The sequence below is a fragment of the Mesorhizobium sp. B1-1-7 genome, assembly GCF_006442705.1.
GTDB lineage: Bacteria > Pseudomonadota > Alphaproteobacteria > Rhizobiales > Rhizobiaceae > Mesorhizobium > Mesorhizobium opportunistum.
This window is the reverse complement of record NZ_VFWQ01000001.1, coordinates 112,730-225,321: the sequence shown is the minus strand read 5'-3', so window position 1 is coordinate 225,321 and position 112,592 is coordinate 112,730. Positions and strand designations below refer to the sequence as shown.

The 112,592-nt window shown below is 63.8% G+C and carries 116 protein-coding genes (1 of these 116 cut by a window edge); 35 read left to right on the top strand and 81 right to left on the bottom strand.

Annotated elements, in window-relative coordinates:
- The 5 genes in view from FJ978_RS01100 to glp are tightly spaced (at most 3 nt apart) and all read left to right on the top strand, a layout consistent with a single transcriptional unit that may run on beyond the window.
- Positions 1-525, top strand: partial view of a peptidyl-prolyl cis-trans isomerase gene (locus tag FJ978_RS01100; protein WP_140569513.1) — the final stretch only. 1,368 nt of this gene lie to the left of the window's left edge; only the last 525 of its 1,893 coding nucleotides appear in the window; the start codon falls outside the window, past its left edge; the stop codon is at positions 523-525.
- Entirely contained in the window at positions 522-1,532 is a 1,011-nt protein-coding gene (gene trpD, locus FJ978_RS01095) for an anthranilate phosphoribosyltransferase (protein ID WP_140569511.1), read from the top strand. Before FJ978_RS01100 ends, trpD begins: the two co-directional genes overlap by 4 nt.
- Before the next feature lie 3 nt (positions 1,533-1,535).
- Positions 1,536-2,348 (top strand): indole-3-glycerol phosphate synthase TrpC, encoded by an 813-nt coding sequence (gene trpC, locus FJ978_RS01090; RefSeq protein WP_140569509.1) that lies wholly within the window; start codon positions 1,536-1,538, stop codon positions 2,346-2,348.
- 2 nt (positions 2,349-2,350) lie between these two features.
- Positions 2,351-2,833, top strand: a complete 483-nt coding sequence (gene moaC, locus FJ978_RS01085) for a cyclic pyranopterin monophosphate synthase MoaC (protein WP_013895390.1) — start codon at positions 2,351-2,353, stop codon at positions 2,831-2,833.
- Positions 2,833-4,038 (top strand): gephyrin-like molybdotransferase Glp, encoded by a 1,206-nt coding sequence (gene glp, locus FJ978_RS01080; RefSeq protein WP_140569507.1) that lies wholly within the window; start codon positions 2,833-2,835, stop codon positions 4,036-4,038. Before moaC ends, glp begins: the two co-directional genes overlap by 1 nt.
- A 45-nt stretch (positions 4,039-4,083) precedes the next feature.
- Here glp and FJ978_RS01075 read toward each other — a convergent pair whose 3' ends face one another.
- Entirely contained in the window at positions 4,084-4,914 is an 831-nt protein-coding gene (locus FJ978_RS01075; protein WP_140569505.1) for an alpha/beta hydrolase, read from the bottom strand.
- 308 nt (positions 4,915-5,222) lie between these two features.
- Here FJ978_RS01075 and FJ978_RS01070 point away from each other — a divergent pair, with 308 nt between their 5' ends.
- Together FJ978_RS01070 and kynA are read left to right on the top strand one after the other, a co-directional pair.
- Positions 5,223-6,848 carry an AMP-binding protein gene (locus FJ978_RS01070; protein ID WP_140569503.1) on the top strand — a complete coding sequence of 542 codons (1,626 nt, stop codon included), beginning with the start codon at positions 5,223-5,225 and terminating at the stop codon, positions 6,846-6,848.
- Positions 6,845-7,681 (top strand): tryptophan 2,3-dioxygenase, encoded by an 837-nt coding sequence (gene kynA / locus FJ978_RS01065; RefSeq protein WP_140569501.1) that lies wholly within the window; start codon positions 6,845-6,847, stop codon positions 7,679-7,681. The genes FJ978_RS01070 and kynA overlap by 4 nt, the downstream gene beginning before the upstream one ends.
- A 4-nt stretch (positions 7,682-7,685) precedes the next feature.
- On the opposite strand, the gene kynU is transcribed toward kynA, so the two are convergent.
- From kynU to FJ978_RS01045, 4 genes are read right to left on the bottom strand one after another with little or no spacing between them, the layout of a single operon-like run.
- Positions 7,686-8,933: a kynureninase gene (gene kynU, locus FJ978_RS01060; RefSeq protein WP_140569500.1), complete on the bottom strand. Its 1,248-nt coding sequence runs from the start codon at positions 8,931-8,933 to the stop codon at positions 7,686-7,688.
- A gap of 18 nt (positions 8,934-8,951) precedes the next feature.
- Positions 8,952-9,875 (bottom strand): ABC transporter permease, encoded by a 924-nt coding sequence (locus tag FJ978_RS01055; protein ID WP_140569498.1) that lies wholly within the window; start codon positions 9,873-9,875, stop codon positions 8,952-8,954.
- Between the two features lie 5 nt (positions 9,876-9,880).
- Positions 9,881-10,660: an ABC transporter ATP-binding protein gene (locus FJ978_RS01050; RefSeq protein WP_140569497.1), complete on the bottom strand. Its 780-nt coding sequence runs from the start codon at positions 10,658-10,660 to the stop codon at positions 9,881-9,883.
- A 57-nt stretch (positions 10,661-10,717) separates the two neighbouring features.
- Positions 10,718-11,704 (bottom strand): ABC transporter substrate-binding protein, encoded by a 987-nt coding sequence (locus tag FJ978_RS01045; RefSeq protein WP_013895382.1) that lies wholly within the window; start codon positions 11,702-11,704, stop codon positions 10,718-10,720.
- A 150-nt stretch (positions 11,705-11,854) separates the two neighbouring features.
- Between FJ978_RS01045 and FJ978_RS01040 the strand changes: the two genes are divergently transcribed.
- The 3 genes from FJ978_RS01040 (at position 11,855) to lexA (ending at position 14,728) form a co-directional block, all read left to right on the top strand.
- On the top strand, positions 11,855-12,628 hold the full coding sequence (locus FJ978_RS01040; protein WP_041164887.1) for a GntR family transcriptional regulator: 774 nt from the start codon (positions 11,855-11,857) through the stop codon (positions 12,626-12,628).
- On the top strand, positions 12,625-13,440 hold the full coding sequence (locus FJ978_RS01035) for a pyridoxal-phosphate dependent enzyme (protein WP_246678013.1): 816 nt from the start codon (positions 12,625-12,627) through the stop codon (positions 13,438-13,440). The genes FJ978_RS01040 and FJ978_RS01035 overlap by 4 nt, the downstream gene beginning before the upstream one ends.
- Positions 13,441-13,975: 535 nt before the next feature.
- A complete protein-coding gene (gene lexA, locus FJ978_RS01030; protein ID WP_013895379.1) occupies positions 13,976-14,728 on the top strand; it encodes a transcriptional repressor LexA in 753 nt (250 codons plus the stop codon).
- On the opposite strand, the gene FJ978_RS01025 is transcribed toward lexA, so the two are convergent.
- Positions 14,722-17,175, bottom strand: a complete 2,454-nt coding sequence (locus tag FJ978_RS01025; protein WP_140569495.1) for a ComEC/Rec2 family competence protein — start codon at positions 17,173-17,175, stop codon at positions 14,722-14,724. The two genes, lexA and FJ978_RS01025, sit on opposite strands and share 7 nt — an antisense overlap.
- 103 nt (positions 17,176-17,278) lie before the next feature.
- On the opposite strand from FJ978_RS01025, the gene gltX reads away from it, so the two are divergent.
- Positions 17,279-18,703 (top strand): glutamate--tRNA ligase, encoded by a 1,425-nt coding sequence (gene gltX / locus FJ978_RS01020; protein ID WP_023777428.1) that lies wholly within the window; start codon positions 17,279-17,281, stop codon positions 18,701-18,703.
- A gap of 185 nt (positions 18,704-18,888) precedes the next feature.
- Positions 18,889-20,217 (top strand): citrate synthase, encoded by a 1,329-nt coding sequence (gene gltA, locus FJ978_RS01015; RefSeq protein ID WP_013895376.1) that lies wholly within the window; start codon positions 18,889-18,891, stop codon positions 20,215-20,217.
- Between the two features lie 128 nt (positions 20,218-20,345).
- On the opposite strand, the gene lpxB is transcribed toward gltA, so the two are convergent.
- The 13 genes from lpxB to FJ978_RS00950 all read right to left on the bottom strand — a co-directional run bounded on the left by lpxB (position 20,346) and on the right by FJ978_RS00950 (position 33,465).
- The gene (gene lpxB, locus FJ978_RS01010) at positions 20,346-21,530 is read right to left on the bottom strand and encodes a lipid-A-disaccharide synthase (RefSeq protein ID WP_140569493.1); all 1,185 of its coding nucleotides are present in this window, start codon (positions 21,528-21,530) and stop codon (positions 20,346-20,348) included.
- Positions 21,520-22,422, bottom strand: a complete 903-nt coding sequence (gene lpxI, locus FJ978_RS01005; protein WP_246678011.1) for a UDP-2,3-diacylglucosamine diphosphatase LpxI — start codon at positions 22,420-22,422, stop codon at positions 21,520-21,522. Before lpxI ends, lpxB begins: the two co-directional genes overlap by 11 nt.
- Positions 22,409-23,242 (bottom strand): acyl-ACP--UDP-N-acetylglucosamine O-acyltransferase, encoded by an 834-nt coding sequence (lpxA, locus tag FJ978_RS01000; protein ID WP_013895373.1) that lies wholly within the window; start codon positions 23,240-23,242, stop codon positions 22,409-22,411. Before lpxA ends, lpxI begins: the two co-directional genes overlap by 14 nt.
- A 13-nt stretch (positions 23,243-23,255) precedes the next feature.
- A complete protein-coding gene (fabZ, locus tag FJ978_RS00995) occupies positions 23,256-23,723 on the bottom strand; it encodes a 3-hydroxyacyl-ACP dehydratase FabZ (RefSeq protein ID WP_013895372.1) in 468 nt (155 codons plus the stop codon).
- Positions 23,716-24,771, bottom strand: coding sequence for a UDP-3-O-(3-hydroxymyristoyl)glucosamine N-acyltransferase (gene lpxD, locus FJ978_RS00990; RefSeq protein ID WP_013895371.1), 1,056 nt, complete (start codon positions 24,769-24,771; stop codon positions 23,716-23,718). Before lpxD ends, fabZ begins: the two co-directional genes overlap by 8 nt.
- 75 nt (positions 24,772-24,846) lie before the next feature.
- A complete protein-coding gene (gene bamA, locus FJ978_RS00985; RefSeq protein ID WP_013895370.1) occupies positions 24,847-27,219 on the bottom strand; it encodes an outer membrane protein assembly factor BamA in 2,373 nt (790 codons plus the stop codon).
- 217 nt (positions 27,220-27,436) lie between these two features.
- Positions 27,437-28,579 carry an RIP metalloprotease RseP gene (gene rseP / locus FJ978_RS00980; protein ID WP_140569490.1) on the bottom strand — a complete coding sequence of 381 codons (1,143 nt, stop codon included), beginning with the start codon at positions 28,577-28,579 and terminating at the stop codon, positions 27,437-27,439.
- Positions 28,580-28,675: 96 nt separating this feature from the next.
- Entirely contained in the window at positions 28,676-29,491 is an 816-nt protein-coding gene (locus tag FJ978_RS00975) for a phosphatidate cytidylyltransferase (protein ID WP_140569489.1), read from the bottom strand.
- Complete coding sequence (locus FJ978_RS00970) at positions 29,488-30,222, bottom strand: isoprenyl transferase (protein WP_023764919.1); 735 nt, start codon at positions 30,220-30,222, stop codon at positions 29,488-29,490. The genes FJ978_RS00975 and FJ978_RS00970 overlap by 4 nt, the downstream gene beginning before the upstream one ends.
- A gap of 31 nt (positions 30,223-30,253) precedes the next feature.
- Entirely contained in the window at positions 30,254-30,808 is a 555-nt protein-coding gene (gene frr / locus FJ978_RS00965) for a ribosome recycling factor (protein ID WP_013895366.1), read from the bottom strand.
- Between the two features lie 96 nt (positions 30,809-30,904).
- Entirely contained in the window at positions 30,905-31,627 is a 723-nt protein-coding gene (gene pyrH, locus FJ978_RS00960) for a UMP kinase (RefSeq protein WP_013895365.1), read from the bottom strand.
- Between the two features lie 153 nt (positions 31,628-31,780).
- Positions 31,781-32,890, bottom strand: a complete 1,110-nt coding sequence (locus FJ978_RS00955; RefSeq protein ID WP_140569487.1) for an aldo/keto reductase — start codon at positions 32,888-32,890, stop codon at positions 31,781-31,783.
- A 47-nt stretch (positions 32,891-32,937) separates the two neighbouring features.
- Positions 32,938-33,465: a nuclear transport factor 2 family protein gene (locus FJ978_RS00950; protein ID WP_140569486.1), complete on the bottom strand. Its 528-nt coding sequence runs from the start codon at positions 33,463-33,465 to the stop codon at positions 32,938-32,940.
- 116 nt (positions 33,466-33,581) lie between these two features.
- Between FJ978_RS00950 and FJ978_RS00945 the strand changes: the two genes are divergently transcribed.
- Positions 33,582-34,508 (top strand): LysR family transcriptional regulator, encoded by a 927-nt coding sequence (locus FJ978_RS00945; RefSeq protein ID WP_013895362.1) that lies wholly within the window; start codon positions 33,582-33,584, stop codon positions 34,506-34,508.
- A 108-nt stretch (positions 34,509-34,616) separates the two neighbouring features.
- On the opposite strand, the gene tsf is transcribed toward FJ978_RS00945, so the two are convergent.
- The 5 genes from tsf to FJ978_RS00920 form a co-directional block, all read right to left on the bottom strand.
- Positions 34,617-35,537 carry a translation elongation factor Ts gene (gene tsf / locus FJ978_RS00940; RefSeq protein WP_013895361.1) on the bottom strand — a complete coding sequence of 307 codons (921 nt, stop codon included), beginning with the start codon at positions 35,535-35,537 and terminating at the stop codon, positions 34,617-34,619.
- A 109-nt stretch (positions 35,538-35,646) separates the two neighbouring features.
- Positions 35,647-36,429, bottom strand: coding sequence for a 30S ribosomal protein S2 (gene rpsB / locus FJ978_RS00935; protein WP_140569484.1), 783 nt, complete (start codon positions 36,427-36,429; stop codon positions 35,647-35,649).
- 176 nt (positions 36,430-36,605) lie between these two features.
- Positions 36,606-37,217 carry a LysE family translocator gene (locus tag FJ978_RS00930; protein WP_140569483.1) on the bottom strand — a complete coding sequence of 204 codons (612 nt, stop codon included), beginning with the start codon at positions 37,215-37,217 and terminating at the stop codon, positions 36,606-36,608.
- Positions 37,214-37,492: a DUF4031 domain-containing protein gene (locus FJ978_RS00925; protein WP_013895358.1), complete on the bottom strand. Its 279-nt coding sequence runs from the start codon at positions 37,490-37,492 to the stop codon at positions 37,214-37,216. The genes FJ978_RS00930 and FJ978_RS00925 overlap by 4 nt, the downstream gene beginning before the upstream one ends.
- Positions 37,493-37,568: 76 nt before the next feature.
- Positions 37,569-38,399, bottom strand: a complete 831-nt coding sequence (locus FJ978_RS00920) for a cell envelope integrity EipB family protein (RefSeq protein ID WP_140569481.1) — start codon at positions 38,397-38,399, stop codon at positions 37,569-37,571.
- 139 nt (positions 38,400-38,538) lie between these two features.
- On the opposite strand from FJ978_RS00920, the gene FJ978_RS00915 reads away from it, so the two are divergent.
- The 6 genes from FJ978_RS00915 to FJ978_RS00890 all read left to right on the top strand — a co-directional run bounded on the left by FJ978_RS00915 (position 38,539) and on the right by FJ978_RS00890 (position 44,493).
- Positions 38,539-39,003, top strand: a complete 465-nt coding sequence (locus FJ978_RS00915) for a RidA family protein (protein WP_140569479.1) — start codon at positions 38,539-38,541, stop codon at positions 39,001-39,003.
- 13 nt (positions 39,004-39,016) lie between these two features.
- On the top strand, positions 39,017-39,745 hold the full coding sequence (locus tag FJ978_RS00910) for a glycerophosphodiester phosphodiesterase (protein WP_140569478.1): 729 nt from the start codon (positions 39,017-39,019) through the stop codon (positions 39,743-39,745).
- Positions 39,746-39,800: 55 nt separating this feature from the next.
- Positions 39,801-41,015: a GNAT family N-acetyltransferase gene (locus tag FJ978_RS00905; protein WP_140569476.1), complete on the top strand. Its 1,215-nt coding sequence runs from the start codon at positions 39,801-39,803 to the stop codon at positions 41,013-41,015.
- A 152-nt stretch (positions 41,016-41,167) separates the two neighbouring features.
- Positions 41,168-42,787 (top strand): sulfatase-like hydrolase/transferase, encoded by a 1,620-nt coding sequence (locus tag FJ978_RS00900; protein WP_181176677.1) that lies wholly within the window; start codon positions 41,168-41,170, stop codon positions 42,785-42,787.
- 77 nt (positions 42,788-42,864) lie between these two features.
- A complete protein-coding gene (locus FJ978_RS00895) occupies positions 42,865-43,302 on the top strand; it encodes an HIT family protein (RefSeq protein ID WP_013895353.1) in 438 nt (145 codons plus the stop codon).
- A gap of 108 nt (positions 43,303-43,410) precedes the next feature.
- Positions 43,411-44,493: a phosphatase PAP2 family protein gene (locus FJ978_RS00890; protein ID WP_140569472.1), complete on the top strand. Its 1,083-nt coding sequence runs from the start codon at positions 43,411-43,413 to the stop codon at positions 44,491-44,493.
- Here the strand turns inward: FJ978_RS00890 and FJ978_RS00885 are convergent.
- The 5 genes from FJ978_RS00885 to FJ978_RS33030 form a co-directional block, all read right to left on the bottom strand.
- Positions 44,490-45,080 (bottom strand): chloramphenicol phosphotransferase, encoded by a 591-nt coding sequence (locus FJ978_RS00885; protein ID WP_140569471.1) that lies wholly within the window; start codon positions 45,078-45,080, stop codon positions 44,490-44,492. The two genes, FJ978_RS00890 and FJ978_RS00885, sit on opposite strands and share 4 nt — an antisense overlap.
- Positions 45,081-45,153: 73 nt before the next feature.
- A complete protein-coding gene (gene clpA, locus FJ978_RS00880) occupies positions 45,154-47,622 on the bottom strand; it encodes an ATP-dependent Clp protease ATP-binding subunit ClpA (protein WP_140569469.1) in 2,469 nt (822 codons plus the stop codon).
- Between the two features lie 6 nt (positions 47,623-47,628).
- Positions 47,629-47,958, bottom strand: coding sequence for an ATP-dependent Clp protease adapter ClpS (gene clpS, locus FJ978_RS00875; RefSeq protein WP_010909565.1), 330 nt, complete (start codon positions 47,956-47,958; stop codon positions 47,629-47,631).
- A gap of 299 nt (positions 47,959-48,257) precedes the next feature.
- The gene (locus FJ978_RS00870; RefSeq protein WP_013895348.1) at positions 48,258-48,587 is read right to left on the bottom strand and encodes a phasin family protein; all 330 of its coding nucleotides are present in this window, start codon (positions 48,585-48,587) and stop codon (positions 48,258-48,260) included.
- A gap of 152 nt (positions 48,588-48,739) precedes the next feature.
- Entirely contained in the window at positions 48,740-49,003 is a 264-nt protein-coding gene (locus tag FJ978_RS33030) for a hypothetical protein (protein ID WP_224729937.1), read from the bottom strand.
- Between FJ978_RS33030 and FJ978_RS00865 the strand changes: the two genes are divergently transcribed.
- A complete protein-coding gene (locus FJ978_RS00865) occupies positions 48,930-50,321 on the top strand; it encodes a D-alanyl-D-alanine carboxypeptidase family protein (RefSeq protein WP_246678008.1) in 1,392 nt (463 codons plus the stop codon). The two genes, FJ978_RS33030 and FJ978_RS00865, sit on opposite strands and share 74 nt — an antisense overlap.
- A gap of 46 nt (positions 50,322-50,367) precedes the next feature.
- On the opposite strand, the gene FJ978_RS00860 is transcribed toward FJ978_RS00865, so the two are convergent.
- From FJ978_RS00860 to FJ978_RS00850, 3 genes are all read right to left on the bottom strand, one after another.
- Positions 50,368-51,069: a DnaJ domain-containing protein gene (locus FJ978_RS00860; protein ID WP_140569466.1), complete on the bottom strand. Its 702-nt coding sequence runs from the start codon at positions 51,067-51,069 to the stop codon at positions 50,368-50,370.
- Between the two features lie 304 nt (positions 51,070-51,373).
- Positions 51,374-51,811 carry a DUF1489 family protein gene (locus tag FJ978_RS00855; protein WP_013895345.1) on the bottom strand — a complete coding sequence of 146 codons (438 nt, stop codon included), beginning with the start codon at positions 51,809-51,811 and terminating at the stop codon, positions 51,374-51,376.
- Positions 51,812-51,888: 77 nt separating this feature from the next.
- Positions 51,889-53,292 (bottom strand): L-serine ammonia-lyase, encoded by a 1,404-nt coding sequence (locus FJ978_RS00850; protein WP_013895344.1) that lies wholly within the window; start codon positions 53,290-53,292, stop codon positions 51,889-51,891.
- A 175-nt stretch (positions 53,293-53,467) separates the two neighbouring features.
- On the opposite strand from FJ978_RS00850, the gene FJ978_RS00845 reads away from it, so the two are divergent.
- Positions 53,468-54,211, top strand: coding sequence for a DUF599 domain-containing protein (locus FJ978_RS00845; RefSeq protein ID WP_013895343.1), 744 nt, complete (start codon positions 53,468-53,470; stop codon positions 54,209-54,211).
- Here FJ978_RS00845 and FJ978_RS00840 read toward each other — a convergent pair.
- The 8 genes from FJ978_RS00840 to FJ978_RS00805 all read right to left on the bottom strand — a co-directional run bounded on the left by FJ978_RS00840 (position 54,160) and on the right by FJ978_RS00805 (position 59,916).
- Positions 54,160-54,957 (bottom strand): YdcF family protein, encoded by a 798-nt coding sequence (locus tag FJ978_RS00840; RefSeq protein WP_140569464.1) that lies wholly within the window; start codon positions 54,955-54,957, stop codon positions 54,160-54,162. The genes FJ978_RS00845 and FJ978_RS00840 overlap by 52 nt on opposite strands.
- 22 nt (positions 54,958-54,979) lie before the next feature.
- Positions 54,980-55,513, bottom strand: a complete 534-nt coding sequence (locus FJ978_RS00835; protein WP_140569463.1) for a hypothetical protein — start codon at positions 55,511-55,513, stop codon at positions 54,980-54,982.
- A 1-nt stretch (position 55,514) separates the two neighbouring features.
- On the bottom strand, positions 55,515-57,080 hold the full coding sequence (locus tag FJ978_RS00830) for an amidase family protein (protein WP_140569461.1): 1,566 nt from the start codon (positions 57,078-57,080) through the stop codon (positions 55,515-55,517).
- A complete protein-coding gene (locus FJ978_RS00825) occupies positions 57,080-57,535 on the bottom strand; it encodes a GNAT family N-acetyltransferase (RefSeq protein ID WP_013895339.1) in 456 nt (151 codons plus the stop codon). Before FJ978_RS00825 ends, FJ978_RS00830 begins: the two co-directional genes overlap by 1 nt.
- Positions 57,536-57,541: 6 nt before the next feature.
- A complete protein-coding gene (gatC, locus tag FJ978_RS00820; RefSeq protein WP_013895338.1) occupies positions 57,542-57,829 on the bottom strand; it encodes an Asp-tRNA(Asn)/Glu-tRNA(Gln) amidotransferase subunit GatC in 288 nt (95 codons plus the stop codon).
- Positions 57,830-57,910: 81 nt separating this feature from the next.
- Positions 57,911-58,723: a radical SAM protein gene (locus FJ978_RS00815; RefSeq protein WP_246678007.1), complete on the bottom strand. Its 813-nt coding sequence runs from the start codon at positions 58,721-58,723 to the stop codon at positions 57,911-57,913.
- A gap of 44 nt (positions 58,724-58,767) precedes the next feature.
- Positions 58,768-59,184 carry a hypothetical protein gene (locus FJ978_RS00810; RefSeq protein WP_140569458.1) on the bottom strand — a complete coding sequence of 139 codons (417 nt, stop codon included), beginning with the start codon at positions 59,182-59,184 and terminating at the stop codon, positions 58,768-58,770.
- Between the two features lie 24 nt (positions 59,185-59,208).
- Positions 59,209-59,916 carry a metal-dependent hydrolase gene (locus tag FJ978_RS00805; protein ID WP_140569456.1) on the bottom strand — a complete coding sequence of 236 codons (708 nt, stop codon included), beginning with the start codon at positions 59,914-59,916 and terminating at the stop codon, positions 59,209-59,211.
- 135 nt (positions 59,917-60,051) lie between these two features.
- On the opposite strand from FJ978_RS00805, the gene ruvX reads away from it, so the two are divergent.
- Complete coding sequence (ruvX, locus tag FJ978_RS00800; RefSeq protein WP_013895335.1) at positions 60,052-60,558, top strand: Holliday junction resolvase RuvX; 507 nt, start codon at positions 60,052-60,054, stop codon at positions 60,556-60,558.
- Here ruvX and FJ978_RS00795 read toward each other — a convergent pair.
- The 3 genes from FJ978_RS00795 to FJ978_RS00785 form a co-directional block, all read right to left on the bottom strand.
- Positions 60,476-60,817: a DUF6105 family protein gene (locus FJ978_RS00795; protein ID WP_140569455.1), complete on the bottom strand. Its 342-nt coding sequence runs from the start codon at positions 60,815-60,817 to the stop codon at positions 60,476-60,478. The two genes, ruvX and FJ978_RS00795, sit on opposite strands and share 83 nt — an antisense overlap.
- On the bottom strand, positions 60,817-61,371 hold the full coding sequence (locus FJ978_RS00790) for a hypothetical protein (RefSeq protein WP_013895333.1): 555 nt from the start codon (positions 61,369-61,371) through the stop codon (positions 60,817-60,819). The genes FJ978_RS00795 and FJ978_RS00790 overlap by 1 nt, the downstream gene beginning before the upstream one ends.
- 136 nt (positions 61,372-61,507) lie before the next feature.
- Positions 61,508-63,136, bottom strand: coding sequence for a DNA alkylation response protein (locus FJ978_RS00785; RefSeq protein WP_140569453.1), 1,629 nt, complete (start codon positions 63,134-63,136; stop codon positions 61,508-61,510).
- A 196-nt stretch (positions 63,137-63,332) separates the two neighbouring features.
- Here FJ978_RS00785 and FJ978_RS00780 point away from each other — a divergent pair, with 196 nt between their 5' ends.
- Genes FJ978_RS00780 through dprA form a run of 4 tightly spaced genes read left to right on the top strand, consistent with a single transcriptional unit; the run spans position 63,333 to position 67,389 of the window.
- Positions 63,333-64,313: an aspartate carbamoyltransferase catalytic subunit gene (locus tag FJ978_RS00780; protein WP_140569452.1), complete on the top strand. Its 981-nt coding sequence runs from the start codon at positions 63,333-63,335 to the stop codon at positions 64,311-64,313.
- Positions 64,310-65,596, top strand: coding sequence for a dihydroorotase (locus tag FJ978_RS00775; protein WP_140569450.1), 1,287 nt, complete (start codon positions 64,310-64,312; stop codon positions 65,594-65,596). The genes FJ978_RS00780 and FJ978_RS00775 overlap by 4 nt, the downstream gene beginning before the upstream one ends.
- A 57-nt stretch (positions 65,597-65,653) precedes the next feature.
- Positions 65,654-66,241 (top strand): glycerol-3-phosphate 1-O-acyltransferase PlsY, encoded by a 588-nt coding sequence (plsY, locus tag FJ978_RS00770; RefSeq protein WP_140569448.1) that lies wholly within the window; start codon positions 65,654-65,656, stop codon positions 66,239-66,241.
- A gap of 17 nt (positions 66,242-66,258) precedes the next feature.
- Positions 66,259-67,389: a DNA-processing protein DprA gene (gene dprA / locus FJ978_RS00765; RefSeq protein ID WP_140569878.1), complete on the top strand. Its 1,131-nt coding sequence runs from the start codon at positions 66,259-66,261 to the stop codon at positions 67,387-67,389.
- A 7-nt stretch (positions 67,390-67,396) separates the two neighbouring features.
- Here dprA and FJ978_RS00760 read toward each other — a convergent pair whose 3' ends face one another.
- The 5 genes from FJ978_RS00760 to FJ978_RS00740 all read right to left on the bottom strand — a co-directional run bounded on the left by FJ978_RS00760 (position 67,397) and on the right by FJ978_RS00740 (position 73,561).
- Positions 67,397-67,609: a hypothetical protein gene (locus tag FJ978_RS00760; RefSeq protein ID WP_140569447.1), complete on the bottom strand. Its 213-nt coding sequence runs from the start codon at positions 67,607-67,609 to the stop codon at positions 67,397-67,399.
- An 18-nt stretch (positions 67,610-67,627) separates the two neighbouring features.
- Complete coding sequence (otsB, locus tag FJ978_RS00755) at positions 67,628-68,410, bottom strand: trehalose-phosphatase (protein ID WP_140569445.1); 783 nt, start codon at positions 68,408-68,410, stop codon at positions 67,628-67,630.
- Positions 68,410-70,176: a trehalose-6-phosphate synthase gene (locus FJ978_RS00750; protein WP_140569443.1), complete on the bottom strand. Its 1,767-nt coding sequence runs from the start codon at positions 70,174-70,176 to the stop codon at positions 68,410-68,412. The genes otsB and FJ978_RS00750 overlap by 1 nt, the downstream gene beginning before the upstream one ends.
- A 101-nt stretch (positions 70,177-70,277) precedes the next feature.
- A complete protein-coding gene (locus FJ978_RS00745; protein WP_140569875.1) occupies positions 70,278-72,440 on the bottom strand; it encodes an amylo-alpha-1,6-glucosidase in 2,163 nt (720 codons plus the stop codon).
- 47 nt (positions 72,441-72,487) lie between these two features.
- A complete protein-coding gene (locus FJ978_RS00740; protein WP_140569442.1) occupies positions 72,488-73,561 on the bottom strand; it encodes a glycosyltransferase family 4 protein in 1,074 nt (357 codons plus the stop codon).
- A 190-nt stretch (positions 73,562-73,751) separates the two neighbouring features.
- Here FJ978_RS00740 and FJ978_RS00735 point away from each other — a divergent pair, with 190 nt between their 5' ends.
- The 3 genes from FJ978_RS00735 to FJ978_RS00725 all read left to right on the top strand — a co-directional run bounded on the left by FJ978_RS00735 (position 73,752) and on the right by FJ978_RS00725 (position 75,390).
- Complete coding sequence (locus FJ978_RS00735; protein WP_140569440.1) at positions 73,752-74,228, top strand: hypothetical protein; 477 nt, start codon at positions 73,752-73,754, stop codon at positions 74,226-74,228.
- Between the two features lie 450 nt (positions 74,229-74,678).
- On the top strand, positions 74,679-74,891 hold the full coding sequence (locus tag FJ978_RS00730) for a hypothetical protein (RefSeq protein ID WP_140569438.1): 213 nt from the start codon (positions 74,679-74,681) through the stop codon (positions 74,889-74,891).
- A gap of 4 nt (positions 74,892-74,895) precedes the next feature.
- Positions 74,896-75,390, top strand: a complete 495-nt coding sequence (locus FJ978_RS00725; RefSeq protein WP_140569437.1) for a GIY-YIG nuclease family protein — start codon at positions 74,896-74,898, stop codon at positions 75,388-75,390.
- 12 nt (positions 75,391-75,402) lie between these two features.
- Here the strand turns inward: FJ978_RS00725 and FJ978_RS00720 are convergent, their stop codons facing one another.
- From FJ978_RS00720 to FJ978_RS00565, 33 genes are all read right to left on the bottom strand, one after another.
- Positions 75,403-75,702: a hypothetical protein gene (locus FJ978_RS00720; protein WP_140569435.1), complete on the bottom strand. Its 300-nt coding sequence runs from the start codon at positions 75,700-75,702 to the stop codon at positions 75,403-75,405.
- Between the two features lie 90 nt (positions 75,703-75,792).
- Positions 75,793-76,083 (bottom strand): hypothetical protein, encoded by a 291-nt coding sequence (locus FJ978_RS00715; protein ID WP_140569433.1) that lies wholly within the window; start codon positions 76,081-76,083, stop codon positions 75,793-75,795.
- Complete coding sequence (locus FJ978_RS33025) at positions 76,080-76,916, bottom strand: phage tail tip lysozyme (RefSeq protein WP_140569432.1); 837 nt, start codon at positions 76,914-76,916, stop codon at positions 76,080-76,082. Before FJ978_RS33025 ends, FJ978_RS00715 begins: the two co-directional genes overlap by 4 nt.
- A gap of 48 nt (positions 76,917-76,964) precedes the next feature.
- On the bottom strand, positions 76,965-78,254 hold the full coding sequence (locus tag FJ978_RS00705) for an O-antigen ligase family protein (protein WP_140569430.1): 1,290 nt from the start codon (positions 78,252-78,254) through the stop codon (positions 76,965-76,967).
- A gap of 92 nt (positions 78,255-78,346) precedes the next feature.
- Entirely contained in the window at positions 78,347-80,896 is a 2,550-nt protein-coding gene (locus tag FJ978_RS00700) for a hypothetical protein (RefSeq protein ID WP_140569429.1), read from the bottom strand.
- A gap of 62 nt (positions 80,897-80,958) precedes the next feature.
- Positions 80,959-83,532 (bottom strand): hypothetical protein, encoded by a 2,574-nt coding sequence (locus tag FJ978_RS00695; protein ID WP_140569427.1) that lies wholly within the window; start codon positions 83,530-83,532, stop codon positions 80,959-80,961.
- A gap of 3 nt (positions 83,533-83,535) precedes the next feature.
- Positions 83,536-85,803, bottom strand: a complete 2,268-nt coding sequence (locus FJ978_RS00690; RefSeq protein WP_140569426.1) for a hypothetical protein — start codon at positions 85,801-85,803, stop codon at positions 83,536-83,538.
- A complete protein-coding gene (locus tag FJ978_RS00685) occupies positions 85,803-88,919 on the bottom strand; it encodes a phage tail tip lysozyme (RefSeq protein WP_140569424.1) in 3,117 nt (1,038 codons plus the stop codon). The genes FJ978_RS00690 and FJ978_RS00685 overlap by 1 nt, the downstream gene beginning before the upstream one ends.
- Before the next feature lie 3 nt (positions 88,920-88,922).
- Entirely contained in the window at positions 88,923-89,480 is a 558-nt protein-coding gene (locus FJ978_RS00680) for a hypothetical protein (RefSeq protein WP_140569423.1), read from the bottom strand.
- Positions 89,480-91,966 (bottom strand): hypothetical protein, encoded by a 2,487-nt coding sequence (locus FJ978_RS00675; RefSeq protein ID WP_140569421.1) that lies wholly within the window; start codon positions 91,964-91,966, stop codon positions 89,480-89,482. The genes FJ978_RS00680 and FJ978_RS00675 overlap by 1 nt, the downstream gene beginning before the upstream one ends.
- A gap of 1 nt (position 91,967) precedes the next feature.
- On the bottom strand, positions 91,968-92,612 hold the full coding sequence (locus FJ978_RS00670) for a hypothetical protein (RefSeq protein WP_140569419.1): 645 nt from the start codon (positions 92,610-92,612) through the stop codon (positions 91,968-91,970).
- 28 nt (positions 92,613-92,640) lie between these two features.
- On the bottom strand, positions 92,641-92,925 hold the full coding sequence (locus FJ978_RS00665; protein ID WP_140569418.1) for a hypothetical protein: 285 nt from the start codon (positions 92,923-92,925) through the stop codon (positions 92,641-92,643).
- Positions 92,926-93,004: 79 nt separating this feature from the next.
- Positions 93,005-93,889, bottom strand: a complete 885-nt coding sequence (locus tag FJ978_RS00660; RefSeq protein WP_140569416.1) for a phage capsid protein — start codon at positions 93,887-93,889, stop codon at positions 93,005-93,007.
- A 159-nt stretch (positions 93,890-94,048) separates the two neighbouring features.
- Entirely contained in the window at positions 94,049-94,936 is an 888-nt protein-coding gene (locus FJ978_RS32655; RefSeq protein ID WP_181180371.1) for a hypothetical protein, read from the bottom strand.
- On the bottom strand, positions 94,933-95,298 hold the full coding sequence (locus FJ978_RS00650; protein ID WP_140569414.1) for a hypothetical protein: 366 nt from the start codon (positions 95,296-95,298) through the stop codon (positions 94,933-94,935). The genes FJ978_RS32655 and FJ978_RS00650 overlap by 4 nt, the downstream gene beginning before the upstream one ends.
- Entirely contained in the window at positions 95,295-96,905 is a 1,611-nt protein-coding gene (locus tag FJ978_RS00645; RefSeq protein ID WP_140569413.1) for a portal protein, read from the bottom strand. The genes FJ978_RS00650 and FJ978_RS00645 overlap by 4 nt, the downstream gene beginning before the upstream one ends.
- Before the next feature lie 2 nt (positions 96,906-96,907).
- On the bottom strand, positions 96,908-97,618 hold the full coding sequence (locus FJ978_RS00640) for a hypothetical protein (RefSeq protein WP_140569411.1): 711 nt from the start codon (positions 97,616-97,618) through the stop codon (positions 96,908-96,910).
- A complete protein-coding gene (locus FJ978_RS00635; protein ID WP_140569410.1) occupies positions 97,602-99,209 on the bottom strand; it encodes a hypothetical protein in 1,608 nt (535 codons plus the stop codon). Before FJ978_RS00635 ends, FJ978_RS00640 begins: the two co-directional genes overlap by 17 nt.
- A 336-nt stretch (positions 99,210-99,545) precedes the next feature.
- Positions 99,546-100,151, bottom strand: coding sequence for a hypothetical protein (locus FJ978_RS00630; protein ID WP_140569408.1), 606 nt, complete (start codon positions 100,149-100,151; stop codon positions 99,546-99,548).
- Between the two features lie 682 nt (positions 100,152-100,833).
- On the bottom strand, positions 100,834-101,010 hold the full coding sequence (locus FJ978_RS32650) for a hypothetical protein (RefSeq protein WP_181180370.1): 177 nt from the start codon (positions 101,008-101,010) through the stop codon (positions 100,834-100,836).
- Positions 101,011-101,099: 89 nt separating this feature from the next.
- Entirely contained in the window at positions 101,100-102,959 is a 1,860-nt protein-coding gene (locus FJ978_RS00625; protein ID WP_140569406.1) for a hypothetical protein, read from the bottom strand.
- An 81-nt stretch (positions 102,960-103,040) separates the two neighbouring features.
- Entirely contained in the window at positions 103,041-103,937 is an 897-nt protein-coding gene (locus FJ978_RS00620) for a hypothetical protein (protein ID WP_140569405.1), read from the bottom strand.
- Between the two features lie 3 nt (positions 103,938-103,940).
- Positions 103,941-104,294 carry a Gp49 family protein gene (locus FJ978_RS00615; RefSeq protein WP_140569403.1) on the bottom strand — a complete coding sequence of 118 codons (354 nt, stop codon included), beginning with the start codon at positions 104,292-104,294 and terminating at the stop codon, positions 103,941-103,943.
- On the bottom strand, positions 104,294-105,451 hold the full coding sequence (locus FJ978_RS00610; protein ID WP_140569402.1) for a toprim domain-containing protein: 1,158 nt from the start codon (positions 105,449-105,451) through the stop codon (positions 104,294-104,296). The genes FJ978_RS00615 and FJ978_RS00610 overlap by 1 nt, the downstream gene beginning before the upstream one ends.
- A gap of 250 nt (positions 105,452-105,701) precedes the next feature.
- Complete coding sequence (locus FJ978_RS00605; protein WP_181180369.1) at positions 105,702-106,523, bottom strand: SAM-dependent methyltransferase; 822 nt, start codon at positions 106,521-106,523, stop codon at positions 105,702-105,704.
- Positions 106,520-106,705 (bottom strand): hypothetical protein, encoded by a 186-nt coding sequence (locus FJ978_RS00600; protein ID WP_140569400.1) that lies wholly within the window; start codon positions 106,703-106,705, stop codon positions 106,520-106,522. Before FJ978_RS00600 ends, FJ978_RS00605 begins: the two co-directional genes overlap by 4 nt.
- Positions 106,705-106,968, bottom strand: coding sequence for a hypothetical protein (locus tag FJ978_RS00595; protein WP_140569399.1), 264 nt, complete (start codon positions 106,966-106,968; stop codon positions 106,705-106,707). The genes FJ978_RS00600 and FJ978_RS00595 overlap by 1 nt, the downstream gene beginning before the upstream one ends.
- Entirely contained in the window at positions 106,968-107,231 is a 264-nt protein-coding gene (locus tag FJ978_RS00590; RefSeq protein ID WP_140569397.1) for a DUF2312 domain-containing protein, read from the bottom strand. Before FJ978_RS00590 ends, FJ978_RS00595 begins: the two co-directional genes overlap by 1 nt.
- Positions 107,228-107,608 (bottom strand): hypothetical protein, encoded by a 381-nt coding sequence (locus tag FJ978_RS00585; protein ID WP_140569396.1) that lies wholly within the window; start codon positions 107,606-107,608, stop codon positions 107,228-107,230. The genes FJ978_RS00590 and FJ978_RS00585 overlap by 4 nt, the downstream gene beginning before the upstream one ends.
- A complete protein-coding gene (locus FJ978_RS00580) occupies positions 107,605-108,132 on the bottom strand; it encodes a hypothetical protein (protein ID WP_140569394.1) in 528 nt (175 codons plus the stop codon). Before FJ978_RS00580 ends, FJ978_RS00585 begins: the two co-directional genes overlap by 4 nt.
- Positions 108,065-108,442, bottom strand: coding sequence for a hypothetical protein (locus FJ978_RS00575; RefSeq protein ID WP_140569392.1), 378 nt, complete (start codon positions 108,440-108,442; stop codon positions 108,065-108,067). The genes FJ978_RS00580 and FJ978_RS00575 overlap by 68 nt, the downstream gene beginning before the upstream one ends.
- Positions 108,443-108,631, bottom strand: coding sequence for a hypothetical protein (locus tag FJ978_RS00570; protein ID WP_140569390.1), 189 nt, complete (start codon positions 108,629-108,631; stop codon positions 108,443-108,445). It abuts the gene before it with no gap.
- Positions 108,624-108,857: a helix-turn-helix transcriptional regulator gene (locus tag FJ978_RS00565; RefSeq protein ID WP_140569388.1), complete on the bottom strand. Its 234-nt coding sequence runs from the start codon at positions 108,855-108,857 to the stop codon at positions 108,624-108,626. The genes FJ978_RS00570 and FJ978_RS00565 overlap by 8 nt, the downstream gene beginning before the upstream one ends.
- Before the next feature lie 108 nt (positions 108,858-108,965).
- On the opposite strand from FJ978_RS00565, the gene FJ978_RS00560 reads away from it, so the two are divergent.
- The 6 genes from FJ978_RS00560 to FJ978_RS00540 all read left to right on the top strand — a co-directional run bounded on the left by FJ978_RS00560 (position 108,966) and on the right by FJ978_RS00540 (position 112,481).
- The gene (locus tag FJ978_RS00560; protein WP_140569387.1) at positions 108,966-109,580 is read left to right on the top strand and encodes a S24 family peptidase; all 615 of its coding nucleotides are present in this window, start codon (positions 108,966-108,968) and stop codon (positions 109,578-109,580) included.
- Positions 109,581-109,827: 247 nt separating this feature from the next.
- Positions 109,828-110,109, top strand: coding sequence for a hypothetical protein (locus FJ978_RS00555; RefSeq protein ID WP_140569385.1), 282 nt, complete (start codon positions 109,828-109,830; stop codon positions 110,107-110,109).
- Positions 110,106-110,366: a hypothetical protein gene (locus FJ978_RS00550; protein WP_140569383.1), complete on the top strand. Its 261-nt coding sequence runs from the start codon at positions 110,106-110,108 to the stop codon at positions 110,364-110,366. Before FJ978_RS00555 ends, FJ978_RS00550 begins: the two co-directional genes overlap by 4 nt.
- Positions 110,363-110,515, top strand: coding sequence for a hypothetical protein (locus FJ978_RS32645; protein ID WP_181180368.1), 153 nt, complete (start codon positions 110,363-110,365; stop codon positions 110,513-110,515). Before FJ978_RS00550 ends, FJ978_RS32645 begins: the two co-directional genes overlap by 4 nt.
- 297 nt (positions 110,516-110,812) lie before the next feature.
- A complete protein-coding gene (locus FJ978_RS00545) occupies positions 110,813-111,037 on the top strand; it encodes a hypothetical protein (RefSeq protein ID WP_210241428.1) in 225 nt (74 codons plus the stop codon).
- Between the two features lie 52 nt (positions 111,038-111,089).
- Positions 111,090-112,481 carry a hypothetical protein gene (locus tag FJ978_RS00540; RefSeq protein WP_140569381.1) on the top strand — a complete coding sequence of 464 codons (1,392 nt, stop codon included), beginning with the start codon at positions 111,090-111,092 and terminating at the stop codon, positions 112,479-112,481.
- Positions 112,482-112,592 lie beyond the last annotated feature (111 nt).

The window sequence follows — 112,592 nt, the reverse complement described above, 5'->3', positions numbered from 1 at the left end:
ACGGCGGACAATGGCTTCATCTTCTATGAGGTCGGTTCGGTCACGCCGGCTCGCGACCGGACGCTGGATGAGGTCCGCAAGAAAGTCGTCGCCGACTGGACGGCCGCTGAGACGACCAAGCGCCTCGCCGCCAAGGCGGACGAACTCGAAAAGCGGCTCAAGGCCGGCGCCACGCTGGACGTCATCGCCGGTGAGCTCAAGCTGGAGAAGCAGACCAAGCGCGGTCTGAGGCGTGAAGCCGACGATGCGGACTTCGGCAAGGAAGGCGCTGCTGTGATGTTCGGCGTCGGCGAAGGCGGCACCGGGTTGATCCCCTCGCCCACCGGCGACGGACAGATCCTGTTCAAGGTCGCCGAAGTGTTCGAACCAGCGGGGGCCGATGCCAGCTCGGTACCGGAGGACGCGCAGAAATCCTTCACCTCCGGCATGTCCGACGATCTGCTCGACCAATTGGTGGCGCAGTTGCAGACGCAGTACGACGTCCGCGTCGACCAGGCCGCCGTCGCCCAAGCCTCGACAAGATGAGCGCGCTGAAAACCCATATCGCCAAGGTCGCGACCGGCAGCGCGCTTTCCTTCGAGGAAGCGCGCGAGGCCTTCGACATCATCATGTCGGGCGACGCGACTCCCGGGCAAATAGGCGGCTTCCTGATGGCGCTGCGCGTGCGCGGCGAGACGGTGAGTGAGATCTCCGGTGCCGTCGCCACCATGCGCGCCAAGATGCTTCGCGTCGAGGCGCCGCCAGGCGCGATCGATATCGTCGGCACCGGCGGCGACAATTCCCATAGCGTCAACATTTCGACAGCCTCGGCCTTCGTCATTGCCGCCAGCGGCGTCCCGGTCGCCAAGCACGGCAATCGCGGCCTGTCCTCGCTGACCGGCGCCGCCGATGTCCTGGTCGCGCTTGGCGTCAAGATCGACCTCTCGCCCGAGTTCATCGGCCGTTGCATCCACGAGGCGGGCGTCGGCTTCATGTTCGCACCCGCGCACCATCCGGCAATGAAGCATGTCGGCCCGACCCGCGTCGAGCTCGGCACCCGCACCATCTTCAACCTGCTCGGACCCCTCTCCAATCCGGCCAGCGTCAAGCGGCAGATGGTCGGCGTGTTCCTGCCGGAATGGGTCATGCCGGTGGCCGAGACGCTGAAGGCGCTGGGCACCGAACATGCCTGGGTTGCCCATGGCGATGGCTATGACGAGATCACCACCACCGGCGAGACGCAGGTCGCCGAACTGGTTGGCGGCGAAATCCGCAGCTTCACGCTGACCCCGGAAGAGGTCGGGCTGAAGCGCCATACCAAGGACGATCTCCGGGGCGGCGACGCCGCCTACAACGCCAGTGCGTTGCGCGATATGCTGGGCGGAGCTGCCGGCGCCTATCGCGACACCGTGCTGATGAATGCCGGCGCCGGGCTGGTGATTGCGGGCAAGGCGACGACGCTTGGCGACGGCATCGCGCTCGCCGCGCAGGCCATCGACAGCGGCCGCGCCTTGCAGGTGCTTGACCGGCTGGTCGAAATCTCGAACGGGTGAACCGTGTCTGACATTCTGCGCAAGATCGAAGCCTACAAGCGCGACGAGATCGCCGCCGCCAAGGCACGCGCGCCGCTGGCGGAGATCAAGGCACGAGCCAAGGATGCCGACGCACCGCGTGGTTTTCTCGCCGCACTCGAGGCGAAGCGCAGATCCGGCAACTTCGCCCTGATCGCCGAGATCAAGAAGGCGAGCCCGTCCAAAGGGCTAATCCGGGCCGATTTCGATCCGCCGGCATTGGCGCAGGCCTATGAAAAAGGCGGCGCCGCCTGCCTTTCCGTGCTGACCGATGCACCGTCGTTCCAGGGCGCGCCGGAATTTCTCACCAAGGCACGGGCAGCCACCGCCCTGCCCGCGCTGCGCAAGGATTTCCTGTTCGATCCCTACCAGGTCTATGAGGCCCGCGCCTGGGGCGCGGACGCCATCCTGATCATCATGGCCAGCGTCGACGATGCCTTGGCGAGCGAATTGGAAGCGACCGCATCCGAACTCGGCATGGATGCTTTGATCGAAGTGCATGATGAGGCCGAGACGCAGCGTGCGGTAAAGTTGTCATCGCGGCTGATCGGCATCAACAACCGCAATCTGAGAACGTTCGAAACCAGTCTTAAGACCTCGGAGCGGCTGGCGCCGATGGTGCCGGGCGACCGGCTGCTGGTCAGCGAGAGCGGTATCTTCACACATGACGATTGCCTCAGGATGCAAAAGACCGGCATCGGCACCTTCCTCGTCGGCGAAAGCCTGATGCGGCAAGAGGATGTCACCGCGGCGACGCGCCTGCTTTTGACGGGCAAGGCGTTGACTGAGGTCATCTGACGATGGCAGCCGCGCTCACCCATCTCGGCGCGCAAGGCGAGGCCAACATGGTCGATGTCGGCGACAAGCAAGAGACGACCCGCACCGCGATCGCCGAGGGTTTCGTCTCGATGCAGCCCGAAACGCTGAAGACCATCCTCGCCGGCAACGCCAAGAAGGGTGACGTGCTCGGCACCGCGCGCATCGCCGGCATCATGGCGGCGAAGAGGACGCACGAGCTTGTTCCGCTCTGCCATCCGCTGCTCTTGACCAAGGTTTCCGTCGACATCGAGCCGGACCACGCCCTGCCTGGGCTGAAAGTCACCGCTCTGGCGCGCGTCACCGGCAAGACAGGCGTCGAGATGGAAGCGCTGACCGCCGCTTCCGTGGCCTGCCTGACCATTTACGACATGGCGAAAGCTGTCGACCGCGCCATGGTCATTTCCGGCATCAGGCTGGTCGAAAAGACCGGCGGCAAGTCCGGCGACTACAAGGTGGGCGCCTGATGGCATTGCTTCCGGTCGCCGAGGCGCTCGAGCGCCTGCTTGACGGCGCAGCACCCTTGGCCGGCGAAAGCGTTTCTCTTTTCGAGGCGATCGATCGCGTGCTGGCGGAGCCGGTCGTGGCGCTTCGCACCCAGCCGCCTTTCAACGCCTCGGCCATGGACGGTTATGCGGTGCGCGCCGCCGACATGGCCTCGGTGCCATCGAAACTCTCGGTAATCGGCATGGCGCCGGCGGGGCGCGGTTTTGACGGTACGGTCGGCAAGCGCCAGGCGGTACGCATCTTCACCGGCGCGCCGCTGCCCGATGGCGCCGACACCATCGTCATCCAGGAAAATGTCCGCGATCTCGGCGGCGGCGATATCGAAGTGATCGAACCCACCGCCGAGGGACGCAACATCCGCCGCACCGGCCTCGACTTCGCGACAGGCGATGTGCTGCTGCAAAGAGGCCGGGTGCTGGATCCGGCGGCGCTTTCACTGACCGCATCGGCCAATCATCCCCGGGTAAGCGTGGTGAAGAGGCCGCTGGTCGCCATCATTGCCACCGGGGACGAGCTGCTGGCGCCCGGCAGCGAGCTCGGGCCGGACCAGATCATCTCATCCAACGCCTATGGCGTCGCCGCGGCCGCGCAATCGGTCGGCGCCCGCGCGCTCGATCTCGGCATTGCCGCCGACCGCAAGGACGCGATCGCGGCGCTGGTGAGGAAAGCTGTCGCCGCTGGCGCCGATGTCATCGTCACGCTGGGTGGCGCCTCGGTCGGCGACCACGATTTGATCCATGACGTGCTGACCGGCGAAGGCATGACGCTCGGTTTCTGGAAGATCGCCATGCGCCCAGGAAAGCCGCTGATGTTCGGCCGCCTCGGCGACATCAGATGCATCGGCCTGCCCGGCAACCCGGTGGCAAGCCTGGTCTGTTCGCAATTGTTCCTGAAGCCGCTTCTGGCAAGGCTTGGCGGCCGCGATCATCGCCAGGACGTCCGCCAGGCCAGACTGGGCGCCGCAATGGCGGCCAATGACCTGCGCCAGGATTATGTACGGGCGGTGGTCAGGGAAGACGATGGCGGACTGGTGGCGACGCCATTCAGCATCCAGGATTCCTCGATGCTGCGGATGCTGGCCGACGCCAACGGGCTGGTCGTGCGCGCGCCCTTTGCCCCCGGATCCACTGCCGGTGACACCTGCAACGTGCTGATGCTACGCTGAAGAATAGCCCTATAAGCTACTGATATAGGTCAAAAGAGATCTCGGCTATTCCGAGATCAAGAGCCGTGTCAGCGGATGCGCCGGATCGGCAAGACCATCGACGATATCGAAATGATGCCGATCTGGTTCGACCACGGCGCGAGTCGTGGCGCCAAGGCCGGTCCAGATATTGGCCAGCAGCGCATTCTGGCGCAGGAATTCGGAACGCTCACCACCGCCGGCCCAGCAGGTGATGCGGGCGCCATCCATGGGCCGCAGCAGCGCCGGGCTTTCAGTCAGCGCCTCATGCTCGTCGATTGCCAGTGCCTCGTTCATGCCCGTACGCATCAGCGGACGCAGGTCATGCAGGCCCGAAATCGAAACGACATGGCGTATGCGCCTTGCCACATCGTCGGCCAGCGGCGTGGTCGTGGTCACCATTCGGGTGGCGAGATGGCCGCCGGCCGAATGGCCGGTCAGCATCAGCGGTCCTTCGACCATTGCCGCTGCTTTGCCGATCGCCGCGCCGATCTCGCTGACGATGCCGGCGATGCGTATGTCCGGACACAGCGTGTAGGACGGCATCGCAACGGCGAAGCCGCTGCTGACCGCGCCCTTGGCGAGGTGCGACCAGCCGCTCTTGTCGGACTCCAGCCAGTAACCGCCATGGATGAACACCACGAGCCCCCTGGGAGCGGCCTCGGGCAGGAAAAGATCGAACCGGTTGCGCGATCTATCGCCATAGGCGATATCGAACCTCGCCCGGCCTTGCGCCGACAGCGCATCGCGAAACGCTTGCGCCGGCTCCGCCCAGGCGGCCGGCCAACGATCGCTACGGGCGATATTCGCGCCGTTGGCGTAGGCATTGTTCCAATCGGCAATGCGATGTTCGATCATCGGCACCCTTCCCCGAAGCGGCATCGTTTCAGCGCTAGCAATGGCGGCCACCATGCCATGCGTCAATGCTCCAGTGTAAAAACATTTTAGGCTTGAAACAAATTTCGACTGGTGCGATCCTGCCTGCGGAACAGCCGGCAAAATGGGAGGTCTGCTGCGCTGCCCATCTGCGGATGTTCATCCTTTCTGGATGGCATGATCGAGCAATCGGCAGCACGAAACCTCCACGAAAGACAGGAACGACAGATTAACCGCCTTCGGCCAGATGCCTCGCGCATTGGCCAGGCAGCACATAGGATAGCGGCGAGATGCTTGGGCCTTCAGCGCATATCGACACGTTCACGCGCGACCACCTGCCGCCGCCGGAACAATGGCCCGATATCCTGCTCGACGGTTTTGATTATCCTGAACACCTCAACGCCGGTGTCGAACTGACCGACAGGCTGGTGCAGAAGGGGCTTGGTGACCACACCGCCCTGATCGGCAATGGCCGCCGCCGCACCTACAAGGAACTGTCCGACTGGACGAACAGGCTGGCGCACGCGCTGGTCGAAAATTATGGCGTCAAGCCGGGCAACCGGGTGCTGATCCGCTCCGCCAACAACCCTGCCATGGTCGCCTGCTGGCTGGCCGCCACCAAGGTCGGCGCCGTGGTCGTCAACACCATGCCGATGCTGCGCGCCGGCGAGCTTTCCAAGATCGTCGACAAGGCCGAGGTCACCATCGCGCTCTGCGACACCAGGCTGATGGACGAGATGACCGCCTGCGCCAAGGACAGCGCGTTCCTGAAACAGGTCATCGGCTTCGACGGCACCGCCAACCATGATGCCGAGCTCGATCGTGCCGCGCTCGACAAGCCGGTGACCTTCACCGCCGTCAACACCGGCCGCGACGATGTCGCCCTGCTCGGCTTCACCTCGGGCACGACAGGCGTGCCGAAGGCGACGATGCATTTCCACCGCGACCTCCTGATCATCGCCGACGCCTATGCCCGTGAAATCCTGCAGGTGACGCCCGACGATATTTTTGTCGGCTCGCCGCCGCTCGCCTTCACCTTCGGCCTGGGCGGGCTTGCCATCTTTCCCCTGCGCTTCGGCGCCGCGGCGACGCTGCTGGAACAGGCGACGCCGCCCAACATGATCCACATCATCGAAACCTACAAAGCGACCATCTCCTTCACCGCGCCGACCGCCTACCGCGCGATGCTGAAGGCCATGGACGAAGGGGCGGACCTGTCGTCGCTGCGTGTCGCCGTGTCGGCGGGCGAGACATTGCCGGCTCCGGTCTTCGAGGAGTGGACGAAGAAGACCGGCAAGCCGATCCTCGACGGCATCGGCGCCACCGAAATGCTGCACATCTTCATCTCCAACCGCTTCGACGACATGAAGCCTGCATCGACCGGCAAACCGGTAGGCGGCTACGAGGCGCGCATCGTCGACGAGGAGATGCGTGAAGTGCCGCGCGGCGCAACCGGACGGCTTGCGGTGCGTGGACCGACCGGCTGCCGCTACATGGCCGATGACAGGCAGAAGGACTATGTCCGCGACGGCTGGAACCTCACCGGGGATACCTTCACGCAGGACGAAGACGGTTTCTTCCATTTCGCCGCCCGCTCCGACGACATGATCGTCAGCGCCGGCTACAACATCGCCGGACCGGAGGTCGAGGCGGCGCTGCTGTCGCATCCTGATGTCGCCGAATGCGCTGTCATCGGCGCCGGTGATGCCGAGCGCGGCCAGATCGTCGAGGCGCATGTCGTGCTGGTGCAAGGCGTGGCGCCGGACGCATTGACCGTCAAGCGCCTGCAGGACCACGTCAAGGCCACCATCGCACCTTATAAATACCCGCGATCGGTGAAATTCATCGCCGCGCTGCCCAAGACCCAGACCGGGAAGATCCAGCGCTTCCGGCTGCGCACGGAGACCGTCAATTGAGCGAGCCCTACGATCCAGCGTCGGAAGGCGCCCAAATGTCGTTCAAGGAACGCATGTCCTACAGCGACTATCTGCATCTGGAGAAAGTGCTGGAGGCGCAGACGCCGCTGTCGTCGGCGCATGACGAAATGCTGTTCATCATCCAGCACCAGACATCCGAACTCTGGATGAAGCTCGCTTTGCACGAAATCGGTGCCGCGATCCGTTCCATCCGTGCCGACCGGCTCGAGCCCAGCTTCAAGATGCTGTCGCGCGTCGCCCGGATCTTCGAGCAGTTGAACAATGCCTGGGACGTGCTGCGCACGATGACACCCAGCGAATACACCGAGTTCCGCGATGCGCTCGGCCAGTCCTCGGGCTTCCAGTCCTGGCAATACCGCGCCATCGAGTTCATGGCCGGCAACCGCAACCTCGCAATGCTCGGCCCCCACAAGCACCGGCCGGACCTCAGCAGCAAGCTGGAGGCGATCCTGGCGGAGCCGTCGCTCTACGACGAAGCGCTGCTGCTTCTGGCCCGCAACGGTTTCGACATCGGCGCCGACGCCGGACGAACCGACTGGCGCGAAACCCGGACCGAGAATGAGGCGGTCCTGGTCGCATGGCAGACCGTCTATCGCGACCCGCAGCGCTACTGGATGTTTTACGAACTGGCCGAAAAGCTGGTCGATTTCGAGGACTATTTCCGCCGCTGGCGCTTCAACCATGTCACCACGGTCGAGCGCATCATCGGCCTGAAACGCGGCACCGGAGGCACATCGGGCGCCTCCTATCTCAAGAAGATGCTGGAGGTCGTGCTGTTCCCGGAACTCTGGACGGTCCGCACCCGGCTCTAGTTTCTCAAGTCACCGCCGTCTTGACTGCAAATCGCGCCTCTTTCCAAGCTTCGGTGCGCAAAATGTCCTCCAGCACCTCGACCGCCTGCCAGACGTCCCTGTAGCCGACATAGAGCGGCGTGAAGCCGAAGCGGATGGTCGACGGCGCGCGGAAATCGCCGATCACGCCGCGCTCGATCAAGGCCCGCATCACCTGGTAGCCATGCGGATGCATGAAGGAAATCTGGCTGCCGCGCCGATTGCCGTCCCGCGGGCTCTCCAGTTCGAGGCCATAGGCGCCGCATCTGGTCTCGACAAGCCGGATGAACAGGTCGGTCAGCGCGATGCTTTTCGTGCGCACCGCGGCCATGTCGACATCGTCCCAGATATCCAGCGCACCTTTCAGCGCCCGCATCGAAAGCATGGGCTGCGTGCCGCACAGGAAGCGGCGGATGCCGCTGCCGGCTGCAAAACCCTGTTCGAAGGCAAATGGCCGCGCATGGCCCCACCAGCCGCTGAGCGGTTGATGGACATCGTCGTGGTGGCGTTTGGCGGCGTAGATGAAGGCCGGAGCGCCCGGACCGCCATTGAGATATTTGTAGGTGCAGCCGATGGCGAAATCGGCATTGGCGCTGTCGAGCTCGACCGGCAAGGCGCCGGCGGTGTGGCAGAGATCCCAGACGATCAGCGCGCCGGCCTGATGGGCCCTGCGCGTCAGCGCGGCCATGTCGCGCAGCTGCCCGGATTTGTAATTGACGTGGTTGACCAGGATAACCGCGACGCGCTCGTCGATCAGCTCTTCAATGGTTGCCGCATCGACGCCTTCGAGCCGCAGCACGGTGCCCGGCCGCGTCGAGGCGACGCCTTCGGCCATATAGAGATCGGTCGGAAAGCTGTCGCCCTCGGCCACGATGACCGACCGGCCCGGCCGCATCCCGAGTGCGGCATGCAGCACCTTGTAGATGTTGATCGAGGTCGTGTCGCAGACCACCGTCTGGCCCGGGGCGGCGCCGATCAGCCGGCCGAGCTGGTCGCCAAGCGCGACCGGCATATCGAACCAGCCGGCGGTGTTCCAGGCACGGATCAGATCCTGCGCCCACTCTTGCGTCGCGGCCTTCTGCAACTCGTTGAAAACCGCAGGCGCTGCGGCGCCGAGCGAATTGCCGTCGAGGTAGATCACGCCTTCCGGCAAGGTGAACCGGTCGCGCATGGCGCGCAGCGGATCCGCCGCATCCATGGCTTCGACTGCCGTGAGGTCGAGCGTTGCGTTCATGATTGGTGATGTCCTCGATTATTCACGAATGGCTTCGCGAGCCGGCGCGGGCCCCCGGCTGCGCTTGAGGCTGGGCAGAGCAAGCATGGCGAGCACGAACAGGCCCGTGGCAAGCTTCAAATCGGGAGGCGGCATGCCGGCGGCAAGGCAGAACGACACCAGCTGGTAATAGATGATCGCGCCGGCAAAGGGCGCCAGCAACTGGCGCCAGACGGTCTGCTTGCCGACAACCGCCTCGCCGATCATCAGCGCGGCCAGTCCGTTGATGAGGATGCCGAGCCCCATATTGACGTCGGCGAAGCCCTGCGACTGCACCATCAGCGCGCCGCTTGACGCCGAAAACGCGCTCGCCAGCCCGACGCCGCCTATGGTCGCCGCCCAGACATTGATGCCTTGCGCCTCGGCCATATCAGGATTGGCGCCCACGGCGCGCACCGCGGTCCCTTTCTCGGTCCTGAAGAACATGTATAGCGCCACGAAGACGACGAGCGCGAGAAGGCCGGCGACGACGATCTTGCTGGCCGGAAAACCCGGCCGCGCGAACGGCACCCAGTCGAACACCGTGGGCGAACCGAAGACGGAGAGGTTGGACTTGCCCATGATGCGAAGATTGATGCTGTAGAGCATCGTCATCATCAGAATACCGGCAAGCAGCGTGTGGATACGGAAGCGCAGATGGATGAAGGCGGTGCAGCAGCCCGCCGCGAAGCCCACGATGAATGCGACCAGGATGCCGGTCACCGGCTCTGCTCCGGCAGCCAAAAGCACGCCGCAGACGCAGCCGCCCAGTGGAAACGCGCCTTCGCTGGTGAGATCGGGAAAATTCAGCATGCGAAACGGGATCATGATGCCGAGCACGACGAAGGCCAGGATCAGGCTTTGCGCCAGGGTGACCGGCATGATCGAGATGAAGCTGGAGAGAACTTCCTGAATAAAGCCCATGGGGATCAGCTCGCCAACAACATGCGGTCGGTCTTGACGGAAAAATGGCCGATCAGATCGATAACCGTGACCCTAGCCTTTTCCTCGCCGGTGACTTCCAGCAGGACCCGGCCCGCGTCGAGCATGATCACCCGGCTGCCATAGTCGACGGCGTGCTGCATGTTGTGGGTGACCATCAGTGTGGTCAGCTTCAGCGCGCTGACGGCACGCACCGTGGCCTGCATGACGATCTCGGCCGTGCGCGGGTCGAGCGCCGCTGTGTGCTCGTCGAGCAAAAGCAAGTCTGGCGATCCGCCGACGGCCATAATCAGCGACAGGGACTGCCGCTGCCCGCCCGAGAGCAGGTCGACGCGCGTATCGAGACGATTTTCAAGGCCGAGGCCCAGTATGGACAGGCGCTCCTTGTAGGAGGCGAGCCGTGTGGCGTTCAGCCCTTGCCGCAGGGTGCGCTTTTGGCTGCGCAGATCGGCCAGCAGCATGTTCTCCGCCACCGTCATGCTGGCGGCGGTGCCGCGCATCGGATCCTGGAACACCCGCGCCAATCTTGCGGCACGCTTGTGCACCGGCATATTTGTCACATCGGCGCCGTTGATCAGGATCTTGCCGGAATCGAGGATGAGCGCTCCGGAAATGGCATTGAGCATGCTGCTCTTGCCGGCTCCGTTGGAGCCGATGACGATGCCGAACTCGCCAGTCGCCAATGACAGGCTGAGGCCGTCCAGCGCGATCTTCTCGTCGGCCTGGCCCCTGTAGAATACTTTGCGCGCGGATCGGATCTCGAGCATCGTTCCTCCCTGACCTGAGGGTGACGGCGCCCCTGCCGTCACCCCTCAGTCCCGATATCAGTCGACGATGCAGCCGCAATCGGCCATCGAAGCCGGTATCTCGATGCCGAACGCGGCCATCGCCTTGCGGGAAATCGTTGCCATGTGGTCCTTGTAGGCCGGGCGCGACGGCGCGATCGTCTTCGGATCCTTGCCCTTGAGGATCTCGGCGGCGATGTTGCCGGCGTTGACGCCGACCTGCGTGTAATTGACCGCGAAGCTCGCCGGTACGGTGCCGTTGCGGACCGCGCTGTCGTCGGCGTTGACGACAGGGATGCCGGCCTGGCGGGCGGCCGCGGAGACGGCGGCGATCGCCGGCTGGATCAGGTTCGAGGTCGGGCCGTAGATCACGTCGGCTTTGCCGGCGAGCGAGGCGATGCGCTGCTGGATGTCATTGACGTTGTCGATACCGACTTCCACGACTTCGAAGCCGGCAGCGGGCGCCGCCGCCTTGATCTTCTCGATCAGGGCAACGTCGTTGGCCTCGCCCGGATTGTAAGGCACGCCGAAACGCTTGGCGTTCGGCAGAAGCTTCTTGGTGAAGGCCATTACCGCGGCGACGTCCTGCAGATCGGTGGCGCCGGTCATGCCTTCGTCGCCTGCGTCCCACGACGGCACCAGCTTGGCCGCCACCGGGTCGGTGACCGCGGCAAAGACGATCGGAATGCCGGAGCCCGCGAGCGCCTTCTTGGCGATCTGCGAGACCGGCGTGGTGATGGTGTAGATCAGCTTGGGCTGCTCGGCCTGCAGCTTGGCGATCATCTGCGGCACCAGCGATGCATCGAAATTAGTATGGCTCTCCGTGTAGACGACGTCCTTGCCCTCGACGAAGCCATTGTCCGTCAGCGCCTTCTTGAAGCCGGCTATGGCGGCGTTCAATTGCGGATGCTCGCCGAAATTGGCGATGCCGATACGTATCTGATCGGCCGCGGCGCTGCCGGCGCTGACCATCAATGCGCCTGCCAGAGCCAATCCCGACAGCCAAGCGGATTTAGACTTCAACATCATTTCCTCCCAGATTTGATCAGCGCCGCCTCGGGGCACCTCCAGCGATCATGGTCAGTCCATCGGCGCATGTCAAACATTATATATAATTCTTGCCATCACCGACCATCATATATAATTTCTCCAATGGCAGAGAACGAATGGATCGCGATGCAGGACCAGAAGAACTCCACCAAGACGGAAGCCGCCTACCAGCTTCTGCGGCGCGATATCCTCACCACCCGTCTCATGCCGGGTGCCCCGCTCAAGCTCAGCGCCCTGCGCGGCATCTATGGAGTTGGCTGGACGCCGCTGCGCGAAGCATTGTCGCGGCTCGAAGCCGAACGCCTGGTCACCGCCATCAGCAATCGCGGCTTCGCGGTCGCCCCCGTATCCCGGGCCGAACTTGAGGATCTGGCGCGCGCGAGGATGGTCGTCGAGATACCGCTCTTCCAGGAATCGATGGAGAAAGGCGGCCGGGAGTGGGAAGACGCGGTTGTCACCGCGCACTACCGGCTCGCCCGCTGCAAGACCGCGGTGGACGACCCATCGGATGCCGCCGTCGACCAGTGGGACGAGAACCACGAGGCTTTTCATGCCGCGCTGCTGAGCGCTGCGACATCCAGCTGGCTGTTGCGGTTTCGCTCGACGATCTCGGACCAGCTGCGCCGGCACCATCGCTTTCTTGGGCTGGCGCCGACATTGCGGGCGGCGGCCGGCCTCAAGGACGGCTACGAAGAGGCCATGAACGCGCTGCGCGAGGCGATGGCGATCGAGCACCACACGGCGATCATGGAAGCCGCCCTGGACCGCGACGTCGAGCGGGCAAAAGCGCTGATGACGGCCCACATCGGTTATACGCTGCACGTCTATGTCCACAGCGAGGACGGCGACGCGAACAAGGACGTCGCGCGCGCCGGCAGCTTGAAAGCGGTTGCCGGATGATCTCGGCACCTCCGCATCGTCCGACGCTTGACGAGATTGCCGAAGCCCGCGATCGGCTGGCCGCCTGGCTGCCGCGCACCCCGCTGCTGCGCCTCGATCTTGGCCGTGCCGACCAGCGGATATTCCTCAAGCTCGAGACCCTGTCGCCGATCGGCGCCTTCAAGCTCAGGCCGGCGCTCAATGCCTTGCTTTCTCGTGACGCCGATGAGCTCAGGCTCGGTGTTGCGATCGTCAGTTCGGGCAACATGGCCTATGGGATGGCCTGGGCGGCTAGGGCTCTTGGCGTTCCGATGGCCGCCTACATGTATGCCGGCGCGCCGCAGACCAAGATCGACGGTGTCCGCCGTCTTGGCGGCGAGGTGCGCTTTGTCTCCCACGGGACCTGGTGGCGCTACATCACCGCGATCGAGCGGCCCGACATTGGCGAACTTCTCATCAATCCCGTTACCGATCAGGCGGTGCTGGCTGGCAATGGCACCATCGGCCTCGAGATTGTCGAGGATCTGCCGGATGTCGATTTCGTGCTGACGCCATATGGAGGCGGCGGCATGACGACCGGCGTTGCAAGTGCGCTCAAGGCCCTTCGTCCGCAGGCGAGGGTCTTTGCCGTCGAGGACGAGAACGCAGCGCCGGTGACCGCCGCACTGGCGGCCGGACGTATTGTCGAGATCGAGACACGGCCCTCCTTCATCAAGAGCATTGGCGGTCCCTCCCTGATCCCCGAACTGTGGCCGTTGGCGAACCAGCTCATCGACGGTGCCATCGCCGTCAGCCTGCAAGAGGTGACGGAGGCCATGCGGCTCCTGTTCTAGAAGGCCAAGGTCGTCGCCGAGGGCGCGGGCGCCGCCTCGCTGGCCGCGGCTCTCCGCAGCGAGCAGGCGACCGGCAACGTCGTCTGCGTCATCTCCGGCGGCAATATCGATGCGGAATCCTATGCGCAGGTGCTGGCCGGTGCGATCCCGCCAGCCTGATCCCGTACCTGCTTCCGAACCGGCGATTGTTGGCGTTTTGATTTCGTTTCGTTCACGGCAGGCAAGCCGATCGCAAGCGCGGAAATCGGCCTCGCCGGGCTCTGCCGTCGGCTGATGCCGAGCCATGTCGCAAGACAGGCCACAGGCTATTAACCAAACATTTCAATGCGGGCGACGGGCGGCAACGGGCGAAAAACCCCGATTTCCGGCCTGTCCGGGGCCGCAAATGATTTCGGCTCTCTTACCAAATTCACTAAACTTTAAACGGTTGCAGAACACAACTGGAACAGATAGTGTTTGTTCTGGGTTTGTTTTTCGATTCTGGATCAGAACCATTCTGGATCAAAACCCTTGTCCAGATGCCTTGGGGGCCGCCATGCTGACACGCAAGCAACATGAACTCTTGATGTTCATTCATGAACGGCTCAAGGAAAGCGGTATTCCGCCCTCCTTCGACGAGATGAAAGAGGCGCTCGACCTCGCCTCCAAATCAGGGATCCATCGCCTGATCACGGCGCTGGAGGAACGCGGCTTCATTCGCCGGCTGCCCAACCGGGCGCGTGCGCTGGAAGTGCTGCGGCTGCCGGATTCGATCGCGCCGGGCCTCAACGCGGCAAAGAAATTCTCGCCAAGCGTCATCCAGGGAAGTCTCGGCCAAGGCGGTCTCGGTCAGGGCAGCCTCGGCCGCCAGATCAAGCCGGCACCGTCGCGCTTTGCCGCTGCCGGCAATGACGACGATGCGGTTCCAGCGGTGTCCATCCCGGTCATGGGTCGCATCGCCGCCGGTGTGCCGATCGATGCCATCCAGCATCAGACGCATACCATCTCGGTGCCGCCGGACATGATCATGGGCGGCGAGCACTATGCGCTCGAGGTCAAGGGCGACTCGATGATCGAGGCCGGCATCTTCGATGGCGACACGGTCATTATCCGCAACGCCGATACGGCGAGCCCGGGCGAGATCGTCGTGGCGCTGGTCGACGAGGAGGAAGCGACCCTGAAGCGGTTTCGCCGCAAGGGTGCTTCGATTGCGCTTGAAGCCGCCAATCCGGCCTATGAGACGCGCATCTTCGGGCCGGACAGGGTCAAGGTGCAGGGCAAGCTCGTCGGGCTGATCAGGCGCTACTGAGCCGGCACGGCACTTGGCTTGTCAGGTTTGCGATAGGGCTCCAGGCCCCTCGCCTCGCGCGAAAATTTTCGCTGCGCGTGCCAGGGCCGATACGGGCTATCTACTGCGAAGCTGATGGTTGGCGGACCGGTGGCCGATTGGCGGTCGAAGAAGATGGCCGCACTGCCCTTGCGGGCGAGCTGCCGTTTGGTGACGACGAGAACCAGCGGATTGTGGCAAGAATCATAGGCCGTCGCGTCATTGACAATGATCAGGTCGGCGAAGCCACAGGCCTTCCAGGTATCCTTGCGGTCTTCGACATGCGCTATGATCGCACCGGACGGGTGCCTGGCGAGACAGACGCCGTCAGTGCAATAGAACGGCGCTCCCGGCGGGAGATTGACGGCATCGGCAATATCGAATTGTCCATCCGCCTTGTCGAACATCTCCGGCAGGATGATGGTTTCGGATCTCAGCGCGCGCTTCCAGTTGTCGACCGTGAATTCATTTGGCCGGGGCCGGCTGACCGCGAGTTCGCCGCCGCCGATCGGCAGCGCGACCAGCCGCGCATCTTCCGAGACCAGCACATCCGGCGGGCGCGTGTCGGACACCGCCAGCAAGCCGGCGAGCGCGAATGGAAGCGCTGCAAGCCGCAGCCACGTCGTCGCCATCGTCGCGATGACCAGGGCAATCGTCACCAGCAGCACGGATTGCTGTGAGATGAGCCCGACAGCATCGACCGGAGAGCGTTCCGATATCCACGCCGAAATGGCGATCATCGCGGTCAGGCCCTTGCCCATCAGGTAAAGGGATGGCGCATCCAGTCCGAACGGCATCAGCAGCGCGCTGGCAACGGCCAGGAACATCACCACCGACACGATCGGCATGACGGCCAGATTGGCGAACAGGCTGAGCGGCGACACCCGCTGGAAATGCCAGATGGCAAACAGCGCCGTGGCGCTGCCGGCGATGATGGAGGTCATGGCCAATCCGCCTGTCGCCAGCAGGAATTTTCGGGTCAGGAAACCGGGCAAGGAGCGCTTCGGCGGCGGCGGTCTGGTCTTTCCCGCACGGTGATCCGCCCAGCCCGCATAGGCGCCAACCAGGGCCGCGGTCGCAGCGAACGACATCTGGAAGCTCGGACCGACCACCTCATGCGGCGAAACCAGGATGACGGCGATCGCCGAGATCGCAAGATTGCGCATGGTCAGCGCCGCGCGATCGAACAGGACGGCAATCAGCATCACCGCCAGCATGATGAAGCTGCGCTCGGCGGCGACGACGACGCCGGAGATGACGAGATAGGCGGCGATCGACAAAAGTGCGGCCGCGGCCGCGTATTTCTTCACCGGCCGGCGCGCGGAAAAGTCGGGGAACAACGCGAAGGCGCCGCGCAGCAGACCCATGATGGTGCCGGCGACCAGCGCCATGTGCAGTCCCGAAATGGAGATGATGTGATAGATGCCGGTGCGCCGCATCGCTTCGTTGATTTCGTCGGGGATGCCGGCGCGCACGCCGACGATCAACGCCGCCGCGATCTCGCCTTCGGCGCCGCCGACGCTGCCCCTGATATGGTCGGCAATGGCTTCGCGGGCGTTTTCTATCGCTGAGGAAAGGCGGGCCGACAGCGGCATGCCACCGTCATCGGCCGCAACGACTTTTGGATTGCCGAGAAAGAACCCGCTGCCGCCGATGCCGGCGAAATAGCTGTCGAAGGAGAAATCGTAGCTCTCCGGCCGCACCGGACCGGTTGGCGGCAACAGCTTGGCGTAGCCCGTGACAAGGGAGCCGGCGGTCATTTCCGGCGGTATCTTGCGTGCCGAAAGCCGAACCCTTTCCGGCGCGTAGCGCAGTTTCGGCCGGGCGGTCGATGTCACGTCGATGGTCAGCCGGATGCGGCCGGTCTCCATCTCTTCGATCGAGACCACGCGGCCGCTCAGTTGCGTCGAGATTTCCGAGCCCAGCATCTGGGTTCCGGTGCGCCACGTCTCGACCTTGGCGGCGAGCAAGCCAAGCGCGCACAGCAATGCCGCCGTCATGCACAGATGGGTTTTCGGCCACGAGCGCGAGACAATCGCCAGCAGGCCCATGAGGGCCACCACCGCGACAGGCCTGGCGAAGTCCGGTTCGGCTGCCAGGGAAAAATAGCCGATCGCGCCGATTGCAAGGCAAACCGGCACCAGCAGGAAGCCAATGCCGCGGTCAAGCTCCAGCTCCGCCGCCGCAGTGATGCCGTTGCGCAGGCGCGGCAATGACAGCCGGCCGAGTTGCCGACGCACACGCACGATCCTGCCGGCCGGCGACGAAACTGGGGCGGGGATATCCGGTAGCGACTGCTTGCCTGAACCCGGCACGAGAGGCGATTGCGTCGGCAACTCGGCCGGCAGCGGCATCGCAAACAAGGACCGCTCGCTGACGCCAACAACTGCGTCCTCGCCCTGATCCGAGCCCCGGCTTCGTCCAGCCATCGGGTCTGCCCCTTGCACCCCTGACGCCCTATGGTACATGAACGCGCGACGCGCGAAAGTCCGCGCACCCCACACCCCGCTTCAGACGCTTCCCGAGAGTTCAATGTCCGACAAGGTCGTCACCCGTTTTGCCCCCTCGCCCACCGGCTACCTGCACATCGGCGGCGCGCGCACGGCGCTGTTCAACTGGCTGTATGCAAAGCATACCGCCGGCACGATGCTGCTGCGCATCGAGGACACCGATCGCGAGCGTTCGACCGAGGCGGCGACGGCCGCGATCCTGGACGGCCTCACCTGGCTCGGTCTGGGCTGGGATGGCGACGCGGTTTCGCAGTTCGAGCGCGCGCCGCGACACCGCGAGGTGGCCGAGGAGCTGGTGCGCCTGGGCAAGGCTTATTACAGCTACGAGACCCCCGCCGAACTCGAGGCGATGCGCGAGGCAGCGCGCGCCAAGGGCCTGCCGCCGCGCTACAACGGCCAGTGGCGCGATCGTGATCCGTCCGAAGCCCCGCCCGGCGTCAAGGGCGCAATCCGTGTCAAGGCGCCGACGGAGGGCGAGACCGTGGTGCACGACCGCGTGCAGGGCGAGGTGCGCTTCCCCAACAAGGATCTCGACGACTTCATCATCCTGCGCTCCGACGGCAACCCGACCTACATGCATGCCGTCGTCGTCGACGATCACGACATGGGCATCACCCACATCATCCGTGGCGACGATCACCTGACCAATGCCGCCCGCCAGACCGTGATCTACAACGCCATGGGTTGGGATGTGCCGTCGATGTCGCACATCCCGCTGATCCATGGCGCCGACGGTGCCAAGCTGTCGAAGCGGCACGGCGCGCTTGGCGTCGAGGCCTACCGCGCCATGGGCTACCTGCCGGAAGCACTGCTCAACTACCTGGCGCGCCTGGGCTGGAGCCACGGCGACGACGAGATCATGTCGATCAAGGACATGGTGTCCTGGTTCGACATAGGCGACGTCAACAAGGGCGCGGCCCGTTTCGATTTCGCCAAGCTGGAGGCGATCAACGGCGCCCATATGCGCCGCATGGCCGATGCCGAACTCTTGGACATCTTCATCGCCACCCTGCCCTATCTCGAGGGTGGCCCGGCGATGGCCGCGCGCCTCGACGACCGCAACAAGGCGCAGCTGCTGGCAGCGCTGCCCGGCCTGAAGGAGCGCGCCAAGACGCTGGTCGAGCTCGTCGACGGCGCCGCTTTCCTGTTTGCCACGCGGCCGCTGCCGATCGACGACAAGGCGGCACTCCTGCTCAACGACGATGCCCGCAAGATCCTGCGCGGCGCTCACGAAGCTTTGAACGCGCTGTCGGGCGACTGGACGGCCGCGGCCGCGGAGGCCGCGATCCGGGACTACGCACTGGCCGGTGGCCACAAGCTTGGCGCCGTGGCGCAGCCTCTGAGGGCCGCCCTGACGGGCAAAAGCACCTCGCCAGGCGTGTTCGACGTGCTTGCCGTGCTGGGGCGCGAGGAGAGCCTGGCGCGCATAGCCGATCAAATCGATTAGGAGCAAACTGGCCCAAGAAGATTGGCATTGAAAGGCGGGTTTCGCAGTGCAACATTAGGCCCTGGCCCAATCTGGCACGCACCCTCCTGAAATGCGGTGGCGAATACGCGCATTGCGGTGATTTCGACGTGTCGCTCTGCAGAAATTTGCCTTTGCCGGCATGAGGAAACGAGAAGGAGTTTGCAATGACCGAAGCTGCGACAAAACTGGAATTTGGCGGCAAGACCCAAGAGGCCACGGCAAAGCTGGAATTCGGCGGCAAGACTCATGAGTTCAAGGTGCGAAGCGGTTCCGTCGGGCCCGACGTCATCGACATCGCTTCGCTCTACAGCACCACCGGTGCCTTCACCTACGATCCCGGCTTCACCTCGACGGCGAGCTGCGAGTCGGAGATCACCTTCATCGATGGCGATGCCGGCATTCTCCTGCACCGCGGCTATCCGATCGACCAGTTGGCCGAACACGGCGATTTCCTCGAAGTCTGCTATCTCCTGCTCTACGGCGAACTGCCGACCAAGGCGCAGAAGGACGATTTCGATTACCGCGTGACGCGCCACACCATGGTGCACGAGCAGATGTCGCGCTTCTTCACCGGCTTCCGCCGCGACGCGCACCCGATGGCGGTGATGTGCGGCGTGGTCGGTGCGCTGTCGGCCTTCTATCACGACTCCACCGACATCTCCGATCCATACCAGCGCATGGTTGCCTCCATGCGGCTGATCGCCAAGATGCCGACGATCGCGGCCATGGCCTACAAGTACCACATCGGCCAGCCCTTCATTTACCCGAAGAACGATCTCGGTTTCGCCGCCAACTTCCTGCACATGTGCTTCGCCGTGCCGTGCGAGGAATACAAGATCAACCCGGTGCTGGCACGCGCCATGGAGCGCATCTTCATCCTGCATGCCGACCACGAGCAGAACGCCTCGACCTCGACCGTTCGCCTCGCCGGCTCTTCGGGCGCCAACCCGTTCGCCTGCATCGCCGCCGGCATCGCTTGCCTGTGGGGCCCGGCCCATGGCGGCGCCAACGAAGCGGCGCTCAACATGCTGGGCGAGATCGGCCATGTCGATCACATCCCGGAATTCATCGCCCGCGCCAAGGACAAGGACGACCCGTTCCGGTTGATGGGCTTTGGCCACCGCGTCTACAAGAACTACGATCCGCGCGCCAAGATCATGCAGAAGACGGCGCATGAGGTTCTGGGTGAACTCGGCATCAAGGACGATCCGCTGCTCGACATCGCCATGGAGCTGGAAAAGATCGCGCTGACCGATTCCTACTTCATCGAGAAGAAGCTCTACCCGAACGTCGACTTCTACTCCGGCATCACGCTGAAGGCGCTGGGCTTCCCCACCACCATGTTCACCGTGCTGTTCGCGGTTGCCCGCACCGTCGGCTGGATCGCGCAGTGGAAGGAAATGATCGAAGATCCGCGCCAGAAGATCGGCCGCCCGCGCCAGCTCTATACCGGTGCGCCGGAGCGTGACTACGTGCCGATCGCGAAAAGGTAGGGAATAGAGGGAATAGGGAATAGAGGGAATAGGGAATAGGGAATAGGGAATAGGGAATAGGGAATAGGGAATAGGGAATAGGGAATAGGCAGTAGGGAATAAGAGGCCTACTGCCTACTGCCTACTGCCTACTGCCTACTGCCTACTGCCTTCTTTATGCACCCCATCACCACCTCAGCGGCGATCTCGCCTGAAGGCCTGTCCGTGGCCATGCGCCTGACAACTTCAGCAAAGCCGTCCTTTTGCCAGCTACGGTAGGCGGTGTCCGAAAACAGGGCCTCCAGCTGCCGCGCCAGATAGCGTGGCCGCACATACTGGTTGTAGTGCTCCGGCACGATCGCCTGGTCGGCGATGAGATTGGGCAAGGCGGCACTCCACACCCTGACCAGGCCCTGGACCATGCGCATCACCGGATCGAGCCGGTAACACGAGATCGTCGGCACGCCCGACAACGCCAGTTCCAGCGACACCGTTCCAGACGCGATCAGCGCGGCATCGGCCTTGCCGAAGGCCTGCCATTTGCGCTCGGGATCGAGAATGATTTCCGGCTCCTGGTCCCAGCGCGCCACCGAGGCCCTGACCAGGTCGGCGACATGCGGCACTGTCGGCAACAGAAGACGCAGTTGATGTCCGCGCTGCCGCAGGATCGAGACCGTCTCGCCGAACGGTTCGATCAGCCGGCTCACCTCACCGCGCCGCGAACCGGGCAAGACGAGCAGCGTCTTGATGCGATCTCCCGAGAGGTCGCGCGGCTGGGTCTGCGCCCTTGCAGCGCTGAGTACGCCCGGATCATGCGTAAGGCGATGTCCGACATAGGTGCCCTGCGGGCCGCCGAGGCGGCTGAGCTCCTTCACCTCGAACGGCAGGATGCACAATATGTGGTCGACATAGGGCTTCATCGCCGGCGCCCTGCCCGGCCGCCACGCCCAGACACTTGGGCAGACATAATGGACGATCGGGATCGACGGATCGGCGGCGCGGACCTTTTTGGCGACGCGCAGCGAGAAATCAGGGCTGTCGATGGTGATCAGGCAATCGGGGGTTTCAGCAGCGACCGCGCCCGCCGTCTGGCTGATCCGCCGCATCAGGCGCGGCAGGTCACGCAGAATGGCGCTGAGCCCCATCAGCGCGATCTCGGCGCCGTCGAACAACGGCACCAGCCCAAGCGCCTGCAGATGCCGTCCGCCAATGCCGACCAGCCGCACCTCGCGTCCGGTCATGCGTTTCAACGCCTGCACGATGTCGGCGCCCAACAAGTCGCCGGACTCTTCGCCGGCGACGATGGCGATCTTCAGCGGCTTCTCAGTTGCCATGGCCAGGCTCCGCGGCCGGCAGGCCGAACACGAACAGGCCAAGCGCATTGGCGCGCGCGAGAACGTGGGGACCTTCGAGGATCAGCGAATGGCCCGCTTCCACGGCAATGCCGGCAAGCCCGGCGGCGTGTGCCGCCTCGACCGTACGGGGGCCAATGGATGGCAGGTCGGCACGCAACTCCTGGCCGGGCTTGGCGCATTTGACCAGGACACCGCGGGTCTTGCCCGCAAGCCTGCCATGGCCGCGCAGCTGCTGCGTCCGCTCGAGCAGTCCGTGGGTGCCCTCGACGCCTTCCAAGGCAATAGCGCGTCCACCGATGGCAATAGCCGCCTGACCAATGTCGAGCGCGCCGATGGCCTTTGCCGCCGCGCGTGCCGCCTCGATATCGCGCCAGTCGGACTTTCTCGGCACTGCCTTGGTCAGCGGCCCTTCGGTCGCGACAAGCCGGGGCACGACCTCATGCGCGCCGACGACTTTAACGCCGCGCGCCTCCAGGCCGCGGGTCAATATCTTCAACAGCCCGTCATCGCCGCGCGCAAGCGCCATGGCGACCGAGGGTATCAGCGCCAGCAAGCCAAGGCTCGGGCGCATGTCGACCAGCCGCGGCCTGCGCCTGATCTCGCCGGCAAGGACCAGATGGGTGATCCGCCGGCGCCTCAGCAACGCAGCCAGCGAGCCGATGTCTTCCAGCGCGAGGCTTTCATGCTCGTAGATTGTGAGGTCGGACTGACGGTCGGCCTGACCATCGACCAGGATGATGATGGGCGGATGTCCGGCCTCTGCCAGGCCGGCCGCCACTTCGACCGGAAGGCTGCCGCCGCCGGCGATGATGCCGACCCTGGCATCAGGCGGGAGATCGAGAGCAGTTCCCGCCGTCTCAGTCTTCATCATCGGTGTCGTCGCCATCGCCGCCCTTGAGCGACGGCACAGCATAGTGCCGCTTGCCGCGACTGGTGATGAAATCGATGATCTTCATGGCGGTCGGCGAAGCGGCGAACTCGGCCTTGGCCAATTCGATGTTCTCGCCGACGGTGCGGGACCGATCGAAGATCGTCCTGTAAGCTCTACGCAGCAGATAGATTTCGGAACGCGGCAGGCCGGCACGCTTGAGGCCGATGATGTTCAAGCCGCGCAAGCTGGCGCGGTTGCCGACGGCAATGGCATAGGGAATGACGTCGCCGACAAAAGCCGAGCACCCGCCAAGAAAGGCGTTGTCGCCGACACGCACGAATTGATGCACGGCGCTGAGGCCGCCAATATAGACGTTGTCGCCGATCTCGCAGTGTCCGCCAAGCGTGGCACCATTGGCGAAGGTGGCGTTCTTGCCGACGACGCAATCATGGGCGATGTGGGCGTAAGCGAGGAAATTGCCGTTGTCGCCGACCGTCGTTTCGCCCCGGCTGGTGTCGGTTCCGACATGCATGGTCACGCCTTCGCGGATGGTGCAGTTGGCGCCGATGACCAGGGTGGTGCGGCCGCCCTTGTGCTTTGTGTTCTGCGGCGGCGCGCCCAATGTCGCCATCGGATAGACCTTGGTAGACGCTCCGATAGTGGTCGCGCCCATCACCGAGACATGGCTGACCAGTTCGACACCGTCGCCGATCACGGCATCGGCGCTGACATGGCAGAACGGCCCTATGCGCACACCTTGGCCGATTTGAGCGCCTTCTTCCACGACGGAAGAAGGATGGATTGAAGTCTTGATTTTCATAGGCACTCGATCGTCAGTCGCCGGTGACCATCATGGCTGAAATCTCGGCCTCGGCTGCCTTGGTACCGTCGACCAGGGCTTCGCAGGCGAATTTGAGCAGGTTGCCGCGCTTCTTGATTTTCTTGACGTGGATCTTCAACTGGTCGCCGGGGACCACCGGTTTGCGGAATTTGGCATTGTCGATGGTGAGGAAATAGACCAGCGACGGCTTCGATGCTCCAAGGCTGCGGATACAGATGGCGCCGGCCGTCTGCGCCATGGCCTCGACGATCAGCACGCCCGGCATCACCGGCTGGTCGGGGAAATGCCCCTGAAAATGTGGCTCGTTTATGGTCACGTTCTTGATGCCGATGGCGGAGTTGTCGCCATCGATCTCGACGATGCGATCGATCATCAGGAAGGGATAGCGGTGCGGCAGGAGCTTCATCAGCCCCATTATGTCGACCGCTTCCAGCGTCGTCGCCGCCACCATGTCAGCCATTGTCCTTGCCCTGCTTGCGTGCCCTGGCCATCGTGCGCAACATGGCTATCTCTCGCATGGCTTCCGCCATCGGCTGTGCCGGATAACCGCCCCAGATCTCGCCGGCAGGAACATTGCTCATAAATCCACTTCTGGCGGCAAGCTTGGCTCCCGTGCCGATGGTCAGGTGATCCGCCAGCCCGACGCCGCCGCCCATCGTGACATTGTCACCCACGACCACGGAACCGGAAATACCGGAAAGCCCGGCCACTATGCAATTGCGGCCGATGCGGACGTTATGAGCGATCTGTACGAGATTGTCGATCTTGGTACCCTGGCCGATGATCGTATCGGACATGGCGCCGCGATCGACGGTGGAATTGGAGCCGATCTCGACATCGTCCTGGATAACGACCCGCCCGATCTGGGGAACGCGTTCCGGCCCCTTGGCGCCGCCAACGAATCCAAAGCCGTCCTGGCCGATCCTGGCGCCGCCATGGATGATGACCCGATTGCCGATCAGCGCATACTGAATACTGGCGCCCGGCCCGACATAACCGTCACGGCCGATCCGGCAGGACTGTCCAATGACGGCGTTGGGCGCGATGACGGTGCCGCTGCCGATCGAGACGCCCGGCCCGATGACCACGCCGGCCTCGATGATCGCGCCAGCTTCGACATGGGCGGTCGGGTCGATATGAGCGTGCGGGGAGATACCGGTTTCACTGGTCATTGGCCCCGGCGTCGCGGCTGTCGGGAACAGCAATCGTCCAACCAGCGCGAATGCCTGTTGCGGCCGCGGATGGATCAGGACAGCGACGCCGTCCGGCGCCTTGTTGGCGAATTCGGCCGGGCACAGGACCGCCGCGGCCCGCAGCGACGGCATCAGCGCTGAATTACGCTTGCCGTCGACGAAGACAAGCGCATTGGCGCCGCCCTCGCTGGCCGGAGCCAGCGCAGAGATAGAAACGTCGGATTGGCCGGAATCGACAAGCACCGAGCCGGTCAGATTCGCGACTTCGGCCGCCGTATACCGGCGTGATGGCGCGAAGAACACCGGATCGGTCATTCCAGAAGCTATATCCAGCTAGGTCGGAACATTTCTCCCGGATCCAGAAAATCCGGGAGCATCGTTGGCCGCCGATCAGAAGCGGGTCGATATGCCGAAGTTGAATTCCTGCACGTCGTCGGTCGCTTCCTTCCTGACCGGGATCGCATAGTCGATACGGATCGGACCGAAGGGCGAGGCCCACATCAGGCCGATACCGACCGAAGCACGCAATTTCATGTCAAGCGAACTCTGGTTCACGCTAGTATCGATCTTGCTGCCGTACAACGTTGCAGCATCCGCAAATACAGCGCCGCGCAGACCGAAGCTCTCCGGAACAACAGGCAACGGGAACTGCGCTTCGGCCGAGGCGTTGAAATAGGTCACACCACCGAGATGGTCACCCGTGGTCGGATCGACCGGGCCGATACCGCCATAGGCAAAGCCACGGATCATGCGGTCAGTGCTTTGGAATTGATCGAATATCCGCAGAGATCCATCGCCGCCGTAAGCCTCCACGTGACCCGCACCGCCTGAAATCAATCCGACCAGGTCAAGCTGCTCGGAGAGAGTCTGGTAGACGCTGCCGCGTCCAGTGACCTTCACGAACTTGGCATCGCCACCGAGACCGGCCACTTCGACCGTCGTGTTGGCGTAGATACCCTCATGCGGGTTCTTCATGTCGTCGATGGTGTTGTAGACCAGCCCCAAGCTGACCGACGACTTGATCCAAGGACTCTGAGCGATGCCATCCAGGATGGCCGGAGAAATCGTGCAGGTGCCGTCCAAATTACCAGGACCGGTGGGACCGCAACTATCGTCGACCTTATATTTCTCTTGCGAGATGTTGTAGGCCAGCTGGGTCGTGATGCTGTTAGTGATCGGCAGTCCGAAGCGGATCGTCGCGCCCGTCGTGTCGCTGTCGTAATTGTTGTTGTATTCCCGCGTCGACTTGTAGATGTCGAAGCCGGCGGCGATGCGACGGCCGAGGAAATAAGGCTCGGTGAAGGACAGGCTGTAGTCGCGTGAATTCTTGCCGCCGCCCGCCGACACCTTGATGAACTGGCCGCGGCCGAGGAAGTTACGCTCGGTGATCGATCCTTCAACCGACGGACCCGCCGTGTCGCCACCGGTCGAATAGCCGGCGCCGACCGAGAATTCACCCGTCGACTTCTCGACCACGTCGACCACCAGGACGACCTGGTCGGGCTGCGAGCCGGGCACCGTCGAGATATCGACTTTGTCAAAATAATTCAGGTCTTCCAGCCGCTTCTTCGCGCGCTGGACAAGCACCTGGTTGAACGCGTCGCCTTCGCTGACGTCGAATTCGCGGCGAATGACGTAGTCGCGTGTGCGATCGTTGCCACGGATCTCGATGCGCTCGATATAGGCCTTGGTGCCCTGATCGATGGTATAGACCACCGAGATCGTATGGTTCTCGAAATTGCGGTCGCCACGTGGCGTCACCTGCGCGAAGGCGTAGCCGGAACCGGCCACCTTCTCGGTCAGGGCAATGATCGAATCCTCGACGTTCTTTGCGTTGTAGACGTCGCCCTTTTGGGTCTCGACCACCGATTGCAGCGACTTGGCGTCGACTTCCGGGATCGTGCTTTCGACGCTGATATCGCCGAAATTGTACCGCTCGCCTTCCTGGACGGTGATGGTGACGGTGTATTTGTTCGTCGCATTGTCGAGTTCGCCGACAGCCGACACGACCTGGAAATCGGCGTAGCCGTGATTGTAATAGAAGCGGCGCAGCAGCTCCTGGTCGGCGCGCAGCTTGTCTTCGTCATAGACGTCATCGCGCAGGATGAACGAAACCCAGGACGAGCGCTTGGTGTTGATCACGTCCGACAGGCGGCGGCTGGAATAGGCGCTGTTGCCGACAAAATTGATCGCGGCGATCTGCGTGCGGTCGCCTTCGGTGATCTTGAAGACCACATTCACGCGGTTGTCGCCGAGATCCATGATCTGGGTGGTCACGCCGGCGTCGTCGCGGCCGATACGGCGGTACGCGGCCTTGACTGCCTCGACGTCCGAATCGAGCGTGGCCTGCGAGAACGTGCTGCGCGGCTTCAGCTGAACCGCGGCCTGAAGCGCGTTGTCCTTGAGCTTCTTGTTGCCCTGGAACAGCACCTGGTTGACGACCTTGTATTCGGAAACCTTGACCACCAGGGTCGAGCCGACCTGGTTGATCTGGACATCCGAGAACAGGCCGGTGCCGAACAGCGCCTTGACCGCGCTGTCGATGTCCGAACTGGAGAAGGCCTTGCCCGGCTTGATGGTGATGTAGTTGCGGATGGTTTCGGCGTCGACACGCTGGTTGCCGCTCACTTCCACCCGGCTGACGACAGCGGCTTCAGCCGCCGATGTGGCAACGAATTGCACTGCGAGCGCACCTGGTACGACCAGAGCGGCGGACAGTGCCGCCGCGGACGCGGCGTTCAGAAACTTGGATGCTGCCTTCATCGGGCTTAATAACCTTTTCTCGTAGTCCCCACGGCGAGAAAACCGGACGTGCGGTAATTTCCCCTACCGTATTAACCGGATTTTCCCTACACGCAAGGCTTCTGGTTAATTTGTATTTACTTAACCGAGTTGCGTGGCTTTCGCGTCACTCATATCCCCGTGCATGGTAAACGGCGTCTCAACATCGACCATGCCCAGGCCAAATTCCTTCATGATTTCAGCACCCAAACAGATCGTTCCAGAAAACGAAGCCCATGAAGCACAGCACCAGAAGCAGACCGGCCCGATAGGCCATTTCCATCATCCATTCCGACACCGGACGGCGGATGACGGCCTCCACCCCGTAGAACAAGAGATGGCCTCCGTCGAGGGGGGGAATCGGCAAAAGGTTTAGAATGCCTATCCCGACGGACAGCAATGCAACGAGCTGAACCAGCCACTCGAAACCCAGTTTGGCTGCCTTGCCGGCCATGTCGGCGATCTTGACGGGGCCACCCAGCTGGCACTTGTCCTCGCGCCCGACGGCGAAGCGCTGCATGAACTGGCCGGTGCGCTCGATGACATGGCCGGTTTCCTCGACCGCCGCGGCAACGGCGCCGACCGGGGTGTAGGTGACTAGACGGGGCTGGCCGAGCTCCTTGTTGTTGACGACACCGATCACCGCGACCCTGATCTTGTTGCCGAGTGCGTCCTGCTGCTCCATCAACTGCGGTGTCGCCGTCACGGTGACTTCCTTGCCACCGCGCAGCATGACGAAGGTGATTGTGTCACCGGCACGGCCCGAAACCAGGCGCTGCACGTCACCGAAGGTCTCGACCTTGCTGCCGTCGACACTGACGAATCGGTCTCCGGGCAGGATGCCGGCCCTGGCTGCCGGACTGTCGGCGGTAACCTGCGCCACCATGGGCTCGGCGACATAACGCCCATAGGTGGTGAACAGCACGGAGAAGACGACGATCGTCAGCAGGAAATTGAACAGCGGCCCGGCCGCCACCGTCGCCGCGCGCTTCCAGATCGCCTGGGTGTGGAAGGCAATCTTGCGTTCCTCGTCGGTCAGCGTTTCGAGCTCTCCAGCCGTAGGTTTGCTGGAGGTGGCGCTCATGTCGCCGACAAATTTGACGTAGCCGCCCAGCGGTATGGCGCAGAGCTTCCAGCGTGTGCCATGCCTGTCGTTGAAGCCGATGAGTTCCGGACCGAAGCCGATCGAGAACGCCCTGACCCCGATGCCGCACCAGCGGCCGACGAGGTAGTGGCCCATTTCGTGGACGAACACCACCACGGTGAGCACGAAGAGAAACGGCACCAGCGTGCCGAGAAAGAGGCCGTCCGTGCTGAAAATCGCGTGAAGAATCTCGTTCAATTCAGGCCCTCAATTCTTCCGCGGTTGCGCCGTGACTGTGACATCAATCCAGGCAAATCCAAGGCATGCCCGCATCGGATCGCGGAGCGACACCATTCAAATGGGAAACAGCCCCCGTGCCGGATGATCGGCCCCCGCCGAAATCCAGCCGATGACGTACAGGGCGAGAGCCGCCGCGACAAGCCCATCGACACGATCCATGACGCCGCCATGGCCCGGAATGAGCACGCCCGAATCCTTGCAGCCATGGCGCCGCTTGACCCATGATTCGAAAAGGTCGCCAGCCTGGGCGACAATCGAAAGCGCGAGCGCCACGAGACCGAGCAACACCAGGTTGCCGGCGCCGGCGATGGCGGCCAGGATGAGACCGGCGACAACGCCGCCAACCGCGCCGCCGAGCGCGCCGCTGCGCGTCTTGCCGGGCGAAATCGACGGCGCCAGTTTGGGGCCGCCGACGGCGCGGCCGACGAAATAGGCAAAAATGTCGGTCGCCCAGACCACCGCGAACAGAAACAGGATGGCGACGAGCCCCGAATGGTCGCCATCACGCAGCAGGGCAAGCGACAAGCCAGACACGCAAGCATAGGCAAGACCGCTCGCGTCCCACTGCCCGCTCTTGCCGACCCGGGCGGCAATCGCCGCCACGGCAACCAGCGCCACGACGAGCGGCAGCAGCCAGAATGCGGGAAGGCCGGCAATCAGGGCGACGATGAAAACGGTGGCCAGCGCTTCGGGCAGGAAGCCGAGCCCGCTGGCCGGCACAGGCCGCGACATGCGCGTCCACTCGTAAAAGATCATCGCCGACATCGCCGCGCACAGCAGCCGGAAAGGCAGGCCGCCAAGCCAGGTCAGGCCAAGGGCGACGATGGCCAGCACGACCGCCGAAATGACGCGGAGCTGAAGGTTGCTCATCCCGCGGCCGGTCGCGAAGCGACGTCTGGCGGGCCCAGGCCGCCGAAACGGCGCTCGCGGCCGGCGAATTCGCGCAAGGCCTCGGCGAGGTGCTCGCGGTTGAAGTCCGGCCAATAGCACGGCAGGAAGACGAGTTCGCTGTAGGCGGCCTGCCACAAGAGGAAGTTGGACAGGCGGAGCTCGCCGCTGGTGCGTATGACCAGTTCCGGGTCTGGGATGCCTTGCGTGTCGAGCAAGCCGGCAAAGCTTTCGGCGGTGATTGCCTCGCTGTCGATCTCGCCGCGCGCCACGGCCGAGGCAAGCTTGCGCGCCGTGCGGACGATCTCGTCGCGCCCGCCATAGTTGAAGGCGATGACCAGCGTCAGCGCCTCGTTGTTGGCGGTAAGCGATTCAGCTTCGTCGAGCAGCCCCCTGATGTCGGCCTGCAGCCCTGTCCTGTCGCCGATAATCCTGACCCGCACGCCGCTCTGGTGCAGATCGGCAAGGTCACGGCGGATGAACAGCTTCAACAGTCCCATCAGGTCGCTGACCTCGGACTTCGGCCGCGACCAGTTCTCCGACGAGAAGGCATAGACGGTCAGGAAGGAGATGCCGAGATCGGGAGCCGCCCGCACCGTCTTGCGCAGCGCCTCCACCCCGGCGCGATGACCCGCAAGCCTCGGCATGCCACGCGCCTTGGCCCAGCGTCCATTTCCATCCATGATGATCGCGACGTGCGCGGGCGTTGTCATGATCTCGCTTTCGGATCAGCCCAAGGCCAACCTAAACCTGCATGATTTCAGCTTCCTTGTCGGAAAGCAGATGATCGATGGTGCTGATCGTTTCGTCGGTGAGCTTCTGCACCTGGTCCGAACGCTTGCGATGATCGTCCTCGCTGATGTCGCCGTCCTTCTCCGCCTTCTTCAGGAAGTCCATGCCGTCGCGACGCACGTGGCGCGCGGCGACGCGGGCGTTCTCGGCGTAGCCATGCGAGATCTTGACCAGTTCCTTGCGGCGCTGCTCGTTGAGCTCCGGCAGCGGAATCCTCAGATTGGTGCCGTCGACGATCGGATTGAAGCCCAGATTGGATTCGCGGATGGCGCGGTCGACGGCACTGACCATCGACTTGTCCCAGACCGACACCGAGATCATGCGCGGCTCCGGCACCGTGACGTTGGCGACCTGGTTGATCGGCATGGTGGTGCCATAGGCCTGCACCTGGATCGCATCGAGCAGATTGCTGGAAGCACGACCGGTCCGCAGCGAAGCCAGGTCATGCTTGAACGCCGCGATTGCCCCATCCATGCGCCGCTTGAGATCGTCGTACTCACCACTCATCTTAGTCTCCTCGACCCGTCTGCCGCGGGTTCACTGCTTCGGGGCGTTCGAGCCGATTGTCGAAACCGGCTTCCCTCTTCGGGATCAGGCCCCGGATCAATCGTCCGCGACGACCGTGCAGCGGCCGCCGCCCCTCAGAATATCGCCGAAACCACCTTTTTCGTGGATCGAATAAACGATTATCGGAATGTTGTTTTCACGCGCAAGTGCAATCGCAGCCGTATCCATGATGGAAAGGCCGCGTTTTATGACTTCACCATGGCTGATGCGCTCGAAACGCGTCGCATCCGGATCCTTTTTCGGATCAGCCGAGTAGACGCCGTCGACCTGCGTGCCCTTGAACAGCGCGTCGGCGCCGATTTCAGCCGCGCGAAGTGCGGCGGCCGAATCGGTCGTGAAGAACGGATTGCCGGTGCCGCCGGCAAAGATCACCACCTTGCCCTGGTTCATGTAGGCGGTCGCCTGGCGTTGCGAAAAGCTTTCGCAGAGCTCGGGCATGGCAATCGCGGACAGCACGACGGCGTCGACGCCGATCTTGTTCAGCGATGTACGCAGCGCCAGCGAGTTGATGACCGTGGCCAGCATGCCCATATGGTCGCCGGTGACGCGGTCTCCGCCCTTGGAGGCGACGGCCACGCCGCGAAAGATGTTGCCGCCGCCGATGACGACGCCAACCTCGATGCCCAGCGCGCGGGCTTCGGCGATGTCGGCGGCAATGCGGTCCACGACCGAGACATCGATGCCGAAATGCTGTTCGCCCATCAACGCTTCGCCCGACGCTTTCAACAAAACACGTCGGTAGAGGGGCTTCACCGTCATATGGTCCTCGTCATTTGCATGTGGGGCGCCTGGGCTGGCCGCCCTCGCGCAGGCACCCGAACATTGGCACGATGCCGAGTTCCGATACACGAAGGGCGCCGCGATGTCACGCGGCGCCCAAACGGCAATTTCATGGCCACCCTGCCCGATCGATCAACTGGTGGAGACGCTGGTCGGCAGACCCTCGACGAGCACCGGCGACGCGTATCCAGAAGGCTTGTCGCCGGTCGCGGCACCGCCGGTAACGCGCGCCTGTATTTGCGGACCGAAAAAGGAATAGGGAAACGGCGCCGGAGTCCTGCTGACCTCGTCCAGCCGGTCGCGAAGCCTTGCGGGAATCTCGAAATCCAGCGCGCCAAGATTGTCCTGCATCTGGGCAAGCTTCGTCGCGCCGAGGATGACCGCGGCAATCCCCGGCTGCGTCGCCGCCCAGTTGAGCGCGACCTGGGACATGGATCGGCCAAGCTCGGATGCGACCTTCTCGAGTTCGGCGACGATGGCCCAGTTGCGCTCGGTGAACTTCTGAAAGCCCGGATGCGTCGAGTTACGGAATCCGTCGAGCCGACCGGCGTTTCCGGCCTGAGCCGGCCGATACTTGCCGCTCAGCAGTCCGCTCGCCAGCGGGCTCCAGACCATGATGCCGGCGCCATGGCGCATGCCGAACGGCACGAACTCGTTCTCGATCGCGCGCTCGGCCAGGGAATATTCGAGCTGTAGCGCCGAGACGGGCTCATATCCGCGCAGCTCGGCGATCGCCTGGGCCCGGCCCGCGTACCAGGCCGGCACATCGGACAGGCCGACATGGCGAATTTTGCCCGCGCGCACGAGATCGTCGAGCGTGCGCATGACCTCTTCGGCCGGCGTCAGCCTGTCCCAGACATGCATGAGATAGAGATCGATATAGTCGGTGCCCAACCGCTTCAGCGAAGCATCGACGGCCCGCATGATGTTCTTGCGGCCATTGCCGCCGCCATTCGGATTGCCAGGCTGCATGTTCATGGTGAATTTGCTGGCGATCACCGCCATGTCGCGCAAGCCGCGCTCGGCGATGAATTCGCCAAGCCAGGCTTCGGCGGTGCCGCCGGTGTAGAGGTCCGCGGTGTCGAAAAAATTGCCGCCCGCCTCGACATAGGCGTCGAACATCGCCCGCGCGGTGTTCCTGTCGGCTCCCCAGCCCCATTCCGTGCCGAAAGTCATCGTGCCCAGCGCCAGCCGGCTGACCCTGAGGCCGCTGTTGCCGAGCGTGTAATAGGTCATGCTCATGATCGTTCTCCAATGCTTGGTAGCTGCTGCGTCACTGGCCCGCAGTGTCACTGTCCCGGCGTCGTCTTGACCCAGGGATTGCCGCGCTCATGCGTCATGCGGAACGTGAAGCCGTCGACCTTCCAGCCGGCGGCGGAGCGCGTCAGGTGGTGCTCATAGGTACCCCAGACTTCCCAAAGCGGGTCGCCATTGCCCTCCATCCGGTTCCAGGCATAGCCGTTGGAACGAACGGTCGCCGCATCGGCATCGAGGACGACCTGGTGGTTGGTGCGCAAATGCAGGCTTGTCTTGCTGCCCTTGAGGTTGCCGGCCCAGGCGCCGATCAGGTCGTCGGAAGCGATGTTGGCCGCCGGCTGCCCGGAAAGGCTGCTGAAATCGGCAGTGACCCGATCCGCGAAATAGCTGCGTGCAAGCTTCCAGTCCTGGGCGTCGACGGCGCGGTCGATGGCATCGGCGATGCGGATCACCGCGCGCTCGTCAGCGAACGCCCGCCAGTCGGATGGTTCCGCCCCGCCGGCATCGACCGGCGCCAAAGCCAAGCCTGCAGCGAACGTCACATGCTTCAACGCATTCATGTCTCTTCTCCTCGATGCCATCAGCCCATCGCCGACGTGTTGGCGACAATGTGGACCGGCATGCTGGCATCGATAAGATTGCATTGTTCGAATAGACTGTGCGATATCATGCATGAATGGATCGGGACCTGCTTACCCACCTGCCTGTGATCGTCGCCGTTGCCCGGCGCGGCGGATTCGCGCTTGCCGCTGCCGAACTCGGCATGAGCCCCTCGGCGGTCAGCCATGCGGTGCGCCTCGTCGAAGAGCGGATCGGCCAGCCTCTGTTCGCACGCACGACGCGCAGCGTTTCGCTCACCGAGGCCGGCAAGGCGCTGGTGGAAACGGCGGCCCCTGCCCTTCAAGACATTGCCGAGCGGATGGACCGTATCCGCAGCGTCAAAGGCAGGCCGTCTGGCCTGCTCAGGATCAACGCCTCCAACATCGCGATCCCATTGGCGGTGACGCCAGTCGTCGCAGCGATGGCCGAGCGCTATCCGGAGGTTACGGTCGAGATTTTCGCCGACCAGGGTCTGGTGGATATCGTCGGCGAAGGCTTCGATGCCGGCATCCGGCTTGGCGAGATGATCGCGCAGGACATGGTGGCGGTCCGGCTGACGCCGCCATTCTCCGTCGTCATCGTCGCCTCGCCCGCCTATATCGGGCGGCACGGCCGTCCCGGCAGCGTTGCCGATCTGGCGAATCACAATTGCATTGGCTACCGGCTCGTCCGCTCCGGGGCACTCTATCGCTGGGATCTGGTCGAGGATGGCAAGGACATCGCCATGGAGACGCGGGGCAGCGTTGTCGTGACGGATTCGCTTGCGGCAATCGATCTTGCGCTTGCAGGCGTCGGGCTCGCCTATATGTTCGAGCCACTGGCGCGCGCCGATCTTGCCGCCGGCCGCCTCGTCCAGGTGCTGCCGCAATCGGCGATCGAGGAGCCTGGGCTTTTTCTCTACTTCCCACGCCGGGCCGCGATGGCGCCGAAGCTGAGGGCCTTCATCGATACCGCAAACGAAATCGGCCGGGCGCCCTTGCGGACACCCGGCCGAGTTGCCTGAGTTCGTTGGAACAATTCCAGGAAAAGTGTGAAGCGGTTTTCCCGGGAAAAGCGCGTAGCGCTTTCCCTTGGGAATTGCGTTAAAATAAAGAGTTAGCCCTGGAAGGGCTTATTTCTTGACCGCCGCCGCGACTTCCGCCGCGAAATCGGACTCTTCCCTCTCGATGCCTTCGCCGAGCGCGAAGCGCAGATAGGCCGTGATCTTGGCCGGTGCGCCGATGTCCTTCTCGGCATCCTTGAGCGCCTTCTCGACGGTGATGTCGGGATTGAGCACGAAGGCCTGCTTCAGGAGCACGACTTCCTCATAGAACTTGCGCATGCGGCCCTCGACCATCTTCTCGATGATCGCTTCCGGCTTGCCGGACTGGCGCGCCTGGTCGGAGAAGATCGCCTTCTCGCGCTCGACCGCTGCCGGATCGATCTGCTCCGCGGTCAGCGCCATCGGGTTGGTGGCGGCGACATGCATGGCGACCTGGCGGCCAAAGGCGTTGGCGGCATGCTCGTTGCCCGTGGTCTCGATCGCGACAAGCACGCCGAGCTTGCCCAGGCCGTCGGCAACCGCGTTGTGGACGTAGGTCGCAACCGCGCCATGCGGAACGGTGAGCTTGGCCGAGCGGCGGAAGCCCAAATTCTCGCCAATGGTGCCGACAGCGTCCTTGATGGTGTCGGTGACCGACTTGTCCGAGCCCGGATACTTCGCGGCAGCCACGGCTTCCGTCATGCCGTAGGCGAGCGCGACCTTGGCGACATTGGCGACGATTTCCTGGAAGGCCGCATTGCGGGCGACGAAGTCGGTCTCGGAGTTGACCTCGACAATGGCAGCCTCGCGTACGCCGCTGTCAACGCCGATCAGGCCTTCGGCCGCGGTACGGCCAGCCTTCTTGTCAGCCTTCGAGATGCCCTTCTTGCGCAGCCAGTCTACGGCCTCTTCCATGTTGCCGTTGGTCTCGGTCAACGCCGCCTTGCAGTCCATCATGCCCGCGCCGGTCAAGTCGCGGAGTTCTTTGACCTGTGCAGCCGAAATGCTCATTGTCGCCTCTTTGTCTAGAATGCACCGACGCACCATCGATAGTCGATGGTGCGTCTGTTTAGCGTGCCAAAATATGAGAAAGATGAAGGCCGTTGCCGGCCTTCGATTATCAAGCCTCGGGGGTTTCCGATGCCGAAGCCGGGTCGAGTGCCGGCTCGACGGGAGCTTCGACCGAAGCGCCGATGTCGACACCGAGCGCGCCCTGCTGACGGGCGATGCCGTCGATCGCAGCCTTGGCGATCAGGTCGCAATAGAGCTGGATGGCGCGGGCCGCGTCGTCATTGCCGGGGATCGGGAAGTCGATCTTGTCCGGATCGCAGTTCGAATCGATGATGGCGACGACCGGGATGCCGAGACGCTTGGCCTCGAGAATGGCGATCGCTTCCTTGTTGGTGTCGATCACGAACATCAGGTCGGGCGTCGAGCCCATGTCCTTGATGCCGCCGAGTGCCTTGTCGAGCTTCTCGCGCTCGCGGTCGAGGTTGAGGCGCTCCTTCTTGGTGAGGCCCTGGGCCTCGCCGGCCAGCATCTCGTCGAGCTTGCGCAGGCGCTGGATCGAGTTCGAGATCGTCTTCCAGTTGGTCAGCATGCCGCCGAGCCAACGCGAGTTGACGTAATACTGGGCCGAACGCTGTGCCGCGTCGGCGACGATGTCCGACGCCTGGCGCTTGGTGCCGACGAACAGCACGCGGCCGCCCTTGGCGACAGTGTCGGAAACCTGCTTCAGAGCCTGATGCAGCAAAGGCACCGTCTGCGAGAGGTCGATGATGTGGATGTTGTTGCGGGCGCCATAGATGTAGGGCGCCATCTTCGGGTTCCAGCGATGGGTCTGGTGGCCGAAGTGAATGCCAGCTTCCAAAAGCTGGCGCATGCTGAAATCAGGCAGTGCCATTCTCATTTCCTTTCCGGTTAGCCTCCACGGACACAGGCATTTTTGGACGAAGTCCTCGAACGCCACCGGAGGTTTCAGCCGGATTTCTCCCGGGCAGACACCAAAGTCCGTGTGTGGAATGAGCGCGCATATAGAGGGGATGCGCGACAAACGCAAGCGATGAGGCGCTTCACCGCTCAGCGTGCGGCAATCAGCGCTCCGGTGCCGATCATGGCGCTGCCGGCAAACCTGTTCATCAGCCGCATGCGCTTCGGCGTCCTGAACCAGCCTGAGGCCCTGCCCGCCAGCGCGGCATAGAGCCCCATGGTCAGGACGTTCACGCTGATCACGACCGCAACCACCAGCAAACCATCGGTGAAGGTCATGGTGTCGAGATTGAGGATGAGCGGCATGATCGAGGCATGGAACAGGATAGCCTTCGGATTCCCCAGCGCTATGGACGCGCCAAGGAGGAAGGACCGGGACAATCTCGCCTCGGCCATCTGCGCCTTGTTTGATTGCGTCGCCGAGGCCCGCCACATCCTGATGCCGAGAAAGATCAGATAGGCGGCGCCTGCATATTTCAGCAGGAGAAAGATCCATTCGAAGGTCTGGGCGAGCGCCACCAGCCCGAGCAGCGCTAGAGTGACCAGCACGGCATCGCCGGCGGCGACTCCGACGCCAGCTATGAAGGCGCGAAAAAACCCACGCGAGACGCCATTGGTAATGACCGCGAACATCGCTGGTCCGGGTGTTGCGGCGGCGAGGGTGACGGCGGCGCAGTACGCGAAAAAAGCCGTTGGTGTCATCGCCTGGCCTTTCCGTTGGGCACCCGCACGCGCCGGAAGATGGCGACGATCTGCTCGCGGCTGCATTCGATGGCGCCAAGCCGCACCGCGCGGTCGCGCTCGAAGCCGGTTATGTCATAATGCGGCGCCGATGTCTTGGGCGGTCCCTGGTAGGACGAGCGCTTGACGCCGAGTTCGGCGGCAAAGCGATGCAACTCGTCGGTATCGTCGGCCAGGAGATGGCACCAGAGATGGCCCGCCCACTTCCAGATCGCCGCGTCGACGTAGACCGCCATCAAGCCCGCCGTGGCCCGCTCAATTGCACATTCCCGCTATTTCGATACCGCGCCAGCTATTTCGATACTGGGCCAATTATTTCGATACCGGGCAAGGCTTTGTCTGGTCGAACAGCGAAAGATTGACCAGCTTGCCGGTCATCGAGAAGTCGCCATAGTCCATGGTGAGATCGCGGGTGATGCCGTTCTCATGCAGCTTGAAGCTGATCCGATATTCCGGCACTTCTTCGCCGTTCTGGGCGCTGTCGTCGAAATAGGCGATGTCGACCGGCCAGTATTTGTCGGTGGCAAGCTTCGCCAGCGCCGGCGCTTCCGGGTCGGCCTTCTCCCCATCGGTCTTCTTGCCGACGACGACGGTGGTCGCCATCACCTTGTTGGCGTCTTCGGAACCGTCGAACAGGTTTGTCTGGTAGAAGTTCTCGCCCTTCTCGGCCTTGCCGATCAGTTCGACCAGATGTTGGGTCGGGAACTGGGTGGCGGCGAGTTCGAGGCTGTTCTTCTCCGGCTTGTCGATATCGACCTTGAGCCCCTTCGCGTCTTTCGTGGCAATGCCCTTGACCTCCTTGTCGAGGTTCTGGTCGACGAAGGATTTGGTCACGAACGAAAACGTCTTGCCTTCGGCATCCTCGAACGTGGTCGTCTGCTGGTCGGTGACTCTTGTATTGTCATTGGTGACGATCTGGGTGACGAAACGGAACTTCACGGTATAGCCCTCGCAGGCGGAGCCGTTGAACTCGTAGACCATACGGCCCGATATGCCGGTTATGCCGGAGCGGTCGGACGCCTTGTTGAGGGTGAGGTCGTACACGGCGCGATGCGCCTGCAGCGCCGGCACGGCGAAAGCGGGCCCCATCGAGAAGACCGCAGACAACAGGACGGCATGGAATGCGAGGCGCGTTGCGCGCATGTGGTGCTCCGATCGTCGCGGCTGATGGCAGGGCCGCAGGGAAAGATGGTCCAGCTTAAAAAAAGTCGTGGCGGAAGCGAGGCAAAAATAGCAATTTCGGCCCGGCCAGCGCGGCGCCTTCCAGCAATAGGGAAAAGCAATGAGTGAAACAATCGAAAAGCGGCTAAGCGATCTGGGCGTGACGCTTCCTGTCGCTGCCGCGCCTGCCGCCAACTACGTGCCTTACTGCAGGACCGGCAACCTGCTGTTCACCGCCGGGCAATTGCCGCTCAAGGACGGCAAGCTGCAGGCCGTCGGCCTGCTCGGCCGCGACGTCGACACGGCAAGCGGCAAGGACGGCGCGAAATACTGCGCCATCAACATTCTGGCACAGGCCAAGGCAGCGCTAGGCGATCTCGAGAAAATCCGCCGCCTGGTGAAGATCACCGTCTTCGTCGCCTCCGCCACCGACTTCGTCGAGCAGCACCTGGTTGCCAATGGCGCCTCAGATTTCCTGGTCGCCGCTCTTGGCGAGCGCGGCAAGCATGCCCGCTCCGCCGTCGGCACCGCCTCCCTGCCGTTTAATGCCGCAGTGGAAATCGAAGCGATCTTCGAAGTCGAATGAGCGAAGGCCTGACATGACCGACCTTTCCTGGCTGATTGCCCGGCCCGTTGCCCATCGCGGCTTTCACGACATGAACAAGACGCGCTGGGAAAACACGCTTTCCGCCTTCACTGCCGCGGCCGAACGTGGCTACGCCATCGAATGCGACGTGCATCTGTCGTCGGATGGCGTTCCCGTCATCATCCACGATGGCGACCTGAAAAGGCTGACCGGGCAGGACGGTTTCGTCTGGCAGCGCACCGCGGCTGAACTTGCGACGCTCAACGTTGGCGGGACATCGGATCACGTGCCGACGCTGCGGGAAGCGCTCGACCTCGTCGATGGCCGCGTGCCCATGGTCGTCGAGCTGAAAGGAACTCCCGGCCGCGACGAAGGGCTGGTGGCGCGCGTCGGCAAGATGCTCAAGCGCTACAAGGGCAAGGCGGCGATCATGTCGTTCGATCACTGGCTGATCCGCGATTTCGCCAAACACGCGCCGGGCATTCCGGGTGGACTGACCGCCTACGGCAAGGACCTCAAACTGATCGAGGCGCATTTCGCCATGCTGGCGCACGAGCTTTCCTTTATCTCCTACGCCGCCGGCGACCTGCCGAATCCGTTTGTCAGCTTTGTGCGTGAAAAGCTCAAAATGCCCGTCATCACCTGGACGGTGCATGATCAGCCCGCGGTCGACTTGACCTTCAAATATGCCGACCAGATGACCTTCGAAGGGTTCGAACCCGACCTCGTCGAAGTCGCCTGAGCGGAGTGTCTGAAACGTGACTTGTAGCAGCCCGGATGGAGCTTAAATAAGCCTCATGGATCAGGGCGACGATGGCGACAGGCAAACGGCAAATGCGGACTATTCGATCCGCATCGCCGCTGGCATCGGAGCCTTCACCTGCGATGAATGGAACGGATTTGCCGGCACCACGCGCAACGACGCGGAAAACGACTATAACCCGCTCGTTTCATACGCTTTTTTGAGTGCACTGGAGGATTCCGGCTGCGCCGTTCGGCGCACCGGCTGGCAAGGACATCACCTGCGGCTGGAGACAGCGCAAGGCAGGCTGCTCGGTGCCGTCCCCTGCTATCTCAAGTCGCACAGCCAGGGCGAATATGTGTTCGACCACGGCTGGTCGGATGCCTTCGAGCGCGCCGGCGGCCGCTATTATCCAAAACTGCAAAGTGCTGTGCCGTTCACCCCGGTCACCGGTCCTCGCCTGCTGGTCGGCAAAGGCGAGGACCAGGATGCGGTTAAGGCCGGGCTGGCCGCCGGCCTCAAAATGGTGACCGATAAGCTCGGCGTGTCCTCCGCGCATGTCACCTTCGCGCAGGAGAGCGATGTCGCGACGCTGGAGGCGGCAGGCTTCCTGCATCGCACCGACCAGCAATTCCACTTCTTCAACGAAGGCTTTTCCTCCTATGACGACTTCCTGGCCACGCTTGCCTCGCGCAAGCGCAAGGCAATGAAGAAGGAAAGGCGCGAGGCGCTTGCCGATGGCATCTCGATCGACTGGCTGATCGGCAAGGACCTGACGGAAAAGGCCTGGGACGACTTTTTCGCCTTCTACATGGACACTGGCAGCCGCAAATGGGGCCGTCCCTATCTGAACCGCCAGTTCTTCTCGCTGATCGGCGAACGAATGGCGGACGACATCCTGCTGGTGATGGCAAAGCGCAACGGCCGCTACATTGCCGGCGCCATCAACTTCATCGGCTCCGACGCGCTCTATGGCCGCAACTGGGGCTGCATCGAGGATCATCCCTTCCTGCATTTCGAGGTCTGCTACCACCAGGCGATCGACTTCGCCATCGAACGCAAGCTCAAGGTGGTCGAGGCAGGCGCCCAGGGAGAGCACAAGCTGGCACGCGGCTACCGGCCGGTGACCATGCATTCAGCGCATTACATTTCTCATCCCGGCCTGCGCAATGCGGTGGCCGATTATCTCCGGCGCGAGCGTCGCGAAGTGGAGCGGATGGGCGAATATCTGGAAGACCACACGCCTTTCCGCAAGGATCTCGAGGAATAGCATGCCTTTGGGCGTGCAAGTTGCCGCTGTTTACCGTCCGGCCGGAATCCGCTAGACCATGCCCCGGGACATGGGCGCGCAAGCGCCCTGGGGGAAGTATGCAGGGTTGGGCATCTCTGGGTGTCGGGCATTGGCTCGGTGCAGCGGGCCTTGTGGCCACCTCGTTGTTGGTCGCCTGGCTCGAGGGCAAGCGCTCGGCCTGGCCTCTCGGCTTTGCCACTTTCTTCCTTCTCTTTGGCCTCGCGCATCTTCTGTTCGCCGGCAACATCGTCGCCCTTTGGGCCGCGCTGATGCTGACCACAGTGATCGGCATCGTCTCCAAGCTGAAATATCATCATCTCGGCTTCAATTTCCTGGCCGGCGATATCTACCATCTCGCGGCAAGCAGTTTTCGCGGCGTGATCGCCGACCATGCGCGCATGGCAGTCCCTGCCCTGGCCGGCATGATCGCGATCGTCGCGCTGATCGCGGTTCTGGCGATGATGCTCGCCGAACCGGCAATTCCGTTGCCGCAACGGTTTGCATTGTTCGGTGCCGCGGCCGGTGTCTATCTCTGCGTCCTGTGGGTGAGCGGCGGGTCGAGGCGGTTTCGCTTCCACCATCTGACCGACGACAGGGTTCATCTTTCGGCCTTCGTCGCTTCCTGGTTCGGGGCCGGCCCGTCGCGGCGGCCGGGCTTTGTCGACATCGATCCGGATCCTGAGCCGCTGCTGCCGCCGGTGCCTGCACGGCGACCGGCTGACGAACGACCGCCGCACATCGTCATGATCCTGCACGAATCGACATTCGACCCGAGGCGGCTCGGCATCCCGATCGACGCCGCATTCGCGCCGTTCTTCGCCCCGCCGGGCAGCCTTTCGGGGACACTGCATGTCGACGTCTTCGGTGGCAGCACGTTGCAGACCGAGTTTTCGGTGCTGACGGGCCTCTCCTCGCTTTCATTCGGCAATGACAGCCGCTTCGTCTTTCACCTTCTGAGCGGGCGTGTGCGGCATGCGCTTCCGTCCGTTCTGGCCGGCTTGGGCTACGACGTGTCGCATATCAGCTGTGACCGACCCTCCTTCGTCAGTTGCGGCAGGTTCTACAACTCGATCGGGTTTGCAGATGTCAGTTATGCCGAAACCTTGCCGCCTCCGTTCGACGCCGAACGCTGGAAGCGGGAACATCACGACGAGCAGCTCTATGATCGCGCGCTCGAACAGCTTTCCGATCGCGTTGCCGGCGGCAAGCCGAGTTTCCTTTCGATTGCCACGCTGATGAACCACGGCGACCATCGCCGCCGCATCTTCCCGCTCGACCGTCATGGCGAACTTCGCCGCGACGCTGTCGCCGCGACCGGCGTCGCATCCTATGGCGAATATGCCGTGCGGCTGGCGGAGAGCATCAAGGCCTATGCCGCCTTTCGCAGCCGGCTCGAAGTCACGTTGAATGGCCAACCGGCCATCATCGTCCGCTACGGCGATCATCAGCCGTCATTCACCACGACGATTACCGGATTGCCGCCGTCCGACCCGGTCCTGCGTCAGACATTCTATGCTGTCGAGGCCATGAATTGCAGGCTGCCGGACGACCTTGCGGCTCCGCCGGTCCTAGATAGCGCCTTCCTGTCGACGCTGACCTTGCTGGCTGCCGGGCTGCCGCTCGATCCGGTGTTCGCCACGCGCGCCGCCTTGCTGGACGACTGCGGCACAGCTTATTTCGACAGCACGTCGCCGCGCAAAAGACGCTTCCATCGCACGCTCGTCGAAGCTGGCATGGTCGATCTCGCCTGATCCCGCGCCGCATCGTCTTGCCGCTCCGGGGCAGCTTCGCTACACGAGATGGCGAGGCACAATCCGGAGCGCTCACCATGGCCGAAACCGCCTACGACACCGAAAACATCTTCGCCAAGATCCTGCGCGGAGAAATTCCCTCGCACCGCGTCTACGAAGACGAAGCGGTCGTGGCCTTCATGGACGTGATGCCGCAGGGGCCCGGCCATACGCTGGTCGTGCCGAAGGCGCCGTCGCGCAACCTGCTCGACGCCGACCCCTCGACCTTCGGTCCGCTTTTCACGGTCGTCCAGAAAATGGCGGCGGCGGTCAAACAAGCCTTCGACGCCGACGGCGTCACCGTCATGCAGTTCAACGAGCCCGCTTCAGGGCAGACTGTCTACCATCTGCATGTCCATGTCATTCCGCGCTTCGACGGCATCCCCCTGAAGCCCCACACGGGTGGGATGGAGAAGCCCGAAGTGCTGGCACAGAACGCCGAAATGATCCGAACCGTCCTGCGTGCGCGATTTTAAGTCTTTGTAAACCGAGCGATCATCTCGGCACCCACGCCACCGTCGGCGATTGCTTTTTTAATAGTCTTTCAAACCCTCTTGAGGCATTTGTCTTGCGAGGGGCATTCGATGCAAGATACTTCCGAAGCTATAGGCAGGCGGTTTGATGCTGGGGTCGATGACGCCTTCTCAAACCTTTTGGTCGATGCATTTTTCCGGCACCGCACTGTTCATGCGGTAGCACTGTTTACGCTCGGATTGAGTTTTGTGGTCGGCGGCAGAGTTGGCAACCTGCCGGACTTTGGATTACTTTACGAATACGCTTTCTATCTGGTGGTTTACTTCTGGATTGCCGGATGCGCATACGCGACCCTCCGGCTGTTCTGGCTGGCGTTTGTCGATCGTGCCAGGTCGCCGCTCCGCATGTTGTTGCGCCCGCTCCAGCAGATGCTGACCGATCGAAATCGCATTGCCAACGGCATCAACGGCCTTGCCGCGATGCTGGTTTTTATGTCGGGCTTTGTGGTGCTGAAAGGAGCGATCGCGGTGCTGGTGCCTTTCTCCTGGGACCAGACCCTCGCGCATTTCGGCGCCGACCTGCATTTCGGCCGCACTCCCTATCAATGGCTCTGGTGGATCGTCGAAAGTCCGCTGGCCGTTCACCTTCTCAATTTCTGCTACAATTTCTGGTTCGTCGTGCTGGTCGCAATGGTTTTTTCAAGCGTCGCCGCTGCCCGCGACTCGCTGCTGCGCCATCAGTTTCTGCTCAGCTTCATGCTGGTCTGGCTGGTTGGCGGCTTCTTCATCGCAATGGCATTCTCATCCGCGGGCCCGTGCTTTTATGCAAGGCTCGACCTTGGCGATCAGTATCAGCCGTTGATGGATGCGCTCGCGTCGGCGAACCGCCAGTATCCGATCTGGGCATTGTCCACGCAGGACAGGTTGTGGAGCGGCTATACGGGTTCGCCTTCGGGAACCATGGGCATATCCGCATTCCCCTCGATTCACGTCGCGACGTCGGTGCTCTTCGCTCTCTACCTGACGCGGTTGTCGACCAGGCTCGGCATCGTGATGTTGATATTCGCAGCCATCATCATGCTCGGTTCGGTGGTGCTTGGCTGGCACTATGCCGTCGACGGCTACGCGGGCGCGCTTATTGCCGTCGCGATCTGGAAAATCACGGGTGGAGCATTGTCCCGGGCGCACGCCTAGTTTGCCACTTGGACGCTCTTGAGATGCTGCCGAATTGCATCCGCGCACTGCACCGAGCTCAGAAGCGAGGTGTCGACTTCCAGATCGTACACGCCCGGCCGGTGCACCGCCTCCTGCCACAGACGCACCGGCAAAGGTACGGGATCGTCTGAAGAGCCGGTGACATAGCCCCTGCCCGTCTCGCTGGCGGCTCGTCTTTCCATAATGATCTCAATCGGACAGCGAACGCCGACAAACAGCACCGGCAGGCCGGCGAGCCGGCGCGCGCAATCGGCCAGGATGTCGAGCGGTTTCGAATAGCCATCGTGATGACTGACATCCGCCACGACGTTCAGATCCAGCCGGCTATGGGCCGCGATCGATTCGTAGAGGGCCGCATAAAATCGCGGCACGAAAACTTCGAGGTCAGGCCGCTCGCCGCCGGGTCGCAGGCCTATTCCCGGACGATATCGCGGCGGCGTGATCTGCGCATAGCTGTCGACGCCCAGGTTCATCCACGGACCTTCAAAACGTTCCTGGATGGCCTGAGCGATGCTCGACTTGCCCGATCGCGGCGCGCCGTTGAGGATGATGATCTGGCCAGCCATATGCCACCTCCGCCACCTCACGATGCCAATGAAAAAAGCCCCGTTTCGGGGCTTTTTTCGACTTTCGTCAGGATCAGCCCTTGCGGGGCAGTTGCGGTACCAGGCTGCGCTTGCCGCCATCCTTGCCCTTGGGCTCCGGCTTCTGCGCCACCACCTTCTTTGCGGCGGGCTTCTTGGCCACGGCCTTGCGCGGCTTCGGCGCTTCTTCCGGCTCTTCCTTCTTTGGCTTCACCGGCGCCTCGTCGGCCAGCGATTCGAGTTTCAGGCCGGTCTCGCCGGTTTCCTTCTTCTCGACGGTGACACGCACCGTGCCGCCCTTCTTGAGCTTGCCGAACAGCACCTCGTCGGCCAACGGCTTCTTGATGTGCTCCTGGATGACACGGCCGAGAGGCCGTGCGCCCATGCGCTCGTCATAGCCCTTGTCGGCGAGCCATGCGATGGCGTCCGACGACAGGTCGAAGGTAACGCCACGCTCTGAGAGCTGGGCCTCGAGCTGCATGACGAACTTCTGCACCACCTGATGGATGACCGGCACCGGCAGCGAGCCGAACGGGATGATCGCATCGAGACGGTTGCGGAACTCCGGCGTGAACAGCCGGTTGATCGCCTCGACATCGTCGCCTTCACGCTTGGTCGAACCGAAGCCGATCGCCGCGCGCTGCGCATCGGAGGCGCCCGCATTGGTGGTCATGATCAGGATGACATTGCGGAAGTCGATCTGCTTGCCGTTATGGTCGGTCAGCTTGCCGTGATCCATGACCTGCAACAGGATGTTGAACAGGTCCGGATGCGCCTTCTCGACCTCGTCGAGCAGCAGCACGCAGTGCGGATGCTGGTCGACGCCGTCGGTCAAAAGACCGCCCTGGTCGAAGCCGACATAGCCGGGAGGCGCGCCGATCAGCCGCGAGACGGTGTGGCGTTCCATATATTCCGACATGTCGAAGCGGATCAGTTCGACGCCGAGCGAGGCGGCCAATTGCTTGGCCACTTCGGTCTTGCCGACGCCGGTCGGGCCTGAGAACAGATAGGAGCCGATCGGCTTTTCCGGTTCGCGCAGGCCGGCACGGGCCAGCTTGATCGCCGAGGTCAGCGCGGTGATCGCGGTGTCCTGGCCGTAGACGACGCGCTTCAGCTCGATGTCGAGGCCCTGCAGCACCTTCTCGTCATCGGCCGAAACCGTCTTCGGCGGGATGCGGGCCATGGTGGCGATCGTTGCCTCGATCTCCTTGATGCCGATCGTCTTCTTGCGCTTGGCTTCCGGCACCAGCATCTGCGAAGCGCCGGTTTCATCGATCACGTCGATCGCCTTGTCCGGCAGCTTGCGGTCGTTGATGTAGCGCGCCGACAGCTCGACCGAGGCCTTGATGGCTTCGCTCGTGTAGCGGACCTTGTGGAACTCCTCGAAATAGGGCTTCAAGCCCTTCATGATCTCGATGGCATCCTGGATGGTCGGCTCGTTGACGTCGATCTTCTGGAAGCGCCGCACCAGGGCACGATCCTTTTCGAAGAACTGGCGGAACTCCTTGTAGGTGGTCGAGCCGATGCAACGGATCGCACCCGACGACAGCGCCGGCTTCAACAGGTTTGACGCGTCCATGGCGCCGCCCGAAGTGGCGCCGGCACCGATCACGGTGTGGATCTCGTCGATGAACAGCACGGCACCCGGATAATCCTCGAGTTCTTTGACGACCTGCTTCAGCCGTTCCTCGAAATCACCGCGGTAACGCGTGCCGGCCAGAAGCGTGCCCATGTCGAGCGCGAAAATGGTGGCATTGTGCAGCACCTCGGGAACATCGCCCTCGACGATGCGCTTGGCGAGGCCTTCGGCGATCGCCGTCTTGCCGACGCCGGGGTCGCCGACATAGAGCGGATTGTTCTTGGAGCGGCGGCACAGCACCTGGATGGTGCGGTTGATCTCCGACTCGCGGCCGATCAGCGGATCGATCTTGCCGGCCTTGGCCTTGTTGTTGAGGTTGACGCAATAAGCGGTCAGCGCATCCTGCTGCTGCTTCTTCTTGCCGCCTTCCTCTTGCGGCTCGGCGCCGTTCTGGCCGCCCTGCTCGTCATCGGCGCCACGCGGCGAACGCGTCTCGGAAGCGCCAGGGCGCTTGGCGATGCCGTGCGAGATGTAGTTGACCGCGTCGTAGCGGGTCATCTGCTGTTCCTGCAGGAAATAGGCGGCATGGCTCTCGCGCTCGGCGAAGATGGCAACGAGCACGTTGGCGCCCGACACTTCCTCGCGGCCCGACGACTGCACGTGGATGACCGCGCGCTGGATGACGCGCTGGAAACCGGCGGTCGGCTTGGAATCCTCGTCGTAACCGGTGACCAGGTTGTCGAGCTCGGTGTCGATATAGGTGAGAACGGTGTGCTTGAGCTCGTCGAGATCGACGTTGCAGGCGCGCATGACGGCGGCCGCCTCGGTGTCGTCGATCAGCGCGAGCAGCAGGTGTTCAAGGGTTGCATATTCATGGTGCCGCTCATTGGCGAGCGTCAGCGCTTGGTGAAGCGCCTTTTCCAGGCCTTGGGAGAAAGCCGGCATGTTACCTCACTTCTTCTCCATCACGCATTGCAGCGGATGCTGATTCTGTCGGGCGAAATCCATGACCTGGGACACTTTGGTCTCGGCCACCTCGAATGTATAGACCCCGCACTCGCCCACCCCATGATTGTGAACATGAAGCATGATGCGTGTGGCAGCTTCGCGGTCCTTCTGGAAAAAACGCTCCAGCACGTGAACCACGAACTCCATCGGAGTGTAGTCGTCGTTGAGAATGAGAACCCGGTAAAGGCTAGGCTTCTTGGTCTTGGTTTTTGTGCGCGTGATGACGGCCGTCCCGCGGCCGGCCTCATTGCCGTCGCCGCCGCCGTTTTGCATCCGCGCCACCTGTGTCGTGGCAGTCAAACCGATCGTCACGTAATCCTGCCTCTTTCGAATCCTCATGCGAGCTCAACATGTAGGTGTTCGATGGACGATTTTAAGCCCTTCTGGTTAGCTGACAATATGGCTAGGTGACCAAACTTCGCGGATTTTCGCAATCGTGAAGGGGCGCGAGACGCTGGATAGCAAATCGACATGAAAAAACCCGGCCGCGCTCGCGCGACCGGGTCTTGTGCCGGACCCAAAGGGCCGGATCTCGCTGTCGTCGTAAGGCGAATTGCTTCGCCCGGGCGAAATTACTTCGCCTTGGCAACGATCGATTCGAACGGCTTGTAGGCTTCCTTGGCGAGTTCGGCATAGAGGTCGCCGATCTTGGTGGCCTCGGCGACGAACGCCTCGTAGGACTGCTTGGCATAGTCTGTGTGGATCTCGATCGCCTTGTCGAGCGACTTGGCAGAGAGCAGCTTCTCGGCAGCGGCGCTGCCGGCTTCGAAACTCTTCTTGGTGTATTCGCCGGCCTCGGTGGCGATCGCCTGAGCGCCCTTGGAGAGCGAAGCGAAGCTCTTCAATCCGGTGTCTGCAAACTCTTTGCCGTATTTGCTGAAGTCCTCATAGGTCTGGGTCATTTCGCGATTCCCTTGACGGTTGAGGCGTCCTTCTTCGGGGCGCCCTTGTGCAATGCACTAGAATATATTGTGCGCCGCACAAAAGTCAATATTTCGCCTGCGTTCAGAGCCCGCCTGCGCAGGCAATGCCTAAAAATCAAATAAAGTGAGTTTCAAGCCCGAAGAAAATGGTGAACGCGACGGTTACCATAAACGGATTGGTAACGCTGCCCCGCTAGCTTGGCTGAAAGTGCGGCAGGACCCTTTGCCGCCTCCAGCGCAACGAAGAATTCAAGGTAAATATCAGTGCGTAAGGCGTTGTTGGGCATCGTTTCCAGATCCACCTCCCCCCTCAAAGCGATCATGGTCTTCGCCTTGGCGCTTACATTCGTTTGCGCTGACGTTGCCTCGTCGCTGGCGGCGCGGCAGGCGGCCATTGTCGTGGACGCCAAGACCGGCAAGGTGCTGTACTCCGCCGATGCCAACGGCAGGCGCTATCCGGCATCGCTGACCAAGATGATGACGCTTTACCTGACCTTCGAAGCTCTGGCGAAGGGCAAGATCAGCAGGAACACGCCTGTCGTGTTTTCGGCCAAGGCATCCGCCGAGGCGCCGACGAAACTCGGCGTGAAGCCGGGCGGTTCGGTCACGGTCGACACCGCCATTCTGTCGATAGTCACCAAGTCGGCCAACGACTCGGCAACCGCGCTTGGCGAAATGATTGGCGGCAACGAAACCAATTTTGCCCGCATGATGACGGCCAAGGCGCGCCAGCTCGGCATGAACGGCACCGTCTTCCGCAATGCCAACGGTCTGCCCGACCCCGGCCAGTTCACCACCGCGCGCGACATGGCGACGCTCGGCATCGCACTGCGTGAGCATTTCCCCCAATATTACGGCTATTTCTCGCAGCGGTCCTTCCTCTATGGCCGCCAGCGCATCAACGGTCACAACCGCCTGCTCGGGCGCATCAAAGGCGTCGACGGCATCAAGACCGGTTACACACGCGCCTCCGGCTTCAATCTCGTCTCGTCTGTGTCAGACGGCAATCGCCGCCTCGTTGCCGTCGTCATGGGCGGCGCATCTGGCGGCAGCCGCGACAACCAGATGGCGGCTCTGATCAACACCTATTTGCCGAGGGCTTCTACCCGCGGCGGCGGCGATCTGGTCGCCAAGGCTGATAGCAATCCGATCAGGGCGCTGGCCAAGGTCCTGCTGCCCAAGCACGACGCGCCGACACCGGACGAAAAGCCGGTGGCTGTTGCAAGTGACGATACGGCCGTCTCCGAAGACGCGACCGTCGCGCAGGGCGACAGCAATGCCGAGGACAGCAGCGCGGAGGACGACGCCACGGTCGAAGAACCCAAGCTGGTCGTTCCGGCCAAGAAGGTGAAGACGGTCATCGTCTCCGCCCCCAAGGTCGCCACCGCACAGGTCGTGGCCGCCTATGCCGAGCCGACGCCCGCGCCTGCACCCGCGGTCGATCCAGTCAACACCGCATCGGTGCCCTCGGGCTGGGCCATCCAGGTCGCTTCCTCGCCCAAGCAGTCCGAAGCCCAGGCTTTCCTCGACAAGACCAGCAAACAGGCGCCCAAGGTGCTGGCCGATGCCGCCGGCTTCACCGTCGCCTTCGACAAGGATGGCGTCACCTATTATCGCGCACGCTTCGGCGGCTTCGGTTCGAAGACCGCTGCCTGGAAGGCCTGCACCGCTTTGAAGAAGAAGAGCATCGAGTGCTACGCCGTCCAGCAATAGGACGGCGTGCACACAATCTCCCGGAAAATTTTTGCGTCGAAGGAGACTAGTTGTGATTGGAGAGCAAGACGTCCTTGGCTTCGTTGATTCGCGCCGCCAGGAAAGACGTGCCGCCGATGTCGGGGTGCAGGCGCTGCATCAGGCGGCGGTGCGCCTTGCGGACATCCGCCGCGGCGGCCCCCGCTTCAAGACCAAGGACCTTGTAGGCCTCCTCCTTAGTCATGGCGCCAGGACCTGGCGCAACACCCAACCCTTCGCCACCGTTCGTCTCAATGTTTTTGCGCCAGACGGGAAATCTGCCGTCAAGATACGTCTCTAGCAACTGCCTGCTCTCCGGATCGCCGGAGAGTTCGCGGTAGAGATGCTGTAATTCCGAAAGACCCATGGCGCCAAGCATCTTGCCGTCATGGCGGCCGGCCAGGACCAGTCCTTCGAGACCGCCCGAATTGTGATCGAGTTCCATCTCGAGTGCCGCTGTCCGCACTGTCGAGCGTTTTCCAGGCGCAGGCTTGGCATTTGGCCGGCCTGCGCGCGTGGCGCCATACCAGCCGATCGCCGCGAACAGGATGATGCCGCCGATCCCGCTGCGCCCGACCAGCAACACGGCGGCGCCCACCAGGGCCAGCAGGATCGGCCCCAATGTTCTCGTCGTGCTGGCGAGCTTGGCCGGATCGGCGCGAAGAAACGCCGAGGCTACCGTCAACAGCACCAGCAGCAATGCGACCAGGACGATAATTGCGCCTAACATTTCCCACCGCCCCGCGGATTCCCTGCCCGCCTGGACAGCCGCGTCACTTCCTTCAACACTTTTTCTGCGCCGGAATCATGGCCTCCCTCCGATAGCAAGAGGGCGTTGGCCCAGCCAACGCGGCGGCCCTTGTCGACTTCGACAGCTTTTCATCGCGCATGAATTTCAAGATGTGGCGTTGTATCGCCGCTTGCAAGTCCAGCACGAAGCAAGATGGAGGGCCAGCGGACGGCTAGAGCATGCCGCTCAAAAGTGAACTCAGACCCAGAGCGCGCCGCATGAATCCGTTTCAGCGCGACGCGCTTTAGAGCAAACCGAGATCGGCAAGCTCACGCCTGAGCTTCGGCGGCATCTCCACGAGCCCGGCCTTGCCTTTGCCGAGATCGGCCGGCGCATCCGACGGCTTCAGATAGCGCCAGCCCTGAAACGCCCGGCGCGGCTGCCAGTCGGTGCGAATGACCCGCGGATCCAACATCAAATGGCAGCGGCCGATACCTTCGTCGTCGGTGAACGGCCGGATCTCGGTGATCAGCTGGCGGCACTGCACATTGCCCTTGATCACCCAGTAGAGCGAGCCGCCATCGGTGACCTCTTGCCCACGCGTCGGCACCATGCGGGTCGTGTGCCAGTGTTCGACCGGATCACCGGCCCGGCGCCGTTCGTCGAGACGGAACTCGATCCATTCCTCGAGATCCTCGACGCTGTCGCAGCCGACGCACAGTTTTAGGAGATTGAGAGCCATCCGCTAAGGTTAGTCCGGAGCGCCGGGACGTCAACGGCCTGACGGACTTCTCCACAGTGCCGGTTTAGGCCAGAACCTCAGCACTCCACGACATTGACCGCGAGCCCGCCAAGGCTGGTTTCCTTGTACTTCTCATTCATGTCGAGGCCGGTCTGGCGCATGGTCTCGATCGCAGCGTCGAGCGGCACGAAATGCACGCCGTCGCCCTTGATCGCCAGCGACGCGGCGGTCACGGCCTTGACCGCGCCCAGCGCATTGCGCTCGATGCACGGCACCTGCACCAGCCCGCCGACCGGGTCGCAGGTCATGCCGAGATGATGTTCGAGCGCGATCTCGGCGGCATTCTCGACCTGCTCGGGCGTGCCGCCCATGACGGCACACAGCCCAGCCGCGGCCATTGCCGAGGCAGAGCCAACCTCGCCCTGGCAGCCGACTTCGGCGCCCGAGATCGAGGCGTTGGTCTTGATGATGCCGCCGACCGCTGCCGCCGTCAGCAGGAAGTCGCGGATGCTAGGCTGGTCGGCCTCGGGGTGGAAATGTAGCCAGTAGCGCAGCACCGCCGGCAGCGTGCCCGCGGCCCCATTGGTCGGCGCGGTGACGACGCGGCCGCCCGCCGCATTCTCCTCGTTGACCGCCATGGCGTAGATCGACAGCCAATCGTTGGCGAGCAAGGGGTTCGGCCGGTTCTGCTGCCATTGTTCCTGCAGCTTGTCGTGCAGCATGCGCGCGCGGCGTCGCACCTTCAGCCCGCCAGGCATGATGCCGTCCTGCGAAAGGCCGCGGTCGATACACCCCTTCATGGCGCTCCAGATGGCGTCGAGGCCGGCATCGAGTTCCTCGCGCGTCATCTGCGTTTCCTCGTTGACGCGCTTCAGTTCGGCGATGGAGAGCCCGCTCTTGGCCGCCATCTTCAGCATCTCGACGGCGTTCTTGAAGGGATAGGGCACCTTCTTGCCCTCTGTCGTCACCGACCCCTTGGCTTTCATCCGCTGCAACTCTTCTTCCGAAACGACGAAGCCGCCGCCGATCGAATAGTAGATACGCTTGAGCAGCAGGCGGCCGCCGGCGTCATAGGCGTAGAACGCCATGCCGTTGGCATGCCCCGTGAGCGGTGTCTTGCGGTCGAGCACAAGATCGGTGGCCGGATCGAAACGGTAGGAGGGGTGACCGGGCGGTGAAATCAATCTGTCGGCGGTGATGCGGCTGACGATCTCGTCGGCCCGGTCCGGATCGACCGTTTGAGGCGTCTGGCCGGCAAGTCCCAGAATGACGGCGCGGTCGCTGCCATGGCCGATGCCGGTATAGGCGAGCGAACCATGCAGGCTGGCGCCGATGCGGTCGACCTTGGCGCCGGCGGGGCGCGGCCAGTCGTCCCCCGCGACCTCGTCGAGAAACCGCCGCGCGGCCGTCATCGGCCCCATCGTATGCGAGCTCGAGGGGCCGATGCCGATCTTAAACAGGTCGAAAACCGAAAGGAACACGCTGTCTCCTGGGTCACGTCGAGAATTACATATAGGAATTCCCAGGATGTTTCCGCTCTTTTGACAATCGCGGCGCGGCACCTGCCGACCTTGTTTGCTCCGGCAGCGACATCGGTTGCTTATCGCTCGATACCAGTGATCGAAGCGGTCACGCCGAATGTGATAAATTCGGCTCATGCGCGATTCCCTCGATCTTTCGACGGCCGATCTCGCGGCGCTGGGCCTCTTCCTCGCCGCGTGGCTGCTGCACACGCTCGCCTCCGACGGCCGGCTGGTCAGCCGCGTCTCGCTGACCACGGCGATGAACGCGCAACGCGAGGCCTGGATGCGCACCATGGCTGAGCGCGAGATCCGCATCGTCGACACCGCCATCATGAGCGGCTTGCAGCAGGGAACCGCCTTCTTCGCCTCCAGTTCGCTGATCGCGCTCGGCGGCTGCTTTGCTCTGCTCGGCGCGTCCGACCGGGTGCTCGAAGTGCTGAGCGACCTGCCTTTGGGCGGCGCGCCGTCACGTTCGGCGTTTCAGATAAAGGTGCTGGGACTGGTGCTGATCCTGGCCTTTTCCTTCTTCAAATTCGGCTGGGCCTACCGGCTGTTCAATTATTGCACGATCCTGATTGGCGCGGTGCCGATCCCGCATGGCGAAGCCTCGCGCAATCCGGTCACCGAAACGGCGGTGTGGCGCGCCGCGCAGATGAACATGCTGGCCGGCAAGCATTTCAACTCCGGCCTGCGCGGCGTGTTCTTCTCGATCGGCTATCTTGGCTGGTTCGTCGATCCGGTGGTGTTCGTGCTGTCGACGCTTCTGCTGCTGGCCGTGCTGGTCCGGCGCCAGTTCTTCTCGGCGGCGAGGCGCGCTGTCATCGGTCAGCCGCCCGGCGCCGGAAAAGGCCGGTCGATGCGGCCGGACAGCCAATAGGCCAAAAGCCCGATCCATTCGCGAACCGCTATGGTCGTATTCTCTAGTGAATCGGCCACATTGTCGCGAAACAAGCCGACACCTTCCTTGCCCGAGGTTCGATAGTCGACGGGCCACGGGACGGTTGGAAAACCAGCCTTGTCGAACAGCGCCTTGGCCCGTGGCATGTGGAAGGCGGAGGTCACCAGCAGCCAGGTCTCGCCCGGCTTCGGTTCGACGAGCTTGCGGCTGAAGACCGCGTTTTCATAGGTGTTGCGGGACTTGTCCTCGAGGACGAGACGATCGGCCGATACACCCAGGGGGCCGAGCAGGCGGGGCGCGGTATCGGCGTCGCCCTCGCCATCAAGGAAAAGGGAACCGTTTCCGCCGGATACGACCACCTTGGCCTGCGGGAAGCGCCGGGCGAGGATTGCGGTCTCGACCATGCGATCGCCGCTGCTGCTCAATTCATAGCCGCCGCGCGTGAGGTTGATGGCCCCCTCGAACCCGCCGCCGAGCACGACGATGCCGTCCACCTTTTGCGGCAGCGGCGGCCGTGGAAAGCGTTCCTCCAGCGGATTGAGCATCATGGCGCCAAGCGACGTCCAGGCCGACAGCGCAAGGATCAGGAAGGCGAGCACGCTGCCGGTGACGGCCAGCCGACGCCGGCCGACCATCCCGGCGATCAGCCCCGCCAGAAGCAGGAAGATCGTCAGGTTGAGCGGCTGGATGAAGAACCACAGGATCTTGGAAAGATAGTAGAACACGCTTTCCCCCTACGATCTGCCCCTACGATCTGCCTAGAGTGCGGCGGGCGGCAAAGCGCCTGACGGCTTCCGCAACAGCCTCAGCCTCCGAACGATCGAGTTCCCGCCCGAACGAGATTCGCCCGCTTGCCGCGGCCAGGCGAACCACTTCCTTCAGTCCGGTGTCGTCGGTCGGATAGGTGTGTTCCAGGACCTCGGCAGTGAGCTGTCCGTTATATGTGAGGAAGGCGCGATCACGGAACGGACTGCCCCTGATTTCGCGGACGATCGTGTCTTTCGCGATCCGCAGCGTTTCGCCTCCCGATACCAGCCAGATGAACTCCTTGCCGAGAAAATATGCGAGAAACCCGGCAATCGCCAGAAATGACATCAGGCCAAACAGGCCGCTCGCGACCGTTGCCGGCGATTTGTCGAAGAGCCCCCATTTGGTGGTGACGGCGACGATTGCGATCGAGAGAAGAAGAAAGCCGACCCTGATGGCTGAACGCCTGGGCGGGTTTGTGATCAGCAGTTCATATCCCGTCTCGATGATGGAAATGCGAGACGGGGGCGACATGTTACCACCACTTCTCCGGCTGGAACGTGCCCGCCGCCTGTTCGATGACGGCGGCAGTCTGGAACAGCGTCTCTTCCTCGAACGGCCTGCCGATCAGCTGCAGGCCAAGCGGCAGCCCCTTGGGATCGAGTCCGGCGGGCACGGCAATGCCCGGCAGGCCGGCCATGTTCACGGTGACCGTGAAAATGTCATTGAGGTACATCTTGACCGGATCGGCGGCCATGTCCTCGTCGGCGATGCCGAAGGCGGCGGATGGCGTTGCCGGGGTCAGGATGACGTCGATGCCGGCGGCAAAGACGTTCTCGAAGTCGCGCTTGATCAGGTTACGCACCTTCTGCGCTTGCAGATAATAGGCATCGTAATAGCCGGCCGACAGCACATAGGTGCCGATCATGATGCGGCGCTTGACCTCGCGGCCGAAGCCGGCGGCGCGGGTCTTCTCGTACATCTCGACGATGTCCTTGCCCGGCACGCGCAGGCCGTAGCGGACGCCGTCATAGCGCGCCAGATTGGACGACGCCTCGGCCGGCGCCACGATGTAATAGGCCGGCAGCGCGTATTTGGTGTGCGGCAGGGAAATGTCGACGATCTCGGCGCCGGCGTCCCTGAGCCAGGCAATGCCCTTCTGCCACAGTGCCTCGATCTCCTCGGGCATGCCGTCGACGCGGTATTCCTTGGGAATGCCGACCTTCATGCCCTTGATCGGCTTGCCGATCGCCGCTTCATAATCGGGCACCGGCCGGTCGACCGAAGTGGTGTCCTTCGGATCGACGGAGGCCATGGATTTAAGCAGGATCGCGGCATCGCGCACGTCGCGCGCGATCGGCCCGGCCTGGTCGAGCGACGAAGCGAAGGCGACGATGCCCCAGCGCGAGCAGCGGCCATAGGTCGGCTTGATGCCGACCGTACCGGTAAAGGCGGCCGGCTGGCGGATCGAGCCGCCGGTGTCCGTTGCCGTGGCGCCGGCGCACAGGAAAGCCGAGACGGCGGTCGCGGAGCCGCCGGAAGAGCCACCCGGCACCAGCTGCGCATTGTCCATGGTGCGCTGCGTTTTCGTGCCGCCGGCCGATACGAAGCCGCCGTCGCCCTGATGCGTCGTCGGCATCACCACCGTGTCGAGGCGCGAACGCCGCCACGGATTGATGACCGGGCCGTAATAAGAAGTCTCGTTGGACGAGCCCATGGCGAACTCGTCCATGTTGAGCTTGCCCAGCATGACCGCGCCGTCGGCCCACAGATTGGCGGTGACGGTCGATTCATAGCGCGGCTTGAAGCCGTCGAGCACATGGCTGCAGGCCTGGGTGTGGACACCGTCGGTGCCGAACAGGTCCTTGATCCCCAGCGGAATGCCTTCCAGCGCGCCGCCCTCGCCCTTGACCAGCCTGGCGTCGGACGCCTTGGCCATGTCGCGCGCCTTGTCGCCGGTCACCGCCACATAGGCATTGAGCGCCGGATTGGCGCGATCGATCGCCGAGAGATAGGCGTCGGTGATCTCGGTCGCGGTGATTTCCTTGCCGCGCAGCTTGGCGCGGGCCTGCGAAATCGTCAGTCGGGTGAGGTCGCTCATCAAAGGCTCTTTTCGTAAAACACCGACCACTGGGAATCGGGATAATCCAGCACCGGGCCGCAGCGCGAGAACCCGGCGCGTTCATAGACGGTCCATGCCGCGGGATGACGATCGCCCGTCTCCAGCACCAGCCGCTTCAGTCCTTCCTGCCGCGCCAACGCCTCGACCCGCTCGACGATACCGGCGCCGATCTTGCGGCCGCGATGCGAAGGCCGCGTGTACATGCGCTTGACCTCGCCGATGGCATCGCCATGGCGCTTCAGCGCGCCACAGCCAATGGCGACACCGTTGTCGCGGGCGATGAAAACGGTCGTGTCCTGGCCGGCCATCTGCTCGACCGTCATGTGGTAGCAGTGCTCCGGCGGCGTCAGTTCGAGCAAGGTCTCGTTGAGTTCCTTGACCAGGCCGCGCACATCGTCCTGCAGCGGCGTCTCGACGGCGATCTCGATTGCCATCGGCCCCTACTCCACGACCTTCGGCACGAGAAAGAAATTCTCTTCGGTGGCCGGCGCGTTGGCGACGATGTCGGCCGCCTTGTTGCCGTCGGTGACGACATCGCCGCGCTTCTTCATCTCCATCGGCGTCACCGAGGTCATCGGCTCGACGCCGGAAACATCGACCTCGTTGAGCTGTTCGACAAAGCCAAGGATGGCGTTCAGTTCGCCGGTCATGCGTTCTGCGTCCTCCTCGCTCACCGCGATGCGGGCGAGACGCGCGACGCGCTTCACTGTCTGAAGATCAACGGACATGTATTTGCCTCGGGGAAAAACCAGTCCGGGCTATAGCGGCGCCGCGCGCGGCACGCAACATGCATCGTATCGGAAGCAATGCTAGGCTACGGAAGCGCTGGCCCGATCCTTGGGGCGGCGCAACGGATTGGGCAATTCGAAAAAGCGCTGCTTTGCCGGGCACATGCCGCAAGCAGCCTCATCCTCCGGTGCGGCGAACGCCTGCAGTTCGGCATTGGAGCAACCGGGATCGAGCGGCTGGTAGGCGAAATACGGGTCCCACTTCTCGGACAGCCGGTACTTTCCCTTCTGCATCGGCTGATAGGCCAGCGGCGCGCATTTCCAGATCTGCCCGTCATGCAACTGCTTGCAGTGGCGAGCAGGGCAGATTTCCCAGCTGGAACGAGGATCGCCATCATCGAAAGGCGTCATGGCATTGCCGAAACCTTCGTAGCGCCAGGTCCAGTTCTTGTCCGACGGACGCAGCTCGATCAGGACCTTGTGGTCTCGCCGCCACGCCTCCAGCAGATCGAAAACCGGTTTCAGCCTCTCGCGATATTCCTCGGAATCATGATGGACCGAGACGATCAGCCGCGCGTCGGGATCGGCGGCCAGGATGGCCGGCAATGTCGGGTGGCGATGCAGGAAGAAGCCGTTGCTGACGATCTCCATGCTGGCGCGCGGCCAGTGCCGCCGCACCAGCCCGACGAAACCCGGCAGTTGCGGATGGATGCTGGGTTCGCCGCCCAGCAAGGTGAACCGCTTGACCGACACGCGCCGGCTCCAATGCCCCATCCAGCGATCCGCCTCATCGAGCGAGACGGTGCCGGAATGCGCATGATTGGAATAGTGCGAGCAGCTTTCGCACGACAGGTTGCAGCCATGCGCGACATGCAGTTCCAGTCTTCGGAACACAGGCCGCTTACCGCCAAGAAGCGATCTTACACGGCTCAGTATCGTCATGGCAGCGCAACGCCCTCGCATAGATAATAGCTGCCGCTGTTGCCGCTCGCCTCGCTTTCGTCGTCGATGGGCCGAACCGACACGAGGTCGATCTGCGTCGGGCTGGTCTGCGTCACCGACAGGACATCAGGAAAGACATAGCCCGGTTCCTGGCAGATCGCCGTCACCGCCCAGCTTGGAGAGCGCGTCGCCTTGCTGACCTGCAGGAACTCGCAATTGTATTCGACACCTTGCAGGCCGTGCGCCGAAAGCACGATGTTGCCGGTGTCGATCAGTGTCTGCAGCGTGTCCTTCTTTGCCTGGGCGCAAAGTTCTTCCGACCGGAGATAAACCCCTTCAATGAAATCATCCGCGGCAAGCGCGGGTGATGCCGCGACAAACATTGACACGCAAAGAGATCGCCTCAACGCCATGGATTTGTTCCGCTTTGGCCGTTTCTAGATCGCAATCGTCTCGCCGATTTTCGGCAACGCAACCTTCACGCCGGACCCTTCCAGGCCGGCCTCGAATTTTTCGGGAGTCGGATCGATCATCGGAAAGGTCCCGAAGTGGCAGGGAACAACCGTGTCGAATTTGAAGAAGCGGCGGCAGGCAAGTGCCGCGACCGCACCGCCCATGGTGAAGCGGTCGCCGATCGGCACGATGCCGATCTTCGGCTCATGCAGCTCGTTGATCAGCGCCATGTCGGAAAAGATGTCGGTGTCGCCCATGTGGTAGAGCGTGCTGTCTTCCGGGAAATGCAGAACCAGCCCGCCCGGATTGCCGAGATAGACGTTCCTGCCACCGTCTTCGCCAAACGAGGAGGAGTGCAGCGCCTGGACGAATGTCGTGGTGAAGCCGCCGCAATCGACCGTGCCGCCGATATTGCCGGGATTGATCTTCTTGTCGCTGATGCCTTTGCCGACCAGATACATGCAGATCTCGAAATTCGCGACCAGCTGGGCGCCGCTTTTGCCGAGCACTTCCAGCGCGCCGCTGATGTGGTCGCTGTGCCCGTGGGTCAGCAGCACATGCGTGATCCCTTCCGCCGGCTCTTCCCAGCCCCCCGTCCATGACGGATTTCCAATCAGATAGGGGTCGATGAGGATCTTGGCGTCGCCGGTTTCGATGCGGAAGGCCGAATGGCCGTACCAGGTCAATTTCATGAATGCATTCCTCGATTTTTACCGTGCCAGAGGATAGAAGGCCGATGGCCCTGAGATCAACTCGAGACCAAAGGGTATAGTGTCCGCCGGGCATCCGGAAGAACACGCGGTGCTGAAAAAGACAAAGGAAAACCGTTGGCTGTCATCACGATTGAGCAATTGCCGGCACGGCTCGCCGATGGCAGGACGCTGGCGGGGCTCGATCTCGGCGACAAGACGATCGGCGTCGCGGTTTCGGACCGGGGGTTCTCCTTCGCGCATCCGCGCCCGGTCATCATCCGGAGGAAATTCTCACTCGATGCCGCAGTCCTTCTGGCCTTGCTGAAGAAGGAGAACGCCGGTGCGGTGGTGATCGGGCTGCCGATCAACATGGACGGGTCGGAAGGTCCCCGCGCCCAGAAATCGCGCGCCTTCGTGCGCAACATGGCACAGCTCAGCGACCTGCCCTTCGTGTTCTGGGATGAGAGGCTGTCGACGGTCGCGGCCGAAAGGACATTGATCGAGATGGATTTCTCGCGCGCCAAACGCGCCGGCAAGATCGATTCGGCGGCGGCCGCCTTTATTCTGCAGGGAGTTTTGGACCGGCTTCAGTCGCTTGCTGCATCCGATCGAACGGAACCGGACCCGCCCAGCGCCGCTTGACCCAATCCAGGATTTCGCGACGGCGGCGAAACGCCCATATCGCCATCAGCAGAAACCCGTCGAAGATGCAGGCCTTTGCCACCATGCCGGGGATGATTGCCGGATCGATGCCGAGCATCTGGCCATAGAGCTGGAACACGAAATCGTGCAGCTGCCGGGTCAGCATGACATAGCCGAAATTCATGTCGTTGAGCGACAGATAGAACCAGCCCCAGAACAGCGCCATCGGACCCGCCCACAATGCGAAGATGTAGCGCATCAGCGGCCACCCTTCCCTTTGGGCCCGGTCTGGTTGCGGCCCGATATCAGGGAGAGCAGCGAGTTGTGCGCCGCTGCCTTGGCCATGCTGTGCGCCGTGGCGCGGAAGTCGGCGTCGTCCGACACGGCCGCCGAGCGCCGCTCGGCGAGCATTGCGACATAGGAGGCCAGAAGTGCCGCCAGTTGCACGGCGACCACCATGAACAGACCGTTGATGCCTTGCGCCGCGCCGCCGACAAGGATGATCGACAGGACACCGGACGCGGAGATGAAGGCGATGCGCACCACACTGTCTGCACCCGGGCTGATCCCGTCGTTGATTAGGGTATCGACGAAGGCCCAGAAAAACAGCACCGACACGACCAGCAATGCGGTTGCCAGCGGCGCGACCACGACGATGTTCTTCAGGTCGACGAAGCGCGCACTTTCGATCGTCACGCCGAGCACGCCAAGAGCCGCCGCCACGCCGCGGTCCCCATCCATGCAGATCAGCGCGAGCAGGGCGAAAACGATCGCCCAATGCACGGACAAAAACGAGGTCAATACGTGTCGCATCATGATTCCTGCTTCGACAGGAATGACAGTGGGCTTTGCCGTCCGTCGCCGCAACGGAAACCATTTGTTAAGGTTAACGGCGATCCACAGGCGCGCGATCAGCACTCCCGGATCCGGCTATGCGCCGCTTACGGGTTCAATTCACCAGCGGATAGAGCGTGTCGATGATCATGCGCGCGTCGTGGCGCGCATCGAGCATGCCATAGGTGTTGCGCCACTGGCCGGCCAGGCGCGTCTCGACGAACGCATCGGCAATCCGCCCTGCCCCCAGCCGGCGCAGTTCCGCCGCCGCGGCCGACAGCGCCAGTTGTTCCGTGAGCAGCCGGGCCGATCCCTCGTCGGTCGATGCGACCTGCATCGCCGCCTTCAGCACGCCGATCGTGCCGCGCCCGCCGGCGCCGAGGTCGCGGTCGATGCCGGCCAGCACTTCCTCGAACAAGCCGGGCGCGCGGCCGAGCACGCGCAGAACGTCGAGCGCCATGACATTGCCCGACCCTTCCCAGATCGCGTTGACCGGCGCCTCGCGGTAATAGCGGGCGAGCGGCGCCTCCTCGACATAACCATTGCCGCCAAGGCACTCCATTGCCTCGTAAAGCAGCGGCGGCGCGATCTTGCAGACCCAGTATTTGACGACCGGCGTCATGGCGCGGGCAAACGCCGCCTCGCCGCGATCGCTCGCCGCCTCGTCGAAGGAGCGCGCCAGCCGAAACGACAGCGCGGTAGCGGCGGCGACATCGAGCGCCATGTCGGCCAGCACACGCTGCATCAGCGGCTGCTCGATCAACGGTGAGCCGAACACCTGGCGATGACGGGCATGATGGACTGCTTCGGCCAGCCCTGCCCGCATGATCGCCGACGATGCCACCGCGCAGTCGAGCCGCGTCAAGGTGACCATGTCCATGATCGTCTTCACGCCGGCGCCAGGCTCGCCGACCATCTCGCCGATGGCGTTGACGAATTCCACCTCGGAAGACGCGTTGGAGCGGTTGCCGAGCTTGTCCTTCAGCCGCTGGAAGCGGAAGCCGTTGCCAGATCCGTCGCCGAGGACGCGCGGCACCAGGAAGCAGGACAGGCCTTCCGGCGCCTGCGCGAGCACCAGGAAGGCGTCCGACATCGGCGCCGACATGAACCATTTGTGGCCGGTCAGGCGATAAAAACCGCTGCCGGCCCGCTCGGCCCTGGTCACATTGGCGCGCACATCGGTGCCGCCCTGTTTCTCGGTCATGCCCATGCCGAGCGTCAGTCCGGTCTTGTCGACCGGCGGCTTCTGGCTCTGGTCGTATTTGCGCGTCGTCACGCGCGGCGCCCATTCGCGGAACAGCTTTGGACTGGCCATCAGGGCGGCAAGCGAGGCGCTGGTCATGGTGATGGGGCAAAGGTGCCCGGTTTCGAGCTCGGCGGTCAGGTAGAAACGGGCGGCACGCACCTGATGGCGGCGGCCGATCTCGGCATCGCCATTTTCCCAGACCGAGGAGTGCAGCCCGTTTGCCACCGAGCGGCGCATGAGGGCATGGTAGGCCGGATGGAACTCGACAAGATCGACGCGCCGTCCCTGGCGGTCATGCGTCCTGAGCTTCGGCGTCTCGACATTGGCGAGGCGCGCCAGTTCCTGTGCCTCCTGTGTCAGGACGAAACGGCCGAGCCCGTCCAAATCCTTGCGGACCGGATCGGAAAAGCGCTCGGCGAGCTGGATCAGCAACGGATCGCCTCGCCAGGCGTTGCCGCCCGCAAGCGGCGGCGGCTGGTTCGTTACGTCGTCGGTCACGCCCAATCCTTTTTTCGGTAGCCAATCCTTCTTTCGGCAGAAAGGCCCATATCGTCGAAAAGCCACGAATCCGAGGCTGTCGACTAGATATAGCCAAGCCGTGCAACCCGCGCGACGAAAATACCGGGGAGAAAGGCTTCAATCGAAAGCTGACGCTTGCGGGCGCAAAGTCCGCACCCTATAGCAGCCCCTTGAGATGACCGACGCTTCGTCCCTGCCACTCTACCCTCACCGCCATCTTCTGGGCATCAGCGACCTTTCGCCCGCCGACATCGAGCTTTTGCTCGACCGGGCGGATCGCGCGGTCGCGATCTCCAGGCAATCCGAGAAAAAGACCTCGACGCTGCGCGGCCGCACCCAGATCAACCTCTTCTACGAGGCCTCGACCCGGACGCAGTCGTCGTTCGAACTGGCCGGAAAACGGTTGGGTGCCGATGTCATGAACATGTCGGTGGCAAGCTCCTCGGTGAAGAAGGGCGAGACGCTCATCGACACAGCGATGACGCTGAACGCCATGCGGCCCGATATATTGATCATCCGCCACCAGTCGGCAGGCGCCGCTGCCCTTCTGGCGCAGAAGGTCGGCTGCTCGGTGGTCAATGCCGGCGACGGTGCGCATGAGCATCCGACACAGGCGCTGCTCGACGCGCTGACCATCCGCCGCGCCAAGGGTCCGCTGTCGAAGCTGATCGTGGCGATCTGCGGCGACATCCTGCATTCGCGCGTGGCGCGCTCCAACATCATGCTGTTCAACGCGCTCGGCGCGCAGGTGCGGGTCGTCGCGCCTTCGACGTTGCTGCCTTCCGGCATCGACAAGATGGGCGTCATCGTCACCCGCTCCATGGCGGAAGGCTTGAAGGATGCCGACGTGGTGATGATGCTGCGCTTGCAGCGCGAACGGATGGAAGGCGCCTTCGTGCCTTCGGTGCGCGAATATTTCCGCTATTTCGGCCTCGACGCCGAAAAGCTGAAGGCGGCCAAGGACGATGCGCTGGTCATGCATCCCGGGCCGATGAACCGCGGCGTCGAAATCGCCTCGGAAATCGCCGACGGCCCGCAAAGCGTCATCCAGGAACAGGTGGAGATGGGCGTCGCCGTGCGCATGGCGGTGATGGAAGCGCTGCTCGATCCCCGCCGCAATCAAGAGGGTCGCAATCAAGAGGGCCGCGGCGCATGACCACGACCGTCTTTGAACGCGCACGCATCGTCGACCCCTCGCGCGGCATCGACGAGATCGGCTCCGTCATCGTCGATGGCCGCAGGATCGCCGCCGCCGGCAAGGCGGCGCTGAACCAGGGCATCCCCGAGGGCGCTACCGTTGTCGACTGCGCTGGCAAGACGATCATTCCAGGCCTTATCGACGGCCGCGTCTTCATCGGCGAGCCGGGCGGCGAGCATCGCGAAACCATCGCTTCGGCAAGCCTCGCCGCGGCGGCCGGCGGCGTCACCTCCGTCGTCATGATGCCCGACACCGACCCGGTGATCGACAATGTTGCGCTGGTCGAGTTCGTGCTGCGCACAGCCAAGGACACGGCCGTCGTCAACATCTTTCCGGCGGCGGCGATCACCAAAGGCCTCGATGGCCGCGAGATGACCGAATTCGGCCTGTTGCGCGAGGCCGGCGCCGTCGCTTTCACCGACGGCCGCCACACCATATCGAGCGCGCTGGTGATGCGCCGCGCGCTGACTTATGCGCGCGATTTCGGGGCCACCGTCGTGCATGAGACGCAGGATGCCGACCTCGCTTCGGCCGGCGTGATGAACGAGGGCCTCTACGCGAGCTGGCTTGGCCTTTCCGGCATACCGCGTGAAGCCGAGTCCATTCCGCTCGAGCGCGATCTTGCCCTGGCGCGCCTGACGCGCGGTTCCTACCACGCGGCGAAGATCTCGACAGCGATGGCAGCGGCAGCCGTGACCCGGGCGAAGGCCGATGGCGCCGATGTGACGTCGGGCGTGTCGATCCACAATCTGTCGCTCAATGAAAACGACGTCGGCGAATACCGCACCTTCTTCCGCCTGACGCCGCCGTTGCGCGCCGAGGAAGACCGGCTGGCGATGATCGAGGCGGTCAGGGACGGCACGATCGACATCATCGTCTCCTCGCACGATCCGCAGGATGTCGACACCAAGCGCCTGCCCTTCGCCGACGCTGCGGCCGGCGCCATCGGGCTGGAGACATTGCTCGGCGCGGCCTTGCGGCTCTACCACAATGGCGACGTGCCATTGCCGCGGCTGATCGAGACGCTCTCCACCGCGCCGGCAAGGCTGTTCGGGTTGTCCGGCGGCACGCTGAAGCCGGGCGCAATGGCCGATCTCGTGCTGGTCGACCTCGACGAGCCGTGGATCGTCAGCGAGGGCGGCATTCGTTCGCGCTCGAAAAACACCTGTTTCGAAGGCGCGCGCCTGCAGGGCAAGGTCTTGCAAACGCTGGTCGCGGGCCGCACAGTGTTCTCGATCTGAGCCAGCCGCGGCGCATCGCGCCGGCCTGGCCGACCAAGAGAACTTGCGGGGGAAACAATGACTTACGATCCAATCTTGGCGTTGGTGTTCGGCTATCTCTTGGGTTCGATCCCCTTCGGCCTGTTGCTGACACGCGCCGCCGGCCTCGGCGACGTACGCAAGATCGGGTCGGGCAATATCGGCGCTACCAATGTCCTGCGCACAGGCAACAAGGGACTTGCCGCCGCGACATTGCTGCTCGATGCGCTGAAAGGCACGGCCGCCGTGCTGATAGCAGCCCACTTCGCGCCTGAAACCGCGGTCTGGGCTGGTTTCGGCGCCTTTCTCGGCCATCTCTTCCCAGCCTGGCTGGGTTTCAAGGGCGGCAAGGGTGTCGCTACCTATCTGGGCGTGCTGATCGGCCTTGCCTGGCAGGTGGCGTTGATCTTCGCCGTCGTCTGGCTGGTGATGGCTTTGCTGCTCCGCTTCTCCTCGCTTGCCGCATTGACGGCGGCCGTCGTCGTGCCGATTGCGCTTTATGTCCTGAGCACGCCGCAGGTTGCGCTGCTGTTCGTCGTGATGAGCATCATCGTCTTCATCAAGCACCGGGAGAACATTTCGCGCCTGCTTGCCGGAACCGAGGGCAAGATCGGAGCCAAGGGGTGAGCGAGCACGCCACCGCGGTGAGCGGGCCGGCCGCCGGGCCGCGCCTCAGCGACCGGCAGCGGCTGAGCTGGCTGCGGCTGATTCGCACCCAGAACGTTGGCCCTGCCTCCTTCCGCGACCTGATCAACCGCTTCGGTTCGGCCGAGGTCGCGCTGGAAGTGCTGCCGGAACTGATGATTTCGGGCGGCGCCAATCGGATCGCCCGCATTCCTTCGATTGCCGAAGCAGAAGCCGAGATGGAGGCAGCCCGGCGGGCCGGTGCCCGCTTCGTCGGCATTGGCGAAGCAGACTATCCGCCGCTGCTGCGCGGCATGGACCACCCGCCGCCGCTGCTGGCGGTCAGGGGCAATGCCAGCGTGTTCCGGCTGCCGGGGATCGCCATCGTCGGCGCCCGCAACGCATCGCTCGCCGGCATCAAGATGGCACGCATGCTGGCTGCCGATCTTGGCCGCGACGGCTATGCGATCGTCTCCGGCCTGGCGCGCGGCATCGACACCGCGGCGCACCAAGGCAGTCTTGTGACCGGCACGATCGGTGTCCTGGCGGGAGGCCTCGACCTGCCCTACCCGCCAGAAAATGCCGGCCTGTGCGACGAAATCGCCGAGCGTGGAGCCGTCATCTCGGAAATGCCGTTCGGCTGGCAGCCGCGCGCCCAGGATTTCCCGCGCCGCAACCGCCTTGTCGCGGGTGCTGCTCTCGGGCTGGCGGTGATCGAGGCGGCGCAGCGCTCGGGTTCCTTGATCAGCGCTAGGCTTGCCGGCGAGATGGGGCGGCTGGTTTTCGCGGTGCCCGGGTCGCCACTTGACCCTCGCGCGGCCGGCACCAACGGCCTGCTCAAGGACGGCGCCACGCTGGTCACCGAGGCGTCGGACATTTCCAGGGCGATCGCGCCGCTGACCGGCATGCGGGCGCCCGAGATGCCGCCGTTCGAAGACCCGCCCGACTTTTCGGTCACACCGCCACCCGGCGAGAGCGACCGTTCCAAGGTGATCCAGGCTCTGGGACCGACTCCGGTTCCGGTCGACGAGATCATCCGCCATACCGGCCTGCATCCGGCCCAGGTTTTCATGGTGTTGCTGGAACTCGATCTCGCCGGTCGGCTCGAGCGTCATGCCGGCGGCAATGTTTCACTGCTCTTCGAGAACTAACCAACCGTCAGTGGCGATTGGTTTCTTTCTCCAGGGGTTCCGCATAGTCCTGCGTGTTGGCGCCAAAGAGATCCTTTTCGACGATGCCGCGCCAGACCATGTCGGCATCCTCCGGACGCGACGGATCGAAGCCTGGCTCGCTCTCTTGCACGTTCCGGCGCGAGCGCCGGCGTAGCCAGCTGGGCATGATCTCGCGGATGAGGCTGGTGAATTGGGTCATTGCCGGCTCCTCCGATTTTCATGTCGCGACCAGACCGGCCGATTTCTCCGCATTGCTGTGGTTCGCGGCATCGAGCCAGACCAGCGCCTCCTCGACACCGGCTAGCGCATGGCGCGCGGCGGTCGGTCCGCGTGGTTTGATGCGCACCGAGACGCCGTCGATTTCATTGACGACTTCGAAGCCGTTTTCATCTGAAGTGTCGTCGCCAAGGAATACCGGGCGCCGTCCGCTGAAAGCCGGCTCTTCCATGAAGCGCCTTATAGCCGCTCCCTTCGCCGCCTCCAGCGGCATCAGTTCGACCCCGGCATTGCCGGCAAGCACCCTATATCCCGCTGGCAGCCTGCCCAGCGCCTGTTGGACCAGCTGTGTCGCGCGCTGCAGCAAATGCGGCGCCGCGCGCGTGTGAATGGCCAGGATCGGCCCCTTGCGCTCGATATAGACATCAGCATTGTCCAGTTCAGCCTCGATTTCCTGGGCAAGTGCGGCAATGTCGGCCGGCTCGCCGGCCGCCTCGACCGGGCCGTCACGCGCCAGCCTGTGTTCGAGGCCATAGAGACCGGCGGCGCGCAATCTGAGCGGCCGGAAGAGATTGTCGACGGCGGCGATCGATCGACCCGTGATAAACGCCAACGCTCCATCCAATCGGGCTTCGAGGCTTGCCAGCAGCGCGCGTAGCTCATCGCCGACAACCACCGCATCGGGATGCGCGGCATGTTCGAGAAGCGTGCCGTCGATATCCAGGAACAGGGCCCATGGCCCTTGCGGAAGAGCCGGTGCCGGCAGGTTTGGCGATACCGGCATCACAGCGCCGCCGCCCGTTTGCGATCGAGCAACGATATCACGTTGCCAGGCGCGGCGGGAGCCGTGCCGACGGCACGATCGACCGCAACGCGCTTGCGCAGGCGCGCGGCATCGAGCAGCATGCTGCCCGCCCATCGATAGACATTGTTGTCGCGAACGATCTCGCGCATGCGCTGCATGCGTTGGCGCTGCTCCTCCTGCGACATGGTCAGGGCCTGCAGCAAGGCGTCGCCCATCGTCGCCGCGTCATAGGGGTTGACGATCAGCGCCTCGAGCAGCTCCTTGGAAGCGCCGGCGAACATGCTGAGCAGCAGGACACCCTGTTCGTCGTCGCGCGCCGCGACAAACTCCTTGGCGACCAGGTTCATGCCGTCATGCAGGCTTGTGACCATGCAGACATCGGCGGCGCGGTAGATCTCGTAGACCTGCTCCTGCGAGTGATGTTCCGTCACCATAAGGATAGGTTTGTAGCCTTCGCGGCCATAACGCTGGTTGAGATCCTCGGCATGGCGCAGGCACTCATCGTACAATTGCTGATAGGCGGGCAAGGTGCCGCGGCTGGGCGCGGCGATCTGCAGCAACGCCACCTTGCCGATCCATTCCGGATGAAGCTTCAGGAGCTCATCGAGTGCGTCGAAGCGATCGAGGATGCCCTTGGTGTAGTCGAGACGTTCAACGCCCACGCACAGCCTGACATTGTCGGCCAGGCCGAATCTCTCGCGAATGCGCCGGCGGCATTGCGCCACGTCAGGCAGTTTGCCCAGTTGGGCCGGCGGCCATTCGATCGAAATCGGATACGCATGAACGAGGCTGATCTCGCCGCCATAGGAGATGGCCGAATCCTCGCGCTCGATCCTGCTTTCCAGGAAACGGTCGACGCTCTCGATGAAGTTGTTGCAATGAAACTGGGTATGAAAGCCGACAATCGAGCTGCCGAGCAGGCCCTCGAGAATCTTCTCGCGCCACGGGCAGATGCTGAACACCTCCGAATTCGGCCATGGGATGTGCCAGAAGGTGATGATGGTGGCTTCCGGAAGGCGCTCCCGGATCATCCGCGGCAGCAACGCGAAATGGTAGTCCTGGACCAGCACGATCGGTTGCTCGTTGCGGGCTTCCGCCACGACGGTGTCGGCGAATTTACGGTTGACCGCCTCGTAGGTCTCCCAATCGGAGGTGCGGAATATCGGCCGGGTGAAGGCAATATGGCACAACGGCCAGAGGCCTTCATTGGCAAAGCCGAGATAATAACCCTGCTGTTCTTCTTCGCTCAGCCAGACACGCCGCAACGTGTAGGAAGGATTTTCGGGCGGCACCTCCACCCGGTCATTTTCGTCGACCACCAGCGCATCGGCCGAACCGCCTCCATAGGCGATCCACGTGCCCGCGCAGGCGCGGGTGATCGGTTCCAGGGCGGAGACGAGGCCGCTGGCGGGCACGACCAGCTGGACGTCGTCGCCCTTTCGGTTGTGGATATACGGCTCACGATTTGAAACCACGATCACCTGGGCGTCCGGAAGTTCCTTTGCCAAAATGTGGCGTAGCGTTTCCGGCGACCATTGGACGAGCGAAGCGGTCGCGGACTGCCCGTTCTTCTCGAATTCCGGTAACAGGCTGCCAGCGGGCTCGGTTTCCCCGGCGTGGATGCCACTCCGGCGTGCCCGCAGAACCATCGTCGCGATGATGAGGATCGACATACTGACAACTGCAAACCCAAGGAGCCACAATACGGACGAAGGAATGACCAGGTACGAACTGCTGTCAGGCATTGAAATCGACTTACCTTTCAATGAGATAGTGCAACGGGCCGGTTGTCCCGGCAACCCCGCGTGATGGTCAAACGCTCACCGAGCGCGATGGTTCCGATTTTTCAGCTCCTGACCACGAGCGGCACGAGCCCCTCATGGCGATCGGCCAGAAAGGCGCCGACCCGGTCGCCGACCCGTTGAAATGTGAGGTCGACAGCAGCACCCGCCACCGCCAGATGGCGGACCACCAGATTGTCGATGCCGATCGGCAGGCGCGGTCTCGTCACCTGAATTTCGCCGGTCCAGCCGTCGATCTGAAGACCCAGGCACGCCTGCATGAGCATGAAGGCGGAGCCGGCCGACCAGGCCTGCGGTAAGCAGGCAACCGGATAGGCGATGGGCGCTTCGCCCGGTGCGCGGGTGAAGCCGCAGAACAGTTCGGGCAGGCGCATGTTGAAATGAACAGCGGATTCGAACGTTCCGCTCATCAGCCGCACCACATTGTCCCTGATGCCGTACCGCGCCAGTCCGGCAGCGCAGATCGCGGTGTCGTGCGGCCAGATGGAACCGTTGTGGTAGGACATCGGATTGAAGAAGATGGCGTCGTCCGCCAGCGTCCGCAGCCCCCAGCCGGAGGAGAATGAGGCCGACAGCAACTGGTCGGCGACGATGCGCGCGCGATCCGGGTCGGGAAGGCCGACATAAAGCAGATGGCCGGCATTGGAGGTGCGCACCTTGCAGGGTTCACCGTCGCCGTCCAGGGCGAGCGCGTAGTAACCGAGTTCTTCGATCCAGAACTGGTTTTCGACCCGTTGGCGGATTTCCTCGGCGCGCTTCTCCCAGGCTTCGGCCTTTTCGGTTTCATCCCGCAGCCGAGCCAGTTTCGCCAATCCCTGGAACGCTGCAAAGACGTAGCCTTGCACCTCGACCAATGCGATCGGGCCTTTCGGAATGCGGCCGTCGGCATGAAAAACCGAATCGAAACTGTCCTTCCATCCCTGGTTGGCAAGACCCGATTCCGCCGCGCGCCGATAGGTGACAAACCCCGTCGGCTGGCTCGCCGTCTCGATCCATTCGGCGGCGGCACACAGTGACGGCCACAAGGCGTCGACTGACTCCATATCGCCGGTGCGGTCGGCATAGGCGCATGCGAGATGGACATAGAGCGGGGTCGTGTCGACTCCCCCATAGTAACGGCCGAACGGCAGTTCGCTGAGCGCCGTCATCTCGCCCTTGCGCGTCTCATGCATGATCTTACCGGGCTGGGAGTCGCTGAAGGGCGAGGTTTCGGTTGCCTGGTGCTGTGCCAGAAAGCCGAGCACGCCCCGCGCCAGGCCGGGATTGAGCCAGAGCATTTGCAGGGCCGAGATCACCCCGTCCCTGCCGAAGGCCGTCGAGAACCACGGGATGCCGGCGTAGGGATAGGGACCTGTCGCCAGTTCCGTGGTCAGCAGCGCCACGTCGGCGCGCGCCCGCTCGATCCAGTCGTTGAACACCCGGCCCGAGCTGTGCAGCGTTGCACCGTGGCGGCGCTTGGCCCGCATGCCGAAGCGCGCGCGAGCGGCGGCCGCACGAAATCGTTCGCGTTCCGGAGCATCCGCAATCTCGGTGCCGACCTCGACATAGAGCGTCTTGCGGCTGCGCTTGGTGACGGCGATGAAGAAATCCGCCTGCTCCGAGGTCAATTCGTCCGGAACTTGCGAAAACGAGATCGCCGACGTGCGCTCCACCTTGTCCAGGCCCTCGTAGCGAAGCATCACCGTGTTCTTGCCGATTTCGGCTGTGCGCGCGGTGCCGCGTTTGGGCCGCGTCGAGCCGCGCACTTCGAACATGTCGCGGAAATCCGCGGCAAAGCGCAGCGAAAGCCGGAGGCTCGAATGTTCCTGGCTGTAGTTGGAAAGCGTCAGGCGTTCGTACAGCCGGTCCTGCCAAATCAGCCTGACGCGCTCGATGTGGATCGCGCCTTGCGGAATGGGGCGGCCGCCGATGCTCTCGATCGGCAGGTTGGTCAGATTGGTGGTGAACAGCACGTTGTCCTGGCTGAGCGATGCGCCGAGCAAGGACGTCGACCGCCCGCCGACGGTCAGCCGGAATTCAGAAAGCACACGCGTGTCGTCGCGGAAAAAGCCGTCGCCGACACCGCGTATGTCGCCATAGGCATCGGCGACGGCGAAGGAGTCGCCATGCTTGAGGGCGAAAAGCCGATGCGGTTCCCTTGGCGCGGTCTCGTCCAGGGATGCCAGCGCTATTGCCGGATCAAGCTTGCGCTCGTCGAGTTGGGTGATGGTCAAGAAGATTGTCCCGTGCTGGTTTTTCGAGCGGGTGAAGCGCTCTATGAGGCCCTGATTTCCTCATGGCTGCCCTCGTGGCTGCCAGTCAGCCGGGAGTATGCCGCGATATAGTCGCCTGCCATCCTGTCGGCTGAAAACCGCTTTTCGAAGACCCCCCTTATTCGTCGCCTGTCGAGTTGCAGGAGAGCCGGCATCGTGGCGACGGCATCTTCGATGGTCTCGACGACGAAACCGGTCACGCCGTGATCGACGATCTCGGGCATGGCGCCGCAGCTCCACGCCATGACCGGTGTTCCGCAAGCCATGGCCTCGACCACGGCAAGGCCGAACGGCTCCGGCCAGTCAATGGGGAACAGCAAGGCGGCGGCGTTGCCGAGAAACCGGCTCTTCTGGTCCTCGCTGATCTCGCCGACATATTCGACCCGGTCGCCATCGATCATCGGCTGGACGACTTCCTCGAAATAGGCGCGATCGCCATCACCGATCTTGGCCGCGAGCTTGAGTTTCAGGCCGGTGCGGCGGGCAATCTCGATCGCCCGGTCCGGCCGTTTGTCGCGTGACATCCTGCCGAGGAAGGCAAGATAGACGCCATCCGAACCCGCCTCGAAGTCAGGCTCATAGAGCTTGAGCGGCAGTCCATGGTGGATCGTCGCCAGCCAGTTCGCCGATGCGAACCGCGCCCGCTGGCTGCGGGATATCGAAATCATTGGAAACCGCGGGAACTGGTCATAGGCTTGTGCGAGGTCCGCGTAATCCAGCCTGCCATGCGGCGTCGTCACCGTGCGTTGCGGCATATCGCGAAAAAACGGGAAATGCAGAAAGTGGCTGAGATGGAAATGGATGACGTCAAAATCGTCGGCCCGTTTCCTCACCTCGTCGAGCATCGACAGATGCGCCGCGATCTCCGATTTCAACGGACGGGGGTCGAGACGAAGCGCCCTTTCGCGGCACGGCACCAGCCTGGCGGAGGTCTTCGCATCGCCGCTGGCGAACAATGTCACGTCGTGGCCAAGCTCGACGAGCGCTTCGGTAAGGTAGGAGATGATGCGCTCGGTGCCGCCATAGAGTCTCGGCGGCACGGATTCGTAAAGCGGCGCAACATGGGCAATCTTCATGGCCCGGCGTTCCCTCAAATCGGATCGACATAGCGAAAATGCTTGAGCCGCGGGATCGTTCCCCGAATCAAGGGGCGCCAGCAGGGAATGGGCGCGCCAGGGTGCGACGATTGATCTTCGCCCTGCCCGCTCTACATTCGGTACCCTTGTCTCCTGCATGTCGCGGTCACGACAGCACAAGGAGGTTGCGTTGCAGCGATCCGACGATATTGCCGCCCGACGCGTGGCAATGATCATTGAGCAATATGTCGAGGCGAGGAAGCGGCGCTTCGGCTACGTTTCGACGGACCAGGCCTCCAGGGCGGTCCATCGTGTCCTGAAACCCGGGATTTCGGCGCACGAACTCGACGATATGGTCGCCGCCCTTGCTGTCAAGAACGGACTGGCGGTGGTTTTCGACCGCGGCGCCAGAGGATCGGTCGGCGGCACCGAAGCCGACCTGGACCGAAAGGATCAGGCCATGCGCGCACCAGCAGAGACCACGGATGTCGCCGGCGCGGTGGATGCCATTCTGGGCAGCCACCGAGAGGATGCCTCGTTGTCGATGAAGGCAGCGATCGCCCTATTGCGCGAGCGCACCGGCACAAAGCGATCCGACGCCGACCTGGAGGGCCTGCTGGCAAAGAAAGCCACGGTTCTCGGCGTGCATTTCTCGCGGGATAACTGAGCGGCAACTGATAGGGTACTTGGGCCGCTTCGGCAGGAAGCATTCATTTACGCTGAGGTAGCGTGTCCGATGGTTCCGGATGTACCTTGAGGCAATGGTGAGCGCGATGGGATTCGAACCCATGACCTACTGATTAAAAGTCCGTCACGCGTTAAGCAGAATCAAGTAGTTATATCAGTTACTTAAGCTAATTTTGTCTTTTCTCGCACGATTACAACACAGGGTGGCTATTGACAGTCTAGGAAAAAAGACTCATTTTCGCGATGCCTCGTCAATAGCGAGGTCCGGGTTGGAAGCCGGTTCTGGAGCGCCCCGAACGCGCTCATAGCGCGTTTTTTTATGGTCGGGCACATTGGGAGGCCGTGAGGCCTGCCGTTCTCCAGACGGTCTTCCAACCCGGTGTGTCCGGCCGCCAGTTTGGAAGCTGGCGTTCAACTCTGGAGAACATAGATGTCGAACGTAATTCCGATGCCTTTACAGAACATCGATATGCAAATCAGCGAAGCGGCGGCTTTGGCTGAAACCCTCATTGCACTGGGCGAAAACATGGAAGACGCGGAGTATCTGCGCATGCGGGCGTCCAGCATGGCGCTGCTTTACATTCTGACCGATCGATTGAAGTCGGCGGACCGCAGCATCCCTGGTCTTTACCGTCGAGGGTGACCGAATGGCAAAATCACCACATCCGAATGTCGTCTGGCGCTGCGGCCGGCCGCGCTTCTCGCCAGGCCCGGAATTGAGGGCAACCGGGCACAAGGGCCGCGATCTCCGTCATGAGGATGGGCGATGGTACAGTTTCGGTGAAGCGGTTGACTGGTCGCGCACCTTTGCGGCCAGCCTGCCGCCGGCAGCGCCGCCCCCAGAAGCCGAGCTACATCCGGCAACAAAGGGGTTCGTTTATTTTCTGGGCATCCGCGACCGCGTTAAGATCGGGTTTTCGAGCAAGCCGGGCGCGCGGTTGCTGACTCTGCAGACTTCGACAGCAGACCCTGTGAAATTCTTCTTGGTAGTGCCCGGCACGCGCTATGATGAACGGCGGTTGCACTTGGAGCTTGAGGCGCATCGCTCATCTGGCGAGTGGTTCAGAAACTCGCTGTCGGTCATACGGGTGATGCAGCGGCATTTGGCCTCGCACATCGAGCGGCTGGACTTCCAAAAATAATTCAGCCGCGGCTCACGACGACGCCGGCCGGATGGTTGTCAGCACCTGGTCGAGCCGCCGGTTAATCTCGCGGGTGCCTTCCCGGTTCTCGTCGCGCAGATCCTTGACGCTGGTTTCCATGCGCGCCATGTGGCCGTCGAGGTCGACCCGGCGCACATATTCGTCGCGCACGCGGTTGATGCGCTCGTGCAGCGCATCGTCGCCCTTCTGGATCTTGTCGCCGGTGCTGCGGTGCGAAGCGACGATCGCGCCGATAATCGCGACAATGGTGCCGGCAATCCCGATCAATGCTGCAATGTCGCTGCCAGTCATGGTTTCCAGCATCCCTGCGCGGCGCCGTAGCGCCTGGTGGAAACGATCCAGCGCGCCAAAGGTTCTTCCTCGGCCGCCAGGCGCGCCGGGCTATTGGCCTTTGGCGGCGGTGTCCAGCCCGCGCAGTTGCTCGCACTCGTCGCGCAACCCGCCAAGCTCAAGGCACAGAGCAACCCGGCCAAGACTGTTCGTTTCATTGTCGATCCCCGTCCGTTTCTCATAGGCCGCCACCGTGTCCTGCAGCTGTTCGACGCGGCCGGCCGTGCGGCCGCTGGAATAGGCGAAGGCGTAGAGCCCGCCCAACAGCGAGCCGGCAAGGAGAAGCGCCCCCAGCGCCTTCCCTGCCGGCGACAGCGCTACTTTGAGCAGCGCCGCGATCATCCGCCGATTTCCGTGCGCAGGTCGCGCACCGCCTGGGCGAGCTGGGCGCGGCGCGTGATGCCGTAGACGGCGAAGGCCACGATCACCGCGACGATCGCCAGCTGCACCCGCCAGTCGAAATTGCCGAAGGCGGCGAGCGGTGCGCCCAGCGCGGTCAGCAGCCAGGTCCAGAAGGTCTTGGTCTTCGTCACCGGCTTGTGCAGCTCGCCGGGATCCACGACGACGGGCTTTTCCACCACCACGGGCGGGGCCACAGGAGCGGGTTTGTCCGCCGGCGTGGGCTCGGGAGCCGCCGGAGCCGGCTCCTGCGCGCTGGCGGGCTTGCCTGCGGCCTGCAGGAGCCAAGGCGGGAGGATCTGGGAACTGCCGTCGGCATGCTGCCAGGCATCGAGCGCCACGGCCGCCCACTGGTTGCGGCTGGCATAGTGCTTCACGCCGGCGGCCTCATAGGCCAGCTCGAAGGCCTTGACCTTGCCGGTGAGCCCCTTGGCGGCGATCAGCCTGGTGATCGCGGCGCGGTACGGCCCTTTCAGCTCGGAGAACAGGAAACCGTAATTCGCCTGGTCGGCGACGGGACCGAGGCCGGCGCGCTTGCAATAGGCTTCGAAGTTGCGCCGGCGCGGGCCGGTCCACTGCGCCCAGCCGAAGCCGCCGCGCGAGTTGGAAACGGTCGGCTTGATCTCCTGCATGGCGGTGAAGCCGGCGCTTTCATGGCCGAGATTGCCAAGGATAGCGGCGGTGTCTTCCAGCTGCAGCTGAAAATCGCGCATCAGCAGCGCCATGATCCACGGCGCCTTCGAACGAAACAAATCCTGTGCCTTGCCTTTTGCCATGCCGAAACCTCCTATGGTTGCCGGCAGGCTAAGGCTTCGGCGGAATCGTCAATTGGGAGGCGAGGCCACGTTCTTGTTTCGGGCCAGCGCATACATTGCGGCGAACAACACTTCAAAAGCCGGCGTCAAGACGACGATTTCTTCAAGGCCCCACGCCATCATCATCATCAGCCCAACGAAAACGCCGGTCCACAGCGAAGAACTCCGTGACGCTATCCATACCTCGCGCAGGACGATGAATGCATACCCGCAATAGGCGACGAGACCGACGAGACCAAAATTCACAGCGGCCCACAACAAACAATTGTGCGGGTTCCAAGTGATGCTATTGCCCATCTCAACCAGCAGGACAGAGCGCGGCGAGCCGATGACCGGGTGGAGGGCAAAAGCATTGATGCCAGACTGCCAGTACTCTAGCCGGGCGAGTAGCGACGCCGACCCTGGCAACGGCGGCAGCTCCTGTCTCAACAGGTAAAGCCCAGCCAGTCCGACGCCTATGAGGATCGCCGCTCCAATCGCCGCCTTTGTCGGCTCTATCCTCTTGCGCAATAGGTAAATGACGACCACCAGGCCTAGAACGATGATCCCAAATCTGGATAACGTGACCAGCGTCAACGCCCCGAAAGCAACTGCTGCCGCTGGATGCCGGGAAAATAGCGAAATGGCGACAAGAAAGACCAGAAAGACTGCGATGTAGTTTGACACACCAAGGGCGTTTCTCGCCCTGTTTTTCAGGTCATAGAAAGCCTGATCTCCGGGCGAGGCATCGGGCACGAAAGCTTCCCGGCCGGCCGGCGCTACGGTGTGCGCCGGCCGGCCGGCATCGGCTTCATCTTCGGTCGGCACCGGGAGAGACTTTTGTCGTTCGGCGTAAGCATTCTCCACCTCCGTAGCGTTCTGACCCGGCAAAAGGAACATGCCCTTTGGTACAAACAGGATCATTCCGAGCATGACTACTGAAGTCACCGCACCACCAGCGATCATTGCGCGAGATGAGGAACGCTCTCCAATGCCTCGATTCCGAAGCGCTACGATAGTCATCCCGGCGAAGACGACAGGAAGCCATACCGCTAGGTCTGACTTCCATTTGAAGGCGGGGTTCCCATGGTTCAACACAAACTGACAGGCGATAATCGCCCCGATCACCAGCAGGGGAACCGCAGCGATTGGCAGTCGAAGGCTGATTTGTGAACGGTCAATAAAAAACAAAGGCAGCATTAAGATGCTAATGGGCAGCGTGATCTTTACCAACCATACGCTTCCAATGAAAATGGCCGCGATGAATAAGAAAGTCAGCCAATCCCGGCGCAGGCCTATGCCGCCAACGTCAACACTCATGTCTAAGCACCCCGCCTCTTCACCTCACATATACAAGGATAAGGAGCGGGGTAAACTATTTTCGAGTTGGGCCAGAACTACGGTTCCGGAAACTAGTTGATAAGTCCGTGGGCACGAAGCGCGTCTTCAAGCGCCTTGACGCGCTGCGAAGCATTGCGCGCCGCGTCATCTAGAGCTTGGATTGTGGCCTGCACATAAGCGGCGGTATGTGCCTGCCCCGCATAAGCAGCGAACGCGCCCTTCAGCGCCGTGCCTGTACCTGCAGTCCAGCCAGTATCGCGAGCGCCGACGACCTTGTTGGCCCCCACATTGAACTGCGAGGCCACCACGATACCGCTAAACGTCAACGTTCCAGCCGAATGCGTGACCGTATAGTTGCCGTTGCCGAGGTTCCAGACGAACCCGGTTGCCCCGAACAAATCGGACCATTGGTTTGTTGCGTTGCCAAGCGCGCCGCCGTCGTTTGCAGCGGGCGAGATCGTGCCTGTGAACGTGCCGCCCGTAGTGAAGTTGAACGTCGCACCGTAGGTCATGCCTACAACGAGGGCACCGGCCAGCATGCGTGCGATGTTGAACTGCCCGTCTTCCGTTCCCGACACCGGGTCGAGGACGGTCATCGTAATGTAGCCGAGATTGGTTTTCACCCCGACCGAATTATTCATATACCAGAGGAAGCCGCCGATCCCGTCATTGACCGCCGCCCCGCCGGCCTTGTTGCGGTAGATTTCGCGATACGGGCCGTTGCCGGTCCCGGCGTTTGTGCTTTCCGCGATGTCGACTGACGTGAATTGCGCTGTCGTTGTGAATAGCAACGGCTGCCTAAACACACCGGGGGTATTGCCCGCGCCGAAGGTCCCGGTTCCCGCGTCCGTGATGATCGGCGTGGCGTCGAACTTGTTGTCTTCCTTGATGTACGTGTTCGTCACGCCGCCACCGATTTGAATATGGCCGGTATTGCCAATCGCGATCAGGCGGTTGCCTTCGATGATGCTCGCATCGCCGGAAGTGTTGAGCCGGATCGAATACGCTGCCGCCGTCTGGCCGAGGCCGGCCATGACCGCCGTAAGAGGCTGGATTGTGTTGCGCTCGATGCGCGTATTCGGGCATCCCTGTGTGTAGAGCAGAGCGCCGGTCGTACCGGTGTAGCTGCCAAGGTAAGACGGCGTTTCCATCCAATTGCGGTCGATATGCGCAGCCGACACATTGAGGAGGTACACGCATTCCGCGCGTGTCGTGATGTTGTTGTCGGCAATGACGAGCTGTTGCGCGCCCCCCTTCACGCCGTTGATCTGGATGCCGATATTGTTCCCGTTGACAGTGTTTTCGAGGATGTGAACGCTGTCACCAATGTCCTTGAACAAAGAGCCATTGTCGAACCAATTGCGCCGGAACGTGCACGAGAAAATTCCAACCGTTGAGCCCGTGCTATCGAACGACACACCGCCAGCCGGCCCCGAGGCTTTGACGCCCTGAACGATGAAATTCGACATATACTCGTTGCCGGTCGCCGCATATTCGATGCCGTAGTGTCCGGCTTCCGTCGTCTGCAAAGTGAGGTTTTTCCAGCCCCACCAAGTGTTGTCGGTCGCGATCCCCGCACTCGGCACAATTGACAGCGCCGCGCCCGCACTTGTCACGATCTTCGACTTGTCGGCGTGGATGCCCCAAAACTGAATTGCCGCCGTTTGAACAACAGCGCCGTCAGTCAGGTAGGTATCGCGGACCATCAAGCCGCCAACGTACGCTTGGGCAACGTTGATAGCGCATTGTATGGCCGCTCGATTTGCGGCACGCGTTGCCGTAGTTGACGCGCCAAAATGCTCGACCTTCAGGATCTCGAAATCGCGGACCCAGGCGCCGACATTGGACGCCACGCTATCCGCTTTCAGATAGACGCCTTCCGACGTGTCCATTGCGATTTGCGCGGAGTAGTCGCCCAAGCGCCATATGAAATTGCCAACGCGACCGGCTTCAGTGAGCAGCACCGACATGCCGACCTGTGGCGTCAGCGCCTTGATCAGCGCTCGCGTTGACAGCGAGCCGTTGAGCTTAAGGACAAACCATGCTTCGGCATAGGTCGCCAGCGCCAGGACGGTTGTCATCAGCGCCGAAACGGTGGCCAATCCGAACGACAGAAGCGACTTGTTTTCCAGCCTTGTGCCGCTGGGGTCCCACCCGAGCACCTTACCTGCCTCGGCCGCCGGCAGATCGGTTGCCCCGGTATAGTCGGGCTGGAAGCTTGCGGCCCGGTCGATATCGCGCCGCACCTCGCTTTCGACGCTGGCCTGTTTCGACAGCTCCTTTTCCAGCTCGGCCGCCGTCAGCGTGCCGGCCTTGGTCACCGCCACCGAACGTTCGGCCACGCGACGCGCCTGGTGGTACCAGCTGGTCGACGCCAGCACGACGGCGTCGAACGTCACCGTGAAATAATCATAAGCGCTGGCCGGGTTGACCTTGGCGATGGTGCAGTGCGCCGTCACGTCGGTGTAGACGGTTGCGCCAACCAGCTTCGAAAACACCTTCACGTCGGCGGTGTCGAAGATCTTGTACAGCGACGGGCCGTACGGCCCGACAGTGCCGTTGCCGACCGCAACGGCCGATTCGCGCGTCTCGCGCGGCAGGGGATAAGGGGTAACGGCCATGGGCAGTCCTCGCTATGAGAGGCTGCAGCATGGCCCGCGCACGCGCGCGTCAAATGGGCGTGCTATCTGCCCGGCGTGTATTGGCCCGGCTTGACGAAATACGGCGTGCCCGCTTTCTTCGCCAGGCCGATGCGCGACTTGAAGCTCTTGTCGGCCGCCGGGTCGAACGCCCACTGCAGATTGTCGAGCACCAGGCGGTTGAAGACGCCGCGCGTCAGCCAGTGCGAGGCAACGAAGGGCGTGTAGCGCGCCATGTAGCGCACCAGCTTGCGGCCCGGCTGCGCCTTTTCCATAAAGGTTTTCTCCCGGCCGTGGCTCTGCTCGCTGCGCGTTGCCGCCAGCAACGTGCCGGCGGTCAGCCCCAGCGTATCGCTGATGAAGGCCGGCACCGGGCCGACCAGGGCTTCGGTCGTGGTCTGGCCGAAGCGGTTTTCGCTGGCTTTCAGGAAATCGCCGAACAGGCCGAAGCCGCCGCCCTGCAGGCCGGCGCGGAACCAGAACGACGGGTTGCGATCCGGCCGCATGTCTTCCGCGTGCTTGCCGTCGAGCAGGCTCTTGATCTGCATGTACATCGCGCCGCCCAGCGTCAGCGGCACGGCCATGGCAGCGAAATAGGCGAGGCCAGAGCGCCTGCCCTGACCGCCGCCGCGTTGCGCGGCCATTTCGCCCAGCGCCTCGAGCTGCAGCGCCGTGAACGACAGGCCGAAACTCTTGTACTGCAGGAAATAGTCCAGCAGCTCGCCGCCCAGCGTGCCGCGCTCCACCTTGCCGGTGATCAGCGAACGTGCGTTCGGCGTGCCGGCCGGCACCGATCGCTCCGACCAGCTGGTGATGACTTCCGAAAGCTTCTCGGCCGCCGCGCGGTGCGCCAGCGCCTTGGCCTCGGCCATGTGCGCGGCCGACTGCAGCGCGCCGCCCGCCATGTCGAGATAGGTGACCGGGCCGCCATTCAACTCGATCTGGCGTTGCGTGACGAAGCCGGCCGGGTCGACCGCCTGGCGCCAGATTTCCCAATGGTCGAGCGCGACGCCGAAACCTTCCAGCGCCGTGCGGAAGCGCGGGTCGAGCTGGGCGAACGTCTGGTCCGAAACCTTGGCGATATGCCGCTGCCAGTCGCGCGCCTCGACCAGCTTGCGGCCGACGGTCAGCGGCTGCAGCCCCGACCAAGTCGTGCCGCGATCGGCGACCCAGCGTGACCACTCGGCACCGACCGCCGGGCCGGCGAAACGCAGTTCGTCATTCATCACATGCAGGTAGTCTTCCCAGATGATGCCGGACCTGTAAGCATCGTGCCTGGTCTGCTTGCTGATTTGCGCGATCATCTTGCCGATCGTCGCCGTCACCGGCAGGCCGGCAAGCTTGCGCGAGGCGCGGGCCACGAATGGATCGGTGCCGGCGGCAAGGAACACGGTGCTGCCAAGCTGGGTGCCGGTCAGCACGTTCTTCAGGCTGGACGAGAAATTCGCCAGACCGCTCGCCACCTCCGGCCGGCCGCGCAGATTTTGCCAAAGGCTGTCAATACGATAATCGGCAATCTTCGCCTGGCTGTGCTTGAACAGTTTGGCCTCGGCCGCGAGGTTCGGCAGGCCGGCTTCCTTCTTGCCGATCTCGTGGCCGACCACCTGTTTCAGATACTCGACCATGCCGGCCGGGTTCGGCCCGAGGATTTCCATCGACGCGATATCGCGCGCCATGCCGTTGACGTGGTTGAAGATCGCCTGCACGACATCGCCGCGGCCGAATTGCCTGTTGTAATCGGCCCAGCTCGCCGCATCCTTGAACACCAGGAACCGTTCCTCCTGGCGCTGGGTGGCGATCGAGCCGAGCCCACGTCGCACCGCCTGCGGCGTCATGTCGGCCCTGCCCTGGCTGACGATGGTGGAATAGACATGATCAAGCGCGGCATTGAGCCCCGCCGCGCCGACAGGCTGGCCGGTCAACGGGTTGACGATCCGGGCCGGGTCGAGCGCCGGGGCGATCGCCGCCTTCCACGCCGCGCGGCCGGCGAGTTTCACCTTGAGCCGGTCATGGCTGTGCGGCAGACCGAAATTCTCCAACTTGCCGATCGCGCCGCCGGCGGCGTTGAAGCGTTGGCGCAAATCCTCGAAAACCTGACTGACGGCGCGGCCGAGCTGCTTGGCCGTCGCGTCGCCGGAAGCCTCGCCGTGCAATTCCTTCACCAGGTCGCCTTCGAGCGCGCGGTTGGCGCGGCGGCCGAGCAGGCCCTTGCGCTCGAAGGAAATCATCACTTCATCAAGGTTCTTCTGCGCGCCGGCGATGATCGCTTCGGTGCGGCCGCGCACGCTCGATGCGCCGCGAAAACCGTAATGCGACAAGAGCGCCATGGCGCCTTCATAGACGTTGGCATTGCCGGCGCGGTCGCGATAGCCCTGCAGATAGCCCTTGATGCCGATGCGACGCGCCTCGGTGAGATCGGCCCGCCGGCGCTTCTCGCGCGCCTCGGCCTGCAGCTGGGCTCCGAGGTCGCTACGCGCCTTGGCCTTGGCCGCATCCTCGCTCATGCCATTTCGGTATTGCGCGAATTTGCTGTCGAACTCATCCGACAGATAGGTCGCCTCTTCCTTGGTGATGGCGTTCTGCTCGACGGCGGAAACCAGGCAGTCTTTCAGGCCCATGGCTCAATCCTTACAGCTGCCAATGAGGTCACCGAAAAACTCGGTCCTGTCGGCGTCGGCGGTCATCGTCTCATAGGTCGCATGCAGCACGGTGCCGTCCGCGTTCTTGGCCGCCGGCATGGCGTCCCAGATGTCGAGCTGCTTGCGCGATTCCAGATCGAACAGCCCGCCCTCCGGCAAGGCCTTGTCGCCGCCCTTGAGCGGCTTCGCCCCTTGCGCTTCGAGTTTTTCCTTGGTGGAAACGGGCTTGACGCCTTCGAGCAAGGTCTGCTCGCCTGCGGCTGTCTTTTCGGTTGAGGGTGTGCGGGCTTCCTGCAGTGCCACGGCGGCATTGTCGGCCGCCTCGGGCGTGGCTGGCTCCGGCGTGTCGCCGAGCTGCCTTAGGCCTTGCGGCTCTTCATCTGCGCCAGCACGCGGTAATTGTTGGCCATCCGGCGCAGCTGCGCCGCGTCCTCTGGGTTGGCCGCCTTGGCGTGTTTCTCCAACCGGTACGCCAGCGCCAGCGCCTGCGCCGGCGTCTTGCCGGTCGACACTGTCGAAGAATGGGATGTCTGTGGCATCGGGTGCTTCCTCTCCGCGCTCCGAAAGCGCGTCGGCATAATTCCTATAATCCTCATCAAGCGCGCGCTCAAGCGCCATCACGGGGTCGGTTTCATCGTCCACAAGGGCGGCCGCCCTGGTCAGCACGGCGTCGTCAATCCTGTGATCGATGCCGAGCGCGTCAATGGCGCCGTCAACTTCCTCGACCACACGGCGGAACGCCTGCTGTCGCATCTGGCCGGCCTGGTGCTCCTGCCAGTCGAACACGCGTCCGCCATCATGGCGCGGCGAAAACACCGGCTGGCCGTCGCGTTCGCGCTCGATCGCGCGCAAGAGATCGTCGGGCGTCGAGCGCGCCACCGCCGTTTGCGGGTCGCCATAGAGATCATCGAAATAGCCGGCCTCGGCCGCCGCCTCGCGCGCATAGTCCAGGCTCTTGCCGGTCTTGCGCACCAGGGCGCCGCCGCCGGGCACGAATTTGCGCGACAGGCCCATGGAGGTCAGCGCGCCGCTTTCGTCCTTGATGCCGCCGACCGACTTGCTGGCGAGGAACTGTGTCAGCGTCACCGGGCGCGCCGGCGCCGGGCCGACCGGAAATTGCGACTGCACGATGCGGTCGACGGCCTCGCCGCGCGCCTGGCGGTCGACCGGCGTCGGCAGCGCATTGTCCGGCGCATCGGCCTCGCGCAGCGCCCTCGCCTGCAGCTGCTCGGCCTGCACCGGGTCGAGACCTTCCGGCACCGGGCCGAACGCTTCGGCGTCCAGATGCGGCTGCTCGGCCGCCAGTTCGGCCGCGCGGGCGCTGTCGGCGTCGAGCTTGACGCCGGCGGCGTCGGCAATGGTCTTGATGTCGCCGGGCTCTGGCGTGCCCGCTGCGGCCCGCTGCAGGGCTTCTTCGGGCGCCGGCTTGCCCAGCAGCCGGAACACCGTCCTGCCGCCTTCCATGAGGCCGCCCAGCGCGCCGCCGAAAAGCGCGGCCATGCCTACCTGTTCGAGCGAGCCGCCGACAGAGTGTTCCAACCCCGCGCGCGCCTTCCAGTCGTAACTGGCCGCCTGCACGCCGGCCTCGATGCCGCCATTGACGGCGGCTTCCGACAGCACGGTTTCGAGCAGCCGCCAGCCAAACGCCCGCGCCGGCGAGGCAATGCCGCCGCCGGCGAACAGCGTCGCCACCTGCAGGGGGTCGCGCATGGCGCCGGCGAAGCCGCCGCCGAACGAATTGGCAAGCTTCGAGCCGCGCCCCAGGCCAACATCCTGCGCGCGCGCCTGCGCTGTTCCGGCCGCCTTTTCCGCGTCTCGCGCGATGCCATAGGCGTCATCAATGATCGGCCGATCGGCGGCGATGACGGTTGCAAACTCCGGCCGCTCGCGCGCCAGAGCCGACGCCTTGTCCTGCCAGGCTTTTTCGGAAGCGGCGATATCGTCACGCACCGACGATTCCGGCAGGCCGCCGGCGCCCGGCTCGGGCTTCAGCCGGAAGATGTCGAACGACTTCATGGGATTGTCAAACTGCACGCCGGTGGCGTCGAAGATCGCCTTGTTGCGCCGGTCATAGGCCTCGGCGCGCGCGTTCTGCTCGGCGTTGGCGTTTTCCTTGTAAAGCTGCAGGTCGCGCGAGGTGTCCCACAGATCCTGCGCCGCCTGCCGCTCTTCGTTCTCATGCGCGGTCACATCCGCGAAATTGGGCGCGAATGTGGGATTGTCGCCGAACTTGGCTTTGTAGAGGAACATCAGCGAAAAGCTCCCGGCACGCGCGGCGCCAGACGATCGCGCAGCGCCACGACATCGAGCACGAACGGCTTGCCGTCGCTGCCCATGATCCATTGCGGATCATCACCGCCGGGATCTCCGACCGCGAATGCAAAGCCGCCATTGACCGCTACCGGCCGGCCGGAACGCAAGGTCGCCGCCAGTCCGTCGGGAACGCGCCGGCCGGCGCCGCGCGTGGCATGGAAGCCGATGCCGGCCTTCGGCGTGACGCTTAGCGTGGCAAGGTCATCGTCGGTGACTGCGGCAAGCACATCATCGAAGCGGTCGGCGCGGATATCGTTCGGCACCCAGACCTTGGCGCCTGATGTAAACCAGCCGCCGCCGGTGTCGGTGAAGCCGCCATATTGCACGCCGCGATCGTAGACGGCGCCGGCCGCTTCCTGCACCGCCTGGTCATGCACGGCAATCGCTTCGTCCGATGTCGGGTCGAGCCCTTCCTCGCTGATGCGCTTGCGCGCGATCGACGCGGCGGCGCGGCCGATCTGCAGCGCGTCTTCCGGCTGCGCTGCCAGCGCCGAACCGATGACATTGGAAAAGCTCGCCTGGGCGGCGTCGGGTTTCAGGCCCTTCATGGGCTTGCCGGCGGCATCCTTGCCGTAGCCGGCAATCACATCCTCGGCCGCGCGCTGCGAGCCGTTCGACGCGATGATGGCGCCGGCCTCGGCGATCATCGGCGCATCCTTGCCGAATTCGGACAGCACCGGCGCAACCGCATTGCCGGCGCCGGCGACGATCGCGCCCGCCATGGCGGCGCCCTTGGACGGGTCGGCGCGGATGGTCTTGGCCATCGCCAGCGCTTCGCCGGCCTTGAGATAGCGCGGCGTCACGCCAAGTTCCTTTGCCGCGTCCTCGGCCGATTGCGCCCGCTGCGCCACGATCGCCGCCATGTCGTCGGGCGTCTCGGCCTCCGTCAACGCCGGCGTCGCCGGCACGATGCCCTGCTTTTCGGCGTAGCTCACGCTGTCCGTGGTGATGGCCTTGCGTTTTTCGGCCAGCATCTTTTCGGCGAAAGCCAGCGTGCGCCCCTGCGCGGCGGTGGCATCCTGGCCATACTGCTTGCGCAAGCCGGCGACATGGGCCACCGCCTGCGGCAGGCTCATGTCGTTGATGGCGCGCGCGGCGGAAATCTTGGAGAACGTCTCCTGCATGATGGCTTTGCCGCCCGGCGTCGCCGACGTGTCCAGCATCATCTGCGACAGCTCGGCCGGGTCGATCTCAAGGCCTTGCTGCAGCCGCAACGCCATCGAATCGCCGCGCTTGCGGAAATCGGTTTCTTGCCGCGCCGTCTGGCTGCGCTTCTGCTTTTCGAGCTTTTGGAGGCCGGTCGACAGTGTCGACCAAGCGTCGCCGTCCAGCCCTGCAATGCCGCCATCGGCAAAGTCGGCTGTCATTTCCTTGTGCATCGCGGCAACGCCATCGGCGTCCAGCGCCTCGGCCTGCTTGCCGTAATAAGCGAGCGCCGAATTGCGGCGGCTGATGATCTTGGCCTTGGCGGCGTCGTCAGGGTCGAGGATGCCCCGCCGCACGGCGTCGTCATAGTGATCGTCAATCGCCGCCTGGTCGGCCGCCACCGCATCGGCGGCATCGCCGCTGCCGGGGTCGAAGGCGGCCAGCCGCTTCTGCTGGTTGGTTTCCAGCTCATTGGTGCGCTCGACGAAGGCGGCGCGGTCCTGCGCCTCGGCCTTGCGCGCCATGTTCTCGCGCGCCTGCCCCATGTAGCGGCCGGCCAGCTGGTCGAAACCAACTTCATAGTCGGCCTCGATCTCGGGGAAGACATGGTCTTTCTTCAGCGCGCCTTTCAGATCGCCAAGCGCCTGCTGCAGCTTTGCCGGATCGTCGCGGTACTTGGCGAAAACCTGCTCGGTTGTCGATCGCATTTCCGAATCGAGGAACTGCACATAGGTCTTGCCGCCGGCCTCATCATAGGCACGGCCGCGAATGGTGTCGGTGCCGGTCGGGCGGAAGGTGCCGCCGCCGATCGTCAGTTTCGGCGGCCGGGCGCCGGCGCCATACTCCTGCGCCTGGTCCTCGTGCAGCTGCTTGGCGTAGGCGGTCGCATTGTCGGCATTGTCGAATTTGCCGAGGAACTGCCCCTTCTCGCCCCAATACTTGATTGCTTCGTCGTTGGACAGGATCTTGCCCTCGTTCGAAACAGTCGGAATGAGAACTTCCTGTCCAGCATCATTCTCGTACGAGATCGAGCGCACGGTGCTGATGGAACCGTCATCGTTCTTCACCACAGGGCGGTTGTGCAGGTCGATGTTTCCGGCAGTCACCAGGCCTTTCGGCTTGATGCTGGCCGTGGTGTCAGGCGCGGCGCCAGCCGCCACCGCCGTACCGTAGACGGATCTTGCAGCTGCCAAGCGGTGTTTCCAGCCTAGCGCGGCGGTGGGGTTGTCCGGCGTCCAGCCTTGCGGCCGCTCGAAGCCAACCGCGGCGGCCGTCGCTTCCTCGATCGAGCGGGCGGCGGCAAGCCTGCGGCCGACCGGCTTTTCCGTGGTGTTGAGCTCGTGCATGGCGAAATCGAGCTGGGTGTAGAAATCGCCGACCGGCTTGCCCTTGGCGGCGGCGAAGGCATGCAACGCCTTGGCGCGGCGGCCGTTCCACTGGCCAATGCCGATCGAATGCGAGCCGTCCGCGCCGTCATTGCGGTTGATGGCGGCGGTGTTGAAGTTGCTCTCGGCCGAAAACTGGCCAAGCAGGCCGGAGGCGAATTCGTTCGACACGCCATAGGTCTTGATCAGATAGGCCTTGCCGTCCGCCGCCTTGGCTGACGGCATGCCACCGCCGGGAGCGCTGGCGCCGGTGTCGCCGACCGGCGACAGGCCATCGCTGCCGGGGTCATAGTCCGCTGTCGGCCGTCCCGCCAGCGCCGCCTGCTCGCCGGCGGCCGCGCCCTGCCGCTCCGCCTGGCGATCGGCGATCTGCCCGGCCTGGCTGGCCAGCCGGAACAGGCCCTGGCTGGCGCGTTCCAATATGCTGCCGCCGGGACGCTCGACCGCAAGCAGGCCATCGGCCAGCACGGGTTCGGCGCGGAACGGCCGGTAGGAGACGGGCTCGCGTTGACGGTTTGCCATGACTTACCCGCGCTGATTGAAGGAAAGCAGATTGTCGACGCCGCCCGAAAGCGCGTTGAGGATACCGCCGGCGCGGGCCGCCTTTGCCGCCGTGCGATAGTTGCGCGCGCGCTCGACCAGGCGCGAAATCCGCGTCTGCTCGGTGCCGGTCGAGGTTGTCAGCCCAAGGTCGGCCTCGCGGTAGGCGTCGGTGCGCGCCGCCTTGGCCGTGCCAAAGGACAGGTCGACGCCGGATGCGGCGTAAGCCACGTCCTCGGCGCCCAGCGCTTGCGCCATCTGTTTCTTGATCGACGTGCGCCGGTTGATGCCTTGCAGGGTTTCAAGGCTCTGCTCGCTTTCGGCGTCGCTGGCCGCCGTCTCGGCCTGGGCGGCTTCGGCATTGCCGGCGCCGACAGCGGAGACGATGCCCAGCACGGTCGCGGTGCCCTGCAGGATTGACGCCAGCGAAATGCCGGATGCCGCCGTGGTGCCAGCGGCGGCGCCGGCGGCAGCAGTTGTGCCGGCGGCTGCGGCGCCGCCACCGAACAGGCTTGCCAGTCCCCCGATAAGAACCTGTACCATCAGAGTTTCGTCCCCATGGCTATGTCGCGCACGCGCAGCTCGCCCGGCCGCACCTGCGTGATCACGGCGGTTGTGCCTTCCATCATGCCCAGCAGGCCGCTTGCGGTCAGGAGCTGGGTTTTCAGCGGCATCGGCGCGTCGACCGGATCGCCGGCCTCGTGCAGCTCGACGTCTTCCGCCGCCTCGCCATTGGCGCCGACGGCAATCGAGTCGGTGTCGGCGATGTTCACCTGCAGCGTGTGGATGCGGCCCGGCCGCAGGATCACGTCGTCATTGCCGGTCACCAGAACCTGCGGCATCGATTCCCAGCGCGGCGCCACCCAGCGGCCGACCAGGGCTGCGGCATAGGCGTCACCAAGCGAGATCGAACCGCCGGCCACGGTGAACGGCCCCAGCACATAACCATCGGCCTTGGCCCACAGCACGGCGCCCTCTTCATAAGGCAGGCCCGAAATCACGCCGGCAAGGTCGGGCACCACGTCGAGCGCGTCCTGCAGGTAGATCGAGGTATCGTAAGTCTCGATCGAGGTGCGCCCGGCACGCTCGATCGCCAGCCAAAGCCGGTTCTTGCCATCGACGCCGATTTCGCGCACCAGGCCACCGCTCGCCGCCACCCATTCGCAGAAACCGACAATCTCCTGGTTGCGGATCATCTGGCCGGCGACCAGGCGGCCGTCAGCCCGCATCAGCCAGCCCTTCGAGGCGTCAAGGTCAGTCTCCGGCCGCTGCGAGGCCGAGCGGATGAGGCTGTCGGTCAGGTGCGAAGCCAGCAGGGAAACCGGGTCGGCGTTGAAGTTGGCGCTGGCCGAGGTGACGTTTTCGGAAACGCGCAGCACCTGCTTGCCGCCATTCGAGGCGAAGGCCAGCCCCTTGGGCGCGATGGCAACGAAATAGACCTCGCCTTCCAGCGTGAACGGCTTGCAATTCGGCTGGGCGCCGATCTCGCTGGCCAGCACGAAATTCAGCGGCGTGTTGCGCTCGATCGTGCGGTTGGGCACGAAATAGGTGCCGCTGTCGGTGAAGACGAAGAGATAGGTCGATTCCTTGACGTGCAGGATGGTTTCGGAGGTCTTGGAGCGCAGCTTGTCGAAGCGCGCCGCCGCGTCCGTGGTGCCCTCGATGTTGATGTCGAAATACTCGCCCACCCGGCTAAGCGCCAGCGCGCCTGGTACGGCCGGAATGCGCGCATAGGCAAAGCGGTCCTGCAGCAGGCCAGCCGCGCCCGGCCAGCCATTCGCGGTCGAGAACACGTCTTCGAACTCGGTCTTGCCGATTTGCGTGTGGTAGGGCAGCACCGACGCATCGGTGGTGTTGGCGATGATGGCGGAAAACTCGTATTCCTCGCCGGAAAGGTCGCCGCCGAACGTCGCGGTGAAATTCCTGTATCTCGGAAAGCCGGTGCCAACCGCGACCGTGACGCCGGCGGACATGGTCGGCAGCGCCTGCAGCGCAGCCTGCACTTGCGTTGCGAACAACGTCCAGTCAGGCGTGTCCGGGTTGATGTCGGCCGGGGCGCCATCGCCGGTGCGCGGCACGAAGATGGCCGGCGTGGTTTCGCCGTCGACGGTGAGGCTTAGGCCGATATAGTCAACCCCATCGACCCAGCGGATGGCGAAGTCCCACTTGTCGTCGGTCTTGGGATAGGTGCCGCCAAGGTCGCCGGTCGGCACCGGATCGTAGGGCCAGAGATCCACGCGCCAGTCGGCGAGCTGGCTGGTCGTTTCCAGAAACAGCCGCACGGTTGCGAGATCGCCGTGAAAGATGCCGATCGTGTTGCCTTCGCCATAGAAGGCCAGGTCGGGCAGCATGGCCGCCGTCACGGTCGGCAGATTGGCCGATCCGACATAGCCGGCGCTTTCGGTGAAGAAATCGGCGATGCCCGCCGTGACGAAGCCGACCAGTGCGTCGCCAAGGTCCGTGGTCAGGTCGACAAAGCGCGGGCGTTCCGCCGTGCCGCTCTCGAAATACGCGGCCACCGTCAGGCCGGAAACCGTGGTGGCGGCCAGCGAAAAGGTGGCGCGGATGCGGATCGAGGTCGCCGCCTTCTGCGCGCCTGGCGCGAAGGCGGCCAGCCTGGTGACCGGCGTTCCGGTCTTGACCGAGAATGGCCCGGCGATCTGCACCCAGACGCCGGCAACGAAAGCTTCCACGACAAAAGTCGCGGTGCCCTTGTCGATCGCGAGCGCCGAGGCCAGCACCGCGGCGACGGTACCGGCCACGGTGCCGGTCCAGATGGTCTGCGTTCCGGTATGCGGCCCGAAGGTCGGCGTCGGCGCGGTGATCGCCCGCGCAACCAGCGGCCGGCGCCATTCGCCCTTGCGGCGCGACCCGCCCATGCGGCGAAAGCCGGACTGCGGCACCGGCTCGATGTTCTTGAACGCCAGCCCCGCCGAATAATACTGCTTGATGTCGACGCGGCTTTTCGCCTCCGGCGTGAATTCGCCGGCATTGCACGAGCGTGTCGGGGAAGCCGGCCGCGTTGCCATGTCAGTATTTTCCGTACCAGTCGCCGCCGCCGATCCGCCCGCCCTGCAGCGCATCGCTGGTGGCGGGCGTGCCGACAGGCGCCGCCCCGCGGTCCTGGGCGATCATGCGGCCGAACACGCCGCCGGTACCGCCTTCCGAGCGGGAGCCGATGGCCTCGGCCAGCTTGTCGTTTTTCAGGTCGACATCCTGCAACAGCGGCACGGCGAGATAGGACGCCAGCAGCAGCGCGAAGGCGTCGGCGAATTGCGGCTCCCATTCTTCCGGGTCGAGCGCCACCTTGCAGCGGGCGTAAACCGCCGGTTCGTCGCAGAAGACGGTTGTGCCCTCGATCGTGAAGTCGCGCAGCGGCGTGTCGTTGCGCGGATCGGACAGAAGCTTGAGCGCCGGGCCGAAACGGTTGCCCGGCAGGTCGAAGCCGTAGGTATAGCCGGTCACCGGCGTCGCGCTCTGGCGGGTGAGCTGCAGGGTCTGCCGGCAGAAGGTCCAGTCATGCAGACCGAAGGCGCGCGCCTCTGCACGCGGCCAGAAGATGTCGACCAGGCCGCCAAGCTTGGTGTCGACGTCGATCGAAAAGCTGGGCGCCAGCCCGAGTTCGACCAGCGCCCAATTCACGATGATTGCCTTGTCGATCGCCGTATCGGCCATGACTGTCCCTCTGCCGGCAGGGCCGGCCTTATGCGCCCGACGCGTCGGTGTTGATGGCCGTGGTGACGTTGCCGGATGCGGGCGCGGCGGTGACGATCAGCGACACGCGGTCACCGACGCCATCGGCGACGCAAAGCGCCTCGATCACGTCATTGACCGCCAGCTTGTCGCGGGCCGTGTTGAAGTAGCCGGCAGCGATGACGGTTGCGACGGCATCGCCAGTTGCGTAGTGGAAGAAATCGACTGCGCGGCCGGCCGAGCCATAAGGCACGGAGTTGACCAGGCAGAGGGAGCGGGCTTCAAAACCAGCCATTGGAAAGTCTCCTGTTTCGGGGTTTCGAGTGCCCGCCGGCAGGATCGCCGGCGGGCTATGCTGCCTTGGGAGGCTGCTTTTATGCCGGACGGACTAGCGTGGTGTTCTTCAGCATCTTGAAGCGCTTGACACGAACGCCCTCGATGCCGATGGCGGCGCCGCCGAGACCAGCCTTGACGAGGTAAGGCGTGCCCTGCAGCAGTGGCTGCGGGGTGATGTCGGGCGTTTCCTGATTCCAGGCATCCTCGGCGCCCATCGCGTTCTTGGCCCACATGTAGGCGTACCAGTCGGTGCCGCTCGGGGAGACGAAGCATTCGTCGGGCAGTGTCATGTAGGTGACGCTGCGCACGGTCTTGCTGCGGATGCGCTGGGACTGCGAGAACGGCGCGTTCGCCAGGCCGACCCACTGCGCGTCGGCGAACTCCTTGTAGAAGCACAGCTGCGACATCCACAGTTCCGGGATCGCGCAGTAGACCTCGTCATCGTCGGAGCCGGTCGCCGCGATTTCCGCACGCGCCTGTTCCGTGTGGAGGATATCGATGCGGGCGGTGCCGTCGCCGATCGTCGTCACGCCGGAGCCGCCGAGCGCGGCGAACGTCGCCAGAGCGTCGAGCTTGATCTGGTCGCGCTGGCGGCGCACCGCCTTGACGATGATCTCGGCGAGAGCGTTCTGTTCGTTCGGGCCGGCCTTGTAGGCGTCCTGGGTGCGCCAGAAGTCGGAAGCTTCATAATCGGTGAAGTTCATCTGGACGGTGGACAGGCCGGGGCCGGCGGCCGGAACGCGCTCGATGGCGCCGGTCAGGCGATAGACATTGGTGCGGCCGATGGTCGGGAACTTGACGGTGTTGGCGACCACGTCGCCGCGCATCATCGTGTTGTCCAGATACCCGCCCTTTGACTGGGCAAGCACCGTGATCTTGTCGGCGATTTTCTCGGTAAACCAGGCGGCAATGTTCTGTGACATGGGAAGACCCCTTTTAAGGTTGCTGTTTCAAGCAGCCGTGGGGCCGATAGAGCCGGCTTTGTCGGGGTCCGGTGAAGGATAGCCCGCTGCCGCCGGGTCGCTCCCTTGGTTGCGCGTGCCGAGCATGCGGGCACGGCACGCGCGTCAAATGCGGCAACGTCAGCCGCCGAAGAGCTTCTTATATTTCTGGTCGAGTTCGTCGTATTTGGCGCGATTGAACTTCGGGTGCTGCGGGTCCATTTCCGGCGCCGCCATTTCTGCGCGCAGTGCCTCGCGAGCACTCTTGTCGCCGCCAGCAGCGCCGGCGCCCCCAAATGGCTGCGCGGCGCCTGCGCCGGTCATCTTGCCGGCGAAGAATTCCAGCAGCTGATTGCCCTTGGCGGTATCCATCAGCATCAGCAGACCGTGTTCGGCGACATCCTTGGGCAAACCCTGTTGCGTCATCAAGTTGACGAAATCTTCGTTCGCCTGCATGCGGGCATCGATGGCCTTGTCCTGGTCGGCCTTGGCCATGCTCTTGGCGCTGTCCGGCAGCAACGCGGTCCGCTCGGCGGCGATGTCGACCGGCGCTTCCAGAATGCCGGCCTCGGCCGCCTGGGCGTAGAGCGCCGTGGTCAGCTTGTGCATTGTGGCGACCGGGATCTTCTCTTCCATCGCCACTTTCGACACGGCAGCGAACAAAGGATCCTTGGCCAGCTGCTGCAGGTGCGGCCGGATAGCTTCGGGCGCCTTGTCGATTTCGAACGTCTGGTAGGCTTCCGGCTTGTCGGGCACGGCGGAATCGCGCTGGCGGTAACCCTCGACGGCCTTGTGCAGCTTGTCGATCGTCTCGCGATCATCCTTGCCATACATCGTATCCGCCAGCCCCTGCGGCCGGTACGGCCCCGCCGCCGGCGGCTCCGCACCGGGCGCCGGCGGCGCGGGCGATGGAGCTGCCGGCGGGGGTGCTCCAGGCGCGGGAGCCACCGGCGCCGGAGGTGGATCGCCGCCACCGCCGCCATCATCTGGCGCGCGCAACGGCAAATATCGATCGAGTAAAGCTTTCATGTCGTGGCTCCTTTGCTCTGCTTGTAAAGCTCTTCGCCATCGGCGATGGCGCGACCGATCGCATAGCCGACTGCCGCGCGCGCCTCGTGCGCCTTGGCCGCCAAGGCGGCGGTCTCATTGGTCGAACCGATATGCGGGTACGGCGCGCGCACCGTCAGGTCGGCAATCCAGTCGATGATGCGGCGGCCCTCGGCGGTCTGGTAGAAGTGGTAGAGCACCTGTTTCATGTCGGCGCCGGGGTCGAAATTATCGGCCACCTTGGCCGAGAAGAACGCCTGTTCGAGGCCATCCCAGGCTGGCGCGCCCGAAACCATTTCATCAACCGCCATCATCTGACGGGCAAACGGGAATGGTCCGCTCATGCTGCTTGTGCCTCGGGCGCCGTCGCGGCCGCGGCGAGGTTCGGGGCGGCCTTGACCGCCGCTTCGGCCGCCACGGCCGCCGCCTGCTGCGCCTGGTTGTCCTTGATCGCCTGCTTTTGTTCGTCCGGCGTGGTGCAGATGTCCGCCGGCACCAGCAGGCCGCCGCGCGTGCGGTCGAGATAGCGGTCAACGGAGATATATTCGTTGACCCGCTGCGGCCCGACCGTGGCGGCGACGATCTGGTAATAGTTCACGCTGGCCTTGAGCTGGTCGGCCTTGAGCGCGGCCATCATCGGCGAGTTGATATACATCGAGGTCATCAACGCGTTGAAGCTCATCAGCTCCGGCAGGATGCGCCATTCGGCGAGGATTTCCATGGCGCGCGGCACCAGCACGCCAGGGCCTTCCATGGCCAGCCGCCCATAGGCGCCGACGTGGACGTTGGCATTCTGTGCCACGGTCGCCGCGACCTGGCTGGCCGAATCGGGCGTGCCGCCGTCATCGAAAATCCGCGTGTCGAGCAGCGCTTCGCGGATTTGCCGCTGGCCGTCGCCGATGATCATCTTGGCCACGTCGAAGCGCGCCGACGCCGTATCGAGCCGCTGCACGTCGGGGCCGAGAATGCCGCCCGTCGACTGCATCGGCCAGAACTCGCCCGGCCCCACCCGCACCGTGTCGGGGTTGAAGGTGCCGCCGGCGCGGAAGCCCCAGATGCCAAGCAGCTGGATGGCGGCGGCCTTCAAGGTCAGTTCTTGCGCCTTGTTGACGGTCTTGATTGTCGGCAGCGCGAACAGCACCGGGCCGCGCCCATAAGCTTCGCCCGGCCAGCGATAGAAGCGCATCACCGACACCGGCTGGGTGCGGTAGGTTTCCTGCGCGATGAAACCGCCTTCGCGCTCGAGATAGACGCAAAACCGCCAGCGACCGTCCGGCAGGCGGTAAAAGTCCTGATACAGCACGACTTCGTCGTATGGCCTGGCCTTGGCCTGTTCGCGGAATTCCTTGCTGAAATCGCCCTTCGGCCACGCCTCGAGGATCGCCTCGCGGCCGAGATTGCAGCGCTTCCAAGAGCAGAAGTTGACCTTGCCCCAGGCGTCCTGGCCGATCGCCACTTCATCCTGCGGAATGCAGATGAACTGCAGCGGTTGGTCCATCGTTGGACCTTTCAGCGGCAGCACGACGCCGGTGCCGACCGTCAGGTCGGTGCAGGCCTCGTGCATGGCCGTGTCGAAATCGCCGGTCTTGAAGAACGGATAAACGAAGCTGGCGACGCCCTGCAGCTGGGCGTCCCATTTCTTTTTTTCGTCCGCCGTAAGCTTCATGGCGACCAGCGGGCCGGTCTCGACATTGAACGGCGTTTGCGCCGGGAACATCTGGCGCTGGATTTCGCCGGCGCAATGCATGGCCGAGTTTGGCCCGGTCATGTCGAAAATCTGCTGGGTCGGCCGCTTGGTCTTGCCCATGCCGCCCGGCCGCCGGTTCGGCAGCACGTAGTCATAGGCCTCGCAATACATCGAATCCCAGGCGCTACGCCCTTCCCAGAGCTTTTTCGAGCGCATGCGCTGCTTTTCGACCGGCGTGCCGTCGTCGTTCGCGGCCTCGGCCATGATCAGCTCAAATCGGATTTCGAGGCGGCGTCGGTCACGAACAGCCGGCGGCCGCGCGGATTGCGCCGGCTGGCGCCCGACGTGGCGTCCTGCTGGCGCAGCTCGGCCAGCTGCCGGTCATTGGCGATCGCCTGCTGCTGTTTCTGCTCTTCGGCCGCCTGCTTGGCGGCCTTGCCGGGGTTCAGAATGGATGACATATGCCGCTCTTTCCTCAAAACCCACACGCCCGGCTGTTTCAACCGGGCCGCGCGGAAGCCGACCAGCACCGCCATGCGCTGGCCGGCGAGATTGGCCGGATGGACGGTGGCGACGATGAGGTGAGTTTCGGCCATGGCAAAAAGCGTCAATTGCGCGATCCGGACCAGGCGGCCCATGTGCCTGGCGGCCTCCGGCGCGACCGACAACGCCATTTCCCGCCGGCGCCAGCCATGCCGGCCGAAATAGACCACGGCCATGCAGTCGTCGCCGCGATAGATGCCGACCGTCTCGACCGCCTCGCTGCGCACCTGCGCGAGCACCATGCGCCTCACGCGCGCACCTGCACCCGCGAGGGAGAGGGTTGCGGCGCGGGAAGCCGGCGAGACGATGCGCCAGGCCGGCGGCGGCTTCTGGGTCCAGTGACGATCGCCGCGCAACCGCTTGGCCTCGACAGCGGCGTAATAGCTGTCGTGGGCGTCTTTCTCCGGATCGTAGCCGTCAGGACTTGAAGACATCGAAATCCGACTTGGCCGTGATCGAGCGCATCGGCACCACGTTGCCGGGCCTGCCCATCTGGGCGGCGTCCTTGCGCACCGCGCCCGGGCCGCGATAGCCGAAAAACAGATACTGCCACCCTTCCATGATGTGCGAATATTCGTTCTTCTCGACTTGCAGCCCGTCAGTCTTTCCCAAGGTAGAGTGCTTGGTGAGCTGGTATTGCGAGACGAAACCGCGCAGCGTGTACTTGCAGGACGGGTCGACCAGCAGGCGCGGCGTGTTGGCGTCGATGTCGCCAAGGTACCAGTCCACCGCCTCGAAGCGTGACCCCAGATCGTTGCTGACCGTGGGCAGGATCGGGATCTGCAGCGCCATCTGCACGGTCTCGACCCAAGCCAGTTCGCCCGACACCTTGTCGGCGCCGTACCAGCTCGACGGATCGGCCCAGGCGCCCCCGCACCGCATGCCGCGATAGTCGCGCAGCAGCACTTCCATGATGTTGGCGGCAAAGCGCGCCGGGCCCGTCACGATCGAGGCATCGGAAACCACCTCGCGCTGCATGCGAAACTGACCGCTGGGCATGAACTGGCCGAGGCCGCAGGCCGGCCGGCCGCCGGCGTCCATGCCCATGTAGAACGGCAGCTCGGGCACGATGCGCAGCGGTTGATCGGATCGGTTGCGCAGCACGTTGAAGCGGCTGAAAATCACCGTGCCGGCGGCCTTCGGCGCGTACATGCCATGCACGTTGCGGCGCGATTCCGGCGCGTTGGGCCCGCCGAACTGGCGTTCCTCTTCCTCGTACTGGTGGCGGGTCTTGCCGATGCGGTTTTCAGCCTGCGGCGACAGGCCGGAGGGCTGCTGGAAAAAATGATAGCCGGGCCACTTTTCGGGCTCCTCGATGTGGCGCTTATAGGTCCAGTTCGATTCGTCGGGCGGGTTGTAATCGCCGCAAACAATGCGCGGCACGTTGATGGTTTCGACGCCGCTGTCGGGGTCTTTGATCCAGCCCAGCCGTTCGCCTTCCCATTCCATGATCTCGGCGCGCGGCGGGTAGCGGCCGGTTCGGCCGTAGAGCCGGCCCGGCGCGTCCTCGTGCACCAGGTCGCATTCGTTGAGCCAGCCGAGCGAGATCTCGTAGCCCTTGAAGAAACTGTCGAGATTCTGTTCGCCGATCGCGCCGAATTCCATTTCCAGCCGCGCCTTGGTGATGCGCCATTCCCACTCGCCCTTGGCGCGGTACCACTGCCGCTTCACGTCCCATTCGAGGATGTGCTTGACGGGCCGGTCCTGGCCGCCGGAAAACGCCCCGGTCTCCGATGCGGTGTAGGGTCCGCCTTTCGGAAAGGCTTCGAGCCAGGACGCCAGCGCCGTCTTCGCCATTTCGCGGTATGTGTCGCGGATCGCCGCCGCGCGCACGTGCACGACGCCATCCCTGCAGATCGGGAAATCAACCGCGGCGTGGCGGGCGATCTTGAAGATGCTGCCCACGGTCTTGCCGCTGCCCCATGGACCCATGATCAGGTCGAGCGGCCCGATCGACTGGATGTATCTGGAGCAGACCGGCCCCGGCGACTTGAAATGCTTGATCAGATCGAACCCTAAACCCATGACCCTCGGCCCTTCAAAAGCGCGGCGCCCGCGTGCCCGCGTCCCGATTCAACGCGGTGAATTTATTTCCGCCGCCAGCGAGTCCAGTGCGAGCCGCCGGAATAGGCGGTGTGTGTGCGAACGCACCCCCGTGGGTGGTGGGGGGTGGGTGGCGTTTTCGAAATTCGAACCGCCCGCCCTCGGCCAGCGATCGACCAGGGGGCGGGGTCGAGGCACCACGCCAGGCGCTGGGCCGGCGCTCGATGCGTCAGGTCAGGATGCCGCGACCATCCGCGTTTTCAATGTGCGACTGATTTCCAATCAGTTGTTCGACCCGGCTTTATCGTTGCCAATCAATCACTTGGCATTCTCGTGCGAGGATGCCGCCGGTTCTCGCACGGCGCTGCCATTGATTTCATTGAGTTTTCCGGCCTCGGCGTCCGGCATCACGCCAGCGCTCATGAAGCCGTCGCCGTTGATCTGCGTCACGTTCATTTCGCCGATCACCATCAGCGGACGCAGGTCACCAGGCGGCAGTTCGAGCTGCTGGGGCTTCTTGGCATGGTGGTACGGCATCAGGTCGGCCGCCGCGCCACGGATCACGCCCAGCACCGCGATCTTGTGCTTTGCCGTCTCGGCCCCGACCATCTTGCACAGCTCCCCGAAGTCGGCCGACTGGATCATTGATAGCGTCACCATCGGGTCGCGATGGCCACGCGCGGCCAGGTAGCGGATCAGGTCGCCATTCTTGCGGTTGGCAGCGCCCAGCGGCCTCCCCCGCGCCCGAGCTGGCGCAGCAACGATTTCCGCCGCCAGCGCCAGAACGTCGTCGCCCTCGCCATCGGGCAAGCCGGCCAAGAGGTCGAGCGGATCGGCGCCCGGCAGCTCGGCGCCGGCCTCGATCGCGGCGGCGCCGCGCAGTGTGTGGGCGTCTGGATGCCCCTGGTCAGGCTCTTTCGTCATCGGAAACGCTCCAACGGCAATTTTTTATTCCGGTCACCATGGCGCAGGTCGGGTAACCGCTCGGGAACCGGCTTTTCGATAGGCTTTTCAAATGGATATCCCCATGCGGTTACCGGTTACGTGGTTACCTCTCATCGCACATGCGCGCGCGCGTACGATGCGAGGTGGCATTGACCGGGGAACCGGTAACCGAAATTGACATGCTGTTGATTTCCTTGCGCTTTTCTGGTTACCGCCATTGGAACCGATTGGTAACCCGGTAACCGCTCCCGAACCCGCCGGCAGCGCATTCAAATTCGCCGCGTCGCACGTGCGTCAACTGCAAGCAATGGATTGGCGCGGCGGAACTTGCTTGGAACCTGATGGGGCGGGGGCAAATGGCGTCAAATGCGGGTGCGGGAATGCCCTAAAAATGGGGGCTGATTGCTGGCTAAAAAATCGCGCGAATCGGGCTTGATTACGCGCGCGTGTCGGGCGCGGGAACGCGGTTCATTTCATCCTGTCGGGCTGGGAGATAGGAAAGCGGCGCAGCCCTGCCGGGCTGCTGGTTGTTTCAGGCGTGACGCTTGGCATGGACACGCGCACCAGGGCGGAGCGAGGCGAATCGGGAGGCGCTAGGTGCGCTCACAGCCTCGCCTGTGGCCGTTGAGGCCTGCAAGGCGCGCTGGTCGCGCGCCAGGCGCTACTGGATGATCTTCAGCCCTTGATAGTCGTCGGGTATCTCTGGCCGCATGGCCTCGCCGCGCGCCGTGAAGGCATCTTTCAGCCAGACGCGGGGTATGTCGCGCTCATATTCGCCGCAAGCGTCCTGATGGCGCCTGCGGTCGCCCTTGAAGAGGTCAAGCGGCCTCTCGGACATCGCCCAATATTCACGCGATCGGCAGAGCGCCATGGCGCAAGACCATTTTGAGGGGCATTGCCAATCTTCGCAAAGGCGGGGCGCCGTCCTCACCTGGTCGCGAACTTCTCGAACGCCGCCAGGTCGAGCAGCAGGCAGTGCTTGGTGCTGGCGTTGATCTTCACTTTGCGCGCTGGCAGCACGATGCCCTTGGGCGCCTGTTTCAGCGCCTCATACCAGCCGCCCTTGTGGAAATCGGTATCGCCGAAAATCCTGTGCAGCTGCGGCCCATCGGCCGGCACCGCCAGCACCGGCCCGCTGTTGGGCGTCGCCCAGCCCTTTTCCTTCACGCCGAGATTGACCAGCTCCAACCGTTCGCGCGCATATTTCAGGTCGATTTCGTCGCCGCGCAGCTGCTCGCACACGCTGCCGATCGTCGGCTTGGTGCCTTCGCGCCATTGGTCGATAGTCGACTGGAAAAGAATGTCGACAGCCTTGTGCCAGTGGTCGAGGCTTTCCGTGCGGTCGGCCGCCGTCGCCTCGGCGATCAGTGCGCCCAGGTGATTGGCATCCGTCACCGGCAATCCCATTTCCTCGAGCACGGCAGGGCCAACCAGCAGCTCGGCCGCCGCCAGGAGCGTGCCGAAGGTATCGATCGAGCGCGCCGAAAGCCCCTGCTCGCCCAGGATCGAGGCATAGTCCGGCAGCAGCCGGTCGGAAAAGTCGCGCCAACCGTCCATGATCTGGCGCAGGATCATGCGGCCATCGGTTTCAGGTTTCAGCGTCATGTCGCGTTCGGCCTTGCCGGCGCGGTCGAGCTGGCCGAGGTTCAGCATCGCCATGCGGCTCTTGTCCTGCGCGCCCATGGGCGGGGGAATGATGGCCGAGAAAAAGAACGAGTTGCGCGCCGTGAACGTGGTCGCCTCATGGTCCTGGCCGCCGCGGCTGATATCGCCGCCGGTATAGGCCACGCGCGCCAGTTCTATGATGCTCTCCGGCCGGTTCGATCCGGCCTTGCTTTCCAGCTCATCCACCATGAACGGCAGCGAATCCTGCTTCACCCGCTGGTAGATGCCGGCGGCCGTCGTGTTGACGCTGGTGATCACGGCGCCGGCCAGCGCCGACTTGACGATTTCCTGCAGGCGGCTTTTGCCCACGCCGGCGCCGCCGGTGGCGAACACGATCGGCCGCGCCTTCAAGGCGCCGCCCATCAGCGCCGTGGCGATCCAGCCCAGCACCAACACCGGGTCGAGGTAAGGCCGCTGCCAGTTCCATGTGCGGAGATCTTCAAGGATGCGCCGCGCCGGGCTTTCCTCGGCTGTCACCGGCTGCGCCCATGGCTCGATCGTTGGCGCCTGGCGCGTGTACAAAAACCCCTCGTGCTGGGCCGGGCGGGCGTTCTCCAGCTTCTTGCCGTCCGAGGTCCACAGCCAGCCGCCGGAATGCCACACGAAGCGCCCTTGCGTGTCTTCCCAGCCGCCACGGCCGCGATGTTGCGTGTTCGGATCGAAGTCCGGCTTGCGGGCGGCTTCGTTGATGATGGCCATCATTGCCTTGTCGCGCTCGACACGCACCACGCGCGGCGGCAGGATTTCGTCATCCGAAATCTTCTTGGGTTTCGACCAGGCAGGCCAAAAGAACATCATTGTGTTGAGTTTTGGCGCGAACAGGTCGGCAAGCGCCGGCATGTCCCAGCGCTCCATCTTGCGCATGTGGCCGGTGGTGGAAATACAGTAAATCAGGCCGTCGCAATCGCGGCCGACAACCTTGACCGGGCATTCGTCAGGCATTTTGTCGAACGGCGCGCCGTCCCATTGGCCAGGCTTTACAACGTTGCCGGCCGCGTCGGTGCGCGGCAGGTTCGGGTCGGGGTCAAACCAGTCGGGCGTGTCTTCCAACGCCTTGCGCTGGGCGTCGGCGAACTGCGCCCGCAACGCCTTGTGTCCGGTCTGTGTCTGCGCTTTCGCCATTGCCTGGTATCACTGCTGTTCGAGAAAAAGCCCGCCGGCGTATTCACCCACCGGCGGGCAAGGCGCTGGGTCGGGGCGGACCTAGCGCGGGGAAAAGCCGGTCGGCGCGAAGGCCGGGTCCTGCGGTTTCAGCGCCCGGTCACCGGGCCAGCCACCAAACGTCGCTGTCTCGCGGCGCGCGGCTTCCTCGGCGGCCAGCTCGCCTTCGAAGGTGAACGCCGCCACGCAGGCCGCATGGAACAGGCCCAGCACGAAGCGGTCGGCCGTGTTGGGTACCGTGCGCGGGTAGCGCTTCTGCAGGCCGAGGTGGATGAACATCGCTTCCACCGGCGCCTCGCGGTTGTCGCGCACGAAATCGGCCATGATGGCGGCTTCTTCCGTGGTGAAGATGTCGGGCTCGCTCCCGCCGCCGTTGGCGAAGTACCGCGCGGCCGCGCCAACCCCGCGCGCCAGCTCGGCGACAACGAGCGGCGCTCTGAACGCCAATTCGTCGTCGCTCGACATGAGGCTGTAGCCATCTTCGAACGGCTTGCTCGGCGACCACGATGCAAAGCCGTCCTCATATTGCACGAAGTAGCCGGTATCGCTGTCGCTCCCGCTATAACGCCCATACCAGTTTGACGGCGGCTCGAACGGCGCGAAGCTCTTATCTTCTGGCGTCAGCAACACTTGTCCGGTGTCGTTGTTGCGTTCGACATCGCTCAACTTGAGCGCGCGCACCTGCTTGTGGCTTTGGTACAGCGGAGCGACGCTCAAAACGGCAGGCGCATCGCCGCCAGTGACATGGCCTGCTTGAACTTGATCTGCAGCAGCGGTCGACGCGGCCGGCGTGAGAGCATTTGCCCCGGCCACGGTAGGTTCAGTGGTTCCGCTGGCTGTGACCGGCGCCGGATTGGCTGCCACGGATTTGGCCGGCGCTTCTTTGGCCTGGTCGGCGATCGGCGCTTGCGCATTGCGGCTTCCTCTCTTGCGTCCCATCGTTCAGCCCTCCGCTTTCGCGGCATCGATGCCGGCGGTGGCTTCGGCGGCGGCGGACAGCAGTTCGCGCAGCAGATAGCCTTCCAGCGGCCACATCTGGCGGATGCAGTCCTCGCGGGCGAATTTCGCGCCCAGCTCCTGGTTGAAGTTGGCCGGATCGGCCGGCGCGCTCTTGCCGACCAGCACAAAGCCATTGGTCAGCTTCATCACGCAGATTGTCAGCTCTGGCGCGATTTCGGGTTGAAAGAACTGCACCGTCTCGACCCTCGCTTCCAAGTTCGCGAGCGTCACGCGATTTACGGTCTTGGCAACGGCGGCAGCGGCCGCGTCGCCGGCTTCCAGGCTTCCGGTAGACATCACTCTTCTCCTTGCGCCAGGTCATTGAAATCGTCGCCGACGTGGCTGGCTTCCACGACGACACGCTTGCCGTGGCTTTCCAGCCCGGCCAGTGCCTGTTCGAACTGCTTTTGCGCCTGGGCATTGCCGGTGTTGTTGTCGCGCGCGAACAGCACCCAGGAGACGCAGGCAAGGTCGATCGGCGCCTTGCCGACGCCGGCGAGACTGCCGGCCGCCCACACGCGTGCCGGCACGCCGGCGGCGGCAAAGCTCTGCGCCGTCTCGCGGCCCTCGGCCAAGATCAGCGGGTGCGGCTCTTCCGTCATCCAGAACGGTTTTTCGCTTGGCCCGGTGGCGATCTCGATCACCGAGCCCAGCGCCTCGCCATACATCAGCTTGGCGGGCTCGACCGGTGCCTTCGCCGGCCGGGTCGGGTCGAGGAAGGTGAAATGCGTGCAGGTGACGATGCCCATGCGGTTGCGCATCGCCGACAGGATCGCCGGATAGAGCGCCCCGCGCTCGGCCTTGTATTGCCGGCCCGAGCCGTCGCGCTTCCACACCGCGCCCTTCCACCATTCGACGGCCGGCGCCACGCGGGTGGAATAGGCGGTGAACGTCTCGATATCGTTCAGCGCGCAATTACGCTCGCGGAAATACGCGCGGGCGTGCTGCTCGGCCGTCGAGCCTTCCGCCAGCTTGAACACGCCGAACGGGATCTGGCACGGGCCGATATCGGACTCGCTGGGCTTGGCGTTGAACAGCCGGTCGGCGTTGAGCAGCTTCTGTTCGCGCAGCCTGGCGTCCTGCCGCTCGCGGTCGACGCGCTTGACGGCCGCAACCTGGCGCATGTTCTCGCGGTCGGCGCGGGTCATGGTGCGCAGCCCGAGGAAATCGCGGCCCCACACCAGCGCGCCCTTGGTGTCGGTGCCGAGCAGGTAGGAAACCAGTTTCAGCACGTCGCCGGCGTCGCCGCTGCGCCAATCCTTCCAGGCGCCGACGACGCCGCCGCGCAAGCGGATTTTCAGGGTCGGCAACCGCCCTGCCCTGTAGTCGCCGGTCACCGGATTGAAGCTCACCCACTGGCCGGCCTCGACCTTGCCGTTGGGCAAAAGCTTCGCGCACACGTCCTCGATACGCTCGATCAGCCCGGCCTTGACGATGTCGAGGTCGCCGATCATGGGCTGCTCTCGCCTGTCCAAGGTGATCCCTTACGGCGATATGGTCTGGTGCCCTCGGCGGCCTGTGCCATCCGGTCGAGCTTCCATATGTCGAATATGCGGTTGTTGGCGGCCCGCTCCTCATCCGTGATTAGGTGCGGGGTACGATCGCGGTGCTTCTTGTCGTAGCTGTTGGCCAGCCTCCGCACCATGCAGCGGGGCGAGCGATCATCGCAGTCCGGCAGCACGCAGTGAAAACAGGGATCGTCCTTCACAGCAGCGCCCCCAGCTCGCGGGCGATGTCGCCGATCGACGCGGGGTAGCGCTTGGCGGCCGCTTCGGCGCGCACTTGCGCCAGCGTCAGCACCGGCTCCCGATATTTCTTGCCCTGTTCCGCCAGCACCATGGCGCGGTGCGTCTTCGGCAGGTCCATGCAGCCGCCGAAGCGCAGCCAGTCGTCGGGCCTCGATAGCGCCACACGCGATTTCGGGATCCACATGAAGGGCGGGTCCGGGGCGCGCGGCGTCGGCTTGTGCCACACCAGCCAGCAATAGGCGGTGGCGCTCTTGCCATCGATCACCCAGCGGCCGCGATGCATCGGAACGCGCTCGACATATTGCGCGATCAGGCTTGGCGGCGTGCGCTTGAACAGTCGGGCATAGCGCCCCTCGCCTTCCAGGAAGGCGATCCGCACCAGCATGGCGACGCCGCGCCGGGCGATGTCGAGCGCGTGCAGGATGAAGTCCGGCCCAAGGTTGAACGGCGGATTGGTGATGATCCAGTCGCGGGGCGCCTGCGCATGGTCGGGGTGCAGGAAATCGGCGACGCCGCCAAAGCCATAGTCGAAAATGTCGGTGGCGGTCACAACCGGGAAGAATTCCCGCAGCGCCAGCGCCATATGGCCCTCGCCGCAGGCCGGATCGATCGCCATCAACGGGAACAGCCCTGTTGCAGGGTCCAGCAGCTCGAAGCGCGGCAGCACATAAGTGCAGAAGGCGCGCGTCGACCATGGCGGCGTCGGAAAATAGTCAAGACTGTCCGCCGACTCGACCCGCCGCGCCATGACAGCCGTGCTGCTGGTGCGCGCGTTCATTTCGGTTCACGCCCGACGGCGACGACGACGCGCACGGGCTTGAGCGCCTGAATGTCAGCCAGGCGCTTGACGATCGGGTCGGCCTTTTCCTGATACTCGCACCGCAGATCGAACAGCTGCTTTTTGAGCAGGATTTCGGCTTCGGTGTCAGGGCCATAGTCGACGTGCAGGAAAGGGTCCATCAGGCGTTTCCCCCCTTCGCATCGAGCAGGCCCGCAATGACGCGCTGGTTGCCGCTCTGGATGTTCTCCGAAACGAGATCCATGATCATGTCGGACGTGAACCGCCGCTGATCCTGCACGGCGGTGAGCTGGCCGACGAACACGCAGGCAACGGCCAAGATTTGGTCTGCCGGCATATCGGACGCCGTCTGGCGCACCGCCTCAATGAAGGCGTTGCGCAATGCCTCGTGCTGTGGGCCGGTGGCAATGCTCTTGGTGCCCATCACAGCATCCCCAGCGCGGCTTTGTAGAGGTCGAGGATGCCCTCTTCTTCCTCACGTTGGGCTGGGTCCATGGCGCGCAGGCGGATCAGCGACTTGATGGCCTTGGTGTCAAAACCGCTGCCACGCGCCTCGCTGAAAATTTCCTTCTTGTCCTCGCCGATCGCCTTGGCTTCTTCGTTCAGCCGCTCGATCCGCTCGATGATGGCGCGCAGCTGGCCGGCCGCGACCGTCTGGCTGGTGTCGGTGATGTCGCCGGTGCTCATAGCGCTTCCCCTTCAAAGGGCCATTCGGGATCGCGTTCGCGCCACGCCCACGCCACCAGCTCGCGCCCATCCCTGGTCGACTCGCGCCAAGCGCCGTCGAGAAAATGGCCGTACCGGGGGAAGCCAGCTGTTGCGAAAGTGTAGCGAGCGCAAAGCTCGACCACTGTTCCGTCGGTCGGGGCAGAATGCATGGGATGCCAAGGGCGAAAACGGCCACGCTGCCAGGCTCCGATAACGATCGGCATCATGTGCGGAATGCGCTCATTGATCCGCTCGAAGAACATGAGCATCGCCGTGCCCAGATCGCCGTTCGTGCCACCCGCGAAACTTGCGGCGGCAACCAGCGCGTCAGCTTTCTCTATTGCTGGGTCACTCACGAAAACACCTCCTCGATATGGCTCAACAGCCGGTCCAATTGCTTGTCGTCGTCGCGCGCGTCTTCCAGCGCCTTGACCGCTTCGCTGACAGCCGCCCGCGTCACGCCGGCGGCGCGGCCGACATCGGCTTGCGCGAAACCGACCATGCGGGTGGCGATCCAGAAACCGAGCTGGCGAACCTCCGCCGCCGCCTGCCAGGCGGGGTCGCTGGTCGCCTTGCGCGCCGGATCGCTGGCCAGCACCGCTTTCGCGTTCTGTTTCAGCTCGTAGGCGGCAAGCACCAGGATCGCCTTGAAGGCGCCGTGCGAGGTCGCAGGACCGTGTTCCCCGGCAAACTGCATTTTCGAGCGGCCCAGCGCGGCGTTGAGCTTGGCCAGCGTTTCGGGCCGCATTTCCGTGGTGCCGCGCATGGCCTTGAACCAGGCGGTGGCGTCGACGCCGGCATGCCGGCACAGCCTAGCGATCGGGATCTTCTTCACCGCCCGCTTCCGGTTGATCGTCCAGATATCCAGCGTCTCGGCCATCGGGTTCCTCTGCTGTGGGCAAAAAGGCTCCCGCCGCGTGCGAGACGCGGAACAGCATGGCGACGGAAGCGGAAAGGATGCGGGCAAGGCCGGGCGTGGTTTTCGCCCTGGCGTCGCCGGAAAGGATCAGCTCGGCCAGGCGCACGGCCTCACCCAGGTTGAATTCAAGTTCGGTCACCACGATGCGGTCGCCGTCGCGCATGGCGGCAACGCCGATCGTGGCATTGTCGGCCATCAGCCCGACCACGCGCCGCTCGCCGACCGGTCTTTCCCGGTTCGGCACGTCGACCATGACGGCCATGGCGCGCATTCAGGGTTTCCGCTGCCGGGCGGCGATGGCCAGGCCTGAAACGCTGCCCAGCTGGGCATAGTGGCTGGCGGCCAGCCGGTCACCGAGGGGCTGCGCGGTCAAATCCTTGTAGGTGTCGAGCATCACCCGATCGCGCACCCGCTGCTCGGCCGCCGCGCGTTGCCGCGCGATGTCCCTCGGATCATCCATGTCCCTGTACCTCTTGCTCGCCGGTGACTTCCTTGAGCTTGCGCATGCGGTCGGCGACCATGTCGTCCAGAGCGGCTTCGAGCTTTTCCAGCGTGCGGACATAGCCGCCGCGCTTGCCGCCCTTCAGCTGCGAATAGGTGGACTGGTTGACGCCGGCGCGCTGGCAGAGAACCTTCTGGTCGATGTGGTTTTCTGCGCGCTTGGCGTCGATCGCTGCGAAATCCATCGCGAATCACCTTGTCGTTTCGATTTGCAAGGTGATATGCGTACTCGCAAATTTTGCAAGTGGTAGCCTGTGACGAGTTTTGCGAGTCCACAAAGTATTGTGCGCAGCATGTCAAGCCCGCGCGCAACGAAGGAATGGATCAAGGCAGTCGCTGACTACCTAAACCTTTCCATTTCGGCGCTAGCCCAGAATTCCGGCCTCGCACCCTCGACCGTCACCCGCTTCATGAACGACGGCACCGGCAAGCTTACGGTGCAGGACAAGACGCTTGATGCGATCGCCATCTATTCCGGCGTACCCAAGAACGTGCTGCCCGGCACGCGCACTCTGCCCGGCATGGGCGAGAGCGAGGCGGTTCCCTACGATCCGCGCCGCGAAGCCGAGCTGCCGGCATGGGTCATGATGGCGGTCGACGCCATCAGGGGCAATCGCAACGGCGTCGAGCCGTGGGTTGTGAAGGGCTGGGCGCTCGATCTGCTGGGTATCGTGCCCGGCGACATCCTGGTGATTGACCAGAACCGCCGGCCGAAGAACGGCGATATCGTCATCGCCCGGATTTCCGACCTGGTGACCGGCAGCGCCGAAACCGTCATGCGCCACTATCAGGCGCCGTTCCTGGTGACGCATTCAGCCAAGCTCGGGCCGACCCGCCCCGAGCAGGTCGACGAAGACCGCGTCGTCATCATGGGCGTGCGCGCCGGCCTCATCCGCCCCTACAATTAGCACCTGACAAAAGCCATGGCTTGTCGCACCTGACGAAAGCCATGGCTTTTCGCGAATCGCGCACCTGACAAAGGCCATGGCTTTTCGCGAATCGCGCACCTGACAAAAGCCATGGCTTTTCGCGACCGCGCTCCGGCGGCACTCGCACAATCACTTTTTGCGTGAATTTGCCAGTACGCACACAACTATTGACGAATTTGCGAACTCGCATATTCTGGCCCGCGACTCACCGCGAGGCCCGCAAACAATGCTCACCGACGAAACCGCGCCGCTTGAAGAGGTCGCCCAGGCGATCGGCCGCCCGGTGCCGTGGCTGATGCGCAACTGGTTGAAGCTGCACCAGCGCGAAGGCTTCCCGCGAAAAATCCCGACCGGCTGGGTTTGGCCGCGCCGGGCTGTCGAAGTGTGGCTGCGTACGGCCGGGCAGTTCGTGCCCGCGCCTTTGCCCGCCAACCAGAACGGGCCGGCCGCCGACGCCATCAGCGCCGCCGCCGAGGCCCTTCGCCAACGCTATGGAGTGAACCCATGACGGCACTTGCCGCCACCCAGATTGACCCGTCCACGCTCACTACACAGCAGCGCCGGGCGATCAACCTCATCAAGGCCTATAGGCTCTATCGCCGCCCGAACGGCTACGGCAGGCCGCCAGCCAGCGTCAGCCTCACCGTGTTCAAGTCGCTGCAGAGCCTCGGCCTTGTCCGTCTCTACGGCGAGTGCCCGGTGCTGACCGGCGCCGGCATCAACGCCCATGCCGTCATGGAACAACGCGGAAGGAAACGCACATGAGCGACTATGCCGTCATGATCATCATCGGTGCGCTGGTTGCGCTGGCGCTTGCCGCCTCCTGCCTGCTGGTTGGCTGGCTGCAGGCGCGGCCCCGGCGGCATGGTTTCGAGATCCGTTACGAACACCGCCCCGAGCGGAACCGCCACTAGCCCCGCCGGCCGCGTCCCCCCACGCGGCCTGCAAGCCCGGCGGGATGGCAACACCCTCCCGCCAGCGTACCCGCCGGGCAAGTTTCCTCGAACCGCCCCGATTGTCTCGGTCTAGGGGCGCTACCTGCCGGGGTGGCCGTGAATGGCACCCCGGCGATTTTGTTTCAGGAGAGAGCAGTGACGACTGACATGGCACGCTGGTCTCTAGCATGGCGTAACCATTCCAAGCCTTGCCCAGGGCCTCGCGTCTTGAGGGCTATGCTGGTGCCGCGCGGCACACCGTGCCCACCGGAAGTCTTGGAACTTTGGGTGCCGGGAGGTGGCTACAGCATCGGTTGGGAACTGGTCACCCAGCAACCTATTCGCCGATGGAGCCCCGAGGCGAAAGCCAAGGCGCGCCGCCGAAATTTGCGGCGACGCCTTGAAAAGAAGGTGCCGCTGTTCGCCGACATGTTTGAGGAAGCCGAGTTGACGCGGCGCCCTAGCTACTTCGCCGGCGGCGAGGAACGCCCCAGCCTTTGACAAACTCGCCCGCGCGATTCACCCTCGCGCGTGTAGACAGGGAGCCACCCCGATGCCGAAATCGATCAAGCATGTATCCTGGCGCGACGGCCGGCCGCGCTTCCAGCCAGGTCCCGAGCTGCGCGCCGCAGGCTTCAAGGGCACCGACATGCGCTGGCCGGATGGCGACCCGATCGGCTGGAAGCCTGTGGCGCTCAAGCCAGGCGCGAAGAACACCGGCCGGTGGTTCAGCCGCGGCGAGGCCGTCGACTGGTCCGACGCCTTCTGCAAGGATATCGACAAGGCCAAGACGCCGGCGGCCGCGCCGATCGCCACCGGGCCGCGCACCGCCAAGCCGAAATTCTACACGGTCGGGCAATTGTTCGAGGACTGGTTTCGCACAGGCCTGAAATTCCAGCTGCCGCAGGATGAAGCCGAGCGCCAGCGCCAGATTGCCGCGCGCATCATCTATGCGCCGAAAACCATCCGCGACTATCGCCAGAAGGCGCGCGTGCTGGAAGAGCATGACCCGTCGCTCTACGCCTCGCCGGTCGACGCGCTGTCGCAGCCGGTCATGCTGGGCGTCTACGAGGGCCTTGTCGGCGCGCGCGGCCTGTCGACGGCACGCGGCGCCATCGCCACGCTGTCGATCGCCTTGAGCTGGGGCAAGCGGCGCGGCAAGACGACGTTCCGGGAAAACCAGGGCGTCAACCCGGCGCAGGATCTAGCCATGTCGACGCCGCCGCCGCGCATCCGCTTCGGCACCCGCACCGAGATCGAGACGCTGGTCAGGGTTGGCGACCATATGGGCCTGCCCGTCGTCGGCGACATGACGCTGCTCGGCCTGTGGAGCGGCCAGCGCCAGGGCGATCGCTTGAAGCTGGAAGACCGGGGCCTGCACAAGGGCCGGCGGCTGTTTCGCCAGGCCAAGACCGGCGCCATCGTGTCGGTGCTGGAAGCGCCCGAGCTGGAACGCCGGCTGACCGCCAGCTTGGAGCGGCGGCGCGCGGCCAAGGCCGAAGCGCTGTTGAAGGCCGACCCCGAGGAACGCGCCGCGATCGAGCGCCGGTTCAAGCGCGTCATCCTCAACGAGCATTTCGACAAGCGCTACGGCAAGTGCCTGTGGCAACCCTTCCAGGGCCAGCACTACAGCCATCTGTTCGCCAGGGTGCGCGACATCGCCGTCGCCGGCATCCGCGCGGAAAACGGCACCGACTGGCTGATAAAGCCCTGCCCGTCGCTGGCCGATTTTCAGGAGCCGGATCTGCGCGACACGGCGGTGACCTGGCTCGCGCTGGCCGGCTGCACCATCCCCGAGATCTGCGCCATCACGGGCCATTCGCTGAACAGCGCCACGCGCGTCTTGAAACACTATCTGGCCATCCACCCGGAAATGGCCGACGCGGCAATCCGCAAGATGGTCGCCTGGTACGATGCCGGCGGCGAGACGGAGTTCGGGATATGAAGTCCTGCAAGACCTGCAAATGGCTCGACGTCAAGGCGGACTCGCGGGGACGCCGCATCGTGCGACACATGAGCAGCTACGAATGCCTGTTCCCGATCGCGCCGCTTCCCC

Coding starts and splice junctions, on each gene's coding strand:
- FJ978_RS33025 (WP_140569432.1), bottom strand. CDS start 76,916: ATGGCAAAAGGCAAGGCACAGGATTTGTTTCGTTCGAAGGCGCCGTGG.
- lexA (WP_013895379.1), top strand. CDS start 13,976: ATGCTGACACGCAAGCAACATGAACTCTTGATGTTCATTCATGAACGG.
- FJ978_RS01025 (WP_140569495.1), bottom strand. CDS start 17,175: ATGGCTGGACGAAGCCGGGGCTCGGATCAGGGCGAGGACGCAGTTGTT.
- FJ978_RS01075 (WP_140569505.1), bottom strand. CDS start 4,914: ATGATCGAACATCGCATTGCCGATTGGAACAATGCCTACGCCAACGGC.
- FJ978_RS00825 (WP_013895339.1), bottom strand. CDS start 57,535: ATGGCAATCGAGATCGCCGTCGAGACGCCGCTGCAGGACGATGTGCGC.
- FJ978_RS00680 (WP_140569423.1), bottom strand. CDS start 89,480: ATGGTACAGGTTCTTATCGGGGGACTGGCAAGCCTGTTCGGTGGCGGC.
- FJ978_RS00560 (WP_140569387.1), top strand. CDS start 108,966: ATGTCAAGCCCGCGCGCAACGAAGGAATGGATCAAGGCAGTCGCTGAC.
- FJ978_RS00715 (WP_140569433.1), bottom strand. CDS start 76,083: ATGATCGCGGCGCTGCTCAAAGTAGCGCTGTCGCCGGCAGGGAAGGCG.
- FJ978_RS00845 (WP_013895343.1), top strand. CDS start 53,468: ATGCGCGATTCCCTCGATCTTTCGACGGCCGATCTCGCGGCGCTGGGC.
- lpxA (WP_013895373.1), bottom strand. CDS start 23,242: ATGAAAATCAAGACTTCAATCCATCCTTCTTCCGTCGTGGAAGAAGGC.
- FJ978_RS00565 (WP_140569388.1), bottom strand. CDS start 108,857: ATGGATTTCGCAGCGATCGACGCCAAGCGCGCAGAAAACCACATCGAC.
- lpxD (WP_013895371.1), bottom strand. CDS start 24,771: ATGACCGATCCGGTGTTCTTCGCGCCATCACGCCGGTATACGGCGGCC.
- FJ978_RS00810 (WP_140569458.1), bottom strand. CDS start 59,184: ATGGCGTTGAGGCGATCTCTTTGCGTGTCAATGTTTGTCGCGGCATCA.
- FJ978_RS00855 (WP_013895345.1), bottom strand. CDS start 51,811: ATGGCTCTCAATCTCCTAAAACTGTGCGTCGGCTGCGACAGCGTCGAG.
- FJ978_RS00760 (WP_140569447.1), bottom strand. CDS start 67,609: ATGACCCAATTCACCAGCCTCATCCGCGAGATCATGCCCAGCTGGCTA.
- FJ978_RS00700 (WP_140569429.1), bottom strand. CDS start 80,896: ATGGCCGTTACCCCTTATCCCCTGCCGCGCGAGACGCGCGAATCGGCC.
- FJ978_RS00690 (WP_140569426.1), bottom strand. CDS start 85,803: ATGTTCCTCTACAAAGCCAAGTTCGGCGACAATCCCACATTCGCGCCC.
- FJ978_RS00720 (WP_140569435.1), bottom strand. CDS start 75,702: ATGACTGGCAGCGACATTGCAGCATTGATCGGGATTGCCGGCACCATT.
- FJ978_RS00685 (WP_140569424.1), bottom strand. CDS start 88,919: ATGGCAAACCGTCAACGCGAGCCCGTCTCCTACCGGCCGTTCCGCGCC.
- gatC (WP_013895338.1), bottom strand. CDS start 57,829: ATGTCCGTTGATCTTCAGACAGTGAAGCGCGTCGCGCGTCTCGCCCGC.
- FJ978_RS00885 (WP_140569471.1), bottom strand. CDS start 45,080: ATGGCTGGCCAGATCATCATCCTCAACGGCGCGCCGCGATCGGGCAAG.
- FJ978_RS00675 (WP_140569421.1), bottom strand. CDS start 91,966: ATGGCAACGCGGCCGGCTTCCCCGACACGCTCGTGCAATGCCGGCGAA.
- plsY (WP_140569448.1), top strand. CDS start 65,654: ATGACTTACGATCCAATCTTGGCGTTGGTGTTCGGCTATCTCTTGGGT.
- pyrH (WP_013895365.1), bottom strand. CDS start 31,627: ATGACGGTGAAGCCCCTCTACCGACGTGTTTTGTTGAAAGCGTCGGGC.
- FJ978_RS00740 (WP_140569442.1), bottom strand. CDS start 73,561: ATGAAGATTGCCCATGTTGCGCCGCTTTACGAATCCGTGCCGCCGAGA.
- FJ978_RS00695 (WP_140569427.1), bottom strand. CDS start 83,532: ATGGGCCTGAAAGACTGCCTGGTTTCCGCCGTCGAGCAGAACGCCATC.
- FJ978_RS00665 (WP_140569418.1), bottom strand. CDS start 92,925: ATGGCTGGTTTTGAAGCCCGCTCCCTCTGCCTGGTCAACTCCGTGCCT.
- FJ978_RS00620 (WP_140569405.1), bottom strand. CDS start 103,937: ATGGGACGCAAGAGAGGAAGCCGCAATGCGCAAGCGCCGATCGCCGAC.
- frr (WP_013895366.1), bottom strand. CDS start 30,808: ATGAGTGGTGAGTACGACGATCTCAAGCGGCGCATGGATGGGGCAATC.
- FJ978_RS00975 (WP_140569489.1), bottom strand. CDS start 29,491: ATGAGCAACCTTCAGCTCCGCGTCATTTCGGCGGTCGTGCTGGCCATC.
- FJ978_RS33030 (WP_224729937.1), bottom strand. CDS start 49,003: ATGGCCGCCTGCCGCGCCGCCAGCGACGAGGCAACGTCAGCGCAAACG.
- FJ978_RS01055 (WP_140569498.1), bottom strand. CDS start 9,875: ATGGGCTTTATTCAGGAAGTTCTCTCCAGCTTCATCTCGATCATGCCG.
- FJ978_RS00780 (WP_140569452.1), top strand. CDS start 63,333: ATGACCGACGCTTCGTCCCTGCCACTCTACCCTCACCGCCATCTTCTG.
- FJ978_RS01040 (WP_041164887.1), top strand. CDS start 11,855: ATGCAGGACCAGAAGAACTCCACCAAGACGGAAGCCGCCTACCAGCTT.
- FJ978_RS32645 (WP_181180368.1), top strand. CDS start 110,363: ATGAGCGACTATGCCGTCATGATCATCATCGGTGCGCTGGTTGCGCTG.
- FJ978_RS00555 (WP_140569385.1), top strand. CDS start 109,828: ATGCTCACCGACGAAACCGCGCCGCTTGAAGAGGTCGCCCAGGCGATC.
- FJ978_RS00915 (WP_140569479.1), top strand. CDS start 38,539: ATGAGTGAAACAATCGAAAAGCGGCTAAGCGATCTGGGCGTGACGCTT.
- FJ978_RS00645 (WP_140569413.1), bottom strand. CDS start 96,905: ATGGCCGAGGCCGCGAACGACGACGGCACGCCGGTCGAAAAGCAGCGC.
- FJ978_RS01070 (WP_140569503.1), top strand. CDS start 5,223: ATGCTTGGGCCTTCAGCGCATATCGACACGTTCACGCGCGACCACCTG.
- FJ978_RS00575 (WP_140569392.1), bottom strand. CDS start 108,442: ATGCGCGCCATGGCCGTCATGGTCGACGTGCCGAACCGGGAAAGACCG.
- FJ978_RS00830 (WP_140569461.1), bottom strand. CDS start 57,080: ATGAGCGACCTCACCCGACTGACGATTTCGCAGGCCCGCGCCAAGCTG.
- lpxI (WP_246678011.1), bottom strand. CDS start 22,422: ATGATGAAGACTGAGACGGCGGGAACTGCTCTCGATCTCCCGCCTGAT.
- trpD (WP_140569511.1), top strand. CDS start 522: ATGAGCGCGCTGAAAACCCATATCGCCAAGGTCGCGACCGGCAGCGCG.
- FJ978_RS32655 (WP_181180371.1), bottom strand. CDS start 94,936: ATGAAAGCTTTACTCGATCGATATTTGCCGTTGCGCGCGCCAGATGAT.
- otsB (WP_140569445.1), bottom strand. CDS start 68,410: ATGCCGGTATCGCCAAACCTGCCGGCACCGGCTCTTCCGCAAGGGCCA.
- FJ978_RS00870 (WP_013895348.1), bottom strand. CDS start 48,587: ATGACCCAGACCTATGAGGACTTCAGCAAATACGGCAAAGAGTTTGCA.
- FJ978_RS00895 (WP_013895353.1), top strand. CDS start 42,865: ATGGCCGAAACCGCCTACGACACCGAAAACATCTTCGCCAAGATCCTG.
- FJ978_RS00945 (WP_013895362.1), top strand. CDS start 33,582: ATGGATCGGGACCTGCTTACCCACCTGCCTGTGATCGTCGCCGTTGCC.
- FJ978_RS00925 (WP_013895358.1), bottom strand. CDS start 37,492: ATGGCGGTCTACGTCGACGCGGCGATCTGGAAGTGGGCGGGCCATCTC.
- FJ978_RS00590 (WP_140569397.1), bottom strand. CDS start 107,231: ATGAGCACCGGCGACATCACCGACACCAGCCAGACGGTCGCGGCCGGC.
- FJ978_RS00730 (WP_140569438.1), top strand. CDS start 74,679: ATGTCGAACGTAATTCCGATGCCTTTACAGAACATCGATATGCAAATC.
- FJ978_RS00860 (WP_140569466.1), bottom strand. CDS start 51,069: ATGTTAGGCGCAATTATCGTCCTGGTCGCATTGCTGCTGGTGCTGTTG.
- glp (WP_140569507.1), top strand. CDS start 2,833: ATGGCATTGCTTCCGGTCGCCGAGGCGCTCGAGCGCCTGCTTGACGGC.
- FJ978_RS00610 (WP_140569402.1), bottom strand. CDS start 105,451: ATGATCGGCGACCTCGACATCGTCAAGGCCGGGCTGATCGAGCGTATC.
- FJ978_RS00615 (WP_140569403.1), bottom strand. CDS start 104,294: ATGTCTACCGGAAGCCTGGAAGCCGGCGACGCGGCCGCTGCCGCCGTT.
- FJ978_RS01035 (WP_246678013.1), top strand. CDS start 12,625: ATGATCTCGGCACCTCCGCATCGTCCGACGCTTGACGAGATTGCCGAA.
- FJ978_RS00805 (WP_140569456.1), bottom strand. CDS start 59,916: ATGAAATTGACCTGGTACGGCCATTCGGCCTTCCGCATCGAAACCGGC.
- FJ978_RS32650 (WP_181180370.1), bottom strand. CDS start 101,010: ATGTCCGAGAGGCCGCTTGACCTCTTCAAGGGCGACCGCAGGCGCCAT.
- FJ978_RS00600 (WP_140569400.1), bottom strand. CDS start 106,705: ATGGACCCTTTCCTGCACGTCGACTATGGCCCTGACACCGAAGCCGAA.
- FJ978_RS00930 (WP_140569483.1), bottom strand. CDS start 37,217: ATGACACCAACGGCTTTTTTCGCGTACTGCGCCGCCGTCACCCTCGCC.
- FJ978_RS00795 (WP_140569455.1), bottom strand. CDS start 60,817: ATGCGCTACATCTTCGCATTGTGGGCGGGTCCGATGGCGCTGTTCTGG.
- moaC (WP_013895390.1), top strand. CDS start 2,351: ATGGCAGCCGCGCTCACCCATCTCGGCGCGCAAGGCGAGGCCAACATG.
- FJ978_RS00650 (WP_140569414.1), bottom strand. CDS start 95,298: ATGAGCGGACCATTCCCGTTTGCCCGTCAGATGATGGCGGTTGATGAA.
- clpS (WP_010909565.1), bottom strand. CDS start 47,958: ATGCAAAACGGCGGCGGCGACGGCAATGAGGCCGGCCGCGGGACGGCC.
- FJ978_RS00670 (WP_140569419.1), bottom strand. CDS start 92,612: ATGGCCGATACGGCGATCGACAAGGCAATCATCGTGAATTGGGCGCTG.
- FJ978_RS00605 (WP_181180369.1), bottom strand. CDS start 106,523: ATGAACGCGCGCACCAGCAGCACGGCTGTCATGGCGCGGCGGGTCGAG.
- kynU (WP_140569500.1), bottom strand. CDS start 8,933: ATGAACGCAACGCTCGACCTCACGGCAGTCGAAGCCATGGATGCGGCG.
- FJ978_RS00835 (WP_140569463.1), bottom strand. CDS start 55,513: ATGTCGCCCCCGTCTCGCATTTCCATCATCGAGACGGGATATGAACTG.
- tsf (WP_013895361.1), bottom strand. CDS start 35,537: ATGAGCATTTCGGCTGCACAGGTCAAAGAACTCCGCGACTTGACCGGC.
- FJ978_RS00705 (WP_140569430.1), bottom strand. CDS start 78,254: ATGAGTGTTGACGTTGGCGGCATAGGCCTGCGCCGGGATTGGCTGACT.
- gltX (WP_023777428.1), top strand. CDS start 17,279: ATGTCCGACAAGGTCGTCACCCGTTTTGCCCCCTCGCCCACCGGCTAC.
- FJ978_RS01045 (WP_013895382.1), bottom strand. CDS start 11,704: ATGTTGAAGTCTAAATCCGCTTGGCTGTCGGGATTGGCTCTGGCAGGC.
- fabZ (WP_013895372.1), bottom strand. CDS start 23,723: ATGGCTGACATGGTGGCGGCGACGACGCTGGAAGCGGTCGACATAATG.
- bamA (WP_013895370.1), bottom strand. CDS start 27,219: ATGAAGGCAGCATCCAAGTTTCTGAACGCCGCGTCCGCGGCGGCACTG.
- FJ978_RS00865 (WP_246678008.1), top strand. CDS start 48,930: ATGGTCTTCGCCTTGGCGCTTACATTCGTTTGCGCTGACGTTGCCTCG.
- FJ978_RS00955 (WP_140569487.1), bottom strand. CDS start 32,890: ATGAGCATGACCTATTACACGCTCGGCAACAGCGGCCTCAGGGTCAGC.
- FJ978_RS00550 (WP_140569383.1), top strand. CDS start 110,106: ATGACGGCACTTGCCGCCACCCAGATTGACCCGTCCACGCTCACTACA.
- FJ978_RS00890 (WP_140569472.1), top strand. CDS start 43,411: ATGCAAGATACTTCCGAAGCTATAGGCAGGCGGTTTGATGCTGGGGTC.
- FJ978_RS01050 (WP_140569497.1), bottom strand. CDS start 10,660: ATGCTCGAGATCCGATCCGCGCGCAAAGTATTCTACAGGGGCCAGGCC.
- FJ978_RS00625 (WP_140569406.1), bottom strand. CDS start 102,959: ATGGCGAAAGCGCAGACACAGACCGGACACAAGGCGTTGCGGGCGCAG.
- FJ978_RS00635 (WP_140569410.1), bottom strand. CDS start 99,209: ATGGGTTTAGGGTTCGATCTGATCAAGCATTTCAAGTCGCCGGGGCCG.
- clpA (WP_140569469.1), bottom strand. CDS start 47,622: ATGCCGGCTTTCTCCCAAGGCCTGGAAAAGGCGCTTCACCAAGCGCTG.
- rpsB (WP_140569484.1), bottom strand. CDS start 36,429: ATGGCACTGCCTGATTTCAGCATGCGCCAGCTTTTGGAAGCTGGCATT.
- FJ978_RS00725 (WP_140569437.1), top strand. CDS start 74,896: ATGGCAAAATCACCACATCCGAATGTCGTCTGGCGCTGCGGCCGGCCG.
- FJ978_RS00920 (WP_140569481.1), bottom strand. CDS start 38,399: ATGCGCGCAACGCGCCTCGCATTCCATGCCGTCCTGTTGTCTGCGGTC.
- gltA (WP_013895376.1), top strand. CDS start 18,889: ATGACCGAAGCTGCGACAAAACTGGAATTTGGCGGCAAGACCCAAGAG.
- FJ978_RS00660 (WP_140569416.1), bottom strand. CDS start 93,889: ATGTCACAGAACATTGCCGCCTGGTTTACCGAGAAAATCGCCGACAAG.
- FJ978_RS00905 (WP_140569476.1), top strand. CDS start 39,801: ATGGATCAGGGCGACGATGGCGACAGGCAAACGGCAAATGCGGACTAT.
- FJ978_RS00775 (WP_140569450.1), top strand. CDS start 64,310: ATGACCACGACCGTCTTTGAACGCGCACGCATCGTCGACCCCTCGCGC.
- FJ978_RS00970 (WP_023764919.1), bottom strand. CDS start 30,222: ATGACAACGCCCGCGCACGTCGCGATCATCATGGATGGAAATGGACGC.
- FJ978_RS00640 (WP_140569411.1), bottom strand. CDS start 97,618: ATGTCTTCAAGTCCTGACGGCTACGATCCGGAGAAAGACGCCCACGAC.
- FJ978_RS00750 (WP_140569443.1), bottom strand. CDS start 70,176: ATGCCTGACAGCAGTTCGTACCTGGTCATTCCTTCGTCCGTATTGTGG.
- FJ978_RS00630 (WP_140569408.1), bottom strand. CDS start 100,151: ATGACGAAAGAGCCTGACCAGGGGCATCCAGACGCCCACACACTGCGC.
- FJ978_RS00570 (WP_140569390.1), bottom strand. CDS start 108,631: ATGGATGATCCGAGGGACATCGCGCGGCAACGCGCGGCGGCCGAGCAG.
- FJ978_RS00950 (WP_140569486.1), bottom strand. CDS start 33,465: ATGAATGCGTTGAAGCATGTGACGTTCGCTGCAGGCTTGGCTTTGGCG.
- FJ978_RS00910 (WP_140569478.1), top strand. CDS start 39,017: ATGACCGACCTTTCCTGGCTGATTGCCCGGCCCGTTGCCCATCGCGGC.
- FJ978_RS00595 (WP_140569399.1), bottom strand. CDS start 106,968: ATGGGCACCAAGAGCATTGCCACCGGCCCACAGCACGAGGCATTGCGC.
- FJ978_RS00580 (WP_140569394.1), bottom strand. CDS start 108,132: ATGGCCGAGACGCTGGATATCTGGACGATCAACCGGAAGCGGGCGGTG.
- lpxB (WP_140569493.1), bottom strand. CDS start 21,530: ATGGCAACTGAGAAGCCGCTGAAGATCGCCATCGTCGCCGGCGAAGAG.
- FJ978_RS00790 (WP_013895333.1), bottom strand. CDS start 61,371: ATGCGACACGTATTGACCTCGTTTTTGTCCGTGCATTGGGCGATCGTT.
- FJ978_RS00540 (WP_140569381.1), top strand. CDS start 111,090: ATGCCGAAATCGATCAAGCATGTATCCTGGCGCGACGGCCGGCCGCGC.